We start from the raw sequence: 115,343 nt of genomic DNA, 5'->3' as shown, positions 1-115,343 counted from the left end.
GCCGGACGCGATGGGCATGGTGGTGCTGGCCGGCTTCATCGTGATGGTGCTGGTCGCCACGGGCCTGCGGGAGCGGGTGATGAACGCGGTGCCGCACGGCCTGCGCAAGGGCATCGCCATCGGCATCGGCCTGTTCATCCTGCTGATCGGCCTGGTCGACTCCGGCTTCGTCACGCGCATCCCGGACGCCGCCCACACCACCGTCCCGGTCCAGCTCGGCATGGACGGCCGGCTGAACGGATGGCCGGTGCTGGTGTTCGCGTTGGGGGTGCTGCTCACCATGGCGCTGCTGGTGCGCAAGGTGCCGGGCGCGATCCTGATCAGCATCATCGCCATGACGGTCGTCGCGGTGATCATCAACGCGGTCGGGCACGTGCCGTCCTGGGGCCTGACCACTCCGGAGTGGCCCGGCAACCCGGTGGCGAACCCGGACTTCGGACTGCTCGGCAAGGTCAGCCTGTTCGGCGGCTTCCACGAGGTCGGCGTCGTGACGGGCGTGCTGTTCGTCTTCAGCGTGCTGCTGTCCAGCTTCTTCGACGCGATGGGCACGATCATGGGCATCGGCGACGAGGCCGGCCTGACGGACGATCGCGGGAACATGCCGGGGATGGGCCGCGTGCTCTTCGTGGACGGCATAGCCGTGGCGGCCGGCGGCGCCACGTCCTCGTCGGCGACGACCTGTTACGTGGAGTCCACGGCGGGCGTCGGCGAGGGGGCCCGCACCGGCCTCGCCAACCTGGTCACGGGCGGACTCTTCGTGGTCGCCCTCTTCCTGACGCCCCTCGCCACCATGGTGCCGTCGCAGGCGGCGACGCCCGCGCTGGTCACCGTCGGCTTCCTGATCTTCGCCGGGTCGATCACCGAGATCGACTGGAGCGACTTCACGATCGCCATCCCGGCGTTCCTGACGATGCTCCTGATGCCCTTCACCTACTCGATCACCAACGGCATCGGGATGGGCTTCATCGCGTTCGTGGTGCTGAGGCTCGTGGTGGGGCGGTGGCGCGAGGTGCCGGTGCCGATGTACGTGGTCTCGGTGGTCTTCGCCTTCTTCTACCTGATGCCGGCGCTGGGGCTGCTCTGAGGCCCCGCAGCCCCCAGGGGACCCACGCCCTCCACGCCCCCACGCCCTCCACGCCCCTCGCCGGGCGCCACCGGGGCGGGGAATGGGTGCGACCGCTTCCCGCTGCTCAGCCGCCGACGCCGTAGAAGCGCTCCGTCTCCTCCACCGCGGCGCTGAACCGCTCGTCGAAGTCGTCGCGGACGAGCATCTGGAGGACGTAGTCCTGCACGCTCACGCCCCTTCGTGCGGCGTGCTTCCGCAGGCGGTCGAGGAGCTGGTCGTCTATCCGCAGGCTGAGCACGTTGGTCCCCATGGACACGAGGGTCCCGGGGCGCGACCGGGGTTTGTATCACTTTCCGGCACCGCGTCACTCGTTTGGGTGAGCAGGGGCTTCCTGTGGGGATCCGGTGGGCATTGCGCTGGGGGGACGAGTGTCACAGTGGTACTTAGCCAGAGTAATGAGTTACCCTAAAGACCATGCCGGATCTTTCCCTGGGCGATGACGCCGCCGCCGTGAACGCGCTGCGTTCCGCGGTCATGCGCCTGTCGCGTCGACTCAAGCACCAGCGGGTCGACGAGTCGCTCAGCCCGACGGAGATGTCGGTGCTGGGCACCCTGGCCCGCTGTGGCACGGCCACACCGGGTGAGCTCGCCCGAAAGGAGCATGTGCAGCCGCCTTCGATGACGCGCATCGTGGCGCTGCTGGAGGCCAAGGGCCTGGTCCGTCTGGAGCCGCACCCGGAGGACCGGCGCCAGAAGGTCGTCACGCAGACCGAGCGAGCGGAGGCCATGCTGGAGGAGAGCCGCCGCCGGCGTAACGCATGGCTGGCGGACCTTGCGGCGGGCCTCGACGAGGAGGAGTGGGCGAAGCTTCGGGCCGCCGCCCCGGTACTGGAGAAGCTGGCCCACCGCTGACCCGCCCGCCCGTCGAGTCCCCGTCCACCCCCGCACACGTACACGTACATGCAGACGCGCACGTACACGCACCCGATCGCGGCACGCCTCGCGTGCCCACCCGCCAAGGAGGCGAACCCCTTTGAGTACGGGATCCGGAGCAGATTCCGCCCCCGCACCGATACCCGACCCCACCCGGCACCCGCAGCACCCGGCGACCCTTGACCAGGGCGCCTGCGAGCCGGCGAACCCTGACCCGGGGGTTTCTGACCCCGCGAATCCTGACCGGGGAGTGACTGACCCGGCGGCCCTTGACCGGGGAGTTTCTGACCCGGCAGCCCCTGACCAGGGCGTTTCTGACGCGGCAGCCCTCGACCGGCGCGTTTCCGACCCCGTGGCCCTCGATGAGGGCGCCTCCGAGTCCGGCAGCCGTGATCCGGGTGGCTGCGAGCCCGGCATCCTCGATCCCGCCGTACCGGACCCCGCCGTACAGGACTCCGCCGCACCGGACTCCGCCGCACCGGACCCCGTCGCCGCGGCCTCGGTCACCTCGGATCCCGTCGCTCCGGTTCCGTCCGGGCAGCATTCCGCGCCTGCCCCTGCCCCCGCCGCCGCCCCTGGCGCCCCCGCCGCCCCCGCCGCCCCTGGCGCACCGGGCAGCCGGCGCGCCGCCGGGCCGGGCGCCGGCTCCTCCTCCGCCGCCGCCCTCGGCGGTCCCAAGGACCCGGGCACGCCACCCGGCCCCCGGGACGGGATGTTCTCCTCGCTGCGGATCCGCAACTACCGGCTGTTCGCCTCCGGGGCCGTGATCTCCAACACCGGCACCTGGATGTCCCGGATCACCCAGGACTGGCTGGTGCTGAGCCTGACGGGCTCCTCCGCGGCGGTGGGCATCACCACCGCGATGCAGTTCCTGCCGATGCTGCTCTTCGGCCTGTACGGCGGCCTCATCGCCGACCGCTTCGCCAAGCGGAAGCTGCTGTTCTGCACCCAGAGCGCGATGAGCATCAGCGGCCTGATGCTGGCCGCGCTCACCCTCAGCGGCGTGGTGCAGGTCTGGCACGTGTACCTGGCGGCGTTCTGGACGGGCCTGGTCACCGTCGTCGACAACCCCACCCGGCAGACCTTCGTCTCCGAGATGGTCGGCCCGAGCCGGGTGCGCAACGCCGTCAGCCTGAACTCGGCGAACTTCCAGTCCGCCCGCCTCATCGGCCCCGCCGTCGCCAGCGCGCTGACCGCGGCCGTCGGCCCCGGCTGGGCGTTCCTCGCCAACGGCCTGTCCTTCCTCGCGCCGCTCACGGGCCTGCTGCTGATGCGCCCGAGCGAGCTGCACGCGATCCGGCCCACCGCACGCGGCAAGGGCCAGCTCCGCGAGGGCCTGAAGTACGTCAGCGGGCACCCGGAGCTGATCTGGCCGATCGTCCTGATCGGCTTCGTCGGCACGTTCGCGTTCAACTTCCCGATCTGGCTCAGCGCCTACGCCAACGACATCTTCCACGGCGGCGTCGGGATGTACGGCCTGTTCAACATCCTGATGGCCGGCGGCTCCCTGCTCGGCGCGCTGCTCGCCGCGCGGCGCCGCAGGACCACGCAGCGGATGCTGATCGGGGCGGGCCTGACCATGGCCGTCCTGGAGATGGCGGCGTCCTGGGCGCCGTCCTACTGGATGTTCGTGGTGCTGGTGGTGCCGATCGGCATCGCCGGTATGACCACCAACGTCACCGCGAACTCCTCCGTGCAGATGGCGACGGATCCGGAGATGCGGGGCCGGGTGATGAGCCTGTTCATGATGGTCTTCACCGGCGGCACCCCGCTCGGCGGCCCGCTCTTCGGCTGGCTCGCCGACTCCTTCGGTGTCCGGGTCAGCTTCTGCGTCGGCGGCCTGGTCTGCGCGACGGCGGCGGTCGTGGTCGGCCTGATGCTGGTACGGGCTGCCAACCTGCGGATCAAGGTGGATCTGCGGCGGGGGCGGCGGACGGTGCAGTTCGTTCCACGGAAGGAACTGGCAACAGCGGCGTAGCGCCGCGTTCAGCCGTGTGCCGTCGGGTCACCCCGTCCTCCTCATGGGGCTGCGCCCCGTCGCCGGCTCGGTGGGGTGGTTCTCTGTTGTGTCCGGACCTTCCGTGAGTGGTGGTCGCTCGCGCCCACGCGGCGGAGCCGCATATGGGACACAGCCCCGCGCCCCTTCAGGGCGCACTGGTGACCGACACTCCAGCGCCCCGAAAGGGGCGCGGGGAACTGCGCGACCAGCCACGACGAGCCGCAGGTCGTCCTGATCGGAAAGGGGCGGTTTCGGTCGTGTTTTGCGGGCGCAGCCCGCTGTGAAAGGGGCGCGGGGAACTGCGCGACCAGCCACGATCAAGCGGTAGGTCGTCCTGGTCCGGAAGGGGCGGTTTCTGTCGTGTCGCCTGCGGGCGCAGCCCGCCCAGCGGGGAACTGCGCGACCGTTTCCGTCGTGACCGGGCCACCGGCAGCAGAGGGGTGCGGTTCAGGCGCCCCGTACCGCCGGCCGCAGCACCCCCTCGCACCACTGCCGGAACGTGGTCGGCGTCTCCGCGGCGTGCCGCGCCGCGCGGGCGACCCCGTCGTCCAGGCCGTCGTCCTTCGCGAGGACCATGTCCACCATGCCCTGGGCGATCGCCTCGGACGCGCCGCCGTCGATCATCTGCCGCTTCAGCGCCTCACCGCCGATCTGCCGGTACCGCACCGGCGTGCCGAGCACCTCGGAGGCGACGGCCGCCATGTCGTCGTACGACAGGTTCTCGGGGCCGAGCAGCGGCACCTCCTCCTGACCGTCCCACGCCGTGTCGAGCAGCAGGCGGGCGGCGACGGCCGCGATGTCACGCGTGGCCACGGCGGGCGCGGGACGGTCGGGGGAGACGACGCCGAAGAACGCGCCCTGATCCCTGATCACCGCCGCCTGCCGCACCACGTTGTCCATGAACGAGGCCGCGGCCAGCGCGCGGTACGCCGTGCCGGTGCCCGCCATCAGGTCGTCCATCGCCAGGGAACCCGTCACGAGCCCGGCCCGCCCGGCGTGCGCGGTGCCGCGGCCCAGGGCGGAGACCCCCACGACGTGCTTGACGCCGCGGCTGCGCACCGCCTCGGCCGCGGGGCGGGAGAATCCGGTGTACGCCTCGTCTACGCTGGCGGCGCGGTGGTCCGTCGGCAGCAGCCAGAACAGCGCGTCGGCGCCGTCGAAGGCGCGGCCCACGATCTCGGGGTCGCCGTGCGAGCCCCGGACCACCTCGACCCGGTCCCGGACGTCATCAGGCAGCTTGGCCGGGTCGCGGACGATGACGCGGACCGGCCGGCGGCCGTCGGCGAGGACGGTGTCGAGGACCTGGTGCCCGATGTTTCCGGTAGGGGCGGTAATGACGATCATGAGTGCTCTCCAAGGGTGGCCGGGATGCCTGCACAAGTAAACTCTACCGTACCGTTTACTCCTGAGGGGCGCCGATGAGCACCGGAGGCGAGGCGCAGAAGCGGGGCCCGCAGCGCCGCGGCGAGGAGCTGCGCCGGCACATCCTCTTCGCGGCCAAGGACGTGTTCCTGGAGACCGGCTACGAACGGGCGTCGATGGACACCGTCGCGACCCGCGCCGGCACGTCCAAGCGGTCCCTCTACGCCCACTTCGAGAGCAAGGACAAGCTGTTCCTGGCGGTCCTGGAACTCGTCCGCGACCTCTACCTCGTCAAGCTGCGAACCCCCGACGCGTACGCCGAGGACCCCGTGGAGGCCGTGGCGCTGTTCTGCGCGCGGTTCATGCAGCTGATGTCCTGGGAGCCGCAGGTGCGGACCTGCCGGCTGGCCATCGCGGCGGCCGAGCGCCTGCCCGGCAGCTCGAAGGCGTACTTCGACGCCATGTTCGCCAGCGCCTACGAGCGGCTGGCCGCCTACGTCGTCGAGCGGTACGGCGTGACGCGGGCGGACGGCGCGGCGCTCGCGGAGGGGCTGGTGGGCCGGGCGGTGCTGCCGCGGCTGTTCCGGGCGCTGCTCGGGGTCGACGAGCTGAGCAAGGAGATGCCCGGGGACGAGGTGCGGGTCGAGGACGCCGAACTGGACGCGATCCGCCGGGTGGTCTCGGCGACGCTGCCCGGCTGAGCGGCGGCCGGAGCCCGGCCGGAACCCGGCCGGAGCCCGTCCAGGGCTGAACGGACCGGTATGGACCGGTGTGGATCGGTGCAGATCAGTACGGATCAGTTGCGGATCAGTTGCGGATCAGTACGGTACGGAACGGAAGACGGGAGCTCCCGGACTCGTATGAGACTTTTCACAGCGGTCATCCCGCCGGAGCACGCCATGGCCGAGCTGGCCGACGCCGTCGGCGCGCTGCGCGGCCGCGGCGGGCCCGCCGTGGACGGCCTGCGCTGGACCCAGAGGCAGGGATGGCACTTCACCCTCGCGTTCTACGGGGAGGTGCCCGACGAGACCGTCCCGGAGCTGTCGGAGCGGCTGGAGCGCGCGGCGGGCCGGACGGCGCCGTTCCGGCTGGGCCTGCGGGGCGGCGGGCAGTTCGGTCCCGGGCGGACCCTGTGGGCCGGGGCCGACGGCGAGATCCCGGTGCTGCGGCGGCTCGCGGAGCGCTCGAAGGCCGCGGGGCGCAGGGCGGGCCTGGACACGGGCCGGCACCGCACCTACAACCCCCACCTGACCCTCGCCAGCAGCCGCGTGCAGCGGGACCTGGACCCGTGCGTGGCCGAGCTGGAGGCGTTCACGGGGAGCGAGTGGACCGTCGAGGAGCTGGCGCTGGTCCGCAGCAGGCTGCCCGTCAGCGGCGTGCCCGGCGAGCAGCCGAAGTACACCAAGGTCGGCGGCTGGCCGCTCACCGGGGCCGGTTAACCTCGGCTCTGTGGACCCCAAGACCCGGAACCGGATCATGGCCGGTGTGCTCGCCCTGATGTTCGCCGTCGTCGTCGTGGCGGCGGCGGTCAACAGATGACCCCTGCCCGCGCGCCCGGCCGGCGGCGGCCGGTGGGTGACGGCGCTCCCCGGCCGGGGTGCGGTATGTGACATCGGTGAGAAGATCTCCGCCATATTGCCTGGAGCGCGCTCTAAGGCGTTGGCTGACAGCCATGGAGTACACGCAGCTCGGACGAACAGGTCTCAAGGTCAGCCGGCTGGTTCTCGGGACGATGAACTTCGGTCCGCAGACCGACGAGGCCGACAGCCACGCCATCATGGATGCCGCGCTCGATGCGGGCATGAACTTCTGGGACACCGCCAACGTCTACGGCCAGGGTGAGAACAAGGGCCGTACGGAATCGATCATCGGCAGCTGGTTCGCCAAGGGCGGCGACAGGCGCGACAAGGTCGTCCTGGCCACCAAGGTGAACGGCTACATGGGCACGGGCGACCCCTGGCCCAACCACAACAAGCTCTCCGCGGTGAACATCCGGCGTGCCGTCGACGCCAGCCTGAAGCGGCTCCAGACGGACCACATCGACCTGTACCAGTTCCACCACGTCGACCGGCTCACCCCGTGGGACGAGATCTGGCAGGCCATCGACGTCCTGGTGCAGCAGGGCAAGATCCTGTACGCGGGTTCGTCCAATTTCGCCGGCTGGCACATCGCCCAGGCCAACGAGGCGGCCCGGCGCCGCAGCAGCCTCGGCCTGGTCAGCGAGCAGTGCCTCTACAACCTGGCCGAGCGCCGCGCCGAGAACGAGGTCATACCGGCCGCGCAGGAGTACGGCCTCGGCGTCATCCCGTGGTCGCCGCTGCACGGCGGGGCGCTCGGCGGCGTGATCAAGAAGACCGTGCAGGGCGGCCGCCGCGCGGGTGGCCGCGCCGCCGACTCGCTGGCGGACCCGGCCAAGCGGGGCCAGATCCAGGCGTACGAGGACCTGCTGGACAAGCACGGTCTGGAGCCCGGAGAGGCCGCCCTTGCCTGGCTGCTCACCCGGCCCGGCGTGACCGGCCCGATCATCGGCCCCCGGACCCAGGAGCAGCTCGACTCCGCGATCCGCGCCGTCGAGCTGGAGCTGAGCGGCGATCTGCTGAAGTCCCTGGACGAGATCTTCCCGGAGCAGGGCCCCTCGCCGGAGGCGTTCGCCTGGTGAGCCCGGTGACGTAGCGGCGCGGTGTCCGCGTTCGTATGGCGTGATGTCGGCGTTCGTATGGCGTGCGTACGGCGCGGTGTCCGCGTTCGCACGAGGGCCGCCGTCCTTCCACGGAAGCGCGTGGGGGCGGCGGCCCTCGTGTGTCCGGTGCCGGTCGGGGATCAGTCCCGCGGGAAGTCGGCCGTGTGCAGGACGAGGCCGACGGCGGTGTCGGAGAGGTCGACGTCCGCGCCGAAGGCGATGCTCAGGTCGCTGATGTACGTGCCGTCCTTGGGCTGCGTGTACACATGGCACCTGCCCTGGTACGGGTCGGCGATCAGGTAGACCGGGACCTCCGCGGCGGCGTAGGCGGCCAGCTTGGGCCCGTAGTCGTTGCGGGCGGTGTCCTTGGAGATCACCTCCGCGACGAACTCGACGTCCTGGTGGCGCCAGCGGCCCTCCTCGCTCTTGACGGCGCCGTCCACGAGCCCCGTCACATCGCTGGCGAAACCGTTGAGGTGGCCCGGGTAGTCGATGCGTACGTCGGACTTCAGCCGCCGCCGGGGATACTTGGCCCGCAATTGCTCAATGATGTCGAGGATGATTTCCCAGTGGGTGTCCCGCTGCGGCGACATGAAGGCGCTTCCCCCGACGATCTCGAGCTTGTATCCCTCGGGGACGGGCATGTGCTCAAAGCGCTCGAACATCTCGTCGAGGCTCTGTGTGTTCATGTCGGCCATGCTGATCCTGCCGATCTCGACGACGGTCATCGTGGCGCTCCTCCCCGGCCGCCACTCGATCGTGTCGGCCGCGCAGTACAACGATACGCACGGTGACCTGGCCACGTCGGAATTCGGTGGGGGCGGCCCGGGCAAGGGGCGCGGGCGCGGCTTGTCACACTGATGGGTATGGAACAACGTGAGATCAGCAGGCTCGGCAGGCAGGTGTCCGTCGTCGGCCTCGGTACATGGCAGCTCGGGGCGGACTGGGGAGACGTCGCCGAGAAGGAGGCGCTGGACGTCCTGGACGCCGCCGTCGAGAGCGGCGTGACGTTCTTCGACACGGCCGACGTCTACGGCGACGGGCGCAGCGAGCAGCGCATAGCGGCCTTCCGCAAGGCGCGCCCGGACGCCGGCGTCCTGGTCGCCACGAAGATGGGGCGCCGCATGGAGCAGCTCCCCGAGAACTACGTCCTGGACAACTTCCGGACCTGGAACGACCGCTCCCGCCGCAACCTCGGCGTGGACCGCCTCGACCTCGTCCAGCTGCACTGCCCCCCGACCCCCGTCTACTCCTCCGACGAGGTCTACGACGCGCTGGACACCCTGGTCGCCGAGGAGCGCATCGCCGGCTACGGGGTGAGCGTGGAGACCTGCGAGGAGGCGCTGGCGGCCATCGTGCGCCCCGGCGTGGCCAGCGTGCAGATCATCCTGAACGCGTTCCGGATGAAGCCCCTGGAGAAGGTGCTGCCGGCCGCCCAGGAGGCGGGAGTGGCCATCATCGCGCGCGTGCCGCTCGCCTCGGGGCTGCTGTCCGGCCGCTACACCAAGGACACCGTCTTCGCTCCCGACGACCACCGCACGTTCAACCGGCACGGCGAGGCGTTCGACCAGGGCGAGACGTTCTCCGGTGTCGACTACGCGACCGGTGTGGAGGCCGCGGCGGAGTTCTCGGCGCTCGCGCAGGACGGTGCCACGCCCGCGCAGACCGCGCTGCGCTGGATCGTGCAGCAGCCCGGCGTCACCACCGTCATCCCGGGCGCCCGCTCCGAGGAGCAGGCCCGCGCGAACTCCGCCGCGGCCGCGCTCCCGCCGCTGTCGCCCATGACCCTGGCCGCCGTCCGGGACCTGTACGACCAGAGGATCAGGCCGCAGGTGCACGACCGCTGGTGATCCGGCGGCGGGGAGGCCGGGGCCGGGGAGGCCGGGGCGGGATGCTGCCGCCCGCCCGGCCTACCGCTGCTCGTACGGCCCCCCGAGGTCCCACGCCTGGTGCATCGCCTCGGCGAACGCCGCCGCCAGCTTGTGCTCGCCGGAGGCGTTCGGGTGGGTGCCGTCGTAGGTGTCCCGGTGGACGTCGTACGACTCGGGCGGGGAGGCCGCGAGCAGCGGTGACGCGGGCCGGTCGAGGTTGGCGACGGCCTTCGCGAGCAGGGCGTTGAAGTGCTCCACCTCCGCGGCGAAGAACGCGTCCGTGTCCGCCCGGATGTTGGGGATGACGGGCAGCAGCACGATCCCCACGTCCGGGTTGGCGTCCCGCGCCTGAGCCACGAACCGGTGCATGTTCTCCGCGGTGCCGGGCGCGTCCGTGAAGAAGCCGAGGTCGATCAGGCCCAGCGACACCAGGAGCACGTCGGCCTTCCCCCGGGCCACGCTCTCGCCGATCACCGGCGCCATGTGCCGCCAGCCCTCGCCCCAGCCGGCCAGGTGCCGCCGGGCACGCTCGGGGAAGGCGGGATCGGCGTACTCGGACGACACGGGCGCGTCGGCCACCTTGTCGTACAGCGCCTCGCGCGGCCCGACGATGGCGAAGGGGCCCCCGAAGGTGGCGCACAGGTGCTGCCACATCCGGTAGCGCCAGGTGTGCTCTCCGGCGCTCCCTATCGTCATGGAGTCGCCGACGAACATGAACCTCAGCATGCCGACATCATTCCGGACGTGCCCGGCCCCCGGGCGCTCGGGGCCCGGGCAGTGGGGCAAGGGCAGTGGGGCACGGGGAGTGGGCCCGGGGAGTAGGGCACGGGCAGCGGGGCACGGCGGTCCGGAGTCGACCGCGGTCCGGAGGCAGGCGGCGGTCCGGAGTAGAAGGCGGTCCGGAATAGGACGGCGTGGGGGCGCCGTTCCGAAGGTGGTTGATTCATCAACTAAATAAGGAAGGGTGGTCCCGGCTGCTGCTGGCGCGCGCCTACTACCACTCCGCCCAGCTGCGGCGGGCCGAGGAGCAGCTGCGCCTGGTCATCGACCGCGACCCGGTCGAGCACTACGCGCACCTCATGCTGGGGCGGACGCTGGAGCGCCAGGGCCGCTCCGACGAGGCGGCGCCGTGGCTGCGCATGGCCGCCGCGTTCTCGGGCGGCCTCCCCCGGCGTGAGGCCGGGGGAGGCCGACGGAGGCCGACGGAGGCCGGCGGACGCTGACCGGCACCGGCGGGCGCCCCCGCGGCCGGGCGCTCGCCGTCCGCTCCACAGGCCGGGATGGCAGGCTTGGTCCATGCGCTCGCTGACGCCCCTGGCCGGGGCCGCCCTGCTCGTCGCCGTGTCCGCCCTGTCAGGGGGCGCTGTCGTCCTCTCCCCGGGGACCGCCGTGGCGGACGGCGCGCCCCACGCGTTCACCATCAAGGACCCGCGGATCAAGGAGTCCAGCGGCCTCGCCGCCAGCCGCCTCCACCCCGGCATCTACTGGACGCACAACGACAGCGACGACGGCCCGTACATCTACGCCGTCGACTCGCGGACGGGAAAGACCGTCGCCACCGTCACCCTGACCGGCGTCGGCCGCCCCCGCGACGTGGAGGCCATCTCCATGGGCCCCGGCAACACCCTCTACGTGGGCGACATCGGCGACAACCTCGGCGGGAGCTGGCCGCACGTGTGGATCTACAAGCTCCCCGAGCCCCGGGAGCTGCACGACGAGACGGTGCGGGCCACGCAGTACACGGTGCAGTACGACAACGGCCCGCGGGACGCGGAGGCGCTGATGGTGCATCCGAAGACCGGGCGGGTCTACATCGTCGACAAGAACGAGGACGGCGGGCACCTCTACGAGGGCCCGGCCACCCTCTCCCCCTCCGGCACCAACGTCTTCAAGAAGGGCGCCCCCATCGACCTGTGGGTGACCGACGGGGCGTTCTCGCCGGACGGCGAGCACCTCGCGGTGCGCGGCTACTTCGGCGGCATCCTCTACGACTGGCGCGGCGACCGGCCGGTGCGGAAGGCACGGCTGGACGTGCCCATGCAGAACCAGGGCGAGTCCGTCACCTACACGCCCGACGGCGGCACGCTCATGTACGGAAGCGAGGGTGCGCAGAGCGAGGTCGTGCCGGAACGGGTGCCGGGGGCGTCCGGTTCGGGCTCCGGTTCGGCGACGGCCGGCGGCAGCGGGGCGGACGGCGACGCGAGCGGTGGCAAGGGCCTGGAGGGGAACTACGGGAAGGGCGCGCTGGTGCTGTTGATCGCCCTGGCGCTGGTGTTCGGCGCGAAGAAGGCGGTGCGAAGGAAGTGAGGGCCCCGGCGGGCGTGCGCCGGGGCCCTCGGTGTGGTGTGGTGCGCTGCGGTGCGGGACTCGGACCTACGCCAGGTCAGCCGTAGGCGATGCTCGCAGCCGCCCGATGATTCGCCGGGTCAGAGCTGCTCGATGACGTAGTCCACGCACTTCGTCAGCGCCTCGACGTCCGCCGGGTCGACCGCCGGGAACATCGCGATCCGGAGCTGGTTGCGGCCCAGCTTGCGGTACGGCTCCGTGTCGACGACGCCGTTGGCGCGCAGCACCTTGGCGACCGCGGCGGCGTCGATCTCGTCGCTGAAGTCGATCGTGCCGACGACCTGCGAGCGCTTGGCGGGGTCGGAGACGAAGGGGTTGGCGTACTTGATGTCCTCGGCCCAGCCGTACAGCGTCCGGGCGGAGGTGGCGGTGCGGCGCACGGCCCAGTCCAGGCCGCCCTGGCCGTTGATCCAGTCGAGCTGCTCCGCGAGCAGGAAGAGCGTGGAGAGGGCCGGGGTGTTGTACGTCTGGTTCTTGCGGGAGTTGTCGATCGCGGTCGGCAGCGAGAAGAACTCCGGCACGTGCCGCCCCGAGCCGTGGACGCGCTCGGCGCGCTCCAGGGCGGCGGGGGAGAAGAGGCCGATCCACAGGCCGCCGTCGGAGGCGAAGGACTTCTGCGGGGCGAAGTAGTAGACGTCGGTCTCGGCGACGTCGACGGGCAGGCCGCCCGCGCCCGAGGTGGCGTCCACCAGCACGAGGGAGCCGTCGTCGGCGCCGGCCACGCGCTTGATGGGCATGGCGACACCGGTCGAGGTCTCGTTGTGCGTGAGCGCGTACACGTCGGTGCCCGGCTCGGCGTAGGCCTCGGGGTGGGTGCCCGGGTCGGCGGTGACGATCGTCGGCTCGGCGAGCCAGGGGGCGAGCTTCGCGGCCTTGGCGAACTTCGAGGAGAACTCCCCGAACGAGAGGTGCTGCGACCTCTCGTCGATCAGGCCGTGCGTCGCGATGTCCCAGAAGGCGGTGGTGCCGCCGTTGCCGAGGATGACCTCGTAGCCCTCGGGCAGTGAGAACAGCTCGCTCAGGCCTTCGCGCACCCGGCCGACCAGGTTCTTCACCGGGGCCTGGCGGTGCGAGGTGCCCATCAGCGAGGCACCGGAGGCGGCCAGCGCGTCGAGCGCCTCGGTCCGCACCTTGGAGGGGCCCGCGCCGAAACGGCCGTCCGCGGGCTTGATGTCAGCAGGAATCCGGATCTCAGCCACGGATCGGAGCCTATCCCCTCACGGAAATCTGAGGGAGGAGGAGTCCGGCCGATGAGACGTTCGGGGGGCGCACGGGCCCCTACCTGCGCCGTTCGGCGCTCGGAGTGCTTCTCGCGGCCGGGCCCGGCGGCTGCCGGAGAAAAGTCCGCGGGACCCGCAACCTCCGTGGGGGATGGACGTCTGTCGGAGTGAAGGCGCCCTTCGTACCGGGGCCGTCGGCACGGGAAGCCACCCGTGCCGTGCGCCCGTCCACGCCATCGCCGAACTGATTCGAGGAACGGAAATGCCCGCACGTCTGACCGCCGCCCGCAGCGCCCTTCGGGGCCGGACGCGCAAGATCCTGGGAACGTCCGTGGTCGTCGCCGCGCTGGGTCTGGGGGGCGCGCTCGCCGCCCACGCGGACACCTCGGGGCCGCGTCCGGCCCCGGCCAAGCCCGCTCCGGCCAAGCCGGTGCCCGCCAGGCCGGCCCCCACGGCGCCGGCCACGGCCGCGCCGCGGCCCGTCCCGTCCGCCACCGGGGATCCCCGGGGCACGCGGCCCTCTCCGGTGCCCTCCACGGCCGCGCCGGCGAAGCCGCGGCCCGCGCGGCCCGGGGCTTCGGCGCCCTCGCCGGTTCCGGCGCCGACCCGGTACGCCACACCGGTGCCCGGACCCACCGAGGCCTCCCCGGTGCCGAGCCGGCCCGGCGGGGCGGCGCCGTCTCCGGTGCCGAGCCGGCCGGGCACCCCGGCGCCCGCGCCCGCGGGGCAGCCCGGAAAGTGATCCCAGCACGCCGGTGAGGGGCCGCCGGGTGCCGGCGATGCGTCGGCCGGCGGCGGCCGCTCCCGGCGGCTCCGGTGCCCCGTACCACCACCCACGTCCAGGAGATGCATGAGGACAGCGACGTTTCCGGTCGTCCCGGCCGTTCCGGTCGTCCCGGTGCGGGACCGGGCGCGGCGTGCGGCGCCTCTGAGGGCGCCCGCCGCGCCCGGTCGGTGGTGGGTGCCGTCCGGGCGTAGATGGTGGCGGGCGCTGCTGCGGAGCAACGGGGCACTTCTGCGGAGCATCGAACGGAGCCGGGGGCGCTCCGCGCGCCCTGCGGGCACCGCGTCGGCCGCGGGGCCGGCGGCCGGTGCGGGCGGGGTGCCGCGCATCGACGAGCTGTACCACCACCGCCGTCTGGAGCTGGTCCGGCTGGCGCTGCTGCTGGTGGACGACCTGCCGACGGCGGAGGACGTCGTCCAGGACGCGTTCGCCGCGTTGTTCCGGCGGCACGGCGAGCGGCTGGCGGGCGTGGAGGACCCGGAGGCGTACGTCCGCACGAGCGTGGTGAACCGGGCGCGTTCCGTGCTGCGGCGGCGCAGGACGGCGCGCGCCCACACGCCGGAGCGCGAGGGGCACGTGCCGCCGGCCGAGGAGTACGTCCTGCTCCACGAGGAGCACCGGGAAGTGCTCGCCGCGCTCGGGACGCTCACCCGCAGGCAGCGCGAGGTGCTGGTGCTGCGGTACTGGTCGCACCTCTCCGAGGCGGAGATCGCCGAGAGCCTCGGGCTGTCCCGCGGGACGGTCAAGTCCACGGCGAGCAGGGCGCTGGACGCGCTGGAGAGACGGTTGAGGGGGGATGGCTGACGTGGGTCGGCGGACCGAGGGAGCGTACGGGATGCAGGGGGAGCAGGGGATCCGGGAGGCGCAGAGGATCCAGGAGGCGCAGAGGATCCATGTGCTGCGGGGAGTCGATGTGCTGCTGGGGGAACCGGAGAAGATGAAGGGGACGGGCAGATGACTCGGTGGTGGTCCGAACGGGCGCCGGGACCCGCGCCGGGACCCGGTAGGGCGGCGGTCGAGCGGCGGCTGCGCGCCGCGCTTGAGGCGCGCGCCGGCACCGTCGGCCACACCGACCTGCGGCCGGCCGTCCCGCCGTCCGTGGCCGCGGCGCGCGGCCGGCTGCGCGTGGTCCGCGGTTCCGCCGGCGGGACCCTGGCGGTGCTCGGGCTGGCGGCCGCGGTGGTGTGCGTGCTGCTCGTCGCGGGCGTTCTCGTGCGGGACCGGGAAGGGCACCGCGAGCCGGTCGGGCCCGCGCACCCGTCGCAGCCGCACACGCCCCGGCCGAGCGCGCCGCACAGTGCCGGCCCCCTGCCGGTCAGCCCCACGCCGCGGGTTCCGACGTCCCGCGCTCCGGACGCCACGTCGCCCGGTGAGGGCCCGACACCGTCGGCCGGTCACGGGTCAGGGTCCGGGCCGGGTTCCGCTCCCGGCCACGGGGCCTCCGCCGGCCCGGGTTCGGCGCCGTCGGGGGGCGCCCATGCCACGCCGTCCACCGGATCCGGTTCCTCGGCGTCCTCCATGTTCTCCACCCCCGACTCGGGTTCCACGAACCGTTCCTAATCAGTGAGCAGGAGTGAGTCTTGGACCCGAACCTGCGTATCTGGCGCATCCCGAACGGTTGTGGATGCACCGGTCGCCCGCGTTCGCTCCGCGTCCGGCGGCGCGCATCCTGTGCGTGGTCCGGGAATGCGGGGGCGGGGTTCCTCACGTCCCCGGGTGCCGTTTGCGGCCTGGCCGGTCCGATGCCCGCGACGATCGCTCTGGTCGTCGTGGGGCGGTGTCGTCCGTCGCCGGATACGGTGCCCGAGGGCGCGTCGTCCGATTGCCACGGCAGCGCTGTCGTGGCGGGTGGCCTTGCGAGTCTTCGTGGTGAGGGACTTCTGCCAGTGCTCGGCGCCCCAGCGGGAGGTGTATGCCGGATCGACGGCCACGATGGTGATGCCGAGTTCGGCGGCCATACTGGCGAGCCGGGCGCGCAGCCTGGCGACGGGTATGCCGGAGATGAGGTTGCGGAACCGCTTGCGGTGACCGTGCTTCTCGCGGGTTTTCTCGGTGGTGAAGTCGAGGTCTTCGACCGCAATGGACAGGTTGTGGCGTGCGGCCCCATGCAGGAGCTGGGTGAGGGCGTGCCGTACCTGGGCGTCTCGGTGGTTCGCGCTGCCGGACAGGTCGTAGAGGAAGCGGCGTGGCTCACCCACCGGGTTGCCGTGCTGGTCGAGTCGCCAGGCGGCCAGGTGGTCGGCGTTGGTGTCCACACCGATCAGACCACCGGTGCGGGCCTGGGCCAGGGGCACGGTTTTGATCGGCGGGATCGTCCACGACGCGGTCACATACCAGCGGTCCCGCTCCACGTCGTGGTGGATGCGGTAGGCCACCGCCCGGTTCGCGCCGACGCGGTCGGCCCACTCATCTGTCCGGTGCCCGAAGACCACGCGGGAGGCCAGGACGTACCGGCCGTGCTTGCTGTTGGCCAGATACGCCAGCGGCGTGGGCAGCTTGATGCTGAGCTCGCCGTCCGGCGTGAGGCGGATCGTCTCGTTACCGAACCGCTTGCCGGACTCCCCATCGGCGGCGAGGAACCAGCGTCCGGCCTCCCAGCGCTGGCGCCACTGCTCGGCGGTGAGCTGCGCCTTGTCCAGGTTGTGGCGGGTGTTGAGCAGGCGTTTGCCGCCCCGTGCTACCCGGACACGCCCGGCCTCACGGTCGGCCCGCTTGCTGGTCAGCCGGTCCTCCAGCACGTGCAGGCGACGTGTCTTGGCGAACCACTCCTGTGTGGTGCGGTAGCCGCCCGGAGCCCGCTTGGTGCCCTTCTGCCCGACCGGCAGCGACAGCCGGTGCGCGATCGTGCGGACACCGGCCTCAAGACTGTGGATGTGGGCAAGCTGAGCGCGACGGGAGAGCGCCCACTGATCATGGCTGGCCTTCGTGATCGACCCGGCCCACCGCGACGACGACTCCTGTGTCAGGGCCCGCTTCCGCTCGGCCCACGTGTCCGTGGAGTGCTCCAGCCCGTCAGCGCACCTGCGCTTGAGGTCTTTCGAGGCGAGGGAGCCGAGGTGCGCGCCGACCAGGCGCAACACCTTGTCATCCTCGCTGGTGAGGTGCTTGAGGCTCGTGCGGATCGCGACGCCGCACGGCCCGAGAGCAACAAACGGCGGATCGATCGAACGCAGGTCAGCCATGCCGGGCGGCCTCCAGGGCCTTGCGGGCGCGGATCTTCGCCGACCTGCGCCCGTACAGGCGGGCACAGAACGAGGTCAGCACCTCCACCATGTCCCGCACCAGGTCGTCCTCGGCCTCGCCGTCGTCCAGCACGACCAGGCGGCGCCCAGTCGCGGACAGAGCGGCCTCGACCAGCTCGACGTTCATGCGACCGAGGCGGTCCTTGTGCTCCACCACCACCTGCACGGCAGGATCGGCAAGCAGCCGCTTGGCCTTGGCACGGCCGCCGTTCATGCCCGAGGCGATTTCCGACTCCACCCGCACCACCCGGTGGCCCGCGGCGGCAGCCCACCGGGCCAGCCGGTCGACTTGGCGCTCCAGATCGCCCTTCTGATCGTGCGAGCAGACGCGGGCGTACAGACCCAGCCCGCCAACTGCCCCGGGCGCGGAGCCGGCCCCCACGTTCACAAGGATCGTCCGCGGGCCTACCCGCTGAGCCGGCACCGGTAGCGTCCCCTCACGGAACCAGCGATACGCGGTCTGCGGATGCACACCCTGCCTCTTCGCTCATTCCGTGAGATTCACGCTCTGACAACGACACTCATTTACACATGGTTGCGCTCACTTACCCGACTTCGATGGCCAGCAGTTGAAGACCCTTCCGACCCCACTGGCCTCCCCCGTCCCACGGGCCCCTGACCGGGCCTGTCACCCTCCGTGCTCTCCACGGAGTCATCACTTCCGAATCGGTTCCGTGACGCTGTGCTTGTGGCAGACTGCCGCGCGTCATCTGGCTCGGAGGTGGGGGAGTGAGTGAGCCGAGATCGGCTCCGACGATCGGTCAGCTGGTGCTGAGCAGACAGCTCCGCGCGCTGCGCGAGAAGGCCGGGGTCAGCAGAGAGCAGGCGGCCGGGCTCCTGCACGTCGCGCCGAGCACCGTCCGCCGTATGGAGATGGCCGAGGTCTCGCTCAAGATCCCCTACATCCAGATGCTGCTCCCCGCGTACGGCGTGTCGGAGAGCGATGTGGAGGTATTCCTCCGGTTGGCGGACGAGGCGAACGAACCGGGCTGGTGGCAGCGGTTCCACGACATACTGCCCGACTGGTTCAGCGGCTACGTCAGCCTGGAGGAGTCGGCGCGCCTGATCCGCTCGTACGAGCCGCACTTCGTGCCCGGGCTGTTGCAGACCGAGGACTATGCGCGCGCGGTCCTCACCACCGGTTCCGTCGGCCGCAGGGAGCCCGGACGTGTCGAACGTCACGTTGCCCTCCGTCTCGAACGCCAGGCACTGCTGACCCGCCCGGGCGCGCCGCGCTTCTGGGTGGTGGTCGACGAGACGGTGCTGATGCGGCCCGTGGGGTCGTCCGCGGTGATGCGGGCGCAGATCGACCGGATCCTGGAGTCGACGGATCTGCCGAACGTCACCCTCCAGATCGCCGAGCTCTCCGCGGGCCACCATCCGGGGACGTACAGCCCGTTCGTACTGTTCCGGTTCGCGGCGCCCGAGTTGCCCGACATGGTGTATATCGAGTACCTCACCGGGGCGTTGTATCTGGATCAGCCCGATGAGGTGACGGAGCACATGGAGGCGATGGACCGCATGGTCGCCCATGCGGAGTCCGCGCAGCGGACGCGGGAGATTCTGCGGGAGTACCGGGGTCGCGTGTGAACGGTGGCCGCACTTCGCGCAGTTCCCCGCGCCCCTGATCGGCTCCTGCGGTGCCGGTTGCGGTCTGTGTGCCGGCTGTCCGCGGGCGGGGCTTTTTCGCGCAGTTCCCCGCGCCCCTGATCGGGTCGGTCGTGCCCTCTTGCGGTCTGTGTTCCGGCTGTCCCGCCGGCGGGACTTCTCGCGCAGTTCCCCGCGCCCCTTATCAGGCGGGTTGCTCCTGCCGCTCGGCTGCGAGGGACGCCCCGTCAGGGGCGCGGGGAACTGCGCGAGCAACCACGATTGTGCTGCACCTGTGTGAGGGGATCAGCCGCTGTGATCAGGGGCGCGGGGAACTGCGCGAAGAAACAGCCACCACCCCGCACTCGCGCAGAAAAGCCGAGCCCAACCCCACACGGGGGCCCGGGGGAACCACGGCGAAGGGACACACCCACGGGCGACGAACACCGGGGCACTACGGTTCCGGCCCCCCGCAGGGGCATGCTGGACGCATGACGGATCTAGACGGCGCGGCCCCCCACCCGCCCTCCCCCACGGATCTGACCACCCCGGCCCACCTCACCGCCCTCCGCGGCGAGCTGGCCGCCGCCGTCGCGGGCGGCGCCGGCGATGTGGACTTCTCCACCACCGCCCGGGCCCTCACCACCATGGACGCGTCGAACTACCGCCGCGTCCCGGTGGGCGTCGTCACGCCGCGGGACGCCGACGACGTCGCCGCCGCGCTGGCCGTGTGCGCCAGACACGGTGTGCCGGTCGTCGCCCGGGGCGGCGGCACCTCCATCGCCGGCCAGGCCACCGGAACCGGCGTCGTCCTGGACTTCACCCGCCACATGAACCGCATCGTCGCCCTGGATCCCGGCTCCAAGACGGCGGTCGTCCAACCCGGCGTCGTCCTCGACCGGCTCCAGGAGGCGGCGGCGCCGCACGGGCTGCGGTTCGGACCCGACCCGTCCACGCACGGCCGCTGCTCCCTCGGCGGGATGATCGCGAACAACTCCTGCGGCTCGCACTCCGTCGCCTGGGGCACCACCGCCGCCAACGTCCGGGAGCTGTCCGCCCTCACCTACCGCGGCGAGCGCCTGCGCCTCGGCCCGAACTGGGCGGGCGCGCCGGAGGGCCTGCGGGAGCTGGTGGACGGCGATCTCGCGCTGCTGCGCACCGGCTTCCCCGAACTGCCACGCCTGATCTCCGGATACGCCCTGGACGCGCTGCTGCCCGAACGGGACGCGGACGTCGCCCGGTTCTTCTGCGGCAGCGAGGGCACCCTCGGCGTGCTCACCGAGGCGGTCGTCAGCCTTGTCGACGCCCCACGTGTGCGTGCCCTCGCCGTGCTCGGCTACTCCGACGAGGGCGCCGCCGCGGACGCCGCGGCCGGGCTGCTGCCGTACGGGCCGCTGACCGTGGAGGGCATGGCCGCCGACCTGGTGCCGCCGGGCACGGCGGGGCTGCCGGAGGGCGGCGCGTGGCTGTTCGTGGAGACCGGCGGCGACACGGAGCAGGAGGCACGCGCGCGTGCCGACGCGATCGTGCGCGCCGCCGACGTCCTGGACTCCCTGGTCGTGACCGACGCGGCCCGGCAGCGCTCCCTGTGGCGGGTCCGCGAGGACGCCTCCGGCACCGCCACCCGGATGCTGGACGGCAGCGAGGCGTGGCCCGGCTGGGAGGACTGCGCGGTGCCGCCCGCCCGGCTCGGCGCGTACCTGCGGGACTTCCGCCCCCTGCTCGCCGAGCACGGCCTGCGCGGCACCCCCTACGGGCACTTCGGCGACGGGTGCATCCACATCCGCATCGACTTCGACCTGATCGGCGCGGACGGGATCCGGCGCTTCCGGCGGTTCTCGGAGGCGCTGGCCGACCTCGTCGTGCAGCACGGCGGCTCGCTCTCCGGGGAGCACGGCGACGGGCTGGCCCGCGCCGAGCTGCTGCCGCGGATGTACGGGCCCGAGCTGGTACGGCTCTTCGAGCGGGTCAAGGCCGTCTGGGACCCGGACGACGGGCTCAACCCCGGCGTCCTGGTCCGCCCCGCCCGGCTCGACGACAACCTCCGCTTCGCGCCGCTGCCCCGCGAGAAGGTCCCGGTGGCCTTCGGCTACCCGCATGACGGCGGCGACTTCTCGGCCGCGGTGCGGCGCTGCGTGGGCGTCGCGAAGTGCCGCGAGACGACGGTCACCCCGGGCGGCACCGCCGTCATGTGCCCGTCGTACCGGGTCACCGGCGACGAGAAGCACTCCACGCGCGGGCGTGCCCGGCTGCTCCACGAGATGCTGGCGGGCGGGGGCACCGCGGGCGACAGCAGGAACGGGGCCGGCGCCCCGGGCGCTGCGGGCGCGCCGGGCGGCGGCACGGGTCCCGTGGACGTCGTCATCAGCGACGGCTGGGACTCCTCCGAGGTCATGGAGGCGCTCGACCTCTGCCTGTCCTGCAAGGGATGCCGCAGCGACTGCCCGGTGGGCGTGGACATGGCCACCTACAAGGCGGAGTTCCTGCACCACCACTACGAGGGCAAACGGCGGCCGGCGGCGCACTACGCGCTGGGGTGGCTGCCGCGCTGGCTGCGCGCCGCGGCGGCGCTGCGGCTCGCGGGGCCGGCGAACGCCGCGTCCCGCGTCCGGCCGCTGGCCGCCGTCGCCAAGCGGCTCGGCGGCCTGGCTCCCGAGCGGGACATCCCGCGGCTGGCCCCGGAGACGTTCCGGGAGTGGTTCGGGCGCCGGCCGGAGACGTCCCGCGGCGGGTCGCTGGCGACGGACAGCGGGGCGGGCCGCCGCGCGGGGGCGCCCGGCGACGACGTCACCGTGCTGTGGCCGGACACCTTCACGGACCACCTCTCCCCGGAGGTCGGCAAGGCGGCCGTGCGGGTCCTGCACGACGCGGGCCGCCGGGTCGCCCTGCCGCCCAAGGGCGTGTGCTGCGGCATCACGTACGTGTCGACCGGCCAGCTCGACCGCGCGCGTGCCGTGATGCGGCGCACCCTCGACCTGCTGGAGCCCGCCGGCCTGGACACCCCCGTGGTGGTCCTGGAGCCGAGCTGCGCGGGGGCGCTCAAGACGGACCTGCCGGAGCTGCTGGCCGACGACCCACGCGCGCGTAGGCTCGCCGACTCGGTACGGACCTTCGCCCAGGCCCTGGAGGAGCAGGCCCCCGACTGGCTCCCGCCCCGTCTGGACCGGGCGGCCGTCGGCCAGACCCACTGCCACCAGCACGCGGTCCTCGGCGACGCCGCCGAGCAGCGGCTGCGCGAGCGCGCCGGCCTGACCGGCGCCCTCAGCGGCGGCTGCTGCGGCCTCGCGGGCAACTTCGGCTTCGAACGCGGCCACTACGACGTGTCCGTGGCCTGCGCCGAGGAACAGCTCCTGCCGTCCGTGCGGCAGGCCCCGCCCGGCGCCGCGGTCCTCGCCGACGGCTACTCCTGCCGCACCCAGCTCCAGCAGCTGTCCGGCGTCCGCGGCCGGCACCTCGCGGAGGTGCTCGCGGAGGGGCTCGCGGTGCGCGGGGACGGCGAGGTGCGGGACCGGGACGCTGACGATCCCGCCGATCCCGTCGGCCCTGCTGATCCCGTCGCCCCTGCCGATCCCGCCGACGCTGCTGATCGCGCCGGCCCTGCTGATCCCGCCCCTCCCACCGATCCCATGTGACGACGGGACCGTGGGCGCGGCCCCGCCGTCCCTCGCGTCCCCGGGGAAGCGATCCGGCCACCGGCACCTGAATACCGGCGCGCCGGAGGCTTGCCCGTTCCGTACCGTGGACGTCGAGTCGACGGGACGGGACAGCGATGACGGACGGCAGGGCGGGCGGGACCGGCGCGGGAGCCACGCGTACGGGCGGCGGGGCGGCCCCCGGGCCGGGCGCCGCGGGCACCGGGGTCGCCGGATCGGCGGCGGGCACCCGCGCCGCGAGCGGACCCCACGCGGGCGGGGCCCCGCAGCCGCACGGCGGGGCCCCGCACCCGGAGGGCGCCCCGCTCGGCGCGGGCCGCGGTGCGCCCGGCGGTGCGCCCGGCCACCACCACGTCGCCTCGGCGCTGCCCGCCATCACGATGCTCGTCGGCGCCGGGGTCTCCGTGCAGTTCGGCGGGGCGGTCGCCGTCTGGCTGATGCCGCGCACCGGTCCGGCCGGAGTGGTGTCCCTGCGGCTGCTCGCCTCGGCCGTCGTGCTGCTGGCCGTCTGCCGCCCCCGGATGCGCGGGTACACGCGTGCCGACTGGGGAACCGTCATCGTCTTCGGCGTGGTCACCGGCACGATGAACAACGTCTTCTACCAGGCCGCCGCCCGCATCCCGCTGGGCATCGCGGTCACCCTGGAGGTGCTCGGCCCGCTGGCCCTGTCGGTGATCGCCTCCCGGCGGCTGATCAACGTCCTCTGGGCGCTGCTCGCCCTCAGCGGCGTGTTCCTGCTCAGCGAGGGGGGCTTCGGGACGATCGACCCGGTGGGCATGGCGTGCGCGCTCGGCGCCGGTGCGCTGTGGGCGTTCTACATACTCTTCAGCGCCCGTACCGGCCAGCGCTTCCCGCAGGCGGACGGGCTCGCCCTCGCGATGGGCGTCGCCGCCGTGCTGTCGCTGCCGGTGGGCGTCGCGACGGCAGGGCACCGGCTCCTGGTGCCCAGCACCATCGCGCTCGGCGCGGGCGTCGCCCTGATGGCGACCGTCCTGCCGTACACGCTGGAACTGATGGCGCTGCGCCGGCTGCCCGCCCCCACCGTCGCCGTCCTGATGAGCCTGGAGCCCGCCATCGCCGCGGTGGCCGGCTTCCTCGTGCTGCACCAGGCGCTCTCGGCCACCGACGCGCTCGCCGTGGCCATGGTGATCGCGGCCAGCATGGGGGCGGTGCGCACGCGCGCGGGGCGGCTGCGGTCGCCCCGGCCGAAGGGGGTCTGGCGGGTGCCGCGGTGGCGCCGGCCGCCTCGGGACGGGGTCCGGCGCGGCGGGGGATACCCGGGCGCGGGCGGCGGCGGGGCATGAGCGACGCTTGAGGGACTGCTCGGGCGCTTCGGGCACCGGGCCGTGAGGGGCCGCGCCGCGTGAAGGCCACCCCGGAAGGGCCGGCGTCGCGAGAGCGCCACGTCGTATGGGCCGGCGCCGCGAGCGCCGGGCGGGAGGGAGCCCCCACGTGTCACGTCCGTCAGAGCCGTCGGAACGATCAGATCCGTCACGCCCGATCACCGTCGTCACCGGTGGCAGCCGCGGCATCGGTGCCGCCACGTGCGTCCGGCTCGCCGTCGAGGGGCACGACATCGCGTTCAGCTACCTGAACGACATCCTTGCCGCCGAGGACACCGCGGCGAGGGTGCGGGCGGCGGGCGCGCGCTGTGTCGCCGTGCGCGGGGACACGGCGAGCGAGGCGGACGTGGAGCGGCTCTTCGACACCGCGGCGGCCGAGCTGGGGACGGTCACCGGCCTGGTGAACAACGCCGGCGTGACCGGCCCGATCACCCGCCTCGCCGACGCCGGGACGGACGTGCTGCGGCGTGTGCTCGACGTGAACGTCCTGGGCTGCCTGCTCTGCTGCCGCCGGGCCGCCCGCGACATGGCGGTGTCCGGCGGTGGCGCCATCGTGAACATCTCCTCGGCCGCCGCCACCCTCGGCAGCCCCGGCACGTACGTCCACTACGCCGCGTCCAAGGGCGCCGTCGACACCCTCACCGTCGGCCTCTCCAAGGAGCTCGGCCCGGACGGCATCCGCGTCAACGCCGTCGCCCCCGGCATCATCAAGACCGACATCCACGCGGCCATGGGCGCCCCCGACCGGCCGACCACGGCGACGGCACACCTGCCGATGGCCCGGCCCGGGGAGGCGGAGGAGATAGCGGGCGCGGTGGCCTGGCTGCTCTCCTCGGACGCGTCGTACGCGACGGGCACGGTGGTGAGGGTCGCCGGCGGAATGTGATCGCCGCACGGGCGTGACCAGCCAGAACGAAACGGTCAGATCGTCGCTGTCACGTCTCCGCCGGAAGAAAGTTCTGGCTGAAGCGGTTCGGAGGGGGTGTTCCCAGCCGTTCGCCTGGGGAGACGGGTGCCCAAGGGTGCCGCCGAGGGGCGCGGCCCCGACGGGGGCGCCGTCAAGGGGCGCCGCCGTCCGACGCCGTTCGCTCAAGGAGGCCGCACACGTGACGGAACAGGCACAGGTGCCAGGGGCGCCGAGGCCGGCGCAGGACACGGAGGCCGCGCCCGGCGAGGTCCTGGCCCAGGAGCGGAGGCTCCGCAAGGACCTCGGCTTCTGGGGCCTCACGGCCATCGGCTTCTCCAACATCGTCGGCTCCGGCTGGCTCTTCGCCGCCCTCTACGCCGCGCAGATAGCCGGGCCCGCGGCCCTGCTGTCCTGGGTCGCCGCGGGCATCCTGTGCGCGCTCGTGGCGCTCGTCATGGTGGAGCTGGGCGCCACCAGACCGGAGGGCGGCGGCACGGTCCGCTGGCCGCTGTACGCCAGCGGCCGGCTGGTGGGCACGGTCATCGGATGGTCGGTGCTGCTGTCCGTCGGCGGCACCGCCGCCGAGATCGCGGCGATCATGCAGTACGCGGCGCACTACGTGCCCGGCCTGTACTCCGGCGACAGCATCACCGGCGCCGGCCTCGCCGTGGCCGCCGCGCTCAGCGTGGTGCTGACGGTGCTCAACTGGTTCGCGGTCCGCCTCTTCGCGCGGATGAACAACCTGGTGTCCGTGCTCAAGGTCGCCATCCCCGTGGTCACCGTGGTGGCGCTCTTCCTCTCCGGCACGCACGGCGGCCGGCTGACCGACCACGGCGGCTTCGCGCCCTACGGCTACGCGGCCTGCCTGACCGCGCTGGCGAGCGGCGGCATCGTCTACTCGGTGAACGGCTTCCAGGCCCCGCTGGACTTCTCCGGCGAGGCCCGCAACCCGCGCCGCACCGTCCCCGCGGCCGTGCTCGCCGGCATCGGCCTCGCGGTGGTCGTGTACCTGGCGTTGCAGCTCGCGTTCCTGTACACGGTGCCCGACTCGGTCCTCGGCCACGGCTGGCACGGCGTCGACTTCGACTCGCCGTTCGGGCAGCTCGCCCTGATCCTCAACCTGCACTGGCTGGCCACCCTGCTGTACGCGGACGCCGTGCTGTCCCCCGGCGGCTCCGCGTACGTGGGGGTCGCGATCGACGCCCGGCACACCTACGCGCTCGCCAAGAACCGCCTGCTGCCGCGCTGGTTCATGCGGATCGACCCGCGGCACGGCATGCCGCACCGGGCGCTGGTGCTCAACCTGGCCGTGATCGTCGTCTTCATGCTGCCGTTCGGCGGCTGGCAGGACATCGTCAGCGTGATGGGCGACATGTACCTGCTGATATACGCGGCCTCCGCGGTGGCCGCCGCGGCGTTCCGCGCCCACGACCGGGACCGGGGCCTGCCGCGGACGGCGGGGCAGGTGCCGGGGATGCGCTGGATAGCCCCGCTCAGCTACGTCGTGGCCAGCGAGTTCGTCTACTGGTCCGGCTGGCACGACCTGCGGCTCGCGCTGCCGCTGGTCCTGGTCGGCGTGCCGCTCTACCTGGGCCTGCGGTACGGGGACCGGCGGACCGCGGCACGCGGCGGCGAGGCGGACGGCCCGGACGCCGCCCCGGTCCGGAGCCCCCTGGAGGAGGTGCGCCGGGGCGCGTGGCTGGTGGTGCACCTGGCGGTCCTCACGCTGCTGTCCTGGCTGGGCACGTTCGGCGGATCGGGCCACCTGCCCGCTCCCTGGGACAGCGTGACGGTCGGGGTGGTCGCGCTCGGGGTGTTCGCGTGGGCGGTACGGTCCGGTGCCGGGCACCTGAGGACGTCGCCGCCGCCGGTGGGGGTGGGCGCGGAGGCGTGAGGACGGGATCGGCATGACGGAGACGGGTACGACGGGGACGGGGACGGCCGGGATCGGTACGACCGGGATCGGCATGACGGGGATCGGTACGACGAGAGGAACGGAACCACCATGCGGATCGGCATAGCCCTTCCGAACACCACCACAGGCACCGACGGCCCGCTGATGATGGACTGGGCGCGCCGCGCCGAGGAGCGCGGGTTCGCGTTCCTCTCCACCATCGGGCGGGTGCCGTACCCGTCGTTCGACTCGCTCACGTCGCTCGCCGCGGTCGGCGGCGCGACCTCGCGCATCGGCCTGCTCACGAACGCGGTGCTGGGGCCGACGTACCCGGACGCGGTGCTGGCGAAGATCACGTCCACGCTGGCCCAGCTCACCGGCGACCGGCTCACGCTGGGGCTCGGCGTGGGCGCCCGCGAGTCGGACTACCGCGCCTCCGAGCGCGACTTCGACGGCCGGGGCGCCGCCTTCGACCGCCAGCTGGAGTACCTGCACCGGGCCTGGCGCGGTGAGCCCGTCGAGCCCGGGGACTTCCCCGGCGAGCACCGGGCCGTCGCGCCCGCGGGCAACGCGGTTCCGGTCCTGATCGGCGGGCACAGCAAGCGCGCCGTGCGCCGCACCGTCCGCTGGGGCGCCGGCTGGACCGGCGCCGGCGGCGGCCCGCGCCGTGCCGAGCCGACGATCCGCGAGATCCGGGACGCCTGGCGGGAGGCGGGCCGCGAGGGCGAGCCCCGCCTCCTCGGCCTCGCGTACTTCGCCGCCGACCTCCGCCACGAGGCCGAGTCCGACCGCTACATCCGCGGCTACTACGCCTACGCCGGCGACCACGCGAACACCATCGCGGAGGGCGTCGTCCGCACCCCCGCCGCCATCCGCGCCATCATCGACGACTTCGCGTCCGTCGGCATGACGGAGATCACCTTCACGCCGACGGTGGCGCGGCTTGAGGAGGTGGACCGGCTGGCGGACCTGGTGCTGTGAGGTACCTCGCGCCGTGCCGGCGCGACACCGCCTGGGGGCGCCTAGGACCCGTTCAGGTAGGCGAGGACCGCGAGGACCCGGCGGTTGCCGTCCCCGTCGTCGGTGATGCCGAGCTTGCCGAACAGGGAGGTCGTGTGCTTGCCGATGGCGCTCTCGCTGAGGAAGAGGCGGCGGCCGATGGCCTGGTTGGACAGCCCCTCCGCCATGAGGCCCAGCACGGAGTGCTCGCGTTCGGTGAGCCGGTCGAGCCCCCGGCCCGGCGCTCCCCCGGACAGCAGTCTGGCGATGACGGCCGGGTCCATGGCCGTTCCGCCGCCCGCGACGCGTTCCAGCGCGCCGATGAACTGGTCGGCGTCGAACACGCTCTCCTTCAGGAGGTAGCCGACGCCGCCGGAGCCGTCGGCCAGCAGCTCCCGGGCGTAGAACTGCTCGACGTGCTGGGACAGGATCAGGACCGGCAGGCCGGGCATCTCGTCCCGCGCGGCGATGGCGGCCCGCAGGCCCTCGTCCGACTGGCTCGGCGGCATGCGGACGTCGATGACGGACACGTCCGGGCGCCAGGTCCGCAGCGCGTCGAGCGTCTCGGGTCCGGTGGCCGCCGTCGCCACCACCTCGTGGCCGCACGCCTCGATCAGGCGGACCATCCCGTCACGCAGCAGGTACAGGTCTTCGGCTACGACGATTCGCATGGCACCGCCATCCTGACACGGGTCGGGCCGCCCGCCGGGCTGGTGATCTCCAGGCTGCCGTCGAAGACCGCGAGCCGGCGGCGCAGGCCCGCGAGCCCTCCGCCGGCCTCGGCACCGGCCCCGCCCCGGCCGTCGTCCTCGACCTCGACGACGATGCCGGCCTCGTCGCGGGCGAGGCGGACGTGCGCCCGGGTCGCATGGGCGTGCCTGACCGCGTTGGTCAGCAGTTCGGCGACGCCGAAGTAGACGGCGGACTCGACCGGGGCGTCCAGGCGCACCCCGGCGCCTGCGCTGACGGCCACGTCGAGGGGGACGTCCAGGGCCAGCGCGCGGACGGCGTCGACGAGCCCCCGCTCGGTGAGCACCGGCGGGCTGATCCCGCGGACCAGCTCGCGGAGCTCGGCCAGCGAGGCGGTGGCGCCGACCTGTGCCTCGCGCATCAGCGCCCTGGCGCGCTCGGGGTCGCTGTCCATCAGCTTCTCGGCGGTCGCGAGGGAGAGTCCGAGCGAGATCAGGCGGGCCTGCGCCCCGTCGTGCAGGTCCCGTTCGATCCGGCGGATCTCGGCGGCCTGCGCGACCGTAGTGTCCGCGCGCTGGGCGGTCAGCTCGTCCACCCGGTCGGCCAGCGCCATCGAGGGCGACGGGCGCAGGAAGCGGACGGCCACCGGTTCCAGGGTCCGCCAGGCGTACGGGGCGCCGGCGACGGCCACGACCAGGCCGAGCACGCCTGCGAGGCGCGCGGCGGGCGCCTGCTGCCCGAGCCCGAGGACCGCCGCGGCCACGCCGGCCGGCGGCAGGCACGCGACGACGCCGGCGGTGAGCGGCAGGACCGCCGTGAACCTCAGATCGCGCCAGTTGGCGGGATCACGCCACCGGACCCGCATCCTCTGGTCCATGAGCGCGTCGCGGCGGCTGCGCTCGTAGCCGAAGCCGTTCCACCAGTAACCGGTGGACATCCGCGTCACCGGCCCGGCCTGCCGGTATCCGGGCGCTATGACGGTGCCGGTCCACCGCGCGACGAGGAACCGGACCATCCGGCTCACCGGCCGGACGAGGGCGAGCGTCCCGACGCACCCCCACACCACCGGGGCCACCCACGACCACGGGTTCCCCGCCCCCCACCAGACCCCCAGCGCCACGGCACCGCCCCACACGGCCGGCACCGGCACGCAGACCCCCACCACGACACACGCCCGCACGAACCCCACCCCGGCCCGCGCCGCCCACGCCCCCACCTGTCGCATGACTCTTCCTCCGCCTTCCGCTCGGTGCCCCCACTGTGCACCGCACGGAGCCCGGCTCCGCCCGGAAAGGCCGGGGAGTGGGGCTGGCCCCACCTGGTCGTGGGGGCAGGCCGACACCGCGGCGGGTTCCGAGGACACCGAAGCCCGCGACCCGCTCGACCCGCTCCGCAGGACAGGGAGGTCGCCGTGTCGAGGTGCGCGACAACGGACCAGGGCATGCCGAGGTGTCCGAGCCCGGGTGGGCTTGGGGGGCACGGTCCGCGGGTGCCGGGCCGACACCACTGCGGGTCCCGAGGGCACCGAAGCCCACGACCCGCCTGCCCCGCTCACTCGGGCACGAAGTCGTACTCCAGCTCGTAAAGATGCCCCGCCTTCACCATCACGGTGGCCTCCACCGGACGGTTGCCGTCGCTGTGGACGGTGCGGAGGGTCCGCAGGACGGGGAGGTCGCCGGGGAGGCGCAGCAGGCGGTACTGCTCCTGGGTCGGTACACGGGCGGAGACGCGGTCGACGCTGCGGCGGGGCGGGTGGCCGAGGGTGGTGAGGAGGGTCGGTGTGCCGCCCTTGATCTTCCGCTTCACGGCCAGGGCGGTGCCCTCGGCGATGTCCAGGGGGTAGTAGGACCAGACGAGTTCCACGGGCTCGTCGGCGAAGGACAGGAGCTGGAACCTCAGCAGGGCACGCTCGGGCGCTGCTCCGTCCCGGGTGAGGCCGAGAGCCGACGCCACGTCGGCCGGGGGCGTCTCCCGGGCGACCCCGAGCAGTGTGCTCTGGGCCTGCCTGCCCCGTTCGTCGGTCTCGCCGAGCCGCCCGAGCCATCCGTAGGGCTCGCCGGGAGGCGAGGGAGTCAGGGAGGACGCCGGATGGACGGTGCGCTGGCGGTGTTCGCGTACCGTGACGGCCGCACCCGCCCGGCCCACCACGAGCCGTTCATCCTTGAGGAGCTGGAGCGCCTTCTGCACGGTGGCGTTGGAGGCGTCGAAGCGGGCCTTGAGCTGCGCCGTGGACGGCACCTTCGCGCCGGGCGGCAGATCGCCGCTCATGATCTCGTCCCGGAGGTCGGCCGCGATACGCGCGTGCAGGGAGCGGCGGTCGTCTGCTTCGCCGGTCGGGCCGGTGTCGTTGTGGGGCATCCTCAGCCGATCCGCATCTCGTAGCGCAGCCGCTGCCGCGCGGCCGGCATCGTCATCCTGTCCGCCTGGATGGGGCGCCCCGTGGCGTCGGATGTGCGTCGGACCAGCCTCAGCACCGGTTCGTCGGGGCTGAGCCGGAGCAGTTCCCGCTCGGCGGGGTCCGGCATGCGGGCCGTCACGTCTTCACGGACGAGGACGCCGACGTGCCCCAGCTCGGCGAGCAGGGAGACCGCGCCGCCGCGGATCTTGCCGGTCCTGGCGAGCGGCGTGCCACGGGCGATGTCGGCCGGGTAGTACGTGTCCGTCAGCTCGCAGGGCACGCCGTCGAGTTCCATGACGCGGCGGCGTACGATCACGATCTCGCCCTCCGACACCCCCAGCAGCACGGCCACTTCGCCATCGGCCGCCACCTCTCCGGCCTCGACAATCCGCTGCCCGCCCTTGCCTCCGCGCGCGGCGGCCTCGGCACTCCAGGCGTCGGACGGCCCGTCCGCCGTGCGCGGCGTCAGGTAGGGCAGCGAGCTGCCGACCCATGGGGCGTGGCTCATGGAGGTGTCCTTCCCGCGGGTGGCTCTCCTTATCGCCTGAACACGTTGCCTTACTGGTTTTCGTGAAAGGTGATGTGCGAGGTCAACCCGAAGTGCCCGAGTCCCGAGATGGGCGGACCGCTAGCTGGGGCCCGGCGCGGGCAAAGGGTACGAGCCGCCCTTGACGACTCGCCCCTGCTCTCACCCGCCCGTGGCCGACCCCCCAGCCGGCCCGCCGGACGCCGGCCCGCCGGATGCCGGCCCGCCGGATGCCGGCCCGCCGGATGCCGGCCCGCCGGATGCCGGCCCGCCGGATGCCGGCCCGCCGGATGCCGGCCCGCCGGATGCCGGCCCGCCGGATGCCGGCCCGCCGGATGCCGGCCCGCCGGATGCCGACGCGCCCGTGGACGCGCCCTGCCTCAGGTCCTTGACCACGGCCTCAAGCTCTCCGATCTGGTCGGCCAGGGCCGTCGTCGTCGGGCTGTCGCCCTCGCGGAGGAGTGACTCGATCTGCATCAGGCGCCAGGTGATCTCCGTGAGCCGTTCCGTGTAGCCCGCGTCCTCGCCCTGGTCGGCGATCAGGAGCCGGCGCAGCTGCTCGGTCTGGACGGCGAGCTGGCGGTTCTTGCGGTGCAGTTCCAGGAACACGCTGACCTTCGTGCGCAGCACCCAGGGGTCGATGGGCTTCGCCAGGAAGTCGGCGGCGCCCACGGCGTAGCCGCGGTAGGCGTAGTCGGGGTCCACGTCGGTGCCGGTGAGGAGGATGATCGGCACGTCCTTGGTCTGGTCGAGCCGCTTGATGTTCCCCGCCGTCTCGAAGCCGTCCATGCCCGGCATCAGGATGTCGAGGAGGACGACGGCGAACTGCTGCCGCAGCATCGCCTTGAGCGCCTCTTCGCCGGAGTGGGCGAAGACCACTCGCTGGCCGAGCGGTCCGAGCACCGCCGCCAGCGCGACCAGGTTCTCCTCCATGTCGTCGACGATGAGGATGCTGGACCTCTCGGGCGTGGTGGCGACGGGTGATGCGGATGCTGATGTGGATGCTGGTGTGCTCATGTGGACTTTCCTCGTGGCGGCGCCGACTCTCCTGACTCTTCCTCCCCCTCGTTCCGGCCGGCCGGTTCCGTGCCGGCGGTGCGCTCCCGGGCGGATCCGGTGGATCCGCCGGATCCGGCGCCGACGGTCCGCTCCTCCCCGGACTCCCGGCCGGCGGTGCGTTCCTCGTCCTCGGCGGGCTCCCCGCCCGGGCGGGCCTCACCGCGAGCCTCACCGTGAACCTCGCTTCCGGGCTCCTCCCCGGTGGGCCCCTCGCCCCCGCCGGGCCTCTCACCCTCACCAGGCCCCTCGCCCTCGACCGGCTCCCCGTCCCTCGATTCGAGCTGCTCGTAGATCGCCGACAGGAGCTGGTCGACGTTCACCGGCTTGGGGACGTATCCGTCCGCGCCGGATTCGAGTGCCTTCTCGCGGTCGCCGGGCATCGCCTTCGCCGTGAGCGCGATGATCGGCAGGTCCGCGAGGCGCGGGGTGGCGCGGATGGTGCGGATCGCCTCGTACCCGTCGATCTCCGGCATCATGATGTCCATCAGCACCAGCGAGATCTCCGGCGAGCGGTCCAGCACCTCGAAGCCCTCCCGGCCGTTCTCCGCGTACTTCACGGAGATGCCGACGCGGCCGAGCATGTGGGTCAGGGCGAAGACGTTGCGGATGTCGTCGTCGACGATCAGGATGTGCCGGCCGGTCAGCATCCGGCCGGGCCGTCCGCTCAGCCACTGCTTCAGCCGGGTCGTCTCCGGCCAGGCCTCCTCGCGGTCCTCGTCGGGTGCGCGGTAGGGGGAGAGCGCCTCGGCGGTGCTCAGCTCGACCGGTTCCGCCCCGGCGGGCGCCGTGCCGGCCGCGGGCGCCGGTCCGCCCTCCGCGGCGGGTGCGGTCTCCGCCTCCGGGGCCCCCGTGGCAGGCCCGGCCCCTGCCGGACCCGCCCCGGGAGCCCGCTCCTCCCCGCCTGGCTCCGGCAGCACCGTCGGTGTGCCGGCCGACGCGAACACGTCGTCCCCGCGGCCCGTCCCCGCACCGGGCCGCCGCCCGCCGGAGGAGCGGCCCGCGAGCCCGCCGCCCGCAGCGGCACCGCCACCGGGGCTCGGCGGCCCGACGGCCGCCCCGGCACCGGCCGCCCCGGCCGCACCCGCGGTCCCCGCCTCACTGCCGAGGATCTCCGCCACCTTCTCGCCCCCCGCACCGATCCCGGGCGTCGCGCTCCCCGTGGCCGCCGCGAGCGCCCTGGTGGGCAGCTGGGCCGGTATGTAGAGGGTGAAGCGCGAGCCGACGCCCTCCTCGCTCTCGGCGTCGATCCGGCCGCCGAGCAGTCCGGCGATCTCCCTGCTGATGGAGAGGCCGAGGCCGGTGCCGCCGTACTTGCGGTTGGTGGTGCCCTCCGACTGCTGGAACGCCTCGAACACCACCGCCAGCTTCTCCGGCGGGATGCCGATGCCGGTGTCCTTCACGGAGAAGGCGATGACGGACTCGGCGTCACGCAGGGTGATCTCCTCGAACGCGGACGGCGGCACGGGCTCCACGCGCAGCTCGATGCCGCCGGAGTTCGTGAACTTCACGGCGTTGGAGAGAAGGTTCCGCAGCACCTGCTGGATGCGCTGCTCGTCGGAGTACAGCTCCCTGGGGACGTTCTCGCCTACCGAGATGTCGAAGCCCAGGCCGCGGTCGATGGTGAGCGGCCGGAACGTGGCGTGCACGTAGTCGAGCAGCTTGGTCAGCGGCAGGTTCTTCGGGCGGACGTCCATCCGGCCCGCCTCGACCTTCGACAGGTCCAGGATGTCGTTGATCAGCTGGAGCAGGTCCGCGCCGGAACGGTGGATCGTGCCGGCGAACTCGACCTCCTGTCCTGACAGGTGGCCGTCCGGGTTGTCGGCGAGCAGCCGGGCCAGGATGAGCAGGGAGTTGAGCGGCGTGCGCAGCTCGTGCGACATGTTCGCCAGGAACTCCGACTTGTACTGCGAGGAGGTGGCCAGCAGCGCCGCCTTCTCCTCCAGCTCGGCGTTGGACCGCTGGAGTTCGTCGGAGCGCTTGCGCAGCTCGGAGGTGAGGCGCTGGGACTCCGACAGCAGCGCCTCCGTGCGGGCGTTGGCGAGGATGGTGTTGAACGAGACGCCGATGGTGTGCGCGAACTGGTCGACGAACGTGAGCTGGATCTCGTTGAACGCGCTGAACGACGCCAGCTCGATGACTCCCAGCAGCCTGTCCTCGAAGAGGATCGGCAGGATGAGGATGCTGGAGGCGGGGGAGGCGCCGAGGCCGGAGCGCACGGTCACGTAGTCGGGCGGGGCGTCCTCGATGAGGATGCGCCGCTTCTCCCGCAGGGCCTGCGACACCAGGCCGCGCAGCGGCGACTCCGCCTTGAGGTCCTCGCGGCCCCGGCCGCCGATGCCGTAGTCGGCGATCAGCTCCAGGCCCTCGCCGGGCCTGGCCGCGGAGTCGACCAGGAAGAACACCTCGGAGTGCGCGTTCACCAGCGGCGCCAGCTCGCGCAGGATCAGATCGGCGACCTCGACCAGGTCCCGGTGGCCCTGCATCAGGCCGGCGATACGGGTCAGGTTGGACTCCAGCCAGTCCTTGGTGCGGGTGGTCTCGCGCAGGTTCGACACCATGCGGTTGACGTTGTCCTTGAGGTCGGCGACCTCGCCCTGCGCCTCCACCGTGACCGAGCGGGACATGTCGCCCTTGGCGACGGAGCTCGCGACCTCGCCGATCGCGCGGACCTGCGTGGTGAGGTTCAGCGCCAGCTCGTTCACGCCGGTGGTCAGCCGCTTCCAGTTGCCGGACACGCCCTCGACGCGGGCCTGGCCGCCGAGCTGCCCCTCGCTGCCGACCTCGCGGGCCACGCGGGTGACCTCCGACGAGAAGGCGGACAGCGTGTCGACCATGGTGTTGAGGGTGGTCTTGAGTTCGAGGATCTCGCCGCGTGCGTCGACGTCGATCTTCTTGGAGAGGTCGCCGTTGGCGACGGCGGTGGCGACCTGGGCGATGTTGCGGACCTGGGAGGTGAGGTTGGACGCCATGAAGTTGACGTTGTCCGTGAGGTCCTTCCACACCCCCGACACCCCGTGCACCTGGGCCCGGCCGCCGAGGTTGCCCTCGGTGCCGACCTCGCGGGCCACGCGCGTGACCTCGTCGGCGAAGTCCCGCAGCTGCTGGACCATGCTGTTCACGGTCGTCTTGAGTTCGAGGATCTCGCCGCGTGCGTCGACGTCGATCTTCTTGGAGAGGTCTCCGTTGGCGACGGCCGTGGTGACCTGGGCGATGTTGCGGACCTGGGAGGTGAGGTTCGACGCCATGAAGTTGACGTTGTCGGTGAGGCCCTTCCAGACCCCGGAGACGTCCCGCACCTGCGCCTGACCGCCGAGGTTGCCCTCGGTGCCGACCTCGCGGGCCACGCGCGTGACCTCGTCGGCGAACGCCGAGAGCTGGTCGACCATGGTGTTGAGGGTGGTCTTGAGTTCGAGGATCTCGCCGCGTGCGTCGACGTCGATCTTCTTGGAGAGGTCGCCGTTGGCGACGGCGGTGGCGACCTGGGCGATGTTGCGGACCTGGGAGGTGAGGTTCGACGCCATGGAGTTGACGTTGTCGGTGAGGTCCTTCCACACGCCGCTGACGTCCCGGACGTGGGCCTGACCGCCGAGGTTGCCCTCGGTACCGACCTCGCGGGACACCCGCGTGACCTCGTCGGCGAACGCCGAGAGCTGGTCGACCATCGTGTTCACGGTGCTCATCAGCTGGCGGATCTCGCCCTTCGCGTCCACCGTGATCTTCTGGCTGAGGTCGCCGCGTACCACCGCCGTGGTGACCTGGGCGATGTTGCGGACCTGGGAGGTGAGGTTGGACGCCATGAGGTTGACGTTGTTCGTGAGGTCCCGCCAGACCCCCTTCACGTCGCGTACCTGGGCCTGGCTGCCGAGGGTGCCGTCGGTGCCGACCTCGCGGGCCACGCGGGTGACCTCGTCGGCGAACGCCGAGAGCTGGTCGACCATGGTGTTCACGGTGAGCTTCAGCTCCAGCAGCTCGCCCGCGGTCTCGACGGTGACCTTGCGGGTCAGGTCGCCGCTCGCCACCGCCGTCGTCACGGCCGAGATGTCACGGACCTGGGCGGTCAGCCGGGACGCCATCGTGTTGACGGCCTCCGTCAGGCTCCGCCAGGAACCGGAGAGCCCCCGGACGCTGGCGCGCCCGCCGAGCCGTCCCTCCGTGCCGACCTCGTGCGCGACCCGCATGACCTCGCCGGTGAACGAGGACAGGTGGTCGACCACACGGTTCAGGCCCACCGCCAGGCTGCGCAGGTCGCCGTGGAGCTGCCGGGTGCCGACCCGCAGCTCCATCTGCTTGCTGAGGTCGCCCTCCGCGACCGCCTCCAGCACCCTGGTGGCGTTCACCATCGGCAGGGCCAGGGCCTCCACCAGCTGGTTCGTGTCCCTGACCGTGCTCTCCCAGGCGCCGGGGCCCGGGCTGTCCGAGAGCCGCTCGTCGAGCATGCCCTCCCTGCTGACCACGCGCCGCACCCGGCGCACCTCGGTGGACAGGTGCTCGTTGCGGGCGGCGACGCGGTTGACCGCGTTCGCCAGCTCGCCGAGCAGGCCATCGCCGTTCTCCGCCATCCGTACGGAGAAGTCGCCGTCGCACAGAGACCTGAGCGTGCCCAGGAGTGGCCGCAGGTCCTCGACGCGCACCGTCTCCGCGTTCCGCTCCATGGCGTCCGTCATGCCGTTCCCTGGGGTCGTGGCCCGGGGCGCCGGATCGGCCAAGAGTGACTGCCCTACTCGGCAATCCAGGCACTCCGGATGAGAAGGGTTATCTACGTCACTATAGTGTCTTTTAGGGCAACCGTTCGAGTCAGGAGGGCTCTGTGCAGGAGCCACCCCTCTCCCGGGCGGATTCCGGTCCGGTACCCGAGGGGCCGGGATCCGGTGCGGGTACGCAGCGAGCGGGTGCCGGCCCCGCCGCGAACGGGCCGGCACCCGGTAGGGAGAGCCGGGTGGGCGTCGGCCCGGTCCCGGACCGTCCCGGCTCCGGCGCGGGAACGCGGCTGCCCGCGAGCCAGGTGGCGCCCTCCCGGGCCCGCGCCTTCGTACGGGCGGTGATCACCGAGCGGGCCCTGTCGACGTCCTCCCTCGGCCGCCCCGCCGAGCGCCTCGCGGACGACGCCGCGCTGCTCGTCGGCGAGCTGACGACGAACGCCCTGATCCACGCGGGCACCACGATGGACGTGATCTGCCAGGTGGAGACGGCGTGGGACCGGGACGGCGAGCTGACGGGCGCCAGGATCGAGGTCGTCGACCGGCAGCCCTCGGGCACGGTGCCCGGCGCCTCCGCCACGCGCGGCAGCGGGCGGGGCCTCGGCCTCCAGATCGTCGGCGCGCTCGCGGAGTCGTGGGGGGTGACCTACCGGCGCAAGGAGAAGGCCGTCTGGTGCCGGCTGCGGATCGCCGACTCCGACGAGTCCGAAGCCCCCGTCGGCCCGCTGAACACGGCCCTGTACCGGCAGCTGGAGGCCAGCGAGGTGGCGCATCCGTCCGCCCAGGTCGAGTACCACGGTGCCGCCGGGCCCGCCGCGCACGGCGGGACGTTCCTCGCGGAGGCCAGCGAGCTCCTCTCCGGCCAGCTCGACGAGGGCATGGTCGCCGCCCTGGCCGGCCAGCTCATGGTGCCGAGGCTCGCCGACTGGTGCGCGGTCTGGCTCGCCACCGAGGCCGGCGACATGCGGCTCGCCAGCGTCTGGCACATGGACGAGCGCCGCATCGCCCCCCTCCGCCGCCAGCTGGAGCCCGACCCGCCGCCCTGCGAGCTGTGGACCGCGGGCCTGGCCTGGCCGTGGCCGGAGGCCGCCGACGGCGACCCCGGAGGCTCGGCGCTGGCCTTCTCCATGGTGTCCGGCGGCGAGTGCCGCGGCTCGCTGGTGATCGGCCGCGCCGCACCCGCCGAGATCACCGACTCCGCCGCACGCACCACGGAGGACGTGGCACGCAGGATCGCCCAGGCCCTGGACACGGCCCGCCGGTACGCCCGCCAGACCAGCATCAGCACGGCCCTGCAACGCCGCCAGCTCCCCGCCTCGCTCGGCAGCCTGCCCGGCGTGGAGTCCGCGATCGTCTACGAGCCGCACGCCAGCGGCCTGACCGTCGGCGGCGACTTCTACGACCTGTTCCCCACCGGTGACGGCCGCTGGTGCTTCCTGCTCGGCGACGTCCAGGGCAAGGACGCGGAGGCGATGTCGGTGACCGGCCTCACCCGCCACATGGTGCGGTTGCTGGCCCGCGAGGGACACGGCGTCGAGGCGGTGCTCGGCTGGCTGAACGCGGTCATGGCGGAGGACGCGGCGGAGGCGGTGAGCGTCGCCGTCGAGGGCGCCCAGCCGAGGTTCCTGAGCATGGTCTACGGCGAACTGACCCCCGACCCGCACGCCGGCGGCGCCCAGTGCACCCTGGCCAGCGCGGGCCACCCGCTGCCCCTGCGGATGACCGCCGGCGGAAAGGTCCAGTCCGTCGCCGAGTCGCAGATGCTGCTCGGCATCGACGAGGACACCGACTTCACCGCGGAGTCCTTCCTCCTCGCACCCGGCGAGACCCTGCTGTGCGTCACCGACGGCGTCACCGAGCGCCGCGACGGCCAGCGGCAGCTGGACGACGGGGACGGCCTGGCCCGGATCCTCGCCGGCTGCGCGGGCATGGGCGCGATGGCGATCGCGGAACGCGTCCGCCAGGCGACGCACGACTTCAGCCCCGAGCCGGTGGAGGACGACCTGGCGGTCGTAGTCCTTCACGCGACGCCGCCGGGGGGTGGGCGTCGGGGGGCGTAGGGTCACTTCCAGGGGGTCACTTCGCGGGGGTCACTTCCAGACGACGAAGTAATCGTCGGCGACGAAGGGAAGCTCGAACACCATCCCGTACGTGCGGCGCAGATCGGCCACGCTGGTGGAGGCCGGCTCGCGCAGGCAGCGCCGCAGCGTCGGCGGGCCCCTGGGTGCGCACGGGCGGGGTTCGCCGATCAGTTCGCGCTTGCCCCTGCTCTCCTCGTTCCCCTCGCTCTTCACCTGGTCCCATCGGAGCGTGACCGGAGCCGCGCTGAGCAGCGTCGGTTCGCCGGTCCCCGGCCCTTGCGGGTCGCCGGTCCTGCCCCGGTAGTAGTCCACGACCGTGCGCGCGTACTGGAAGTCGTGGGCGAAGGGAATGGGGGACCCCGTGCGGTCCCCCGCGGTGAGGATCCCGTCGATCGTGTCGGCCATATGGCGGGGATCGGCGCCGAAATAGGCGGTGGCGTACAGGGTGCAGCGGATTTTGTACCGGTCGTCGCCGGTGGAGTAGAACCACTCCTTCGCCGTCCCGCCGGCGCACGTGTCCTCCAGGGCGAGGAGGCCGAGCGTGAGCGGGGTGCCGGTGTCCCAGGCGGCGACGGTGTCGCGGATGGCCGACTCGGCCTGCTGACGTGCCTTCACGGCGTCGGGGCCGGCGGCGAGTTCGCGCACGGTCTTCCCGTCGGTCGCGCCCCCGCAGGCGGCGAGCGCGGGGACCAGCAGCAGAACGGCCGCGACCGGCATGGCGACCCGCGAGGTGGTGGTCATGGCGGCCATCGTTTTCCAGCGGATGGGCTGCTGCTATCCGTACGGGTACTCATCCGGGCACTCAAAGGGCACGGGGGCGTACGGAAACCGGGGGAGTCCGGGAACGCCGCTCACGGCCTCCCCGGCGTCACCCTTTCGGTTCGTACCGCATCGCGACGGCCCCCGAGCCGAACTCCCACCGGCCCACGAGCCTCAAGTCGACCTGCTTGGACAGCCCCGCGAACAGCGTCGGCCCATGTCCTACCAGCCTGGGCTGCACCACGAACTCGTACTCATCGATCAATCCCATTTCCGCGAGGGCCAGCGGGAGCTTCACTCCGCCCACGAACAGACCGTTACCTGGCTCCTGCTTGAGCTGCTGAACGGCATTTCGCAAGTCCCCGCGTACGAACTCCGCGTTCCAGTCGACCCGTTCCAGGCTGCTCGACACGACGTACTTCTTCGCCGCGTCGATGGTCCGGGCGAAGGGTTCCATCCAGTCGGGCCAGTCGGTCGTTGCTCCCGCGCGCGCCGACGGCCGCCAGGCCGCCTCCATCATGTCGTAGGTAACCCGGCCGAAGAGCAGGGCATCGGCTTGGGCGATGTTCTCGGTCGCGTGGCGGTGCAATTCCTCGTCCGGGAGGATTTCGCGATGGTCGCAGCAGCCGTCCAGTGTGACGTTGATGGAATATCTGAGAGGTCGCATTGCGCGAGCCTAGCGCCGGTCGGGTAGGCGAGTATCGGTTCCGGACCACCAGTGCCCAGCCCCCGGGCTGGGGTGATCTCGAATCGCTCAGTCGCCACCCGGAGTCACCTCCGGGTGGTGCGCGCCGTCATTGTTCACGGTTTCGGACAGCGGCCGAAGCCACCGTCCTTTGCACTCTGGATGAACGAGGACCACACAGCAGTACCGAACCCGAGCACCGGTCCCGTCGGGTCTTTGGAGTCGCGTACGACCGGTCCGCCGCCGGCGAGCCCCGCAACCCCTGCAGGGGCCTTGACCTGCTCGGACATCTCTGCCTACGCGCACGCGTGGGCGGGCTCGTTCACGATCGTACGTGCTCGCGCGATGGGCACGGTCGCAGTGATCACAGACGCGGCGGGGGCCTGTCCGGTGTATACGGTTTCCCACGCCGATGGGGGGTGTGGGGGGCGAGTTCGCAGGCGATCTCCGGTCTGGTGGGAGGACAGGTCAACGTCGACTGGCTCGCTTCGTACCTGGTCGACGTCCAGTGGCAGACGCGGGGGCGGAGCGCATGGGCGGGCGTCGACCTCGTGCCCGCAGGGCACCGCCTTGTGCTGATGGATTGCCGATCAGGAGGAACGGCCGATCGAAGAGCCGCCTGAGACCTCCCTGTACACAACGATCTGCACACCGGACGGCCCCGGACCACGACACCGGGGTTCGAGAGGAGCCATCCCGTGAGCCAGCCTCACATTCTCTTGCGCGGCGACCGGCTCGCCCTGGGCCTGCCGCGGCAGGAGCTGTTGCCCGAATACCACCGTTGGGAGAACGATCCCGGGACGATCCTGGGATACGGCACCCAGATGCCGACGGCCTGGGAGGTCCGCGCCGCCGGTTGGGAGGCCCAGGCGAGGAGCGAGATGCGCCGCTCTTTCGAAGTCGTGCGGCTGGAGGACGAACAAGCCATCGGAATGACCGTGCTCTACGTCGATCAGGCTGTACAACGAGCCGAGTACATCATTCTTCTGGCCCCGGAGGCGCGCGGGAACCACTACGCCACCGAGGCGACCACCCTGACGCTCGACTGGGCGTTCAACCTGGCCGCCCTGCGCGGCGTCTGGCTCAAGGTCCTGGAACCCAACAGGGCCGGCATCGTCGCCTACGAGAAGGCGGGCTTCCGGCAGGCCGGGCGCCTCCGTAAGGCCGGGTACTGGCTCGGCCGATCCGTCGATGAACTCCTGATGGACGCCTTGCCCGAGGACTTCGCGGGCCCGTCCAGGGTGGCCCCGAGCAGCACCGACTGACACCGACTGACACATCCTGTTCGTCGAAGGCGGCAGCGTAGGTGCCCCTTGCCACCGCCTTCGATGGATTTTCCGGCTGTGGCTCCGCGCCAGCGGCCGAGGGAGAGGGGGCCTCTTCCGGAACGCCACCACAACGTGAAAATACAAGCACGCATGCTTGTTTTGGTTCCGGCCCCGTGCCATGCTCACCGCACATACCGCCCTGCCCCGCCCCCGGAACGGCCCCGGGACCGCGCCCCGAACCTGCCCAAGGCACCGAATCCGGACCCGCCCAAGCCCCGGGACCGGGCCCACTTCCGGAGGCACCCGGAACCAGGCCGAGCGCTGCCGGGCGCACAAGGAACCGTCGTCCCGCACAGGGACACCGCACCGTAAGGAGCGCGCCGTGTCCGACCCCCGCCCCGTGCTCGACGACCTGCGTGCCGAGAGCGAGGAGCTCGACCAGCTGGTGAGCGGGCTCTCCGCGCGCGAGTGGGCCGCGGAGACCCCCGCACCCGGCTGGACCGTGGCCCACCAGATCGCCCACCTCGCCTGGACCGACCGGGCCGCGCTGCTCGCCGCCACCGACACGGACGCCTTCGCGGCCCAGATCGAGGAGGCCGCCGCGGCCCCGGACACGTACATAGACGACGCCGCACAGGCCGGCGCGGTGCTGCTCCCCTCCGAGTTGATGGCCCGCTGGCGCGCCGGCCGCGAGGAGCTCCAGCGGTTGCTGCGGGCGGCGCCGGACGGGACGCGGTTTCCCTGGTACGGGCCGCCGATGTCCCCCGCGGGCGTGGCCACCGGGCGGATCATGGAGACGTGGGCGCACGGCAAGGACGTCGCCGACACCCTCGGCGTGGTCCGGGAGCCCACCGATCGGCTGCGGCACGTGGTGCGGATCGGCGTCAGGGCACGGGATTTCGCCTACCTGGTGCACGGACTGCGGCCACCCGAGGAGGAGTTCAGGGTGGAGCTGACCGCCGCCTCGGGCGAGGTCTGGGCCCACGGCCCCGAGGACGCCGCCCAGCGCGTCACCGGCTCCGCCGTCGACTTCTGCCTGCTCGTCACCCAGCGCGCGCACCGCTCGGACGTGGACGTGCACGCGGACGGCCCCGACGCCGACGAGTGGCTCGACATCGCCCAGGCCTTCGCGGGTCCCCCGGGGGAGGGCCGCGCGCCGGGAACGCCCTCCGACGGGACGGACGGCCCCCGGTGAGCCCGGCCCCGCCGCCCGCACAGCCCTCGTCGGCCTCGCAACCCTCGTCGGCCTCGCAACCCTCGTCGGCCTCGCAACCCTCGACGGCCTCGCAACCCTCGACGGCCTCACAGCACCCACCGCCCCCACCGCTGCGCATAGGCAACTTCTCCGGCTTCTACGGCGACCGTTCCGCCGCCCTGACCGAGATGCTCACCGGCGGCGCCCTCGACGTCCTCACCGGCGACTACCTCGCCGAGCTGACCATGCTGATCCTCGGCCGGGACCGCCTGCGGGATGCCGCACTGGGCTACGCGAAGACGTTCCTCGGCCAGCTGGAGCAGTGCCTCGGCCTCGCCCACGAGCGCGGGGTGCGGATCGTGGCCAACGCGGGCGGCGTCAACCCGGCCTCCCTCGCCGAGAGGCTCGGCGAGCTCGCCGACCGCCTCGGCATACCCGCGCGCGTCGCCCACGTCACCGGCGACGACCTGATCGGCCGAGGCGGCTGGCCCGAGGGCGTCGTCACCGCCAACGCCTATCTCGGCGGCCACGGCATCGCCGCCTGCCTGCGCGCCGGCGCGGACATCGTGGTCACCGGCCGCGTCACCGACGCCGCCCTCGTCACGGGGCCCGCCACCGCGCACTTCGGGTGGCGGCCAGAGGAGTACGACAAGCTGGCGGGCGCCGTGGTCGCCGGGCACGTCCTGGAGTGCGGCACCCAGGCCACCGGCGGCAACTACGCGTTCTTCGCGTCGCACCGTCCCGGCGCCGCCCACCACCCCGGCTTCCCGCTCGCCGAGCTCCACGAGGACGGCTCCTGCGTCATCACCAAGCAGGACGGCACCGGCGGCTTCGTCGACACCGGAACCGTCACCGCGCAACTCCTCTACGAGACCTCCGGCGCCCGGTACGCGGGCCCCGACGTCACCGCACGCCTCGACACCGTCCGGCTCACCCGGCAGGGGCCCGACCGGGTCGCGATCGACGGCGTCCGGGGCGAGCCCCCGCCCCCGTCGCTGAAGGTCGGCCTGAACCGGCTCGGCGGCTTCCGCGGCGAGGTCGTCTTCGTGCTGACCGGGCTCGACATCGACGCCAAGGCGGACCTGGTGCGCGCGCAGATGGAGGACGCCCTGAGCAAGCGGCGGCCCGCCGAACTGCGCTGGGAACTCGCCCGTACCGACCACCCGGACGCCGGCACCGAGGAGGCCGCGAGCGCCGTCCTGCGGCTGGTCGCGCGCGACCGCGACGAGCAGGCGGTGGGGCGCGCGCTCGGCGCCGCCGCGGTGGAGCTGGCGCTCGCCTCGTACCCGGGCTTCCACGTGACCGCGCCGCCCGGGAAGGGCACACCCTACGGGGTGTTCGAGACGGCGTACGTCGCGCAGGGCGCCGTCGAGCACGTCGCCGTTCTCCCGGACGGGCGGCGGCAGCACGTACCGGGACCCGGCCGCACCCGGGAACTGCGGCCCGTTCAGGAGCCGTTGGAGGCGGACGTCCGGCAGACCTCGCCGGGGGCGGGTGGGGAGGGGGCGCCCGCCGTTCGTACGCGCCGCGCGCCGCTCGGCCTCCTCGCGGGCGCCCGCAGTGGCGACAAGGGCGGGGACGCCAACATCGGTGTCTGGGCCCGCCAGGGTCTCGCGCGGGGCCCCGGCCTCGCGCAGGGCCCCGCGCAAAGGGCGGTGGCGAACCCCACGGACACGGACCCCACGAGCCCCACGGACCCCGCGGACCCCGTCTGGGACTGGCTCCTGCGCACCCTCACCACCGACCGCCTGCGCACCCTCCTGCCGGAGTGCGCGGACCTGCCGGTCACCCGCCATGTGCTGCCCAACCTGCGGGCCCTGAACTTCGTGGTCGAGGGGCTGCTCGGCGAGGGAGTCGCCGCCCGGCACCGTTTCGACCCGCAGGCCAAGGCGCTCGGCGAGTGGCTGCGCGCCCGCCACGTGGACATCCCGGAAGACCTGCTGGCGGCCGCGGATCCCTCCACGGATACCTTCACGGATCCCTTCACGGATCCCCCCACAGGCCATGCCACAGGCCCCTCCACGGACCCCTCCGGGGGCCCTACCGCGGGCACCGAGACGCAAACCCCCGCGCCCCCCACCCCTCGCACCCCCCGCACGCCCCGCTCCGAGGAGCCCCAGTGACCCTGCTCGCGTCCGCCCTGGACACCACCGCGCCCGGCTACGCGGCCAACCGTGAGGCCATGCTCGGCAAGCTCGCCGAGCTGGAGGCAGAGCACGCCCAGGCCCTCGCGGGCGGCGGCGAGAAGTACGTCGAGCGGCACCGCGGCCGCGGCAAGCTGCTCGCCCGCGAGCGCATCGAGCTGCTGCTGGACCCGGACACGCCCTTCCTCGAACTGTCCCCGCTCGCGGGCTGGGGCAGCGACTACACCGTGGGCGCCTCCCTGGTGACCGGCATCGGCGTCGTCGAGGGCGTCGAGTGCCTGATCACCGCGAACGACCCCACCGTGCGCGGCGGCGCCAGCAATCCGTGGACGCTGAAGAAGGCCCTGCGCGCCAACGAGATAGCGCTCGCCAACCGGCTGCCCACCATCAGCCTCGTCGAGTCGGGCGGCGCCGACCTGCCGTCCCAGAAGGAGATCTTCATCCCGGGCGGCGCGCTCTTCCGCGACCTCACCCGGCTCTCCGCGGCCGGCATCCCCACCCTGGCCGTGGTCTTCGGCAACTCCACCGCGGGCGGCGCCTACGTGCCGGGCATGTCCGACCACGTGATCATGGTCAAGGAGCGCTCCAAGGTGTTCCTCGGCGGCCCGCCGCTGGTGAGGATGGCCACCGGCGAGGAGAGCGACGACGAGTCCCTGGGCGGCGCCGAGATGCACGCGCGCGTGTCCGGCCTCGCCGACCACTTCGCCGTCGACGAGCACGACGCCCTGCGCCAGGCCCGCCGGGTCGTGGCCCGCCTCAACCACCGCAAGGCGTACCCGGATCCGGCACCGGACGGGGTCGAGCCGCCCGCCTACGACGCCGACGAGCTCCTCGGCGTCGTCCCGGGCGACCTGAAGGTCCCGTTCGACCCGCGCGAGGTGGTCGCCCGGGTCGTCGACGGCTCGGACTTCGACGAGTTCAAGCCGCTCTACGGGCCCAGTCTCGCCACCGGCTGGGCGCGGCTGCACGGCTACCCCGTCGGCGTCCTGGCGAACGCCCAGGGCGTGCTGTTCAGCGCGGAGTCGCAGAAGGCGGCGCAGTTCATCCAGTTGGCCAACCAGCGGGACATCCCGCTCGTGTTCCTGCACAACACCACCGGCTACATGGTGGGCAGCAGCTACGAGCAGGGCGGCATCATCAAGCACGGCGCGATGATGATCAACGCCGTCTCCAACTCCCGGGTGCCGCACCTGTCCGTGCTCATGGGCGCCTCGTACGGCGCCGGGCACTACGGCATGTGCGGCCGGGCCTACGACCCCAGGTTCCTCTTCGCCTGGCCGAGCGCCAAGTCCGCCGTGATGGGGCCCCAGCAGCTCGCCGGGGTGCTGTCGATCGTCGCCCGGCAGTCCGCCGTCGCCCGCGGGAAGCCGTACGACGAGGAGGCCGACGCGGGGCTGCGGGCGATGGTGGAGCAGCAGATCGAGTCGGAGTCGCTGCCGATGTTCCTGTCGGGCCGGCTGTACGACGACGCGGTGATCGACCCCCGCGACACCCGCACCGTGCTCGGCCTGTGCCTCTCCGCCATTCACACGGCGCCCTACGAGGGCGTGCGCGGCGGCTTCGGCGTCTTCCGGATGTGACGGGGAGGACGGCGCCGTGAGCGACGGGGAGGACGGCGCCGTGACGCGACAGGACAGAGAACAGGACACGACACGACAGCGGTATCGGGACGGGACGGACGGTATGTCGGACGAACGGACGGTAAGCCAACGGTGATCACCTCCCTGCTCGTCGCCAACCGCGGCGAGATCGCCTGCCGGATCGTGCGCACCTGCCGCGACCTGGGCATCGCCACCGTGGCGGTGTACTCGGACGCGGACGCCGACGCGCTGCACGCGCGCGTGGCCGACTCCGCGGTACGCCTGCCGGGGGAGGCCCCCGCGGACACCTACCTGCGCGGCGACCTCGTCGTGAAGGCCGCCCTCGCGGCGGGCGCGGACGCCGTGCACCCCGGATACGGCTTCCTCTCCGAGAACGCGGACTTCGCGCGCGCGGTCACCGGCGCCGGCCTGGTGTGGGTCGGCCCGCCGCCGGAGGCCATCGAGGCGATGGCGTCCAAGACGGTCGCCAAGAAGCTCATGGGCGTCCCCGTGGTGACCGACCCCGCCGCACTCACCGAGGACGACCTGCCGGTGCTGGTGAAGGCCGCTGCGGGCGGCGGCGGGCGCGGGATGCGGGTGGTCCGGGACCTGGCCGCGCTGGACGCGGAGCTGGCCGCCGCGCGCGCCGAGGCGGCGAGCGCGTTCGGGGACGGCGAGGTGTTCGTCGAGCCGTACATCGAGGGCGGCCGGCACGTCGAGGTGCAGGTGCTGGCCGACGCGCACGGCACCGTGTGGACCCTCGGCACCCGCGACTGCTCCCTCCAGCGCCGCCACCAGAAGGTGATCGAGGAGGCCCCGGCACCCGGTCTCGCCCCGGGCCTCGTGCGGCGCCTCACCGAGGCCGCCGAGCGCGCGGTGCGGGCCACCGGGTACGTCGGCGCGGGCACGGTCGAGTTCCTGATCGACGAAGGGGCCGGGATCGGGGAAGGCGCTGGGGGAGAAGGGGCCGTGGCTCCGGCTGATGGGGACGACGGCGGCGCGGACGCGCGCGTGCACTTCCTGGAGATGAACACCCGCCTCCAGGTGGAACACCCGGTCACCGAGGCCGTGTTCGGGCTCGACCTGGTCGCCTGGCAGATCCGGATCGCCGAGGGCCGGCGCCTGTACGAGGGCGCGGACTCGTCCGCTGCTGCCGACCATGCTGACGCTGACGTTGCCGACCGTGCCGCCGTCCCCGGGGCCGGCGCCCCGCCGGCCCCGCGCGGCCACGCCGTCGAGGCCCGCCTCTACGCCGAGGACCCGGCCCGGGGCTGGGCCCCGTCCACCGGCGTCCTGCACCGCCTGCACGTCCCGGGCGCCGTGCCGGGGACGGCCACCCAGGGCGCCCCCGGTGCCGGTGCCGGTGCCGGTGCCACGGGGAGCACCCCGGGACCGTTCGCCCTAGGGAGCACCACCGGACCGTTCGCCCTAGGGAGCACGGGAGCGGGAGCGGGCGGACGGGGCCTGCGGCTCGACACCGGGTACGAGGACGGCGACCGCGTCGGCATGCACTACGACCCGCTGCTCGCCAAGGTGGTCGCGTGGGCGCCCACGCGCGCGGAGGCGGTGCGCAGGCTCGCCGGGGCGCTGGAGCACGCACGCGTGCAGGGCCTCGTCACCAACAGGGAGTTGCTTCTGCGGTCGCTGCGGCACCCGGAGTTCGCCGCCGGCCGCATGGACACCGGCTTCTACGAACGCCACCTGGGCGAGCTGACCGCCGCCGCCCCCGACCCGCTCGCCCCGGTGGCCGCCGCGGTGGCCGCGGCCCAGGGCCGCTCGCGCTTCGGCGGCTTCCGCAACGTCCCCTCGCAGCCGCAGGCCAGGCGGTACCGCGGCGAGCCGGACGGCACCGAGTACGAGGTCCGCTACCGGCACACCCGCGACGGGCTCGTGGTCGAGGACGTCCTGCGTACCGAACCGGAGGGACGCACAGCCCAGGGTGCGGCCCCAGGTGCGGCCCAGGGCACCGCCCCCGCCCACGACATCCGCGTCCTGCGCGCCGCCGCGGACCGCGTCGTGCTCGAAGCCGGCGGCGTGCGGCGCACGTTCGACGTCACGGTGCGCGGCGCGCGGGTGTGGGTCGGCGACACCGCCCTCACCGCGCTGCCCCGCCTGCCGCTGCCGGCCGCGGAGGAACGCCCGCCGGGATCGCTGCTCGCCCCGATGCCGGGCACCGTCGTCCGCCTCGCGGAGGGCGTCGCGGAAGGGGCCCGGGTGACCGCGGGAGCGCCCCTGCTGTGGCTGGAGGCGATGAAGATGGAGCACACCGTCACCGCGCCGGCCACCGGCACCCTCACCGCCCTGCACGCCGCCCTGGGCCACCAGGTCGAGTCCGGCACGCTCCTCGCCGTCGTCACGGAGGAGTCGCCCGCGGAGAGCACGGGGGCGCCCGTGAAGAGCACGGACCAGACGCCCTGATGAGCACGGAAGACCTGCCCGCGAAGAGCACGGAAGACCTGCCCGCGAAGAGCACGGAGGAGATGCCCCGATGAGCACCGCTCGCAGCACGGCTCAGGAAAGCGACGAAAGCGCGGAACACCGGGACCTGCGCGCCGCCGTCGCCGCGCTCGGCAGGCGCTACGGCCGCGCCTACATGACGTCCGTGGTGGGCGCCGGCGGACACCCGGACGAACTGTGGCGCGAGACGGCGAAGCTCGGCTACCTCGGCGTCAACCTCCCCGAGGAGTACGGCGGCGGGGGCGGCGGCATCCAGGAGCTCTCCCTCGTGCTGGAGGAACTCGGCGCCGCGGGCTGCCCCCTGCTGATGATGGTCGTGTCGCCCGCCATCTGCGGAACCGTCATCGCCCGCTTCGGCACCGGCGCCCAGAAGGCGGAGTGGCTGCCGGCGCTCGCCGACGGCAGCCGCACCATGGCGTTCGGCATCACGGAGCCCGACGCGGGCTCCAACTCGCACCGCATCACCACCACCGCCCGCCGCGACGAGGCCACCGGCGACTGGCTGCTGACCGGCCGCAAGGTGTTCGTCTCCGGGGTCGACATCGCGGACGCCACGCTGATCGTCGGCCGCACCGAGGACGCCCGCACCGGCAAGCTCAAGCCGTGCCTGTTCGTCGTCCCGAGGGACGCCGAGGGCTTCTCGCGGCGGCGGATAGACATGGAACTGAACGCCGCGGAGAAGCAGTTCGAGCTGGTCCTGGACGACGTGCGGCTGCCCGCGGACGCGCTCGTCGGGGACGAGGACGCCGGCCTGCTCCAGCTCTTCGCCGGGCTCAACCCCGAGCGCATCATGACCGCCGCGTTCGCGATCGGCATGGGCCGCTACGCGCTCGACCGGGCCGTGGCGTACGCCAAGGAGCGCTCCGTCTGGCAGGCTCCCATCGGAGCCCACCAGGCCATCGCGCATCCCCTGGCGCAGGCCCACATCGAGCTGGAGCTCGCCCGCCTGATGATGCAGAAGGCGGCCCGCCTGTACGACGCGGGCGACGACGCCGGCGCGGGAGAGGCCGCGAACATGGCCAAGTACGCCGCGGGGGAGGCGTGCGTGCGCGCCGTCGACCAGGCGGTGCACACCCTCGGAGGCAACGGCCTGACCAGCGAGTTCGGCATCGCGTCGCTGATCACCGCGGCCCGGGTGGCCAGGATCGCGCCGGTCAGCAGGGAGATGATCCTCAACTACGTGTCCCACCAGAGCCTCGGCCTGCCCAAGTCCTACTGAGCCCGCCACGCCCACCGTCTGGCCGTGAGGAGCCGCCGTGGTCCTGTCCAGCCGCTACAGCCACTACACAGACGTTCCGGCCGTCGAACTGCCCATCCACGAAGCCGTCCTGGGCGGCGCCGCGGCCCGGGGCGACGCCCCCGCGCTGATCGACGGCACCGACGGCACCACCGTCGGCTACGCGCAACTCGACGCCGACCACCGCAGGATCGCCGCGGGACTGGCCGCCGCGGGGGTCCGCAAGGGCGACGTGCTGGCCCTGCACAGCCCCAACACCATCGACTACCCGGCCGCCTTCTACGGCGCCGCGCGCGCCGGCGCACCGGTCACCCTGATCCATCCGCTCTCCACCGCCGAGGAGTTCGCCCGGCAGCTCGCCGACAGCGGCGCACGGTGGATCGTCACCGTGGGCGCGCTCGCGCCCGTCGCACGGGCCGCGGCGGAACGGGCCGGCGGCATCCGGGAGGTCTTCGTCACCGACCGCGCCGAGGGCCACCGCTCGCTGCGCGACCTCGGCGCGGCGGATCCCGGTGACGCGGACCGCGACGCGCCCGGCACCCCGCCCGGTCCCGCGCTGCCGGCCGTCGACCCCTGTGAGGACATCGCCGCGCTGCCCTACTCCTCGGGCACCACCGGCACCCCGAAGGGAGTGATGCTCACGCACCGCTCCATCGCCACCAACCTGGCCCAGCTCGACCCGGTGATGCCGCTCGGCCCCGGCCAGCGGATCCTGGCGGTGCTGCCGTTCTTCCACATCTACGGCCTGACGGCGCTGATGAACCACCCTCTGCGGCGCGGCGCCACCGTCGTCGTCCTGCCCCGCTTCGACCTGGAGGCCTTCCTCGGCGCCATCGAACGGCACCGCGTCACGGGCCTGTACGTCGCCCCGCCTATCGTCCTGGCGCTCGCCAGGCACCCGGCGGTGGACCGCTACGACCTGTCGTCGCTGCGGTTCGTGCTGAGCGCCGCCGCGCCCCTGGACGGCGCGCTCGCCCAGGAGTGCGCGCAGCGGCTCGGGCTGCCGCACCTGGCCCAGGCCTACGGGATGACGGAGCTGTCGCCCGGCACGCACGTCGTCCCGCTGGACGCGCGGGACGTGCCCGCGGGCACCGTCGGCCGGCTGCTGCCGAGCACCGAGATGCGCGTCCTGTCGCTCGACGACCCGGCGGCGGACGTCCCGGCCGGGGTCCCCGGGGAACTCGCCTTCCGGGGCCCGCAGGTGATGAAGGGCTACCTGGGCAGGCCCGACGCCACCGCCGCCATGATCGACGAGGCGGGCTGGCTGCACACCGGGGACGTCGGGTACGCCGACGGGCAGGGCTGGCTGTACGTGGTGGACCGCGTCAAGGAGCTGATCAAGTACAAGGGCTACCAGGTCGCGCCCGCGGAGCTGGAGGCGCTGCTCCTCGGCCACCCCGGGATCGCGGACGCGGCGGTCGTCGGCGTCGTGGACGACGACGGCAACGAGATCCCCAAGGCGTACGTCGTGCCCGCCGCCGGGTCCGCCGGGTCCGCCGGGTCCGCCGAGTCCGCTCTCACCGCGGACTCCGTGATGGCCTGGGCGGCCGAGCGCGTCGCGCCGTACAAGAAGATCAGGAGGGTGGAGTTCATCGGCGAGATACCCCGCGCGGCGTCGGGGAAGATCCTCCGCCGGGAACTGAGGAGCCTGCCGTGACCGCGTGCCGCACGGCGACGCCACGCGCGCGTGGCGTCGCCCCCGGGCGGGCCCAGCGGCCGTGCGCCGCCCCGCCCCGCACCGCCCGCACCGATGTGAGGAGCCGCCCGTGACCGAACCCCTCAGGACGGCGCACGAGCGCGGTGTCGCCGTCCTCACCCTCGACGACCACCCGCGGCGCAACGCCCTGTCCAGGTCCCTGGTGAGCGCCCTGACGGAGGCACTGCACAAGGCCGACGGGGACGGCGACGTGCGCGCGGTCGTGCTCACGCACTCCGGGTCCACGTTCAGCGCGGGCGCCGACCTGAAGGACCCGCCGGCCCCGGACGCGGTCCTCGCGCTGCTGCGGCTGCTGCTGGAGCTGGACAAGCCCGTCGTCGCCCGGGTCACCGGGCACGCGCGCGCGGGAGGGCTCGGGCTGCTCGGCGCGTGCGACATCGCCGTGGCGGGCCCGGAGGCCACGTTCGCGTTCACGGAGGTGCGCCTCGGGGTGGCCCCCGCGCTCATCAGCCTGCCGCTGCTGCCACGCCTCGACGCGCGGGCCGCGAGCCGCTACTGGCTGACGGGCGAGCGCTTCGACGCCCCGGAGGCGGCCAGGATCGGGCTGCTGACGGCCGCCGCACAGGACGTCGACGCCGCGCTCGCCCCCGTCCTCGACGGTCTGCGCAAGGCCGCGCCTCAGGCGCTGCGGGCCACCAAGCAGCTCGTCAACGCGCGCGTGCTGGAGGCCTTCGGGTCGGGCGGCGACGCGATGGCGGCGCTCACGGCCCGCCTGTTCGGCTCCGCGGAGGCCCGCGAGGGGATGGCGGCGTTCATGGAGCGGCGGGATCCGGCGTGGGTACGGTGACGGCATGGGCACGGTGACCGCGGCGGACCGCACGCCGAAGCAGGACCGCAGCCGGCTGACCCGGCAGCGGCTCCTGGAGGCCGCCGTGACCTGCCTCGCCGCGCACGGCTGGGCGGGCTCCACCGTCGCCGTGGTCGCCGAGCGCGCGGGCGTCTCCCGGGGCGCCGCCCAGCACCACTTCCCGACCCGCGAGGACCTCTTCACGGCGGCCGTCGAGTACGTGGCCGAGCAGCGCTCCAGCGCACTGCGCGCACTGTTCCCGGACGGCACGCACGACCGCAGGGCCGTCGTCGCCGCCCTCGTCGACCTCTTCACCGGCCCGCTGTTCAAGGCCGCACTCCAGCTCTGGACGGCCGCCGCCCACGAGGACCTGCTCCGCGTGCGGGTCACCGAGCTGGAGGCCAGGGTCGGCCGCGACACTCACCGCATCGCCGTGGAACTGCTCGGGGTCGACGAGTCCGTACCCGGCGCCAGGGAGACCGTCCAGGGCCTCCTGGACATGGCCCGCGGCCTGGGCCTCGCGGCACTCCTCACGGACGACACCCCGCGCAGGGAGCGGGTGGTGAGGCAGTGGGCGGCACTGCTGGACGAGGCTTTGGGGTGAGCACGCGGGGCTTCGCCCCGGTCCACCGAGGGGCGCGGGGCCCTGACATTGTGTGGCTCCCCCGGGTGGGCGCGACCAGCCGCGACGAGACCGTCAGGTCTGGGGGCACCTCCCACGCCCTTAGGGGTCCTTGCACCATGAGCGTCCGATAGGGCGCGGTGCCAGGCCACGCGACCCGGGCGGGCATGGTGCAAGGACCCCTTCAGGCAGTGGGGGACGCCCCGAAGCGGCCGGCCCCCTCGCGACCGGCCCCGCGCCCGTCCCGCGGACAGCCTCAGTCGCCGGGCTGCGGAGCCGCCGTCCCGGAGAAGCCGGGGACGTCGGCCACCGCCCGGGGGCCGGGGCCCACGTACCGGGCCGTCGGACGGACCAGGCGGCCGGTCCGTTTCTGTTCCAGGATGTGCGCCGCCCACCCCGCCGTGCGCGCGCACGTGAACATCGACGTGAACATGTTCGCCGGCACCTCCGCGAAGTCCAGCACGATCGCCGCCCAGAACTCCACGTTCGTCGCCAGCACCCGATCCGGCCGGCGCGCGTGCAGTTCCGCGAGTGCCGCACGCTCCAGGGCCTCGGCCACCTCGAACCGCGGCGCGCCCAGCTCCCTCGCCGTGCGCCGCAGCACCCGCGCGCGCGGGTCCTCGGCCCGGTAGACCCGGTGGCCGAAGCCCATCAGCCGCTCACCGCGGTCCAGCGCCCCGCGCACGTAGGCCTCCGCGTCGCCCGTGCGCTCGATCTCCTCGATCATGCCGAGCACCCGCGACGGCGCGCCGCCGTGCAGCGGCCCGGACATGGCGCCCACCGCCCCGGACAGCGCCGCGGAGACGTCCGCGCCCGTGGAGGCGATGACGCGCGCGGTGAACGTGGACGCGTTCATGCCGTGCTCCGCGGCCGACGTCCAGTACGCGTCGACGGCGGCCACGTGCCGCGGGTCCGGCTCGCCCCGCCAGCGGGTCATGAACCGCTCCGTGATGCTGCCTGCCTTGTCGATCTCCCGCTGCGGCACCATCGGCATCCCCTGCCCGCGCGCCGACTGGGCCACGTACGACAGCGCCATCACGGCGGCCCGCGCCAGGTCGGCGCGGGCCTGCTCCGCGTCGATGTCGAGCAGCGGCTTCAGGCCCCACACGGGCGACAGCAGCGCGAGGGCGGCCTGGACGTCCACGCGTACGTCGCCGGAGTGCACGGGGATCGGGAACGGCTCGGCGGGCGGCAGGCCCGGGTCGAAGGACCCGTCGACGAGGAGCCCCCACACGTGGCCGAAGGTGACGTTGCCCACCAGGTCCTCGATGTCGACGCCGCGATAGCGCAGGGCGCCGCCTTCCTTGTCGGGTTCGGCGATCTCCGTCTCGAAGGCGACGACCCCTTCGAGACCCGGTATGAAGTCGGACACGGGCGGGCTCCTTAGTGCGGTCGATGGTGAGTGCGGTCGATGGTGCGGTGGTGAGTGCGGTCGATGGTGCGGTGGTGAGTCGGCCGATGGTGCGGTCGATGCGCCGGAAACGGCGGTCGGTACCGCGAACGGTCCACATGCAGGCTACGAAGTTATGAGTAGTCATTGAACTGCGTCCGTCACCCTCGTCGCCCGCCGTTCACCCCCGCACCGAACCGGAAACGCGTACGGGCCCTCACCACCGCCCGAGGCAGTCCGTACGGCAAGATGACTGCGTGACAGACCGTGCGCACCCAGCCGACGCCACCCCAGCCGACCTCGCCGCGGACACGGCTGCCGCCGCAGCCGCCGCGGCCGACGCCGCCGCCATCGACGCCGCAGCCCACCCCCCGGTGGCGGTGCCGCCCGGCGCGGCCGATCCTGCCGAGATGCGCGCCCACTACCGCGCCGAGGGCCTGTCCGAGGCCGATCTCGCAACGGCGCCCATGGAGCAGTTCGCGCGGTGGTTCGAGGAGGCCGTACGCGCCGCGGAGCAGGGCGGCCTGTACGAGCCCAACGCCATGATCGTCTCCACCGCGGACGCCGAGGGGCGCCCCAGCTCCCGGACGGTGCTGCTCAAGCAGTACGACGAGCGGGGCTTCGTCTTCTACACGAACTACACCTCCCGCAAGGCCCGGGACCTCGCCGAGAACCCCCGTGTCGGGCTGGTCTTCCCCTGGCACCCGATGGCCCGCCAGGTGGTCGTCACGGGCACCGTGTCCCGCACCGGCCGCGACGAGACCGCCGCCTACTTCCGCACCCGGCCGCACGGCTCCCAGCTCGGCGCCTGGGCCAGCGAGCAGTCCTCGGAGGTCGCCTCGCGCGCGGAGCTGGACCGCGCCTACGAGGAGCTGGTCACCCGCTACCCGGAGGGCGAGTCCGTGCCCGCGCCGCCGCACTGGGGCGGTTTCCGGATCGCGCCGGAGACGGTGGAGTTCTGGCAGGGCCGGGAGAACCGCCTGCACGACCGGCTGCGCTACATCCGCACCCCCGCGGGCGCGTGGCGCATCGAACGGCTCTATCCCTGATCCGTCCCTGATCTGTCCTGATCTGTCCCTGATCCGTCCCGGAGGCAGTGCCTGTTTCTCCCCGAGGCGTTGCCTGCCCTTCCCGCGCCGCGCCGGGCCCCCACCCGGCCGGTACCGGTCCGGACCCGCGCCCCGGGACGGAGGCCCTGGAGCAGCCCGGGACAAGGCCCTGGGCAGCCCGTGAACGAGGCCCTGGAAAACGGACAACCCGCGGGCCATGGTTCCTGCCGCCGGAGCGGAGGAAGCCGGCCGGACGTACCGGCGGCCCGCGGGTCGGGTGACTGTGTGGAATTGGCCGGCTACGCGCTCCCCGGTTGACCCGAGGACGTGGGTGATACCCACACGCGCTGGTCCGGCACCGCACTGAGTGTGATGACGGGCCCTAGCCCGCAGTCACCTCTCGCGTCCGGTATGTGTACATCTGCCGAACCACCTCCTTTCCCGAGTGACCCCAAGCCTAGGCACGCCCGTGCCCCATGCTCAAGGGGATTTCTCCGGGGCACGCGACACGGCTGGGATCGAGCGGTGTTTTTCACGGAGCGGGCAGTTGTTCGTGGGGCGGGAAGAGGGTCATCATCAATGACGGACGCAAAGGTGGGACGTAAACGTGGACGTCATCTCCGTGCCGCCGGAAATTCACGGCACCACGATTTTCGCGGAACGGTGTGTGGGCTCCGTCACGTTCGAGTTGAATGATCTGGAGTGCCGTCACCACGTGCACTCCACACGAAACGGCCGGCAGGGGGTGCCTCGGTGAGTGCTTCCCGGCGCAGCGGAACCACCGACGAGCGCTCGCCCGACCCGGGGCGGGACGGCGCGGACCTGCTCGCCGCGCTGCTCGACGGCATGGACGCCGCCCTGTGCGCGTTCGACGCCGACGGCGTGGTGACCCACTGGAACCGCGAAGCCGAGCGGATCCTCGGCTGGAGTGCCGCCGAGGCGGTCGGCAAGCAGGGCTTCGCGGGATGGGCGGTGCGCCCCGCGGACGCCGAGGAGGTCCAGGCCCGGCTGCTGTCCGCGATGCGCGCGCCCGGCCGCCAGGTGCACGAGTTCGCGCTGCTGACCAAGGACGGCGGCCGGGTCCTCGTGCGCACCCAGTCCGCCTCCGTGCGCGGCCCCGACGGCGAGCCCGCCGGGGTGTACTGCGCCTTCAGCGAGGTGCACGCCCAGATAGACCTGGAGCGCTCGATCGCGCTCAGCGAGGCGCTGTTCGAGGACGCCGCCTGGGGCGTCGTCCTGGTCGACGCCGACCTCCGCCCCGCCGTCGTCAACCGCCACGCGGCGCGTGCCCTGGGCAGCGGCCGGACCGCCCTGCTGGGCCGCCCCCTGGGAGAGCTGATCGTGCAGGGTGTGGAGGAGCTGGAGAGCGCCCTCACGCACGTCCTCGCCGAGGGCGCGCCGCCCGGGCCGGCCGAGTTGTGGGTCACCCTGCGCTCGACCGAGGGGGAGCGGCGCCGCTGCCTGCGCAGCGGCTTCGTGCGCCTCGCCTCGCCGCTCGCCGAGGAGCCGGTGCCGCTCGGCGTCGGATGGCTGTTCACGGACATCACCGACAGCAAGCAGGCCACCCAGGAGGCGGCCCTGCTGAGGTTCCGCGCCAACCAGCTGCACCGCGCCGCCCGCGCCGCCGCGGAGTGCGAGGACCCCGCCGAGGCCGCGGCCGTCCAGCTCGACTTCGCCCTCGCCGGCTTCGCCGACCACGCCCTGATAGACCTGATCACGCCCGGCACGGCTCCCGACGGCGGTCCGGTGCGCCTGGTCCGCGCGGTCACCACGCCCTCCGGCGCCTCGGGGCCCACGGTCCCCGCCGGCTGCGTCGGCCTGCCCATGCGGTACGGGGCGGGGCACCCGGCGCTCCAGTGCGTGGAACGCGAGGGGTCGGTACGCGCCAGCGCGGCCACGGCGTCCGGCCTGCCGGGCTCGGGGGACGGCGCGGGGCGGGCCGCGGCGGCCCGGGTCCCCGATCCGGCGTGGGCGGCGGAGCGGCAGTGGCCCGACGACGCGGTGCACGCGCTCTGCACGGTGCTGCGCAGCCGGGGGCGGACGCTTGGCGTGGTGACGTTCCTGCGGGGCACGAGCCGTACGGGGTTCGACCGGGCCGACGCCTCCTACGCGGAGAGCGTGGCCGTACGCATAGCCGCGGCGTTGGACCTGTCGCAGGTCCTCGACGGCGGGGGGCTCACCGGCTTGTCGTGACCCAGGGCTCGGCCCTGGACCGTGGTGCCGGGCCGCCGCGGGGGCGCGGAGCGCCTATAAGCCCCGCGGGGCTTAGACATGTGCGGTTCCGCCGCCGCGTGGGGCGCGCAGCGCCCTATAACGCGGGGAACTGCGCGACCAGCCACCACGCGACCGCCGGATCGTCACCGGCCTGAAGGGGCTGGCTCTGTCGTTTCCCGACCACCGGCGGGTGGGTGGTTGCTCGCGCAGTTCCCTTGAGGGAACCGGGGTCACCCGGACGTTCACTGCGCCCCTGAGGGGACCGGGGTGTCCCCCGGACGTTCCCGCGCCCCAAGGAGAACCGGGGTTCCCCGGACGTTCCCGTGACCCGGACGGAACTGGGGTCCCCCACACGTTCACCGCGTGAGGGACCGGGGCCACCCCGGCGTTCGGGTGCCGCCCTCGGAGGCCTCAGTGCTGGTAGAAGATGCGGTCCCCGTACTCCGAGAACACCTTCTCGTTCCACGCCTTCCCGCCGTCCACGTTGGCGGACCGCAGCAGTGGCGGCTCGGTGCCGCGCTCGGCGAGCAGGCCCGCCGCGGTCGCCACCGTGGCCTGGAGCAGCGCGCTGGTGACGACGGTGGACGCCGGAGCGAACGGCGCCCCGATGCCCTCGACCGACAGCTCCGCGTCGCCGACCGGGATCCTGCTGTCCAGCACGACGTCGCAGTGGTCCTTGAGGAACGTGCCCGAGGCGTGCCGCGAGACGGTCGCGGCGGTGTAGCCGACGGAGGTCACGCCGATCACCTTCAGCCCGTGCTCCCGGGCCGCGAGCGCCATCTCCACGGGCAGCGCGTTCCGCCCGGACAGCGAGATGACCACCAGCACGTCGCCGGCCCGCGCGGGGCTCGCCCCCAGCACCGCCTGGGCCAGCCCGCCCACGTGCTCCAGGGCCGAGCCGAGCGTCGCGGGCATCACGTCCACGCCCAGCGTGCCGGGCACGGCGAGCAGGTTCACCAGCGCCAGGCCGCCCGCCCGGTAGACGAGGTCCTGGGCGGCCAGCGACGAGTGGCCCGCCCCGAACGCGAACAGCCGGCCGCCCGCCTCGACGGTGTCGGCGAGCAGGGCGCCGGCCTCCCGGATGCCGTCCGCCTCCTCGTCGCGCACCCGCTCCAGCAGCGTGATCGCGGCGTCGAAGTACCGACCGGCCAGGTCCCTGTCGCTCATCCGGGGAGTCCTCTCGTAACCGGCCGCGGGCTGGTCCCCGCGGCCCTGCCGTAACCGGACGCGGGCGGGCGCGCGCGTCCCCGTGCGGGATGCCGCGCCGAGCCGGGGGTGCGGCGGTGCGCCCGGAGGGCGGTTCGCGCGCGACGCTCCCTGGCCACGTGCCTCGATCCCCTGGCACACTCCTTTGCACCCGGGTCGGTCCGGGTGCGGGGCCCGCGAGCGGTCCCGTGTGCATGTCCGCGCCCCGGGGCGCATCCCGTGGCTGTGCCGCGGATCACGGTGCGGTCTGGACCAGTGCGCTGTCAACCGGTTCGCCGCGGGCCCGGGCGCTGCCCGGCGGTCGCCGGGGTGTGCCGCCCGCCCCCGCAAGCGGTGCGCATTTCCGGCGGGCTCGGTTGTCAGCGGAATGCGTCAGAATTATGTGAGGGCCATGCGCGCCGCGGCGATCGCCGCCGGAGCGGAAGCAGAGCCAGCACAGCCAAGCGAGGGGCACGTAAATGTCCGGACTGATCGACACCACGGAGATGTATCTCCGCACCATCCTCGAGCTGGAAGAGGAAGGTGTGGTTCCCATGCGGGCCCGGATCGCCGAGCGGCTGGACCAGAGCGGCCCCACGGTCAGCCAGACCGTCGCCCGCATGGAGCGGGACGGCCTGGTGGGCGTCGCCACCGACCGCCACCTGGAGCTGACCGAGGAGGGCCGCCGGCTCGCGACCCGCGTGATGCGCAAGCACCGCCTCGCCGAGTGCCTCCTCGTCGACGTGATCGGCCTGGAGTGGGAGCAGGTGCACGCGGAGGCCTGCCGGTGGGAGCACGTGATGAGCGAGGCCGTGGAGCGCCGCGTCATGGAGCTGCTGCGGCACCCCTCGGAGTCGCCTTACGGCAACCCCATCCCCGGCCTCGACGAGCTCGGCCAGCCGGAGCAGCCCGACCCGTTCCTCGACGAGGGCATGGTCTCGCTGGCCGACCTCGACCCCGGCCTCGACGGCAAGACGGTCGTGGTGCGCCGCATCGGCGAGCCGATCCAGACCGATGCGCAGCTGATGTATACATTGCGCCGCGCCGGAGTGCAGCCGGGTTCGGTGGTGAGCGTCACTCAGTCGCCGGCCGGGGTGCTCGTGGGCAGCGGCGGGGAGGCCGCCGAGCTGGGCTCCGACACCGCTTCCCACGTCTTCGTGGCAAAGCGCTGAGACACCGTCGCGCCGGCGTGCGCCTGCCGCTCCTGGATGTCAAGTTATGTGGCATCAGGGGAGGTTGTGTTGAGGTCGTCGCGCGCCGGGATGCAAAATTAACCGGATTCTGTGTGCGGAACGGCAGCGCCCGGACGCTTTGCGTGCGAGGCTGTGCCCAGAGGCATATGACCTGCGAGGGGCTGTCCTCGGCTTTTCCATGACCTGTTGCGGGCCCGGCACCGGGCTCGGCGGCTCCGCTGCCGGGCCGGACACTCGGCCGGGAGAGGGGGCAGTGCGATGTGGCGTGCGGATGTGCGCCGCGCGCGTGCGCGAGTCTCGCGCCGGCGCGGGCAGAGCAGAGGTCCCGGCGCCGGGCGGCGCCGGGACCCGTCCTCCCCTGCGGTGACCCGGAGCCCCGAGCTCTCAAGGTCACTCCCCTCGGACCGATGTCCCCGAGCGGTCCGCCTCCCGCTGAAGATCTCCCCGGGACCGCGACGATCAATCCCCGCGTCCGGTCACTCGAACGAGCGGTGTTGGCACCGGAATCAGCATTCTCGAATATGGGTTCGATAGCGTGCAGGTGCTCTGGGACGAATCGCACGTACCGGGTGACGAACCGCACGTACCAGGTCAGGCCAGCCGAAGACGCAGGGGGTGTCCATACATGGCGCGGCGCATCGAGGTGACGGGTGCGGGGGGCCTCCGCCTCGCCGCCTGGGAGTTCGCCGATCCGCCGAAGGGCGGTGAGGGCGCGCGCCAGTCCGGCGTGCTGTTGCTGCACGGCCTGATGGGACGCGCCTCGCACTGGGCGGGCGCGGCACGCTGGCTCTCCGAGCGGCACCGCGCGGTCGCACTCGACCAGCGCGGGCACGGCCACAGCGCCAAGCCCGCATCCGGCCCCTACGACCGCGAGGCCTTCATCGCGGACGCCGAGGCGGCCATCGTCCAGCTCGGCCTCGCCCCCGCCGTGCTCATCGGCCACTCGATGGGTGCCCTGACCGCGTGGCAGCTCGCCGCCCGCCGCCCCGACCTGGTGCGCGGCCTCGTCATCTGCGACATGCGCGCGTCCGCGCTCGGGGTCGCCTCCCAGCGCGAGTACGAGGACTGGTTCAGATCCTGGCCGGTGCCGTTCGCGACGCTCGCCGACGTACGCAAGTGGTTCGGCGAGGACGACCCCTGGGCGGAGCACCCCAGCCAGGCGCGCGGCGCCTTCTACGCCGAGGTGATGACCGAGGGCGCCGACGGCTGGCGTCCGGTCTTCGACCCCCGGCAGATGCTCGAGACCCGGGCGACGTGGGTCTACGACGCGCACTGGGAGGAGCTGGCCCAGGTGCAGTGCCCCACCCTCGTCGTCCGCGCGCTGGACGGGGATCTCGGGCGTGCGGAGGCCCAGGAGATGGTGCGGGTGCTTCCGCGGGGTCAGTACGCGGAGGTGGCCGATGCCGGGCATCTCGTCCACTATGACCAGCCGGAGGCGTGGCGGGCCGTGGTGCAGCCGTTCCTCGACGGGGCACTGGCTCTCTGATCCGGGGTTGCCCCCGGTACCGGCCTGGGGGTGTTCCCCCAGGCCCCCTTTTCACCCTGCGGGCTCGTCCTCAAGCGCCGGACGGGCTGGTAATGGTGGCCGTTGACCGGCTGTTGGCGGTGCTTGCGGACGAGGAGTCCGTGGTGGCCGTGGACGAGGAGTCCGTGGTGCCCGCGCGGACTGGCGTTTGTGGTGGCTGTGGACGAGCAGTCTGTGGTGGCCGAGGACAGGCGTCTGTGGTGCCTGCGGACGAGCAGTCCGTGGGGCCTGCGAACAGGGAGTCCGCAGTGGGACCCGGACGAGCAGTCGGTGCCGGCCGTCAGGCAATCCATGATGATCGTCCGGGAGGCCCCACGTGGTGGCCGCGGACGGGTTGCTGCTGGCGGGGTGCCGGGCAGTATGTCGGCTGTCCGGCACCCCGTGCCGCTTAGCCGACCGTGACCGCCGTCAGGATTTCCGGTAGGCGGCGCGTCATGCACCGGGCGCCTGCGCGGAGGCCGACGACGGAGGCCGCCGTGCCGTAGAGGGCGCCGAGGGGGAGCAGGATCCAGGTGATGCCGGTGTGGTCGGCGATGTGGAGCCAGATGGTGAGGGCCAGCAGGGGCGCGCAGATCACCGCCGAGGCCACCATGCCGCCGAGGATGGAGATGCCCGCGAGCCCGCCCTGGCCGGGGGCGACGTTCTTGTAGCCCTGGCGCGGGATCGAGTACGGGAAGCGGGCCGATGCCCAGGCGCCGGTGGCCAGCAGCGCGCCGAGCAGGGCGTAGGAGAGCCCGAGCACCTCGGGGAACCTCTGCCAGCCGCCGCCCACCAGCGCGGTCGTGATGACCGTCACCAGCGTCGCGTGCGGCACCGTGATGAGGACCAGTGCCGCCGCCCGGCCGCGCAGCTCCAGCAGGGCGTCCCGCGGCGAGGACACCGTCATGGCGATCATCCAGAACGCCGAGCCGTCCTGCCCGAACTGGTTGTACATCTGGATGCCGAGCATGCCGGAGGCGAAGCAGGCGAGGTACACCGAGCCGGACTGCTGGAGGGCGTTGAAGACGGGCACGATCAGGCCGACGGCCAGCGACGTCACCCAGGCCGCCTTGGTCTTCGGGTCGCGCCAGACGTAGCGCAGGGTGCGCTCCATCACCATGCCGACGCGCCCCGCCGGCAGCAGCCGGGCCAGCCCCGAGCCACGGCTCGCGCGCTGGCGGCCGCCGTCCGCCGAGGCGTCCAGGGTGGAGCCGTCCGGGGAGGTCATCAGCTGGGTCATGCTGCGCTGCCACAGGTAGAGCAGCACCCCCAGCGCGGCCACGGCCAGCACCAGCTGGGCGCCCGCACGGAGGTACGCGCCGCTGCTCACCGAGTCGACCGCGCCCAGCGCCGACGCGGGCGGGATCCAGCGGACCACGTCGCCCACCGGGTCGAGCTTGCCGAGGCCGGCCGTCCCGAGCTTCTGCGCGCTGAAGTTCACGACCTGCGCGCCGACGGCGATGAACAGGCCGCTGAGCACCGCGAGGTCGCGGCCCCTGCGGGAGGTCAGCAGCCTGATGTTGGCGGCGGCGACCGTGCGCGCCAGCGCCACGCAGGTCAGCAGGGCCAGTGCGACGGCGGGCACCGCGACGACCACCGCGGCCGCGCTGTGGGCCGTCGCGATCGAGGCCCCGACCACCAGGCAGAGCGTGAACAGCGGTCCGATGCCCACCAGGGAAGCGGCTAGCAGCGCTCTGACCAGCGGCTGCGGGTGCAGTGGCAGCATCACCAGACGGGTCGGGTCGAGCGTCTCGTCGCCGCTCGGGAAGAACAGCGGCAGCACCGCCCAGCCGAGCGCGAGCACGGCCACCAGCAGCACGGCCACCGTCGGCGCGTGCGCGGTGCCGCGCAGGGCGATGAGCCCCAGGAGCTGCAGGGCCGCGAAGAGCAGCACGACCACGACGGAGGCGATGTACGCCGCGCGGCGCGTGCTCGACTGCCTGAGACCGTTCCTGAGCAGCGAGAGCTTCAGGCGGACCATCACGGGCGTGATCGGCCCGGTGGGGGCGCCGGCCGGCGCCGCGCCCGGCGTGAGGACGTCCGCGGACACGGATGCGGAGGCGCGCGCGGGGGCGCTCATCGCGCGCCACCTCCCAGCCAGTCGAGGGAGGAGCCGGTGTCGCCGGCCCGGGCGCCGACCAGTTCCAGGAACGCGGCCTGGAGGGAGGGCGCGTCACCGCGCACCTCGGCGAGCGGGCCCTGCGCGCGGATCCGCCCCGCGGCCATCACCGCGACCCAGTCGCACAGCGACTCCACCAGCTCCATCACATGGCTGGAGAACACGACGGTCGCGCCGGAGCCCGTGTACCGCTCCAGCACGCCGCGGATCGTCTGCGCCGAGACCGGGTCGACGCCCTCGAACGGCTCGTCCAGGAAGAGCACTTCGGGGTTGTGCAGCAGCGCGCAGGCCAGGCCGATCTTCTTGCGCATGCCGGTGGAGTAGTCGACGACCAGCTTGTGCTGGGAGCCGGCCAGGCTCAGCACGTCCAGGAGCTGGGTGGCGCGCTTGTCGACCTCCGCGGCGGGCATCCCGCGCAGGCGGCCCGTGTAGGTGAGCAGTTCGCGGCCGGAGAGCCGCTCGAACATCCGCAGGCCCTCGGGGAGCACGCCGATACGGGACTTGACGTCGACCGGGTCGTGCCAGACGTCCCGGCCGACGACCTCCACGGTGCCCTGGTCCGGGCGGAGCAGGCCGGTGATCATGGAGAGGGTGGTGGTCTTCCCGGCGCCGTTGGGGCCGACGAGGCCGATGAAGCGGCCGGCGGGGAAGGTGAGATCGATGCCGGCCACGGCGATCTGCTGGCCGAAGCGTTTCCACAGGGAACGGATCCGCACGGCCGCGTCCGGCTCGTCGGCCGCGCCCGCGCCCGCCCCCGCGGCCTCGGTCGCCTCCTGCTCCGGGCGCGCGCCCGCCTCCGGCTTCCCGCCCGCCGCCGTCTCTGGGCCCGCCTCCGCGTCCGGCTCCCGGCCCGCGGCCGCTTTCTCTACGTCCATGCTCTCTACGGCTTTTGCCGGTTCTGTTCCGCTCACCGGTCCGCCCTCCCCGTGATGTGTCAGGTCCTCGCTGGCAGCCTACGGCTACCCCGGATCTCCCCTCCCGCTCCCCTGAAAACGGGGCCCCGGCCCGCCCCCCCCGGACCGCCATCCCGGGCCGCTGTCCCCAACCGCCGTTCCGAACCCCCGTCCCGGGCCGCCGTTCCGAACCGCCGTCCCGGGCACCGCCGCTTGGACCGCCCGGAGGACCTGGAGCTCGAACGCTCCCCGTGCCGGCCCCTACACCGCCGCCTCCCGCCCGCACGCGTACGCCACCGCGGCCACCAGCTCCGCCACGTCCGGCAGCCAGCGGTTCGCGGTGGTGGGGCGCCTGGCCCACTGCACGACCCCCCGCCCGCCGATCCGGGTCGGCGGCGCCACCACGTAGTCGCCCTCGCCCAGTGCCGCCAGGTCGAGCCCCGAAGGCGACCAACCGAGCTTCCGCAGCAGCCCGGGGACCTTGGCCGCGCCCCCGGCCAGCACGAAGAACTGCATGCGTCCCGTGGGCACCTGCGTCACCGGCCCCACCGGCACCTGCATCCGCTCCATCCGCGCCAGTGCCAGGAACCCCGCCGACTCCGGCACGTCGAGCACGTCGAACGCCTGCCCCGTGGGCAGCAGGACGGCGGCCGTGGGGTGCTCCTCCCACATCCGCCGGACGGCCGTCGCGCTCTCGGTCGCCACCGTGCGCCAGTCCGCCCCCAGCGCGTGTGCACCGGGCATGGCGCACGCCGGCACGCGGCACGAGCACTTCTGCTCCCCGGCGGCCACCTCCAGCCATGCGCCGGGGAAGACCTCCCAGTGCCGCTCCTCCGCGTACCGCACGGCGGCGTCGAGCAGCACCTCGTTCTCGTACCGCTGCACCGTCCGGGGGGCCTTGCGCTGGTCCGTACGGCGCGTGCGGGCCCCGCCCGCGGCCGGCCCCCGCCCACCGCTCGCCGGGGTGCCGGCGCGCGCGGAACCGTCCGCGACGCCCCCGCCGAAGGCGTCCGCCTGGCCCGCGGAGCCGGAAGGCCGGCCGGGGAAGGCGCTGCCGGGAGCGCCCGAGGGGGTGCCGGTACGGGCAGGTGAGGTGCCGGCGGGAGCCGAGAGCGTGCCGGTGCGGGCCGACGCCCCGGCCGCGCGGGCCGACGGGTCCGCGGTGCGGCCCGAGGGGGAGGTGGTGCGTGTCGCGGGGGTGGTGGCGCGGCCCGGGGAAACGGTGGCGCGGGCCGAGGGGATAGCTGAGGTCACTCCGATGGTCTCTTCCACAACCATCCCAACGTCGTTTTGTCACACCGGGTTACGCCCTGGTGATCACTTAATTGGATCAGTTTCGTGCGGCGGCCGATTCGTCCGGCACCGCCGTCTTCCAGGGGCTTTCGTCCGGAGTCGAGCCCAGCGCGGCTCAGCCGAGCCGAGGCGAGCCGTCCGCTCCGGCCGCGCCGGGTTCGCGTACAGGGGGGAGCGTCGACGCCCGGGAGGGAGCACCTTCCCCTGCGCGGGGCGCACGGATGCACACCCGGGGGCGCGCACGAGCAGTGCGACCGGGCGCCGGGTAGCCCAGGAAAGGGGCGGAGAGCGGGAACGGGGGCGGCTCCCGGCCAGTGCGACGCGGGTGAGCTGAGGCTATACCAGGCTCGGGCATCAGTGCGAAAAATCTCTTACCGGGCATTCCTTGTATGTCCCGCATTGACCCTTTGTTAGCTGGGCATCGATCAGCGGTGAGGGGCCCCTGGGCCCCGAGCTTGAGCAGGAGAGGCCCCCGCCGGCGCCGGAAGGCGCGCGCCCTCGCAGGGGAGCCGCCGGACGGGTCCCCGGCCCGCGCCCAGGCGAACGCATCCGTACGACACAGGACCATCCGACAGGTGCACGGGCAGGCACCACCGTAGCCACAGGGGGTACGACGCCATGGCCGCACGGCCACTCGTCGCGCGGCAGCCGAACGAACGGTTGCAGGCGCTCATCCAGGAAGCCTCGTGCTCCAACGCCGGACTGGCCCGAAGGGTCAATCTCTGCGGGGCCGAGCACGGTCTCGATCTGCGCTACGACAAGACATCCGTGGCCCGCTGGCTACGCGGCCAGCAGCCGCGTGGCAGGGCCCCGGCCATCATCGCCGAGGCACTCGGCCGCAAGCTGGGCCGCACGGTCACGATCGACGAGATCGGCATGGCCAACGGCAAGAACCTCGCCTCCGGCGTCGGCCTGATGTTCTCGCCGACCGTGCTCGGCGCCATCGAGCAGGTCTCCGAGCTGTGGCGCAGCGACGTCGGCCGGCGGGACTTCCTCACCGGCTCGGCGGTGGCGGCGTCCGCGCTGGTGGAGCCCAGCCGCGACTGGCTGATCTCCACCCCGGACGCCCAGGTGGCCCGGACGGCGGGGCCCCGCGTGGGCCTGTCGGACGTCGCCGCGCTGCGCGCGATGACGGACTCGCTGGTGGCCCTCGACCACCAGTACGGCAGCGGCCAGGTCCGCCCCGTCGTCGTCCACTACCTCAACAGCGTCGTCTCCGGACTGCTGGCCGGCTCCTACCGGGAGGCGGTGGGCCGCGAGCTCTTCGCGGCGGCGGCCCGCCTCACCGAACTGGCCGGGTACATGGCCGTCGACACCGGCCAGCCGGGCCTCGCCCAGCGGTACTACATCCAGGCCCTGCGCCTGTCGCAGGCGGCGGGGGACCGCGGCTACGGCGGGTACGTCCTGGCGGCGTCGATGAGCCACCTGGCCGCGCAGCTCGGCAACCCGCGGGAGATCGCGCAGCTCGCGCGGGCCGCCCAGGAGGGCACCCGGGGCCGGGTCACGCCGCGTGCGGAGGCGATGTTCCACGCCGCCGAGGCCCGCGGCCACGCCCTGCTCGGGGACGCCCGCCAGACACAGGAGGTGGTGGCCCGGGCGGTCGCGGCGATGGAACGCGCGGTCGGCAAGCCCGACTCGGGCGACGACCCGGTGTGGATCACCTACTTCGACGAGGCCTATCTCGCCGACGAACTCGCGCACTGCCACCGCGACCTGGGGCAGGCCGAGGGCGCGGCCAAGCGCGCGCAGGAGGCGCTCGCGGGCCTGCCGGAGTCCCGTGCCAGGCGGCGCGCCATCGGATACGTGCTGCTGGCCACCGCCCAGGTGCAGCAGCGCGAGGTGGAACAGGCCTGCCACACCGGCCTCCAGGCCGTCGAGCTGCTGGGCTCGCTCCGCTCCAACCGGGGCACGGAGTACCTGGAGGACCTCCAGGAACGCCTGGAGCCGTACCGGGACGAGCCGGTGGTGCGCGAGTTCGGGGCGCGCCTGGAACTCCAGGCCGCGTGAGACGGCCGGTAGGGGCGGGGCGTGTGGGGCGGCCGATGGGATGGGTCGTGTGAGGCGGCCTGTACGGACGGGCCGTGTGAGGCGGCCAGTACGGACGGGAAGTCTGAGGCGGCCAGTACGGACGGGCCGTGTGAGGCGGCCTGTACGGACGCCCCTTGTGAGGCGGGACGTATGAGAGGGGTCATGTGAGACAGGCCGGATGAGACCGGCCGGATGAGACCGGCCGTGCGAGACGAGCGGTACGAGAGGGGCCGCATGAACGGGGTCCGCGCCCCACGGGGAGGGGCGCGGGCCGCCTTACGGAAGCCACCGCGCCGATGCGCGGGTGAATGTGACGCAGAACATTCACAACGCGGCCGTCGAGAAGCAGGGCCCTGAACAGCGTCGTAGGGGCCGCACGCGTTACCACGCACCGCCCCGTGTCCGATTTCTCCGTGCCGCGGCACCGTCCCGCGGTACGCGGGGGCCGCCGTGCGTGGCACCCCGGTGCGGGCAGCCGGTAGCGTAATCCGACGATTCCGATGATCCCCCATATGTAGGAGTCCCGGTGACGCAGAGCGGACACGGCGAGGATTCTCGCCTTCCCGCGGCTCGACAGCCGCGTGAAGGGATCGTGCTGCCAGCCGACGGAAGCGAACCGTTGATGCCGGGCACCACCGGAGACCAGGCGGCACCGGCCGGCGGCAGCCCCTGGGGGCAGCCGTGGGGGCCGGACTCCGCCGGGCCCCCGGCGCAGGGCGGGACGTGGGGGAGCGGCCCCGGGCTGCCGGAAGCGCCCGGCGCGTGGGGCGCCGGAGCCCAGCAGCCGCCCGCGGAGGGGTATCCCCAGCAGACGTACGAGTCCTACGGCGCCTACGATGGCGGCGCCCTGCCCCCGCAGGCCCCCGACCCCGGGCCCTACGCGGGCCCGTTGCCGCCCGCCGCGCACGAGTCGGCACCGCTGCCGCCGGCCGCGCCCGCGCAGCACGGGGCGTTCGGGGCGCCCCTGCCTCCCACGGCCCAGCACGGCGCACCGCTGCCCCAGGCCGGCCCCGGCGAGCAGCCCGGGGCGCACGGTGGCCCGGCGCACGCCGCACCGGGAGCGTACGGAGGTCCCGCATACGCCGCGCCCGGCGCCCATGAGGGCCCGACGCACGCGGCACCCGGTGCGTACGGAGGAGACGCCGCATACACCGCCCCCGGCGGCGCCCACGCGGGCCCGGCCCACGCCGCGCCCGGAGCGCACGCGGCCCCCGCGTACCCCGTGCCTGATCCACACGCCGCGCCCGGTTCGCATGGCGCACCCGGAGCGCACGCGGGCCCCGGTTCACAGGCCGCGCCGCCAGCGCACGGCGGCCCGGCGCACGCCGCGCCCCCCGGCCCCGGAGCCGGCGGCGCGCACGCCGCCGGGGACGATGCCGCCACGCAGTACATCGCGCCGGTCACGGACGCCGCTGCCGCCGGCGGGTCCGGGGCGCTGCCGCCCGAGCGACCCGCCGAGTCGACGCAGCGGCTGGGACGGGTGCGCAGCCACCGGCGGCAGGGGCAGCAGCCTCAGGCCCAGCAGCCGCAGCCGGCCGCCCAGGACGCCGACAACCAGGCGACGCAGTACATCGCGCCCATATCCGGCTCGCCCTCCGGCGGTCCGGTGCCCGGTCAGCCGCCCGGCGCCCCCTACGGGATCCGCCCCGGCACGCCCGCTGACGGGCCCGCTCCCGACCGGCAGCCGCCCTCCGAGTTCGACAGCCTCTTCCGCACCCAGCCCGGGCCGGAGGCCGCGGGCGCCACCCAGCAGCTTCCCCGGTTCGACCACCAGGGTCAGGGCCCCGCCGGGGCCGCCGCGCAGGGCCCCGGCCACGCCGGCTACGGCGGCGGGTACGGCGACACGGGCGGCCGGAGCGCGGGCCGCCGCGGCGGCAGATCCAAGGGGCCGCTGATCGCGGTCGTGGGCATCGGCATCGTGGTGCTCGGCGTGGGCGCGGGCACGCTGCTCAGCGGCGGCGGAGGCGACGACGGCAACAAGAAGCCCGTCTCCGCGACGGCTCCGGCGGGCGGGCAGTCCCCGGCGGCCGACCAGGTGAAGGCGCAGGCCGTCGAGCTCGACAAGCTGCTCGACGACAGCAACAACAGCCGCGAGGCCGTGATCGGGGCCGTCAGCAACATCAAGGGTTGCAAGAACCTCGGGCCGGCCGCGACCGATCTGCGCAAGGCCGCGAACCAGCGGGACGGCCTCGTGACCCGGCTGTCCGGGCTGAGCGTGGACAAGCTGCCGAACCACGCCGCGCTGACCTCCGCGCTGAACGAGGCATGGAAGGCGTCCGCGGCCGCCGACAACCACTACGCGTCCTGGGCCGACCAGGTCTCCGGCAAGCACGGCTGCCGCAAGGGGCACGCCCGGAACACCGGCGAGACCGCGGCGGGCAACAAGTCGAGCGGGGACGCGACGACCGCGAAGCAGACCGCGGCGGGCCTCTGGAACGCCATCGCCTCGAAGTACGGGCTGACCACGCGGGACAAGTCCCAGCTGTGAGCCACCCGGGGCGGGCCCGGTCCCACCCGGGGCGGGTCCCGGTCGCGAGCCGGCCGGGACGGGCCCCAGGCGTCGGCCACCCGGGGCCCGGGGCGGGCGGGTCTCACCCGCGCGTCACTCGGGACCGGTTCAGCCGTGAGTCACTGGTGCGGGTCTCAGCCGCACCTCACTCGGGATCGGTTCAGGCGGCGTGAGGCGCTGGTGCGGGTCTGAGCCGTGCGCCACTCGGCGCGGCTCTCTGAGCCGGTGTGCGTCGCCCGGCGCGGGTCCCGTACGCGTCTACGACGCGCTCTCCAGCGTGTTCGACACGTTCACGAAGCCCTTCCGCTCCGCGACCAGCCTGCCGTCGCGCACCTGCTGGAAGGTGACGTCGGCGTTGACGAGGCGGGGGAAGTCGGGTGCGGCCAGGAGGTCCGAGAAGTCCCACCGCAGCGGCGGGGTGAGGCCGCCGGTCTCGACCTTCAGGCCGTTGTCGAACGCGTGGCGGAGGGTGTTGGCGGTGACGTTCTCGTTGCCGAGGGACTCCACGGCCTTCCGGAGCACGGTGTAGGCGATCCAGGTGGTCTGGACGCCCGCGTCCGCGGCGTCGATGCGGTTGTCGCCGAAGGCGTACTTGCTGATGACGTCGCGCATGGGGTTCCAGCGGGCGTCGGTGAGGACGGGGTACCAGCCGGTGACGTAGGCGCCCTCGTAGGGGCTGGTGGCGCCGCCGGTGCGGTCCACGGCGGACTGGTCGACGCTGCCGAGCACCGACGAGACCTTGACCTTCGGGTAGTCGTCGCGGGCGCGGCGGAAGGAGTCGGCGAAGGTGTCCGTGCGGTCGCCGAGCACGGTGCTCACGCACCCGGTGCCGCCGGTGCCGCTGGCCACTTCGAGCGCGTGGTCGGCCTGGGTGTCGTACGAGGTGGCGTCCTCGGCGGTGCGGATGTCGGTGGCCGCCGTGTGCCCGCCGGCGTGCAGGCCCGCGTCGAGCAGCTGCGGGAGGTTGTCGCCCGCGATGGTGTCGGGGCGCACCAGGGCTATTCGGGCGCACGTGGCGGCGAGCTGGCGCCCGTTGCCGGCCATCAGCGCGGGCTGGCCGCCGTTGACGGGGTACGACAGCGGGCTGGAGAACTCCTCGTCGGTGAGGCCGTAGCCGCCGACGTAGGGGATGCCGGCCGCCTCCAGCGGGCCGAGGAACGAGCGGCTGTACTGGCTGTAGGAGCCGACGACCGCGACCGCCTTCGCGGCGACCGCGCGGCGTGCGCACTCCGCGGCGCCCACCGTGGTGTTGTGCTCGTTGCAGGTGAGCACGTTGAGGTGGTGGCCGCCGAGGCCGCCGGTCGCGTTGGCCCAGCGGGCGTAGGCCTGGGCCATCGCGGGCATGCCGGGCTTGTTCGTGGCCTTGGTATCCTCAGGCGCCCAGGTCATGACCGTGATCGGTGCTCCCGAACCCCCAGAGGTGCCCGGCAGCACCCCGCAGGCGGCGCTGAGCGCCGCACAGAGCGCGAGGGCTCCGGCCCGGAGTGTGAAACGGCGAGGCCGGTGGGGGGTAACGGTGGAGACGGCGGTGCGCCTGAGTCGCCGGGCGGTCATGCTCCCGCACGATTCCTTCGTCTCCCTAATCTTCGAGTGCGAGTCGGCTAACGACAGGTGACGTTGCGGTGAATTGCGGGGGATATGGTGTGTGCATGACGATACGCACGGGGTGCCCGGTGATCGTCTGTGGGAGAAACGTATGATCACTCACCGTGCAGAGTTCGGAGAAGTCTTCCCGTCGCGGTCCGGCCTCCTCCACCATGGGTCGCATGCCGCTGAACGACATGCCGTGGTGGCGCTGGCGCAGCAATGTGCGCTCCGCGCTGCACATGCTCTCCGATCCACAGTTCCAGCAGGAGTGCTGGCTGGCCGGCCGCACCGAGTACGGTGACGTGACGGACGCCGTCTACCGCCTGGTGGAGGACACCTGGCTGGACAACTGGTCCGCCGAGAAGTACGTGGGCACGATATTCCGCGACTCGCAGGAGGCGTCCCTCGTGGACGTCGCCGTCCTGCGGGTGCTGCGGATCATGCACCAGGTCGGACCGGACGCCCAGGTCGCCGCCTACATGAACCACCACGGGTGGCCGGAGGCGGTACGGGCCGCGCGGGACGCGCACGTACGCCTGGCGACCAGCGACGGCGACGACCCGGACCAGCCGCCCCGGTCCCTTGAGGTGCTGGAGATCATGACGAGGTCCGCCTGACCTCAGGAGTCCGAGCGGGTCGTGCGCCCGGCCTCCGGGGCGCCGTCCGCGCGGTTCGTGCCGGCCTCGGGTTCGTCCGCCTGGCCTCCGGTTCGTCCGCGTGCCCTTCCTGGTCGTCGTCCCGACCTCCGGGTCGTCCGTCTGATCCCGGGCCCGTCTGTGCGATTCTTGCGGGATGAGCGAGGAGTCCGTCCACGAGACCGTGCCCGCCGGGGCCGCGTCCGCCGAGCAGTTCGTGCTGACCCTGTCCTGTCCCGACCGGCGGGGCATCGTGCACGCCGTGTCGAGCCATCTGTTCACGGCCGGCTGCAACATCGAGGACAGCCAGCAGTTCGGCGACCGCGACACCGGTCTCTTCTTCATGCGGGTGCACTTCTCGGCCGAGCCCTCCCCGCCCTCCTCGCCTTCGCCGGGGGACGCGCGGGAGGTGCCCCCGGTGACCCTGGAGAAGCTGCGGGACGGCTTCGCGGCCGTCGGGGACGCCTTCCACATGGACTGGCAGATCCACCGCGCCGACCACCGCATGCGGATCGTGCTGATGGTGTCCAAGTTCGGGCACTGCCTCAACGACCTGCTGTTCCGCGCGCACACCGGCGCGCTGCCGGTGGAGATCGCCGCGGTGGTCTCCAACCACGGGGAGTTCGCCGGTCTCGTGGAGTCGTACGGCATTCCGTTCCGCCACATTCCGGTCACTGCGGACACCAAGGCGGAGGCCGAGGCCGAGCTGCTCGACCTGGTGCGGGAGGAGCGCGTGGAGCTGGTCGTGCTCGCCCGCTACATGCAGGTGCTCTCCGACGACTTCTGCAAGCAGCTCAGCGGCCGGATCATCAACATCCACCACTCCTTCCTGCCGAGCTTCAAGGGCGCCAAGCCGTACCACCAGGCACACGCGCGTGGCGTGAAGCTGATCGGCGCGACGGCGCACTACGTGACGGCCGACCTGGACGAGGGGCCGATCATCGAGCAGGAGGTCCAGCGGGTCGGCCACCAGGTCACGCCGCAGCAGCTCGTCGCCATCGGCCGGGACGTGGAGTGCCGGGCGCTGGCCAGGGCCGTCGCCTGGCATGCGGAACGGCGGATCATGCTGAACGGCGCCCGGACGGTGGTGTTCGGCTAGGTCGTGTCCGGCGGATCTTCGTGGGCCCGCGACTCCCCCACTGCCTGAAGGGCGTGGGTGGGGGTACCTCCCACGCCGGTTCAGGGCAGTGGGGGAGTGCCCCCAGTACCGCACCTCGCCGCGTTGCCGGAGTCATCCGGGTACGCCCCGTACGAGGATGATCCTCCGCCTTGCGATGCACGGCACCAGACGCCGCGGGCTGATCCACGAAGATCCGCCGGACACGACCTAGCCGCGCCGGCGCCTCGGGCGGCGGCGTGGTCCTCCACCGCCGGCGCGGTGTGCGTCACAGGCGGCTGAGCGACGCCGTCGCCGTCAGGAGCTCGGTGACCGCGGCGCGGTCACCCGTGCTGCCCGCCACGGCGTCCTCGGGGGCGATCCGGCCCGCGGCCAGCCGGCAGAACTCAAGGCCGTCCAGGGCCAGGTGCGCGACTTCTTCGCCGCTGCCGGTGCCCGTGCCGCAGCCCGTGTCCGCGGCGGTGTCCCTGCTGCTCGACCGGGCCGCGGGCGGCCGGGGCGCGGCCGGCGGGGCGGGACGGTCCAGCGGGACCTGCCACACGCCGCCGCCCGCGCCCTCGATCTCCAGGCGCACGGTGCGCTCGACCGCCCCCGCGGCGCCCCCGCCGGCGTTCCCGGAGCCCTCGCGCCGCCGGGCCAGGGCGGCGGGCAGCAGCCGGGCGGCGAGGTCGATCAGGCGGTGCAGGTGCGCCGCGGCGGGCGGGCCGTAGGGGTAGGCGACCGCCTCCGCGATGTCGCCCGCGTGGATCCAGCACTCGAAGGCGCGCTCCAGCAGGGCGTCGGGCAGCGGCAGGGCGGTGTCGCCGTACGGCACCCGCACCTCCCGCGCCCCGGCGCCCGCCGTCTCCTCGGCGAGGAACGAGGCGTTGCGCACCAGGCCCCGGCTCTGCTCGCGCCAGGGCGCCCGGACGGCGCCGGTCGGCGGCACCCGCGCGGCGTCCCAGTACGCCTCGGTCCGCTTGGTCGGGTCGAGGCCGCCCGGGGCGACGGCGCCCACGGGATCCGGCAGGTTCAGTGCCACGGAGACCAGGCCGTCCACGCAGAGCAGGTGGGCGAGCGTGCCGGCGACGGTGGTCCGGCGCCGGACCTGCCTGCCGTCCTCGTACCAGCGCAACCGCACCGGGGCGTGCCACTCGGCGTCGCCGATGTCCTGGAGCAGCGCGTCCAGCCGCGCGGTCTCCGCCTCGTACGGCGCGGCCCAGTCCGGCACCGGGACGCGCGGCGCGCGGCGGGCGAGGCAGTGCTCCAGCACCCGGGCGCGCAACTCGGGGGCGAGATCCAGGTTCTCCGCCGGGTGCAGCAGGCCCACCGCGTCGCGCAGCCGCAACGCCTCCTCGGCACAGGGCCCGCAGCCGTTCAGATGGTGCTCGACCGACGCCGTCTCGCCGGGGGAGAGCGCGGCCAGCGCCCAGGCGCCGAGCAGCGAGCGGAGCGCGGCGTGCGTGAACCCGCGGGTCCTGCGCCCCACCGGCCGCCCGTCGCCGGGACGGCGCATGCCGGGCAGCGGGGAGGCGGCCGGCAGCGGGCCGCCGTCCTCCATGGGGCCGCGCTGCGCGGGGATGCGCACGCCGCCCGCGGGGTACTCCGCGCTCTCCGGGCGGGGGGTCTGCAAGCGGCCGGGGGCGTCCGAGGGGCGGGGGTCGTCGGAGGGGCGGGGGTCGTCCGAGCGAGCAGGGTCCTCGGAGGGACCGGTGTCCTCCGGGCGGCCGGCGTCCTCCCGGCGATCGGTGTCGTCAGAGTGCTCGGGATCCTGCGAGTGCTCGGGGTCCAGCGGCTGCTCGGGATCCTCGGGGTGTTCGGGCTGCTCCGGGTGTTCGGCGTCGGTCACGTCGTGCTCCCGGGGCCTGGCGGCGGGCCGGACGGGTCCGGTGGGGTGTCGTAACCGAGCGGCGGGTCGAGCGGGCCCGAGTTGTGCGCGGTGGCGAGCAGTTGCAGGCCGAGGCGGAGCCTGCGGTGCGCCTCCTCCTCGGTGATGCCGAGGTCCGCGGCGGTCTGGCGGCAGTCCCGGCGCTGGAAGTAGGCGAGGTGGAGGGCGGCGCGCAGCGAGGCGGGCATGGACTCCACCAGGTAGTCGGCGCGGGCGGCCGCCGACGCCCTGCGGACGGCGCGTTCCGGCTCCTCCGCCCTACCCGTGCCCTCCGTCACGTCCGCCCTCACCTCCGTGCCCTCCGCCACGTCCACCCCCACGCCCTCCGCCACGTCCGCCCCCACGCCCTCCGCCACGTCCGGTTCCGCCCCCACGCCCGCGACCGCCCCGTAGCCTGCGCTCCGTGCGGCGCGCAGTCGGCGCACGGCCAGGAGGTGGGCGAGTTCCGCCAGCCAGGAGCGCAGGGGGCCGCGCTCGGGGTCGTAGGCGTCCGGGTGCTCCCAGAGGCGGGCGAAGACCTCCCGGGTGACCTGGTCGGCGGCGGCGTCCTCGGTGAGCACGCGGTGGGCGAGGCCGTGCACGAGCGGGGCGAACCGGTCGTACAGCTCGCCGAGTGCGGCGGCCTCGCCCCGGGCCAGGCGCAGGTGCATGACGTGGTCCCAGCGGGGCTGTGCACTCTCCGTCATGCGGCCCCCTCAGCCTCTGTCCTGCCCGCGCCTGTCCGTGCCATCCGGTATGCCCGTCACATTCGGAACGTCCGGAATATTCATGACATCTTTCGCATCCGAGATACCCGTCCCGTCCAAGGCGCCCGCCGTGTCCGTCCGCCCCGGTTGCCCGTTCCCCGGGCCGCCTCGCCCGGTCGCCTTCCTGGCCTGTTCCTTTCCCCGCTCCGGCCGCCCCCGGTCCCCGGCTGAACGGACCGGGTCGAATGTAGCGGTGCTCCCCGAATCGCACCCCTCTTTGCCGCATTGTGCGCCCCTGGGCGATCCACAGATGGTAGAGGGATGCTCACGTTCCGTACGGGCCGCCGAGTTCCCGGCCGCCGGCAGCGGAACGCAGACCGTGCACGAGCATCGGCGACCGCCAACCCCCGCGGCCCCCGGCCCTCCTGGCCATCCGGACCTCTTTATCGTTGATGCCCGTCTACTGGTCAATACTGACCGAAAACGTTCGCTGCTGTCCTACCGCGTACTTCTCATTTCCGATTCCCGTTCCGATGGGTTTCTCACGGACGTGTTTCACCGAGCGATGGAGAGGGCAGCCGCGCAACACAGGATCGAGGCCGGGAGACTCCGGGACGGCGAGCGAAAGGCGAAGGGCCGTGGCGCTCAGGGTGACCGAGGATGCGCAGGGCGACTGGGCCGTGCTGAGACTCTCGGGTGAAATGGACCTGGTGACGTCCCCCGTGCTGCGCGAGCAGGTGCACCGCGCCGTGGCCGACGGCCGGCACAGCCTCGTACTCGACCTGTCCGACGTGCTGTTCTGCGATTCCAGCGGGGTTGGTGTGCTCGTCGCCACGCGCCGGCTGATGCGCTCGTGCCACGGCCGGCTGAGGGTGGTGCTGCCCGCACAGGGCGCGGAGGACGGCTCACACGTGAACCGCGTGCTCGCCGCGCTCGGCGTGCGCCGCCTGTTCGAGGTCTACGCGGACGCGGACGGCGCCGTCGACGACGCCGTGGCGCCGCTCTCGGCCTGACGATGGCCCCGGTGGCAGGGGCCGGCCCGACGCCGGGCCGCACTTGGCCTGATGAGGATGCCTGGGCACCCTCCGTGCGCCGCCCGGGGCACCGCCGACCGCCCGCCGCGCGCCTGCTTCCCCCCGTACGCTCCCCCGTGCGCCGCCCGCTGCCCCCGGCGCGCTTACCCGAACTCCCGCGCCTCCGCAAGGGCCGTTCGCAAGCCGGGCACGAGGCCGTACGCTCGCCGCACAAGGACGTAGGCTCCCCAGGATCCGAGGACGTACGCTCCCGGCAGATTTATCCACCGGATATGTGAGGCGGCCCGACACGACATGGTCAGTTCCGAGTACGAACGCAGGATCGCCACCAGGTTCGCCGGCTTCGACCAGGACGGCAACGGCTATATCGACCGTCAGGACTTCAGCGGCGCCGCCAAGGCGCTGCTGGCCGAATTCGGCACCACGGCCCGGTCGGACAAGGGGCAGGCCCTGTTCATCGGTGCCGAGGCGTTCTGGCAGGGCATGGCCGGCATCGCGGACCGGGACGGCGACCAGCGCATCAACCGGGACGAGTTCGTGAACGGCGCGGTCAAGCGGCTGCGGGACAACCCGGAGCGCTTCGCGGCCATCGCCCGCCCCTTCCTGCACGCGGCTCTCCAGATCGCGGACGGCGACGGGGACGGCTCGGTGACCGTCGAGGAGGTCGGCAGGGTGCTGCGCGTTCTCGGCGCGACCCCCTCGATCGCCGACACCGCGGCCGCCGCGCTCGACGCGGACGCGGACGGACGGGTCGCCGAGGACGAGATCGTGGTGGCGTTCGCGCAGTACTTCACCGTCCCCGAGTAAGGGGTCCTTGCACTATGAGCGTCCGATGGGTCGCGTGGTCTGGTGCTGGGGTTACTCCCCCACTGCCCTGAACGGGCGTGGGAGGTACCCCCACCCACGCCTTTCAGGCTGTGGGGGAGCATCGCAAGGCGCCGGAGAGTCCTCGATGGGGGTCCCCCCGCGCGAGCGAAGCCGAGAGTGGGGGAGGAGCTACCAGGGCTTTTTCGGCAACGCGGCGAGGTGCGGTGCCAGGCCGCGCGAGCCGGGCGCTCATAGTGCAAGGACCCCTGAGTCCGGGCGGTGGCCGGGAGCGGCCGTCCCTTCCGGGGCGGTCGCGGGGGCCTGGGACCACGGAGTGCCGGAGACGGTATGGAGGTGCAGTGGGGGCGGCCAGCAGCGCTGTGATGGTGACGGAGCGTCGGGAAGCACCATCACGGAGCGTTGATCACGACTTAGGCCCGCCGGACGGCTCGTCACGTCATGGAGACGGCGTCCGGCTCGGGTACCTTGATGCAAATGCGCGTGGTTCCAAGGCTGCCGTGCGCCGGTGGCGTTTCCGGGCGCGCCCCCGACCTGGGGGTGTGCCCCGTTCGACGGGCAGGGCGGAGTTCCGTGCCCGCGTGTTCGACTCCCCGCGGTACGCGTCGCACAGTATGCCGCACGCGTACTCCTTCGCGCTGGAATATGCCCGAAGCGCTTGTTGGGGTGACTGTACGTCAACCATGCTGTCTCGTAGGGGGGTCACGTTCCGTGAACCCTGTAGCTCATCGGAGGCGCAAGGGATGTTCCCCCAGTGCTGGCAGGGCCTGGGCGGTGCCCCCAGGCCGGTTCGGATGGTGTGAGCGGTGCAGGTGCTTCAGTTACAGATCGAGGTCCGGCCCGACCCCGCGGAGGTGGGGCGGGCGAGACGGTGGGCCCGCGCCCGGCTCCAGAGGTCGGGCATCGATGCCCAGGAACCCATTGCGGAGACGCTGATCCTGATCGTCTCCGAACTCGTCACGAACGCGGTGGTGCACACCGGCTGCCCGGCGGTGCTGAGCATCCTGCTGCACGGCGGCCCCGAGGGCGCGCCCGACGCGGCCACCGCCTCCGGAAGCCCGCCCCCGGGCGCGGCACCGGGCGGGCGGGAGGCCGCGGTGCGCACGGTCCGGGTGGAGGTCGCCGACGCCTCCCGGCGTCCCCCGAGGCCCCGGCTCGCGGACGGCGAGGAGACGGGCGGCCGCGGCCTGGCGCTCGTCGACGGCCTCGCGGACCGCTGGGGCTGGGAGCCGTCCGGCGCGGGCAAGCGCATCTGGTGCGAGCTGGACCGCTTCGACGCCTCGCCCGCATCCCGCCCTTCGGCCTGCTGCAACCGCTCGTACCAGGGCGTGGCGGCGTACGAGGCCGTCTGAGGAGGCGTACCCGCGTGGCGGATGCGCCTTTGTGCTCCTCGTGCGGCGGAGAGCGTCAGGAACCCCCGACCGGGTGTTGACGTGACGTGTCCGTTTGATCACGCTTGTGGTCAGCGATTCGCTGTGAGGGGACGTCGAGAGTGCCCAGGGAGCACGTGCTTGACGAGTGCGGGTCGTCGTCGCCGCGGCGTCGGTCACCCCGGGCCCGGAGCCGGGCCGCGGGTCGGGCGCCGGGACCGGGGCCGCCCGCCCCGCCGCCGCTCGCGTCGCGGTCCCTCCGGCCGTCGCCTCCGCTCGCTCTACGGCCGTGCCTGCGTGCCCTGTTCGCCTGAGGTGGCCGCCCCCCCGGTCAGCCCTGTTCGCCCCGTTCGACGAGCCTCGCGAGGTTCTCCAGCGCCATCCGCGTGCCGGTCTCGTTGTCGGCGGCGGGCACGCTGTCGGGGATGCCCTCGTGCACGATGACCACCTCGGTGCCGCCGTCCGCGTCGGCGAGGGTCGTCGTCATCGTCATCTCGCCGCGCATCGACGGATCCGCCGACTCGAACGCGAAGACCTCCACCACCTGCTCGTCCGGCACCATCCGCAGGAAGCGGCCGTGGTAGGTGTCCGTGTGCGCCCCGGACTTGCCGTCCTGGTCCCCGGCGTCGTATGTGAGCGAGACCCGGAACGCGCCGCCCTCGCGCGCGTCGAACTCGTGCACGTGACTGCTCATCCCGTCCGGCACCCGCCACTCGGCGATCGCGTCCGGGTCGACGAGGGCGCGGTAGACGGCCGCCCGGGGGGCGCTCACGCGCCGTGAGATCCGCGTGGAGTACACGGGGGCACTCTACGGCTCGCGGCCCGAAACGGCTCACGGCCCGAAGGGAGCGGTGCCCGCGCGCTGTCCGTTCCTTCCTCTGCCGGCGCTATGCGTTCACCGAGGCGGTCAGGCCGCTCCCGGGAACGCCGTTCACCGGACGGCTGTTGGCGGTGCGGAAGGTGCGCCGGTACGCGCTCGGGGTGACGCCCAGGGCCGCCTGGAGGTGCTGGCGCATGGACTGCGCGGTGCCGAACCCGCAGTCCTGTGCCACCTGGTCGATGGAGAGGTCGGTGGACTCCAGCAACTGCCTGGCCCGTTCGATGCGCTGCTGGGTCAGCCACTGCCCCGGGCTCATCCCGGCCTCCTCGCGGAACCGCCGGGTGAAGGTGCGCACCGACATCGACTCCCGCTCGGCCATGTCCCGCAGCTGGAGCGGTTCGTGGAGCCGCTGGAGCGCCCAGGAGCGCGCGGCGGCGGTGGTCGCCTGCTGCTCCTCGGGCACCGGCCGCTGGATGTACTGGGCCTGCCCGCCGTCGCGGTGCGGCGGGACGACGGTGCGGCGTGCGACCTCGTTGGCGATGGCGGTGCCGTGGTCGCGGCGGACCACGTGCAGGCAGAGGTCGATGCCGGCGGCCACCCCCGCGGACGTGAGGACGTCCCCGTCGTCGACGAAGAGGACGTCCGCGTCGACCTTCGTGCAGGGGAAGAGCCGCTGGAAGTGCTCGGCGTGCGACCAGTGCGTGGTGGACGGCCGGCCGTCCAGGAGGCCGGCGGCGGCCAGCACGTAGCTGCCGGTGCAGATGGAGACCATCCGGGTGCCCGGCCTGACGTACTCCAGCGCGGCGGCCAGCTCCGGGGTCAGCCGGCCCTCCTCGAAGACCGGGCCCAGCTCGTACGAGGCGGGGATGACGACCGTGTCGGCGGTCGCGAGCGCCTGCGGCCCGTTCTCCACCAGCACCGCGAAGTCGGCGTCCGTGGTCACCGGGCCCGGCTCCCGGGCCGAGCAGGTCACCACCTCGTACAGCGGGCGGCGCACGGCGTCCCGCGCCTTGCCGAAGATCCGCTGCGGGATGCCCAGCTCGAACGGGAGCAGGCCGTCCAGGGCCAGCACCACGACGCGGTGCAGCGCGGCGGGCTTCCCAGCGGCGGCGGCTCGGGAGGCGGTGCGGACGGGGGCCGTCTGCGGGCGGGGCAGGGTCATGGCCCGATCCTAGCGAATGCTGTCCCTCGGGCCACTCGTACGGCTGTTCCCTGTCCGCCAGCCTGGGAGCGTGACGCAGACAACCGAAGCTCCCGCCCCTCAGGACGATCCTCAGGACGATCCGGCGGCAGAGGGCGCGCGCTCCCGGCGCCCGCGCCGCGTGATCACGGTGCACCGCGCGTGGTTCGTCGCGGCCGTCACCTTCGTCACCATCATCGGCGCGGCGGCCTTCCGCTCCCTGCCCGGCCTCCTCATCGACCCGCTGCACCAGGAGTTCCACTGGTCGCGCGGCACCATCGGCGCCGCCGTCTCCATCAACCTCACGCTCTACGGGCTCACCTCGCCGTTCGCCGCGGCGCTGATGGACCGTTTCGGCATCCGCAAGGTGGTCGCCGTCGCGCTCACCGTCATCGCGGTGGGCTCTGGGCTGACGGTGTGGATGACGTCGGCCTGGCAACTGCTGCTCTGCTGGGGGCTGCTGGTCGGCCTCGGCACCGGCTCGATGGCGCTGGCGTTCGCGGCCACCGTCACCAACCGCTGGTTCACCGAGCGGCGCGGCCTGGTCACCGGCATTCTCACGGCCGCCTCCGCGTCCGGCCAGCTGATCTTCCTGCCGATCCTCTCCTGGCTCGTGGAGCGGCACGGCTGGCGGCCCGCGGCGGTGACGGTGGCGCTGGCGGCGCTGGCCGTGGTGCCGTTCGTGTGGCTGCTGCTGCGCGACCACCCCGCGGACGTGGGCCTGAAGCCGTACGGGGCAGCGGAGTTCGCGCCGAAGCCGCCGCCGGTGCGGGGCGCCGCGCGGCGCACCCTCGGAGTGCTGTCCACGGCGGCGCGCACCGGCACGTTCTGGCTGCTCGCCGGCACCTTCGCGATCTGCGGCGCGTCCACGAACGGGCTGATCCAGACGCATTTCGTGCCCGCCGCGCACGACCACGGCATGCCCGTCACGGCCGCCGCGTCGCTGCTCGCCGTGGTCGGCGTCTTCGACGTCGGCGGGACGATCGCCTCCGGCTGGTTCACGGACCGCTTCGAGGCGCGCCGCCTGCTGGCCGTCTACTACGCGCTGCGGGGCGTCTCGCTGCTCTTCCTGCCGGTGCTGCTCGGGCCGAGCGTGCACCCGACGATGCTGTTCTTCATCGTCTTCTACGGCCTCGACTGGGTCGCCACCGTGCCGCCGACCGTGGCGCTGTGCCGGGAGCACTTCGGCGACGACAGCGCCATCGTCTTCGGCTGGGTCCTCGCGTCCCACCAGGTCGGTGCGGCCCTCGTCGCCTTCCTCGGCGGCGTCGCCCGCGATGCCTTCGGCTCCTACGACGTGGTCTGGTACGCGGCGGGGGCGCTGTGCGCGGGGGCGGCGCTGATGTCCCTGGTGATCCGCCGCGGGAGCGCCACGGCGGCGGTGACGGCCTGACGGGGGCTGGGCCCGCTAGGTGTTCTGTCCGGGGAGGTTGTGTCCGGCGGATCTTCGTGGATCAGCCTGCGGCGTCTGGTGCCGTGCATCGCAAGGCGGAGGATCGTCCTCGTACGGGGCGTACTCGGATGACTCCGACAACGCGGCGAGGTGCGGTACTGGGGGCACTCCCCCACTGCCCTGAACGGGCGTGGGAGGTACCCCCACCCACGCCCTTCAGGCAGTGGGGGAGTCGCGGGCCCACGAAGATCCGCCGGACACGACCTAAGGGGCGCGGGTTCGGGATACATCCCGCGCTAGCGAGGAGCCGCGATGGGGCGACAGCCGACCGACGGGCGCAAGGGGCTGGGCCCTGGGGTGCCTCCCACGCCCTCAAGGCAGTGGGGGAGCGAGGAGCCGCGATGGGGCGACAGCCGACCGACGGGCGCAAGGGGCTGGGCCCCGACAGGGGGCGCGGGGAACTGCGCAAAAAACCGGCTCCCCGCACCCTGCGTACCGCTCACCCCGCCGCCCGGGTGATGGCGCGGGCGATCCGGCGGGCGTCGCGGGCGACCTCGCGGAGCGTTCCGCTGATCGGCGTCACGTAGCCGGTGAAGAACAGGCCGGGCGTGTGCCGCAGGGCGCGGGGGCCGTTCGTGCGGGGCAGGCCCCGCTCGTCCAGCACGTCGAGGTGGCCCACCAGGTCCTCCAGCGCCTGCCGGTAGCCGGTCGCCGCGATGACCACGTCCGGGGCGATCAGCGTGCCGTCCGCGAGCACCACCTTGTGGTCCTCGAAGGAGGCCACCGCGGCCACCGGTTCCACCCGCCCCTTGCGCACCGCGTTGATCAGCCCCACGTCCTGCACGGGGATCGCCCCCTGCTTGGCGCGCGTGTAGAGGCCGGTCTCGGGACGCGGCAGGCCGTGTGCCGTGAGATCGGGCACGCCCATCCGGGCGATCCGCCGGGCCAGCCGGTCGACCAGCCGCACCGGCAGCCTCCGGCACAGGATGCCCGTCACCTGCGCGGGCCACCCCGCCGTGGTGCGCCGCACGATGTGCGGGGGCGTGCGCACGGCGAGCCGTACCCGTGCCGCGCCGCCCTCCGCCAGGTCGACGGCTATCTCGGCGCCCGTGTTCCCGACCCCGACGACCAGCACGTCCTTGCCGGCGAACGGAGCGGCGTTGCGGTACGCGCGCGCGTGCAGCAACGTGCCCTGCCACGCGTCGAGGCCCGGCCAGCGGGGCAGCTTGGGCGTGTGGTTGTAGCCGGCCGCCACCACCACGGCGCTGGCCACCAGCTCCCGGCCGCCGCTGGCCCGCAGCAGCCACCGGTCACCGCCGTCGCTGCCGGTGCGCTCCACGCGCGAGACCTCCACGCCCGTGACGATCTCCAGGCCGTGGTGCTCGGCGTACTGCTCCAGGTACTTCACCACGTCGGCGCGCGCCACCCAGCGCCCGTAGGCCCGTGGGATCGGCAGGCCGGGCAGCGCTGACAGCCTGCGCGTGGTGTGCAGCCTGAGCCGGTCGTAGTGCTCGCGCCATGCGGAGCCGACGCGGCCCGACTTCTCCAGGACGACGGCCCGTACCCCCCGTGCGCGCAGTGTGTGTGCCACCGCGAGCCCTGCCGGTCCGCCGCCGATGACGTAGACGGGGTGGTCCTGGGAGCCCCGTGCGGCATGGACGCCACTGATGGTCGTTTCTGTGGCCATGTTCGGAGAGTAAGTCCGGGCATTCGTTGATCGGTCCCGGTCAAACACGAAATCGGTTGCGAATAGGTTACGAGGGGGGTGTGCCGCCCGCGGGGGCCGCAAGCGGAGGGTTTCGGGCGGGGGTACGGCGCTCTTGCGTGGGGGTTCGGTGGGGGTATGGCTGGGTTCGATCAGTTTCTGTCTGGTCTGGGCGATCCAGGCGACTCATGAGACCCGGACGGTCCGCACGGTCCGGATGTTTCCGATGGCTCGGAGGGTTCGTATGATCCAGCGAGGTTCAATGGGGCGATGAGCGAAGAAGCGAGAACCGCGGACCAGCACCTCGACGGCGTGCGGGTGCCTTCCGTCGCCGAGATATCCGGGAACGGGCTGCGCCTGCGGCCCTGGCGGCCCGAGTCGGGCGAGGATGCCGAAGCCTGGTTGCGCGGCGTGCTCGACCCGGAGTTCCTGCGCTGGAACACCCCGCTCAGGGCCATCGCCACCCTCGACGACGCACGCGCCTCGCTCCGTGCCCGGCTCGACGACGCCGCGCAGGGCGTCTCCGTGTCGTTCTGCGTGACGGACGCGGCGACCGGCGCCGTCCTCGGCCATATGGGCGTCAACGCCATCGAGCCCCTCATGCGCACCGCCCGCGTCGGCTACTGGGTGCTGCCCGAGGCGCGCGGCCGCCGCGTCGCCCACCGCGCCCTCGCGCTCGCCACGGCCTGGTCCTTCACGGCCACCGGCCTGCACCGCATCGACCTCGGCCACGCCCTCGGCCACGACGCCTCCTGCCGGATCGCCGAGCGCTGCGGATACCGGTACGAGGGGACGCTGCGCGGCGCGATGTTCGAGGAGGGCCGCAAGGACGCCTTCCGCGACGTCCACCTGCACGGCCGGCTGGCCACGGACCCGTACCCGCCGGTGGCGGACGCATAAGCGGCGCCCCGGACGCGTAGGGGGCCTCTGCGGGCGCGTTCGACCCTGCCCCGCAGACACGACCCGGGGACACGACAGCGGCGGGTCGCGGTGTTCGACCGCGGCCCGCCGCTGCGAGACAGGACCCGGGGAGTGGCCCCCCGGCTATTCGGGTGATCGGTGAGCGCCCGGCGGCATCGGAGGTGCCGGTGCCCGTGGGCTCATCTCGTCGGCTTCCTCCCGGTGACGCCCAGGTGCACCAGCAGGGCGAGGTTCGGCTTGATGTCCGCCTGCTTCACCCCCCAGGCCTGGAGGTTCTTCTGGTGGGAGGCGACCGACGCGAGCGTCGTGACCAGCGAGCCGGCCACCGCAGGGGGGCTGACCTCACGGTCGACACGGCCCTTGGCCTGCAGGTCCGCCACGCTCTCGGACAGCGAGTTGAAGACCGAGTTGAGGATCCGCATACGCAGCCTGGCGAAACGCTTGTCGCCTTCGGCGGCGCCGAGATCGATGACGCGGAGAATTGCGTCGTTGCGCCGCCAGAAATCCAGGAAACCGTCGACGAGATCCTGGGCCGTCTGCCATCCGGACTTACCCGCCCAGGAACGGCCGGTCACCAGCTCGCCCAATCCGGCGCCTTCCGACGTCAATTGCTGCGCGAGCTCCAGAACCGCGCCTTCGACGTCCGGGAAGTACTGGTAGAACGTCGCTGGTGAGGTGCCTGCTTTCCGGGCGACATCAATGACCCTGACGTCCCGGTAGGGCGAGGTGCGGAGCATCTCGCCCAGGCACTCCAACAGATTCTGGCGTGTTGCCTGACCTCGCCGTCCGGCCACCCGGCCGTCGACGGTACGTACTTGTCCTGTCATGCCGTCAGCTTACCGACGGGTGATCGGAGCGCGATTCGGCCGACTGCAAATGGGGTTCCCGGGCCGTCTTACGCACAAGAAGGACAGGGCTTGGGAGAGCCGTTGCGCAATCCCGTCGCATTGATGACGTGATTGGTCTAGACCTGAGATGTCCGGGTGATCCATAGTGGTTACCCGTCCGTATCGCAGAATGCGAAGGGAAGAAAAGTCATGCCCAGGAAGACCGCCGCACTGGTCACCGCAGGACTCACCGGCGCCGCCGCCCTCACCGCGGGTCTGCTCGCCCTCGCCGCCCCCGCCGGGGCCGCGTCGCTGCCCTGCAACCTCACGAGCAACGGCAGCACCACCTCCGCCACCTGCTACAGCGGCTCCTCGTACACCTGGCGGCTGGTCGCCGACTGCTCCGACGTCAGCGACCCGCGCAACCCCTCGCACGTCACCACCCTGTACGGTGACTGGCACACGGGTGACGGCACCGAGACGCTCACCTGTGGGAGCGGGCTGAGGGCGAACGGGCACCTCGAAGCGGCCTGACCTCGCGGGGCGCGGCCGGGGGCGTGGCTCCGGTGGGCGTGCGCTGATCGTTTGCGTGCGCCCCTAGGTCGTGTCCGGCGGATCTTCGTGGATCAGCCTGTGGCGTCTGGTGCCGTGCATCGCAAGGCGGAGGATCGTCCTCGTACTGGGCGTACTCGGATGACTCCGACAACGCGGCGAGGTGCGGTGCTGGGGGCATTCCCCCACTGCCCTGAACGGGCGTGGGAGGTACCCCCACCCACGCCCTTCAGGCAGTGGGGGAGTCGCGGGCCCACGAAGATCCGCCGGACACGACCTAGCCCCCGCGGCGCCCCTGTCTTCCGCCGGGCTCCGGTGTGGAGGGCGCCGGTGCCGGGCGCCGGCGTGCACTGTTCGGCGTGGCCGCGCGCCGGTGGGGGTGCGGGTGGCTTGCGTGCAACCGGTCATGTGTCGGTTCGTCGTGGTTGTTCGCGCAGTTCCCCGCGCCCCTGATCGGGCGCTGCCCCTTGCGGCCGTCCGTTGGCTCTCGGTCCGTCGTGGCTTCTCGCTCCCCCACTGCCTTGAGGACGTGGGAGGTACCCCCACCCCGCGCCCCTTCGGGGCTCGTCGGTGGCCGGATGGTGTTGTCTGCGTCCCCTTTCGGGGTGTTCCGTGTCCACAATGTGACCAGTGATTCGCCTGATGTCTGCGGGGCAGGCTGCTCAAGAGGGGTTGTTTTCCTGCGCAGTCGCTTGATACGTCCTTGTTTGTCCCGGACACCCTCGTCCTCACCCGGGTTCGCAACCGGCGCTCCGGACAGGAAGAATCAGGGTGCGTGCCGCCACGGCGGTCGGTGGTGGGTGAGACGCTGCACGGAGCCGTTGCGCTGCACGGCCGTACGGGGAGGTGGCAGGCAGGTGGACCAGCTGACGCAGCAGGATCCGAGACGGATCGGGCCCTTCGAGGTGCTGGCCCGGCTCGGGGCCGGAGGCATGGGCCTCGTCTATCTCGCGCGCTCGGCCTCCGGCCGGCGTGTGGCGATCAAGACGGTCAGAACGGAACTGGCCGAGGACCAGCTCTTCCGCGTCCGCTTCACCCGCGAGGTGGAGGCCGCCCGCGCCGTCTCCGGCTTCTACACGGCCGCGGTCGTGGACGCCGATCCGCGTGCCGCCGTGCCGTGGCTCGCCACCGCCTACGTGCCCGCGCCCTCCCTTGAGGAGATAGTGAACGCGCAGGGTCCGCTGCCCGCCCAGGCGGTGCGCTGGCTCGCCGCGGGCATCGCGGAGGCGCTGCAGTCCATCCACGGCGCGGGCCTGGTGCACCGCGACCTCAAGCCGTCCAACGTGCTGGTCGTCGAGGACGGCCCGCGCGTGATCGACTTCGGGATCGCGAGCGGCGTCTCCAACACCCGGCTGACGCTGACCAACGTCGCCGTGGGCACGCCCGCGTACATGTCCCCCGAGCAGGCGAAGGACTCCCGCAGCGTGACCGGCGCGAGCGATGTCTTCTCGCTCGCCTCGACCCTGGTCTTCGCCGCCACCGGCCACGCGCCCTACCACGGCGCGAACCCGGTCGAGACGGTCTTCATGCTGTTGCGCGAGGGACCCGACCTGGCCGGCCTGCCCGACGAGCTGCGTCCGCTCATCGACTCCTGCATGCAGATGGACGCCGCCGCCCGGCCCAGCCCGGCCGACCTCCAGGCGCAGCTCGCGCCGCACCTCTTCGCGGGGTCGGACGACGACAGCGGCTCGGCCTCCGCGTGGCTCCCCGAGACCGCGGTGGCGCTGATCGAGGCCCGCCGCGCCGGCCGTCCGAACCCCAAGCCGGTCCAGGACGGCGCACGCCACCGTGCCGCCGTCCCGCCGCCTCCGCGGCACGCCCCGGCGCATCCGCCGGTGCCGGCCCAGGCCGTCACCGGCGGCCCCGCCCTCGACGGGCACGGCCCCGCGCGGGTGGCGCAGGGCGACTCGGTGCAACTGGGCGGCTCGCAACTGGCCATCGGCCCCGGACCGCGGGTGGTCGACGCCCGTGCCACCGCCATGCACGCCGCCCCGGCCGCCGCCGAGACAGGCCTGGCGGCCTCCTGGACGCGGGGCAGGTCCGGCCCGGCCGGTGACGCGCTCGGGGCCGCACCCGCGGTGCCCCCGCCACCGGTGGGCGCGCCGGACGGCCCCTCCACCTGGCGGCCGTGGCGGTTCAGGATGTCGAACGACGTGTGGGGCACGCCCGCCGTCGCCGGCGACCTCGTCTACGTCACCTCCTTCGAGGTGCACGCGCTGGACGTGGCCACCGGGCGGCGCAGGTTCAAGACCCGTGACGTCGCCTGGTCGATGGCCGTCTCGGACGGGCGCATCCACGCCTCCGACGGCCCCACGCTCTACGCGCTGGACGCCCGCGAGGGCACCGACCTGTGGCGGCTGTCCACGGACGGCTGGGTGTACTCCCTGAAAGCCGACCGCGGCACCGTCGTCACCGGCACGCGCGGCGGCGGAGTCCAGGCCTGGGAGGCGTCCAGCGGCCAGCAGCTGTGGGAGCTGAGCGGCGCCCAGGCGGACTTCGAGGCGCCCGAGTCGGGGCCCGTCGTCCACGACGGCACGGTCTACGTCTGGCAGGACGCCCGGCTGCGCGCGCTGGAGGCACGCACCGGCGACGAGCGGTGGTCGTACCCCATCGGGGATGCGGCCTCCTGCGGCGGCGTGCCGATGCGGGTGACGCCGGCGTCGGACGGCAACGTCTACGTGTGCGCGGGCACGCGCGCGCTCGCCGTCGACGTCGCCTCCGGGCACGTCCGCTGGCACTTCGAGGCGCCCGCCGTCTTCCTCTCCCCGCCGGCGTTCGCGCCCGGACCCTCCGTCACGGGCGGCGGCGTGTACCTCGCCGACTACCTCGGCACGGTGTACGCCCTGGACGCCACGGACGGCCGCGACCGGTGGCGGATCGCCACGGAGGCCCGTGCCTCCGCCGAGCCGGTGCTGATCGAGGGCGGGCACGTGCACGTCGGCTCCGGCAAGGGTCTGTACACGCTCGACGCCGTGACCGGTACGCCCAAGTGGCGCTTCCAGGCGGGCGGGGACGTGGTCGGGTCGCCGGTGGTGGCCGAGGGGCGTATCCACTTCGGGTCCACGGACCACCTGCTGTACACGCTCAAGGCCGACGACGGGCGGCTGCGGTGGAAGCTGGCCACCGGGGGCGAGATCACCGGGGCGCCGGTGGTGCAGGGCGGTGTGGTGTACGCGTGCAGCAAGGATCGGTGCGTGTATGCACTTGACGCGGAACGGGGCACCGGTACCGCCCGGGCCTGACTCGGGGCTCCGCCCCGGTGCGCTGACTTCGGTGTCCTCCGGCTGTGGGGTTTCGCCCCGGGGCGGCGGGGCCACCTTCCTCCTGCGGAGGGCCACCAGGGGTGGCCCTCCGCGGTTTGGTTACGGCCGCCGGGGCTTTTTGCGCAGTTCCCCGCGCCCCTGATCGGGGCCCGAACGGGCCCTCGCGCCCGCGCACGCGCGACGGCCGAACGCCACGCCCGCCCGAACACGTCCGCCCGAACACGCCCGCCCGAACACGCCGCGGCGAAAGCTCCCGGGCTTGCTGTGCGGAGTTCAAGCCACCGTGCACGCACGGTTATTGACCATGTGAGAGGGGGATGACAGGCTGGAGGAGTTTGGTGGCTATGTGTGCATATTGTTCACAAGGTGACCGTCGAGGGGTCAGGGCATACGGGGGGGCGGCCACGCGCAGCATCGACACCTATCGCAGCGCGCTGAGACGGCGTATGAACGACGAATCGCTCGCGTCCTTCATGCCGCTCGGTATCCGGCGCGCGACGGCGGCGGAGCACAGCGCGAGTTCCGTGCAGTTACGCGAACTGATCGCCAACCGCACCGAAATCCGCATCGCCGTGCTCGGAAATCCAGGGGCGGGAAAGACCACCCTGGCCAAACAACTCTGCCTGGGCCTCCTCGAATCCGATGAGCAGAACGTTCCCGTCTTCCTGGAGCTGAAGCGGTACCACCCGGACACGCGTGACGTGCGGGCGCTGTTCGAGAGGCAGACCCAGGGCGTCCTGGGGGAACGGAGCGCGGGAGCGGGCAGCGGCGTGTCCGTGCTGGTCCTCGACGGGCTGAACGAAGTCGCGGACGGGCTGATGAACGAGGCCATCAGCGATATCGAGGACTTCGCCGACTCGCCCGACCTCCAGGACACCCCCATCGTCGTCACGTGCCGCACGGTCGACTACCCGACCATGTTCACCACGTCCTTCGCCCGCTACTCCGTGGTGCCGGTGAGCGAGACGCTGGCGCGGGAGTACCTCGCCGACCGGCTGGGCGCACGGCGGGCGCAGACGCTCTGGGAGCGCATGCCCAAGCACATGGTGAGCCTGTGCCGCTCGCCCCTGATGCTGGGCATGCTGGCGTTCATCCTCCTGGACGGCGAAGGCACCGAGCGGGACCTCCCGCGCAACCGCAGCGCGCTGTACGGCACGTTCCTCGGGCGCCTGGAAGCGCGCAGCCGGGAGAACGCGCGCGTCCAGACCCCCGAGGACATCCGCGAGTCCGGCCTGGCCTTCCTGGCGTACCAGCTCCAGAACGAACGCTTCGAGGTCCCGCTGCGCGACCTCCAGGCCATCCTCACCGAGTTCTTCGAACCGAGCTGGCAGATACCGATAGGGACGTTCCAGCGCGAGATCCTCGACCTGCCGCCGATGGGCGCCGTCGGCGAACAGCGGCCGGCCGCGGTGGCGTCCCGCTCCTTCATGCACCAGAGCATCCAGGAGTACTACACGGCGGTCCGCCTGAAATGGGCTCTGAGTGCGAAGTCGGACGTGCGGATCAAACTCTCCGACCTGGCGCCCTATCTTGCACCCGGGGAAGTCGCCTGGCACGAGACGTTCGGATTCCTCAGCGGCATGCTCGACGACTCCACCGACCTGGTCAGGACCGCGCGCAGGGAGGGGAACCTCTCCCTGGCCGCCCTGTGCGTCGAGCACGCCGGGCACGTGGAGGCCGCCCAGGTCGACGACTTCATCTGCCGGACGCTGGACGAGTTCAAGTACGGCGAGGCGTTCGACTACCGGCTGATCTTCCTGTTGCAGCAGGTCGTCGACCGCAGGGGTCCCGACTTCCCGGCCCGCGCCGTCGACGACATCGGCTACTGGGCCGACAGGTACAGCAGGTTCACCCCGCAGGAGCTGGGCGCCGCCGTCTCGCACGACGAACTCGTGGCCCTGGCCTCGGGCGGCTCCCCGCACGAGGGACTCGACGCCGTGTGGACCCTCGGCAGGCGCAGGGCCGCCGGTGCGGTCGAGCTGCTGGAGCGGCTGGCGCAGCAGGTGACCGCCGACGACTCGCTCCGCGAGCACAGCGTCGTCGCGCTGGGCCGCATCTCCGATCCCCGCTCGCTGCCCGTGCTGAAGCACATCGCGATGTCGGACGGGGAGTCCCGCTGGCTGCGCTCGTACGCGCTGCACGCCGTGGGAACGTACGCCACCGCCGAGGCCGTCGAGGTGCTCGCGGACTACCTGGAGCGTTCGGACACCGCCCCCTTCGCCGACGACGCCGCCTGGGCACTGAGCGGCCTGGCGGACTCCCACCCGGAGCTCGTCGGCCCCGAACTGCCCCGGATCCTCCGCGTGCTGGACGGCCAGGCCGACCGCTACACCAAGGGCTGCCTGCTCTTCGTCATCGGCTGCGGGCGGTTCCGGGAGGCGGTCGGGGACGTGCTGCGGTACCTGGAGAGCGAGACCGATCCCTACATCCTGGAGGACGGCTGCCATGCGCTGGGCGCGCTCGGGGACCCCGCGGCCGTCGCCTTCCTCGCGCGGATGGCCGACCCCGCGCGGATGAGCGACGCCATGGTGCGGCGGCAGGCGCTGCGGTCCCTGCTGCTGGTGGCGGGCCCCGGCGCGCCGGGCCTCGACGCCGCCCGGCACGACCCCGTCCCGTTCGTCCGCGACGTCGTCACCGGTGGCGGCTCCCCCGGCGAGAGGAGTTGACGGCCGTGCTGCCCTCCGAGGACACCGGGGATCCGGTCCGGGCCCTGGTCCAGTACACGGCCGGCGTCTTCGTGCCGCAGACCGGCGTCGACCTGCCCGACGGCTGGACCGGCCAGGTGCTGCTGGTCGAGGCGCCCGCCGAACCCGGCGGGCCGCGGCCGCTCGGCTCCACGGGCGTCCTGCTGGAGTTCGTGGGCGCCACCACCGGGCCCGCGTTCCTCTCGGAAGACCACGACACCGTTCTGCGAGAGGAGGCGGCTCGCCATGCGGACCGGGGCGACGACGGCATCTGACTTCCTGTTCGTGGACACCAGCGCGTGGTGCGCCCTGCTCAGCAGCAACGACGTCCACCACCGGCACGCCGCCGCCGCGGTCGCCGGGCGCGGCCCCGGGCGGCTGCTGACGACGCTCCAGGTCGCCGCCGAGGTCTCCCGCCTGACGCCCACCTTCGACGACCGGCTGGTGGCGACCAGGTTCAGCTGGCACCTGTGGCGCGGCGACTTCGCGCACGTCGTCGAACCGCCCGCCGACATCCAGCGGGACGCCTGGGCGCTCTTCCGGCAGGTCCGCAGGACCGGGGTGAGCTTCACCGACTGCGTCGGCGCCGAGTTCGTCACGTCGTACGGGATCCGCGACGTGAGCGCCTACGGCCGCGGCTTCCTGACGCTCGTCGACCGCGTACGCCGCGAACGCGACCCGCGGCGGCGGAGGGAGGCCTGAATGGTCGCTCTGCACGGCGCCCTGTTGGCCACGATGACCTTCGTCTCGGGCGCCCCCGACCCGCCGGACCCCAGCCCGCCGGACCCGGACGACCTGCTGGGCACCGTGGTCTCGCTGTCCGGCGGGGTGGCCGCCATCCTGGGCGGATTCGTGCTGGCGGCCCTGCTCACCCTCAGCTCCGAGCGCAACAGCACGGTCGAACTCCTCCGGGAGCGCCGCCGCGTCACGGCCGACCTGCGGACGAGGCTTCAGCAGCAGACCCAGGCCAACGAGACCGCCCTCAAGCGCCTCCTGTACTCCTGGCTGCGGCTCTCCCACCGGCTGGACGACGAGCCGCCGGGCGCCGCCGAGGCCGTCCGGCAGCTGGCGTCGCTCGGCACCGAACTCACGGACGCGCAGCTGCGCGAACTGTCGGACGACTTCCGGCGGGCGTGGACCGCGGCCGACGACGTCGTGACGGGCACCGCCCGGGCCCTGGCGCGCGATCCGGAACTGCGGTCCTTCTCGCGCTGGTCCGCGCGGACGGCGGTGCCGGCCGGCACGGACGGCGACCTGCTGCGTGATGCCTTCGACCGTGCCGTCGCCTCCGTCGAGCGCCGCGAGAACCTGAAGTCCAGGCCCGCCGCCACCACCGAGGCACGGGCCCGTCAGGACCGCGCGCGGCAGGCGGAGGAGGCCGCGGCGGCCGAGCGGCGCATACGGAACTGGGCGACCGACCGGGCCGTGCAGGCCGCCGGAGAGGTGCGCGACGAACTCGCCCGCGCCCGGACGTCCGAGCAGCAGACGGCCACCGAACTGACGACCTGGCGGCTGCCCTCCCACCTGGGCTACGGAATAGTCCTCTTCTGTTTCATCGTGGCCACCGGTGTCATTTATCCCCTGCTCCTGATGCCGACCACGCCCGAGGCATTCAGCGAGGCCTCCGAATTCTGGGTCAAAATGAGCGTCGGCGGCCAATGCCTGGCAACCGGCCTATACTTGACGCTGCTCGCGCTCTCGGTCCGTCGTACCGCACGATCAGACGTGCCGGCGCCTTAGCCGGAGGGAATTCGATGAGAGCTCTCGGAAGGGGAGTTCGATGAGCATTCTCGGGAGGGGGCGCTCGATGAGAGCCCTTGGAAGGGGAGTTCGATGAGAGTCCTCGGGAGGGGAATCCGGTGAGAATCCTGGTCCTCGGAGGTACCCGGTTCATCGGCAGGCACCTGGTCTCCGCCGCTCTGGAGCGCGGCCACGAGGTGACGCTCTTCAACCGGGGACGCAGCTCGACCGGACTCTTCCCCGACGTGCCCCGCCTCGTCGGCGACCGGGACACCGACCTGGACGCGCTGCGCCAGGGCCACTGGGACGCCACCGTCGACCTCAGCGGCTACGAGCCCCAGCAGGTCCGCGCGGTCGGCGAGGCGCTGGGAGCACGGGCCGGCCGGTACGTCCTGTTCTCGTCCACGGCGGTCTACGCCCCTCCGCAGGGGTACGGGTTCCAGGAGGACGCCGCGGTCGTCCGCGCGGCCGACCCCGCCGGAGCGGGCGCCGACTACGGCGAGCTCAAGGCCCTCTGCGAGACCGCCGCCGCAGAGGTGTTCGGCAACCCCCTCGTCGTGCGCCCCACCTATGTCGTCGGGCCGTACGACTACACCGGCCGGTTCACCTACTGGGTGGAGCGCATCGCCGCCGGCGGGGAGGTGCTCGCCCCTGGGCCCCGGGAGGCGTTCTTCCAGCTCATCGACGTCCGCGATCTGACGGCCTGGCTGGTCACCATGATCGAGCGCCGTGCGGCGGGCACCTACCAGGCCGCCCACCCGTTCCCGCCGGTCGCCTTCGTTGGGCTGCTGGAGACGATCGCCGCCGCGGTCGCACCGCCGGACACCACGCTCACGTGGGTGGACCAGGAGTTCGCGGAGGCCTGCGGCATGGACGGCGAGGCGTTGCCGCTCTGGCCCGGGGCCAACCCGCCGGGCGTCGTGGAGGCGGCCGACGCGTCCCGGGCCGTGGCGGCGGGGCTGCGGCCCCGGCCCCTGGAGGAGACCGTCCGCGACCTCCTCGACCACGAGCGGCGCGAGCCGACGCCCCGCGACCCCGGGGCCGGCATCACCCGCGCCGTCGAGGCCGACGTCCTCGCGCGCTGGCACGCGCGGGCGGTGGGGGAGGACGGGGCGCGCGTGTCCCAGGGGTGAACGGGCGGCTCACGGTTGCTCAGCCTCACGCGGGACGGGCGCTCCCGCGAGGTCCACTGTGAAGTGCCCGTGCCGCCGCCCGGAGCCGTTCCGCCGCCACGTCCGCGATGCCCGGGTCCCTCGCCAGGGCCATCCGGAAGAACCGGTGAGCGGGATCGTTTCTGAGGACGGGGACGTGCACGAAGGTGTTGAAGCCGACCACCCCCACCCCGTGGCCGGTCAGCAGCCGGCCGGTGACCTCCTGCTCCGTCATGGCAAGCGACTCGTCGATCCTGACGAGCATCATGCTGCCCCCGTCCGGATACCTGGGATGCAGTCCGGTGTCCGCCAGCGCGGCGCCCAGGACCTGTCCGTTCCGGTGCACGAGCGCGTTCAGCCAGGCCAGGTACGCCGCGAGCCTCGGGTCCGTCAGGATGGCCGTGAACTGCGCGAGTAATCGGCGCGCCACCCCGAACTGGACGGTGTTCAGCAGCACCCCCACGCGCTGGCTCATCGAGGGGCTGCAGAACAGGAAGCCGAGCTTGTCCTCGTTCAGCCCGAAGGTCTTCCCGGTGTCCCAGACGAAGATCCAGTCGAGTTCGTCGGGCGCCAGGTCGGGCAGGAGCGGGACCCTCTCGCGGCCCCGCTGCGGGGGCTCGCCGCCCTGCGCCGCGAGCTCGCCGCCCCGCCCGGGGAGCCTGCCGCCCCGCTGCGGGGGCTCACCGCCCCGTTCCGGGGGCTCACCGTCCCGTTCCGGGAAGAGGCAGAGGGTCTGGTCGGCCACGAGAACGAGCCGGTGCCGTACGCAGAAATCGATGATCGCGGTCAGCGCCTCGCGGGTGAGTATCTGCCCCGTGGGGTTCTGCGGGGACGTGATCAGCACCGCGCGGGTCCTGTCGGTACGCCGCGCGACGAGTTCGGCGGTGTCGACGCCCGGCGTGAACGGCTGGCACGGGAAGTAGTCGACCGTGACGGCCCGGTTCTCCAGGGCCATCGCGATGGCGATGTCGATGGACGGGTTGCTGGTCAGCAGCGTCCCGCCCTCGCCCGTCGCCGCCTTGATCGCGCGGTCCAGGGCGGTGCTGCCGGAGAAGGTGACGAACCCCGGGGGCCCGCTGCCGATCCCCAGCAGCGTCCGGGCCGCGTCCACCGCGCGCTGCTCCCACGCCATCCGCGCCGTCCCCGGACGGTCCGGGCCGTCGACGGTGAGTGCCGCCCGGATCAGGGCGGCGTCGGTCAGGGTGTCCACGACCCACTCGGGCAGGGTGACCCGCGGGTAGCCGGGGCCCAGGTCCACGACGGACGCGTGGGCGATCAGCCGTTCCTGCTCGGTCAGCCCGGAGACGGCTCTGAGGGCTGAAGCGGAGCCGGGGGACACGGTTCTCGGGCCTGTGGCGGAGTCGGGAGACACGTCTCTGGGGCCTGTGGCGGAGCCGGCGGACACGGCACCGGGGCCTGGGGCGGAGTCGGCGGACACGTCACACCAGGAGGCGTGCCGCGGCGACGTCTTCGATGCCCAGCCCGATCGACCGGAAGTACCGCGGGCGGCCCCGGGACGGCAGGGGCCGCGCCGTCCCGGACAGCAGTTCCGGGAGGTCCGCGACGACGGCGTCCGCGCTCCAGCCGTGCCGCTCGCGCGCCAGCACCATCTCCCCGGCCCCGCTGGGTGCCGTGCGGCGGTAGTCGCAGTACACGTCCATGGCGGCCAGCGCCTCCGGCGGCACCTCGTGGGCGAGGGGGCCGTTGGTGCTCACCGAGGTGATCAGGGCGGTCGGCTTCACCTTCGAGGGGTCGAGCACGGGTGTCGTGGACGAGGTGCACAGCAGCACCACGTCGGCGTCGGCCACCGCCGCCTCGGCGGAGGACGCGAGGCCCACCCCGTCGGCGAGCGACATCAGGGCCGCCCTGTCGTCGGCCCGGGAGGGGTCGGCGAGGGTCGGGGAGTAGACGTCGAGCCGCTCCCAGCGGCCGAGTTCGGCGAGGGCCGTTACGTGGGACCGGGCGATCGGGCCGGCCCCGAACACCGCGATCCGCCTGCCCTCCACGCCTCCGAGCGCTTCGACCGCGAGTGCCGTGGTGGCGCCGGTGCGCACCGCGACCAGGTGCTCGGAGTCGCAGAGCAGCACGGGGCGTCCGGTCTGCGCCGACAGCAGCAGGGTGTAGGCGGTCACGGGTCCGCTCGGGGTGCCGGCCAGCTCCGTCAGGTACGGGGACACCGTGACCCCGATGCTGTCCGGCACGACGGCCGGGTAGTAGATGACGTCGCCGCGGTCCCCGGGCAGGTCCGCCGCCACTTGCTCGGGCTGGACCGAGATCCCGGTGGAGAGGTCGACGAACGCCTCTCGCACCGCGGCCATCACGGCACCGGCGGTCAGTTCCGCCCGCACCTGGTCCTCGTTCATGATCTTCACGCGAATGTCCTCTGTGTGCGCTGTCGTGTCATGCGGGGTCCGCGGTTCGCGTCGGGTGACGGCGGGCCAAGATCCCGTGCCGGGCCGTCCGCACGCGGGGCCGCGGCGACGGGACCGAAGGTGGAGTCTCCCGTTCCCCGGCGCGGTCCCGCGACCTCGACCGGCGTGGTCGCCCGTCTCAACCGGCGTAGCGGCCCGTCTCCCGGGCCGAGGGCAGGTACGGGTTCCACGGCTGCCGGAACAGGCCGCGCTCGACCATCGGCGTCCAGGCGTCACCGATGGTGGAGCCGTAGATCGCCCGCCAGCGTTCGAAGAACCACCCGGTGAGCGGATCGGGCAGGGAGAACGACGGGTTGGCCTCGGCCAGTTCCGCGAGCCGCGCGGGTGGATACCGCTTGTCGGCCAGCCCCCGCAGCTCGTCCGTGAGCCCCGAGCCGTTGGTGAACTCCTCCTTGGTGCGCTGGGCTATCCGTTGCGGCAGTACGGCCTCCGCGGCGTGGCGCAGGGCGAACTTCCGGGTGGAGGTGCCGCCCGCGCGGCGAATCTTGTCGTCCGCCGGCAGCGATCTCGCGTGCCGGATGACGCGGGTGTTGAGGAACGGCACCCGGGCCTCGACGCTGTTCGCCATGGTGCAGCGGTCCAGCCGCAGGCACTCCGAGACGCCGAGGTCGGCCTGGTAGTGCACCAGCAGCCCGTCGAGGAACGGCTCGGGCACGTCCTGGAACTCGTCGTACCCGGCGAAGAGCTCGTCGGCGCCCTCCCCGGAGAGCAGCACCTTCACGCCCTCGCGGTGGGCGCTGCGGGCGGTCAGGTAGGTCCCGACTCCGGCCATCACCGTCCAGCGCTCGAAGGACCCGGTCGCCTCCACTACCCGGTCGACGAGTTCGGGGAGTTCATCGGGGTCGACGAGCGTCTCGTGGTGCACGGTGCCGAGGACGCCGGCGACGTCGCGCGCGGCGTGCAGGTCGGTGCTGTTCGGGGTGCCGCAGGTGAACGTGTGGACCTCCGGCGCCGCGTCCGTGGCGAACCGCGCGATCAGCGAGCTGTCCACGCCCCCGCTGAGCATGCAGCCCCACGGCACCTCCGCCGGGATCTGCTCGGCCACGGACCGGCTCAGCAGCTCGCCGAGATCGCCCTCGGCGGCGTACTCGTGGACGATCCGGCGGGCCCCGCCCGAGGTGCTCCACACCACGCCCGGCGGCACCCGCCGCACATCCGGGCGCAGCCGGGGCGGAAAGGCGTCGACGGTGCTCGCGACGCGGCGCCGCTCGCCTTCGTCGTGCCAGTAGACGGGTTTGATCCCGATCGGGTCCGCGGCGACGATCATTTCCCGCCGTTCCCGATCGGCGATGCAGATGGCGTACATACCTTCGAGGTGATCCGCGAAGGCCAGGCCGAACTTCTGGTAGAGAAAGTGGATCACTTCGCCGTCGTTCATGCTCCGGAAGTCGAAGCCGTATTTCAGGCCCAGCTTCCCGGAGTTGTAGAGCGCCCCGTTGAACACCACCACGACGGAGCCGTCCTCGCTGGTCAGCGGCTGATCGCCGTTCAGGATCCCGCTGATCGCCAGGCGGTTGACCGCCAGGCTGCAGAAATCGAGGTCCACGGCCGCGGTGTCATCGGGCCCACGTTTGCTCTGGCGTGCCAGAGCGAAGTCAGTGAACTCGTCGTCCGGCGGGTATGCGGCAACTATTCCGCACACTGCACCCTCCCCCGTAGTGCGTCCCGGGCAGCGATTCTAAGCGAATGTTCGTGGCGACACCGAGCATTCTGCAAGTATGCGGTAGGCACGACTTATTCTGCGCGGTTCCGTGAAATCGATTACGTATCGGCGGGTGGTGGCCAGTCGGGGCGGGCCGCCGCAACGTGCTGCCCACCCACGATCGATCCGCGCGGACCGGGTGCCTCCCCTCCGCGGCGCGTACCGGGACCGTACACTGTGCGAGCACTGTTCCGTCACCGAATCGCCACATGCGCACCGCGCACCGTCACGGTGATGCGGTCGTGTCGTCCCCCGGCACACCCGTACCACCCCGGCGGGCATAGCCGGACGCGAGCCGAGGAACATTCGGTGGGAGCGCCCTTCGGCAAAGGAGCCGCCGTGCTGTTCCCACTCACCGTCCGGGACTTCCTGGACCGCGCCACCACCGTCTACCCCGACCGCATCGGCATCGTCGACGAACCCGTCCAGCCCGCCCCGTCCTGGGGCGAGGTCAGTTACGCCGAACTCGGCCGCAGAGCGTCCGCGCAGGCCGCGTCCCTGGACCGGCTGGGTGTGCCCGCCGGCGGCCGGGTCGCGATCGTCTCGCAGAACAGCGCCCGGCTGTTCACCTCGTTCTTCGGCGTCTCCGGCTGGGGCCGCGTCCTCGTCCCCGTCAACTTCCGCCTCACCGCCGCCGAGATCACGTACATCGTGGGCCACTCCGGGGCCGAGGTGCTGCTCCTCGACCCCGACCTGAAGCACCTGGCGGGCGAGATCGGCGCCCCGCACACCTTCGTCCTCGGCGAGGACGACGACGCGATCTGGGGCACCGGCGGCGCGCCGCCCGACCCCCGCTCCTGGGAGCCGGACGAGGCGGCGACGGCCACCCTCAACTACACCTCCGGCACCACCGCCCGCCCCAAGGGCGTCCAGCTCACCCACCGCAACCTCTGGCTGAACGCGTCGATGTTCGGCTGGCACGCGGGCGTCAGCGACCGCGACGTCTACCTGCACACGCTGCCGATGTTCCACGCCAACGGCTGGGGAATGCCGTACGGGGTCACGGGCATGGGCGGCACGCACGTCGTGCTCCGCAAGGTCGACGGCACCGAGATCCTGCGCCGCGTCGAGGAGCACGGCGTCACGCTCATGTGCGCGGCGCCCGCGGTCGTCAACGCGGCCCTGGACGCCGCCCCGCGCTGGGACGGCGAGATCCCGGGCCGCGACCGCACCCGCATCGTCGTGGCCGGCGCCCCGCCGCCCACCCGCACCATCGAGCGCGTCCGCGCCGAGCTCGGCTGGGAGTTCATCCAGCTCTACGGCCTCACCGAGACCTCGCCGTTCCTCACGATGAGCCGGATGCGCGCGGAGTGGGACGACCTCCCGCCGCACGAGCAGGCCGTCAAGCTCGGCCGCGCCGGCGCCCCCGGGATCGGCGTGCGGGTCACCACGGACGAGACCGGCGAGGTGCTGGCCCGCAGCAACCACAACCTGGAGGCCTACTGGAACGACCCGGAGTCCACCGCGGCGGCCCAGGCCGGCAACTGGTTCCACACGGGTGACGGCGGCTACGTCCAGGACGGGTACCTGACCCTCACGGACCGCAAGAAGGACGTCATCATCACCGGCGGCGAGAACGTCTCCTCCATCGAGGTGGAGGACGTCATCACCAGCCACACCGCGGTCCGCGAGGTCGCGGTCATCGGCATCCCCGACGAGAAGTGGGGCGAGCTGGTCACGGCCCTGGTCGTCACGGCGGACGGGGCGGATGGCGCGGACGGAGCGGACGGAGCGGACGGTTCGGGCGACGCCGGCGCGGCGCTGACCGCGGAGGACGTGATCGCGCACTGCCGCGCGCACCTGGCGTCGTACAAGTGCCCCAAGCGCGTGGAGTTCCGCACGGAGCTGCCGCGTACGGCGACGGGGAAACTCCAGAAGTTCAAGCTGCGGAAGCCGTACTGGGAGACGTGACGGCGTGGGGGCGCGCCCGTGGTGGGGCGCCCCCGCCGGCCCCGGCGGGGTCCCGGCCGGGATGCCGCAGGGGGCGCCGGTGCGGGCCACCCGATCCGGCGGCCCCTCCCCGGGTTCCCGTGGGTAACCGCAGGCACGTGGTCGTACGGTCGCCTTCGGGCAGCGCCACCGTTTGCCAACCGGTGGACCGCTCCGTAGCGTCGATGGAGGGGGAGCCTCCAGGAGGCCTCCAGGGTCTCCGCGATCGAAGCGGCCATCTATGACCCCGACGACCTCCCCCACCGCCTCCCCGAACGGCGGCGACCCGGCGGCGAGCCGGCGGGCCATTGAGGACGTGATCATCACCTACGCCAGGTTGGTCGACACCGGCGACTTCGCGGGCCTCGGGTCCCTCTTCGCGGACGCCGACTTCGTGGCCTCCGGCCAGACGGTGACGGGCGGGGAGGCGGTCGAGACGCTGTTCCGCCAGATGGTGATCACCTACGCCGACGGCACGCCGCGCACGAAACACGTCACCACGAACCTCCTCGTCGACGTCGACGAGGAGGCCGGGACGGCGACCGCGCGGTCGTACTACACCGTGCTCCAGTCCCTGCCGGACCTGCCGTTGCAGATCATCGTGGCCGGCCGGTACCGGGACCGCTTCACGCGGCACGACGGTCGGTGGCGCCTCGCCGAACGCCACCTGTACTTCGACCTCGTCGGCGACGTCAGCCATCACCTGCGCGCGGGTGCTCCCGTGGAGGACTCCGACGCGGGGTCGGCTGCGGCCTGAGCGTCCTCCCCTGTCGATCGGCCGAGGGTCGGTTCTGTCCGTTCCTGCTGCCTGCTACCGCCAGGCGTGTTCGACGAGCGGGCCGGTGGCCTCCAGGTAGCCGTTCAGGCCGGCCGCGGGGTATTGGATTATGTCGTCGGGCAGGTCGTGCACGGAGAACCATTCGAGCGCGAGGCACTTCTCGGGTTCCCTGTTGATCGGCTGCCCTTCCCATTCGGTGGCCTCGAAGAAGAAGCCGATCCGGTCGATGTCCGCGTCCTGCCGGTGGTGCACGACCTGGACGAGGCGGAGGCGGTCCGGATCGGTGACGATGCCGGTTTCCTCACGGAGTTCGCGGGCCGCACCGGCGCTGAGCGACTCGCCCTTGTCGAGTTTGCCGGAGGGCATGTGCCATCGTCCGTGGCCGTAGGCCCCGCCTCGCCGTGAGAGGAGGATCCTGTCGCCGTCGCGGAGGATGACGTGGGTGTCGATGACCGGCTGTGCTGGTTGTCCGCTCATGCGTCCAGGGCAGGTTGTCGGGGCGGTGCCGTAGTGGGATCCGGGTCCGGGTCCGGGCCAGGATCGAGGCCAAGGGTAGGCGCGGCTCCCAGCCGGGCGCCCCGGCTCTCGGCGATCCGGTGCACGTACGTCAGCGACTCGGTCAACTGGATGGCCAGCAGGTGGAGTTCGCCGCCCGTCCAGCTCCGCGCGGCCAGCATCTCCCGTGCCTCGTCGAGCAGATCCGCGGCGGCCCCGAGTTGCTCCGCCTCGATCCGGTCCGCGACACGGGCGACGTAGCCGCCGTCGCTGTTCTCGGGGGTGGAGAGGTAGCAGGGTTTGCCCCCTTCGCCGGTCCAGGGCAGGAGGCGGAGCGCTTCGGGCCGCGCCTGGGCAGGCGACTGCCGGGTGTTCGGGGTGGGCTCGTTCATGGCCGTCGGGCTCCCTCTGGGTGCGTATTCACCACCCCCGGGTTGATTGCCCGGGGTAGTTAATTGCTCACCGGGAGAACCGCTTTCGCCATAGAATAGGACGACTTGCGTAGCGGTGCGCAAGCCCTCTGCCTGCCGCTATGCCCACGGGGAAGACAAGCCGAGAGGTCACGGCAGTGGACGAGACGACTCCCACGGAACGCTTGAATCCGCTCCAGCGCTTCGGGCGCGACGTCAAACAGGTGCGGCTGGCCCGCGGAATGACCCAGAAGGGGCTGGGCAGGGCGGCCGGCTACTCCGAGGCGTACGTCAGCAGGGTCGAGGCGGGGTTGCTGCGCAGGCCGAGTGAGAAGTTCGCCAAGGGGTGCGACTTCGCTTTCGGTACGGGGGAGTTGTTCACGGACATGCTCCGGCGGATCGACGAGGGGGATCACCCCTCGTGGTTCGTTCCGTACCTGGAACTTGAGCGGAAGGCTTCGAGGATCCTGGATTACTCCTCGGACCTTGTGTCTGGGATGCTCCAGACGGCGGACTACGCGCGGACCGTCTTTCGCTTGTCCAACCCGCACGCGACCGCCGAGGCCATTGACGGAAAGGTGGCCTCGCGCCTGCGGCGTCGCGAGGTGTTCGAGCGGGAAGATCCGCCGCACCTGTGGGTGATTCTCCATGAGGCCTGTCTGCATACGGTCGTGGGCGGCGCACAGGTCATGTCCGCACAGCTCGCATATCTGCTGACGACGGCGCAGTCGCCGTACATCACGCTTCAAGTCATGCCGTTTTCGGCAGGCGCTCCGGCGGCGCACATGAAGCCGTACATCCTGCTGCACTTCACCGGAGAGCCTTCCGTGCTCTACACGGAAACACGAGCGGGCGGAAGCATGCATGACTCCGCACGAACGGTCGAGGCAGCAGCGCACGACTATGATCTGTTGAGAGCAACGGCACTGTCCCCGGAGCAATCACTGACCCTGATCAGGGGCCTGTTGAAGGAGCACGGCGTATGAACCTTGAACGCGTTGTTGCTGGTGCGGAATGGATCAAGTCGTCGTACAGCGACGGCAGTGGCGGGGCGTGCGTCGAATTCTCGCGAACCCTGATACGAGACCATCGCCTAGTCCCTGTCCGCGATAGCAAGGCTCCGCAGGGGCCTGTGCTCGTCTTCCCTGCTGGTATCTGGACATCGTTCGTCACGGAGATACGCAGAGCCGGCCTCGGCCCGGAGCGCTGACTCATAAGGGGCGCCCGTGGCCGTTTCGGGAGTGACCCACCCTGGTAGGGAACCCTCGCATCCCATAGAGCTCGGCCGAGGGGGAACCGTGGATCCGGAGATCACCGCACTGGCGGGCACAGCCGGCACTACGGTGGTCACGCTGATGGCCACCAGCGCCTGGGAAGCCGCAAGGGACGGCTTGGTCGCCCTGTGGCGCAAGGCCCGGACAGGGCGGGCCGACGGCATCGCGGAGGAACTGGAAGCGAGCCGCGAGGAACTTTTGGCCGCCCGCGACACGGGCGACGACGCGACCGAGGCCGAGTTGACCGCCGCCTGGCAGGGACGGGTACGCCGCCTGCTGGTGGCACAGCCGGAGTTGGCGGATGAACTCCGAGCCATCCTCGATGAGTTGAATCCACGGCTCCCTGAGTCTCCCCGCCACGAGATCCACATGCGCGCCGAGGCATCCGGCAACGGCCGGGTCTACCAGGCCGGGCGCGACCAGCACATCACGGAGCGATGAGCGGTCGGGGGGCGATCGAGGGCCGGGCCATGGACCAGGCCGGGTCTTCCAGGCAAGTGGAGACCAGCACAACGAGGAGCGCCACCACCATTACGCGGCGGGCTCGCTCTTCTCGGCCCCGGTGGGGAGACCGGGCCCCGAGAGCCAGCTACGTGCACCGGATTCCGTGCGCGTGCCCCTGGTGGGCTGAACACCCGGCATCCTCCGCGACTGCGCCGAACTCATGGACCGCTTACGGTCGGCAGTTGCCGGTCCCAGCGGCGACGTGTAGGCGTTGCACGGCATGGGCGGCTGCGAAAAGACGGCCATGCTCGCCGTCGCCGGACACCGCCGTGCGACGAGCGGGGAACTGGCTGCTGCGGCAGGCGGCCAGCGCGCCGCCGTGGACTTGGTGTGGCACTACCTGGACCACTGGACAACGCCGACGACCTCACCGTTGTGGCGTGGTGCGGGAGCGGTGCGGCATTCGGTAGGCGTGCTGCCGCTGGAGGACGCGGCCCTCGCCCTCTGCGACTGGCGCCGGACGCGGGCATGGAGGCGTCGGCGCAGAAGGTTGCCAGGCGACTGGAGGGCCTGCGCCTCGCACTGACCCTGGCCGGGTCGCACCTGTCCAACCAACTTCTGGAGTCGTGGTCCATGGACGAGTACGACCGGAAGCTGACCGAGGACTCGACAGCCCTGTTCGACAAGGGCGCGGCGGGTGGGCAGTCCCGCCACCTGGTCAGCCGGACATGGCAGTTGCCGCTGGACGCCCTTACCGAGCAGGGCCTTCCGGAAGCGACGACGCTGCTGCGACTGATGTCGTTCTGGGCGGCGGATCCGGTGCCGATGTCGTTGTTCCTGTCCGTGGCCCCGGGCGAACTGGACTTCGGGAGCCTCGATCTGGCCGCGGACCGTGTGGAGTCTGCCCTGCGCGGACTCCTGGACCACTCCCTCGTGGGGACGGTCAAGACGGAAGGCCGCCGGTACGTGAACGCCCACGGCGTTCTGCTGGACAGCGTGGCGGCGGGTGTGCCGGAGAGGGATCGGCCTGCTCTGGTTGAAGCGGCACTCCGATTGCAGCGCACTGCCCTGCCACCGGAGGAGTCCGTGTCGCTGCCCGAGTCCCGGGCGCAGTTGAGGCTGCTCGCCCCCCATTCCGTGAGTCTGCTTCGCCGTGCTCAGCGGGAAGAGACGACTGGGCTGGGCGGTACAGGTCGTACAGCAGGTGTTCAACCCGGTCGACCTCGCAGTGGTGGCTTTGACCATGTCCGAATCTGTGGTTCCGGAGGCGGAGCACCAGGTGGGGGCAGAACACCCGCTGACTCTGAGCGCACGGCACGTAATGGGGTAAGCACTGGTCCGCATGGGGCACTTCGACGAGTCCGAGAGCGAGTTCAGGACAGAGCTGAGGCGGCACCCTCGCGCAGGATGTCTTCGCCGACTACGTCCGCGTTCTGGGCCCCGAGCACCCGCTGACTCTCGCCGCGCTGACTCTCAAGGCCCGCGCCGCCCACGCCCTCCGCCGATTCGACGAAGCGACAGACATCCTCCGCCAGCTCATCGGGCGGGAACGAGTGCTCGGCCCCGAGCACCCTTTCCTCGTCGAGAACCGCGAATGGCTCACCGCCTGGCGAGCCGAGGCCGAAGCCGACCAACCCTGACCGCCCGCCAGGCACCCGCCAGTTGCTTGCGGACGGACAGATTCGGGCACACCAACTGGAACGCGCACCAGACCCGCGAAGTGGGTGCCCTGCTGCTGGGTCGGCGCACCTTCGAGCACTTCGTCGAGGCGTGGGCATCGGCCGATGCGGCGGAGCGGTTGCCCGAGGTCGCGGCCTTCACGAACGCCACGCCGAGGACGGTGGGCCGTGGCCGGGTGGGGCCCAGGTCTGACAGGCGTCGGTGAATGGTCGCGGTCCCCGGCCGCCCCTCACGCCGTCTCCTCGAAGAACGCATCCGCCGCCACCCCGAAATCCCGCCGCCCCTCCGGAATCGTCCGCAGCCACGTGCCGCGATGCCCAGCGTCTCCCACAGCCGCCGCAGTTCCGCGCTCTTGGTGCGGTACGGGAGGTCGGGGCGGGCGAACGGGGTCTGGCGGTACGTGAACGTGCCCGTGGCGAGGCGGCGGTGCGTGCCGGCGTGGTGCAGGAGGATCCGGCCGCGACCGCCGTCCCGGCAGAGCGCGGCGGTGAAGTCCTGCACGTCGGGCGTGGTGACGTCCCGGACGCCGTCGAAGCGGTACGGGAAGTGGCCGTCGTACACGAGCAGCATGAAGCAGAGCACCGGGTACGTGGGCAGGGAGCGGTAGACCGCCGTCAGCAGGCAGCGGCCCTCGGTCACGGCGCGGGCCAGCTCGGCGGGATCGGCGTCGTCGGGGTCCGCCTCGGTGAGGCCGTCGAGGTTGATCAGGACGGTGGGCCGGCCGCCGACGACGAAGAGGAACGGCGACATGGGCTGGACGGTCGCGGCGTGCGCGTCCAGCATCTCCAGCGTCGGCGCGGCGTCCGGATCCGCGGTCTGGAGCGTGTCCAGCAGCGTCCCGTCCGGCGTCAGGGGGGAGCTGGGCCCGGGGCAGGTCGAGGGCGGCGAGGTCGAATCGTCGGCGCATCATGCTCCATCTGTACGCCCCTCGGTGGGGAGGGGTCCCGGGGCCGTCCCCGGGGCACGGGCCGTCCCCGGATTCTCCCAGGACCGGGGCGGCCCCGGGTGGGCGCGGCTATCCTCACCGGAAGGGGGAGAGCACAGGCGGTTGCCGGAACCTACCCGGGTTGGGGGACACGGGGTGCCGAAGCAGGGACCGTCGCGGCAGGAGCTGAACCGCCGCCGGCGTCAGGACGGCTTCATCGGCCGGGGTGCCGAACTGGGGATCTTCCGCGACAACCTGGCCCTCGAACCGGGGGACGAGGCGTTCCAGTACCTCTTCCACGTGCGCGGCAACGCCGGCGTCGGCAAGACCTCGCTGGTGCGGCAGTGGGAGTCCAAGGCGCGCAAGGCGGACGCGGTGACCGCCTACGTCGACGACGACGTGCACAGCGTGCTGGAGGCGATGGAGTCCGTCAGCGCCCAGTTCGCGCGCCAGGGCCTGCCCATGAAGGGCTTCGAGAAGCTGCTCGTCACCTACCGGCAGCGCCGCCACGAGGCGGAGGCCGCGCCCCTGCCCGCCACCGGCCCCGCTGACACCGGCTCAGGCGCCGCCGGCCAGCCCCAGGCGTCCGCCGGGAGCACCGTCGTGGCCCAGGCCGGGCTCGCGGGCCTCGGGATGCTGCCGGGCATGGGGGCGTTCGCCGGGGCGATGGACCCGCAGAAGGTCGCCCAGGGCGCCGACCGGTTGCGGGCCCTGCTGAACGCGCGGCTGCGCAGCCACGACGACGTGCAGCTCGTGCTCTCGCCCGTGCGCGTCCTGACGCCCGCGTTCCTGAAGGACCTGGAGGAGATCGCGGAGCGGCGGCCCTGGGTGGTGCTGTTCTTCGACGTCTACGAGCGGACGGGGCCGATCCTCGACGAGTGGCTGCACGACGTCCTCGTTGGCGAGGAGTACGGCGACCTGCCCGTCAACGTGGTCGCCGTGCTCTCCGGGCAGGGGCGGCTCGACAGCCGCTGCTGGGGCGACCACCTGGACCTCGTCCACGACGTGCCGTTGGAGGTGTTCACCGAGGAGGAGGCCCGGCGGCTGCTGGCGTCCAAGGGGATCACCGGCGAGCAGGTCGTCGACCTCATCCTGCATCTGACGGGGCGGCTGCCGGTCCTCGTCGACCTGCTCGCGCAGGCCGGGCCGCAGAGCATCGACGAGGTGGGCGACCCGACCGGCACCGCCGTGGAACGCTTCCTGAAGTGGGTGGACGACCCGCGGCGCCGTGCCGCGGCACTGGCCTGCGCGCTGCCGCTGCAACTGGACGAGGACATCCACCGGGTCGTCGTGCCGGACGCCGCCGAGGGCCAGTACGCCTGGCTGCGCGGGCTGCCGTTCGTCACCGGGCAGGCCGGGCGGTGCCGTTACCACGAGTTCGTGCGCGTCGCGATGCTGCGCCTCCAGCGCACCCAGTCACCGGAGCGCTGGCGGGACCACCACGGCCGCCTCGCCGAGAGCTACGCGCGGCGGCGGCGCACCGCCCAGGAGACCCTGGAGGCCGACGCCTACTGGGACGACGCCGACTGGCGTGAGCACCGCCTCGGCGAGATGTACCACCGCCTGTGCGCCGACCCGCGCGGGGCGCTCCCCGCGGCCCTGCTCGACCTGGTGAACGCCTGCGACGAGGGCCCCGCCACGCTGCGCCGGTGGGCGGGGACCGTCGCGGGGGCCGGCTCCGACACCGGTGCCGCGGCGCTCACCGACTGGGGACACCGCCTCCAGGAGGCCGCCGACCGGGAGGAGGACGGAGTCGCCGCCCTGACCGTCCTCCTGACGGCCAGGGAACTCGACCGCGAGGGCCGCGCACTGGCCCACACCGTGCGGGGCCGCGAGCACCGGGTGGCAGGGCGGTACGACGAGGCGTTCGCGGACTACGACGCGGCCCTCGCACTCGACCCGGACCTCGCCCGCGCGCACTACGGCCGCGGCGAGACCCACCGGCTGATGGACCACCCCGAGGAAGCCCTCGTCCACTTCGACCGCGCCATCGAACGGCAGCCGGACGACGGCATGTACCTGGCCGACCGCGGCCTCGCCCTCCAGGCGCTGGGCAGGAACGACGAGGCACTCGCCGACTTCACCCGCGCCGTCGAGCGGGACCCGTCGTACCACACCGCGCTCGCCTGCCGCGGCGACGCCTACCGGCTGCTGGACCGCTACGACGAGGCCCTCGCCGACCTCACCCGGATGATAGAGATGTACCCCACCTTCGCCTGGGTGCTGGCGCGGCGCGGGCACACGCACCACGCGATGGGCCACTACGACGAGGCGCTGGCGGACCTCACCCGCGCGCTGGAGCTCGACCCCGAGTACGCCTGGGCCCTGTCGTGGCGCGGCGAGGTGAACCGCGTGACGGAGCGGTACGAGGACGCCCTCGCGGACTTCGCCCGCGCGCTGGAGATCGATCCCCGCTACGCGTGGGTGCTCGGCCAGCGGGGCGTGCTCCACCGGTCCCGTGAGCGGTACGAGGAGGCCGTGGCGGACTTCGACCGCGCGGTGGAACTGGAGCCCCGCAGCGAGTGGATGATCGCCCAGCGCGGTGAGGCGTACCGGCTGATGGGGCGGCACGAGGACGCCGTCGCCGAGTTCGACCGGGCCATCGGGATGGACACCGGCTACGCGTGGGCGATCGGCAGCCGCGGCGAGGCCCGGCAGTCCCTGGGGCGGTACGAGGAGGCGCTGGCGGACTTCGACCGCGCCCTGGAGATCCAGCCCCGCTACGCCTGGGTGCTGGCGCGGCGTGCCGGGCTCCACCAGATCACCGGGCGGCACGAGGAGGCGCTGGCGGACGCCGACCGTGCCGTGGAGATCAACCCGAAGTCGGCATGGGTGCTCGGCCGGCGCGGCGAGGTGCACCGGGTGGCCGGGCGGTACGACGAGGCCCTGGCGGACTTCGACCGCGCCGTCGAGCAGGAACCCGAGAACGGGTGGTCGGTCGGCCGGCGCGGCGAGGTGCACCTGCTGTCGGGGCGGTTCGACGAGGCGCGCGCGGACCTCGACCGTGCCGTCGAGCTCGATGCCGAGGACGACTGGGCGCTCGCCGTGCGCGGGGAACTGCACCAGACGGCGGGCCGGCCCGCGGACGCGCTGGCCGACCTGATGCGCTCCGTCGCCATAGACGCGGATGACGAGTGGTGCCACCTGCACATCGCCGTCGCGCAGCGCCGGCTCGGCAGGACCGAGGCGGAGGCCGCCTCCTGGGCCAGGGCGGTGGAGAAGGGCACGGCCGCGGCCGGGTCCGGGGACCTGGCCCGCAGGACCAACGCCCGCGGCAACCTCATCGTCATCCACTGCGCCATGTCCGCCTGGGCCGAGGCCGCGCGGGCGCTGGAGACGTTCCTCGACGGCGCGCCGGACAGGCACCGCATCCGTGCCGTCCTGGACGACCTGGCGAAGCTGCGTGGCTGGCTGCCCGTCGACCCGGAGCCGCTGGAGCCACTGGTGCGGCGGCTGGAGGAGGCCGGGAGAACGGCGGGTTGACCGATGGTCGATTTTGGTCTGGACCAAACCATTGACATGAGCATGCTGCGGCGGCCATAAGGAATGCAGCGAACGGGAGGACGTTCCCGTTCCTCTCCGCTTCCACTTCCACTTCCACTCCTCCGCGCACGAGGAAGGGCCCCACATGTTCAGACCCAGCACCGCTCGCTGGTGGTCCCGGACCCTGAGACGGCTGACCGCGCTCCTCGCCCTGCTGCTCGGCCTGCTGGCAGCCCCGGCGTACACCGCCCAGGCGGCTCCCGCCTTCAAGGTGATCGCCTTCTACAACGGGACGTACGACGCCGCGCACATCAGCTTCGTCCACGAGGCCAACTCGTGGTTCCCGCAGGTGGCTTCGGAGTACGGCTTCTCGTACACCTCGACCACCGACTGGAACCAGCTCAACGCCGCCAACCTGGCCGACTACCAGGTGGTGCTGTTCCTCGACGACTATCCCCACAGCGCGTCGCAGCAGTCCGCGTTCCAGAACTACATGAACAACGGCGGCGGCTTCCTCGGCTTCCACGTCTCGGCCTTCAACACCGACAGCGGTGACTGGTCCTGGTACCACAACACCCTGCTCGGCACGGGCACCTTCCAGACGAACACCTGGGGGCCGACCGCCGAGACGCTCCAGATCGACGACAGCGGCCACCCGGCGACGGCGGGCCTGCCGGCCACCATCACGTCCTCGGTCAGCGAGTGGTACAGCTGGCAGAACGACCTGCGGAAGAACCCGGCCATCGACATCCTCGCGTCGATGGCCCCCTCGACGTTCCCGGTCGGCACGGACCCCAACCAGTCCTGGTACAGCGGCTACTACCCGATCGTCTGGTCCAACCGGAACTACAAGATGATCTACGCCAACTTCGGCCACAACGCCATGGACTACGCCACCAACACCACCCTGTCCTCCACCTTCGCCAGCGCCCAGCAGAACCAGCTCCTCATCCAGGGGCTCCGCTGGCTGGGCGGGCAGAGCGGCCCCGTCACCCCGCCCTCCGGCACCGGGCCGATCCACGGCTACGGCGGCAAGTGCGTGGACATCGCGGGCGCGGGCAGCGCCAACGGCACGGCGGTCCAGCTCTACGACTGCAACGGCAGCAGCGCGCAGAACTGGACGGTGGGCGGCGACGGCAGCCTCCAGGCCCTCGGCAAGTGCATGGACGTCACCGCGGCCGGCACCGCCAACGGCACCAAGGTGCAGCTCTACGACTGCAACGGCTCGGGCGCGCAGAAGTGGCAGCCCGGCGCCGGGGGCTCGCTGGTGAACGCGGGGTCCGGCAAGTGCCTGGACGCCACCGGTCCCAGCTCCGCGAACGGCACCCGGCTCCAGATCTGGACGTGCACGGGCGCGGCCAACCAGAGCTGGACGCTGTTTTCGTGAGGGCTCACCAGGTGACGTGCTGACGGCTGAGCGGCTGACCGGCCGCGCTTCTCAGGCGTCAGCGTCACCCTGGGTGGGTCTCCTGCCGGGCTGCAGGACTGCAGGACTCTCGGACTGCCGGGCTGCAGGACTCTCGGACTGCCGGGACCGGTAGGGGACCCACCTGCGTGACCGGACGTCGCCGGGCACCGGCCGGTGCCCGGCGACGTCCGGACGACCCGGGCCGGTTGACCTTGCCCCCGGGGCAGAGCCGATCATGTCGTTCGGACGTCACCGGAAACGGAAGGGGGGTGGGCCCGTGTCACGGCCGGACAACCGCCTGCGTGCCCGCTCGCTGCCGTGACCGGACTCGGTGACGGCGCGACGCTGGCCGCCGCGGGGCTCCTCGCCGGGCTGGTCGGCTCCGCGGGCGGCATCACGTCGCTGATCTCCTACCCCGCTCTGCTCCTGGTGGGGCTCCCCGCTCTGCCGGCGAACATGACCAACCTCGTCGCGGCCGTGGCCTGCTGGCCCGGTGCGGCCCTCGCCTCCCAGCCCGAGCTGGCGGGCCACGGGCCGTGGCTGCGGCGCTGGGTGCCGCTGTGCGGGGTGGGCGGGGCAGCGGGTGGCGTGCTGCTGCTGTCGACCCCGCCAGGGGTGTTCGCCCGCGTCGTACCGCTCCTGGTGGCCCTCGGCTCGCTGGCCCTGCTCGTCCAGCCCCGGCTCGCCGCCTGGCACCGGCGGTACCGGCGTGGCCGTCCGCCGGGCGCGCGTGGCGTGGCCCTTCCGGTCGGGCTGATCGCGATGTCGGCGTACGGCGGTTACTTCGGCGCCGGCTCGGGTGTCATGGTCCTCGCGCTCCTCCTGATCACCGTCGAGCCCCGCCTCGCCGGCGCCAACGCCCTGAAGAACATGCTCGTCGGCGCCCCGGCGCTCGTGTCGGCCGTCTCGTTCGCCGCTTTCGGGCCCGTCGAGTGGACGGCCGTGGCGCCACTGGGCCTGGGCATGTTCGTCGGCTCCACGCTCGGTCCGCGCGTCGCCCGCCGGATGCCGGCGACCCAGCTGCGCTGGCTGGCCGGCTCGATCGGCATCGGCCTGGCGATCCAGTTGTGGATCACTGCCGGGGGCTGATCCCGTGGATCACTACCGGGGGCGCCGCTGATCCGGCGCGAACCACTTCAGGCAGGCGTGCCCGGCCCTCACCGCGCCCCCTCGTCCGCCAGCACCTCCCGGATGACGTGCCGGGCGTTCTCCGCCATCGCGGGGTTGGTGTCCTTGTAGTACGGGAGTTGGATGAGGGCCATCGACAGCGCCCAGCCCCGGCCGCGTTCCCACTGGGCGTCGTCGGCGGTCGTGGCGTCGCGGAACGCGGGGCGGGCCGGGGCCGGCAGGAGGTTCCAGGCCGGGATCAGGTCGCACGCGGGGTCGCCGGCGCCCAGCGTGCCGAAGTCGATGACCGCGCAGAGGCGGCCTCCGGTGACGAGGAGGTTGCCGGGCATCAGGTCCGCGTGCGCCCACCGCGGCGGGCCGGTCCACGGCGGCGCCTGGAGCGCCTTCTCCCACGCCGCCGTCGCCGCGGCCGTGTCGATCAGGCCGGTCATGCCGGCGAGCTGTTTCAGGGCGGCCCGGGTCCCGGCGTCCACCGCCGCGAGCGGGCCACCGCGGTACGCGGGCGGGGCCCCGGTCGCGTCGGCGCGGCGCAGTGCGGTGACGAAGCGGCCGAGGTCCCGGGCGAGCGCCACCGGGTCGGCGGCCCCGGCGGCTCCAGCGGGGCCGACCGGGGACGCCAGGACGTCGGGGTGCGGGTGGGTGCCGTCGAGCCAGCGGTGCACGGACCACGTCCACGGGTAGCCCTCGCCGGGCACACCCACGCCCACCGCCTCCGGGACCGCCACGGGCAGCA

The 115,343-nt window shown here is 72.9% G+C and carries 91 protein-coding genes and 3 pseudogenes (2 of these 94 cut by a window edge); 59 read left to right on the top strand and 35 right to left on the bottom strand.

Features of this window, described 5'->3' with window-relative positions:
* Positions 1–1,084: the 3' portion of an NCS2 family permease gene (locus Sm713_RS26645; protein WP_212912615.1), read on the top strand. The gene continues 365 nt to the left of window position 1, outside the view; the window shows 1,084 of its 1,449 coding nt (coding positions 366–1,449); the start codon falls outside the window, past its left edge; the stop codon is at positions 1,082–1,084.
* Positions 1,085–1,190: 106 nt separating this feature from the next.
* Here the strand turns inward: Sm713_RS26645 and Sm713_RS26640 are convergent, their stop codons facing one another.
* Complete coding sequence (locus Sm713_RS26640; protein WP_212912614.1) at positions 1,191–1,376, bottom strand: ribbon-helix-helix protein, CopG family; 186 nt, start codon at positions 1,374–1,376, stop codon at positions 1,191–1,193.
* 164 nt (positions 1,377–1,540) lie between these two features.
* On the opposite strand from Sm713_RS26640, the gene Sm713_RS26635 reads away from it, so the two are divergent.
* Both Sm713_RS26635 and Sm713_RS26630 read left to right on the top strand, forming a co-directional pair.
* Entirely contained in the window at positions 1,541–1,978 is a 438-nt protein-coding gene (locus tag Sm713_RS26635; protein WP_212912613.1) for a MarR family winged helix-turn-helix transcriptional regulator, read from the top strand.
* Positions 1,979–2,351: 373 nt separating this feature from the next.
* Positions 2,352–3,977 (top strand): MFS transporter, encoded by a 1,626-nt coding sequence (locus Sm713_RS26630; protein ID WP_249416704.1) that lies wholly within the window; start codon positions 2,352–2,354, stop codon positions 3,975–3,977.
* A gap of 468 nt (positions 3,978–4,445) precedes the next feature.
* Here the strand turns inward: Sm713_RS26630 and Sm713_RS26625 are convergent, their stop codons facing one another.
* Positions 4,446–5,342 carry an NAD(P)H-binding protein gene (locus Sm713_RS26625; protein WP_212912612.1) on the bottom strand — a complete coding sequence of 299 codons (897 nt, stop codon included), beginning with the start codon at positions 5,340–5,342 and terminating at the stop codon, positions 4,446–4,448.
* 74 nt (positions 5,343–5,416) lie between these two features.
* Between Sm713_RS26625 and Sm713_RS26620 the strand changes: the two genes are divergently transcribed.
* The 3 genes from Sm713_RS26620 (at position 5,417) to Sm713_RS26610 (ending at position 8,019) form a co-directional block, all read left to right on the top strand.
* A complete protein-coding gene (locus tag Sm713_RS26620) occupies positions 5,417–6,061 on the top strand; it encodes a TetR/AcrR family transcriptional regulator (RefSeq protein ID WP_212912611.1) in 645 nt (214 codons plus the stop codon).
* 159 nt (positions 6,062–6,220) lie between these two features.
* Complete coding sequence (gene thpR, locus Sm713_RS26615) at positions 6,221–6,799, top strand: RNA 2',3'-cyclic phosphodiesterase (RefSeq protein ID WP_212912610.1); 579 nt, start codon at positions 6,221–6,223, stop codon at positions 6,797–6,799.
* Between the two features lie 233 nt (positions 6,800–7,032).
* Entirely contained in the window at positions 7,033–8,019 is a 987-nt protein-coding gene (locus Sm713_RS26610; protein ID WP_212912609.1) for an aldo/keto reductase, read from the top strand.
* Positions 8,020–8,180: 161 nt separating this feature from the next.
* Here Sm713_RS26610 and Sm713_RS26605 read toward each other — a convergent pair whose 3' ends face one another.
* Positions 8,181–8,768, bottom strand: a complete 588-nt coding sequence (locus Sm713_RS26605; protein WP_212912608.1) for a Uma2 family endonuclease — start codon at positions 8,766–8,768, stop codon at positions 8,181–8,183.
* Here Sm713_RS26605 and Sm713_RS26600 point away from each other — a divergent pair.
* Positions 8,737–8,901, top strand: a complete 165-nt coding sequence (locus Sm713_RS26600) for a hypothetical protein (protein ID WP_212912607.1) — start codon at positions 8,737–8,739, stop codon at positions 8,899–8,901. The two genes, Sm713_RS26605 and Sm713_RS26600, sit on opposite strands and share 32 nt — an antisense overlap.
* A gap of 5 nt (positions 8,902–8,906) precedes the next feature.
* Positions 8,907–9,890, top strand: a complete 984-nt coding sequence (locus Sm713_RS26595) for an aldo/keto reductase (RefSeq protein WP_212912606.1) — start codon at positions 8,907–8,909, stop codon at positions 9,888–9,890.
* A 60-nt stretch (positions 9,891–9,950) separates the two neighbouring features.
* Here the strand turns inward: Sm713_RS26595 and Sm713_RS26590 are convergent, their stop codons facing one another.
* On the bottom strand, positions 9,951–10,637 hold the full coding sequence (locus Sm713_RS26590) for an SGNH/GDSL hydrolase family protein (RefSeq protein ID WP_212912605.1): 687 nt from the start codon (positions 10,635–10,637) through the stop codon (positions 9,951–9,953).
* A 242-nt stretch (positions 10,638–10,879) separates the two neighbouring features.
* Between Sm713_RS26590 and Sm713_RS26585 the strand changes: the two are divergent.
* Both Sm713_RS26585 and Sm713_RS26580 read left to right on the top strand, forming a co-directional pair.
* Positions 10,880–11,134, top strand: a pseudogene (locus tag Sm713_RS26585) (tetratricopeptide repeat protein); the annotation flags it as partial.
* 73 nt (positions 11,135–11,207) lie between these two features.
* A complete protein-coding gene (locus tag Sm713_RS26580) occupies positions 11,208–12,218 on the top strand; it encodes a WD40 repeat domain-containing protein (RefSeq protein ID WP_212912603.1) in 1,011 nt (336 codons plus the stop codon).
* A 119-nt stretch (positions 12,219–12,337) separates the two neighbouring features.
* On the opposite strand, the gene serC is transcribed toward Sm713_RS26580, so the two are convergent.
* The gene (serC, locus tag Sm713_RS26575; protein ID WP_212912602.1) at positions 12,338–13,456 is read right to left on the bottom strand and encodes a phosphoserine transaminase; all 1,119 of its coding nucleotides are present in this window, start codon (positions 13,454–13,456) and stop codon (positions 12,338–12,340) included.
* A 283-nt stretch (positions 13,457–13,739) separates the two neighbouring features.
* Between serC and Sm713_RS26570 the strand changes: the two genes are divergently transcribed.
* From Sm713_RS26570 to Sm713_RS26555, 4 genes are all read left to right on the top strand, one after another.
* The gene (locus Sm713_RS26570) at positions 13,740–14,219 is read left to right on the top strand and encodes a hypothetical protein (protein ID WP_212912601.1); all 480 of its coding nucleotides are present in this window, start codon (positions 13,740–13,742) and stop codon (positions 14,217–14,219) included.
* A gap of 108 nt (positions 14,220–14,327) precedes the next feature.
* On the top strand, positions 14,328–15,065 hold the full coding sequence (locus tag Sm713_RS26565; protein ID WP_374196073.1) for an RNA polymerase sigma factor: 738 nt from the start codon (positions 14,328–14,330) through the stop codon (positions 15,063–15,065).
* The gene (locus Sm713_RS26560) at positions 15,058–15,219 is read left to right on the top strand and encodes a hypothetical protein (RefSeq protein ID WP_212912600.1); all 162 of its coding nucleotides are present in this window, start codon (positions 15,058–15,060) and stop codon (positions 15,217–15,219) included. Before Sm713_RS26565 ends, Sm713_RS26560 begins: the two co-directional genes overlap by 8 nt.
* Positions 15,216–15,821, top strand: a complete 606-nt coding sequence (locus Sm713_RS26555) for a hypothetical protein (RefSeq protein WP_212912599.1) — start codon at positions 15,216–15,218, stop codon at positions 15,819–15,821. Before Sm713_RS26560 ends, Sm713_RS26555 begins: the two co-directional genes overlap by 4 nt.
* Here the strand turns inward: Sm713_RS26555 and Sm713_RS26550 are convergent.
* Positions 15,818–17,443, bottom strand: a complete 1,626-nt coding sequence (locus Sm713_RS26550) for a transposase (RefSeq protein ID WP_212912598.1) — start codon at positions 17,441–17,443, stop codon at positions 15,818–15,820. The two genes, Sm713_RS26555 and Sm713_RS26550, sit on opposite strands and share 4 nt — an antisense overlap.
* Positions 17,436–17,990, bottom strand: a pseudogene (locus Sm713_RS26545) (IS607 family transposase); the annotation flags it as partial. The gene Sm713_RS26550 and the pseudogene Sm713_RS26545, both read right to left, overlap by 8 nt.
* Positions 17,991–18,232: 242 nt before the next feature.
* Here Sm713_RS26545 and Sm713_RS26540 point away from each other — a divergent pair.
* The 6 genes from Sm713_RS26540 (at position 18,233) to Sm713_RS26515 (ending at position 27,868) form a co-directional block, all read left to right on the top strand.
* A complete protein-coding gene (locus Sm713_RS26540; RefSeq protein ID WP_212912596.1) occupies positions 18,233–19,093 on the top strand; it encodes a helix-turn-helix transcriptional regulator in 861 nt (286 codons plus the stop codon).
* A 488-nt stretch (positions 19,094–19,581) separates the two neighbouring features.
* Positions 19,582–22,722 (top strand): FAD-binding and (Fe-S)-binding domain-containing protein, encoded by a 3,141-nt coding sequence (locus tag Sm713_RS26535; RefSeq protein WP_212912595.1) that lies wholly within the window; start codon positions 19,582–19,584, stop codon positions 22,720–22,722.
* A gap of 137 nt (positions 22,723–22,859) precedes the next feature.
* The gene (locus Sm713_RS26530; RefSeq protein ID WP_212912594.1) at positions 22,860–24,047 is read left to right on the top strand and encodes a DMT family transporter; all 1,188 of its coding nucleotides are present in this window, start codon (positions 22,860–22,862) and stop codon (positions 24,045–24,047) included.
* 148 nt (positions 24,048–24,195) lie between these two features.
* Entirely contained in the window at positions 24,196–24,972 is a 777-nt protein-coding gene (locus tag Sm713_RS26525; protein ID WP_249416702.1) for an SDR family oxidoreductase, read from the top strand.
* A gap of 220 nt (positions 24,973–25,192) precedes the next feature.
* Complete coding sequence (locus tag Sm713_RS26520) at positions 25,193–26,887, top strand: APC family permease (RefSeq protein WP_374196072.1); 1,695 nt, start codon at positions 25,193–25,195, stop codon at positions 26,885–26,887.
* Positions 26,888–26,998: 111 nt separating this feature from the next.
* Positions 26,999–27,868, top strand: coding sequence for an LLM class flavin-dependent oxidoreductase (locus Sm713_RS26515; protein ID WP_212912592.1), 870 nt, complete (start codon positions 26,999–27,001; stop codon positions 27,866–27,868).
* Positions 27,869–27,909: 41 nt separating this feature from the next.
* Here Sm713_RS26515 and Sm713_RS26510 read toward each other — a convergent pair whose 3' ends face one another.
* The 6 genes and pseudogenes from Sm713_RS26510 to Sm713_RS26480 form a co-directional block, all read right to left on the bottom strand.
* Positions 27,910–28,557: a response regulator transcription factor gene (locus Sm713_RS26510; protein ID WP_212912591.1), complete on the bottom strand. Its 648-nt coding sequence runs from the start codon at positions 28,555–28,557 to the stop codon at positions 27,910–27,912.
* Positions 28,542–29,801 (bottom strand): sensor histidine kinase, encoded by a 1,260-nt coding sequence (locus Sm713_RS26505; protein WP_212912590.1) that lies wholly within the window; start codon positions 29,799–29,801, stop codon positions 28,542–28,544. Before Sm713_RS26505 ends, Sm713_RS26510 begins: the two co-directional genes overlap by 16 nt.
* A 326-nt stretch (positions 29,802–30,127) precedes the next feature.
* The gene (locus tag Sm713_RS26500) at positions 30,128–30,934 is read right to left on the bottom strand and encodes a GntR family transcriptional regulator (RefSeq protein ID WP_212912589.1); all 807 of its coding nucleotides are present in this window, start codon (positions 30,932–30,934) and stop codon (positions 30,128–30,130) included.
* A 2-nt stretch (positions 30,935–30,936) separates the two neighbouring features.
* The gene (locus tag Sm713_RS26495; protein WP_212912588.1) at positions 30,937–31,482 is read right to left on the bottom strand and encodes a GntR family transcriptional regulator; all 546 of its coding nucleotides are present in this window, start codon (positions 31,480–31,482) and stop codon (positions 30,937–30,939) included.
* A gap of 390 nt (positions 31,483–31,872) precedes the next feature.
* A pseudogene (locus tag Sm713_RS26490) lies at positions 31,873–32,517 on the bottom strand (two-component system response regulator); the annotation flags it as partial.
* Positions 32,514–37,223 (bottom strand): HAMP domain-containing protein, encoded by a 4,710-nt coding sequence (locus Sm713_RS26480; RefSeq protein ID WP_249416701.1) that lies wholly within the window; start codon positions 37,221–37,223, stop codon positions 32,514–32,516. The pseudogene Sm713_RS26490 and the gene Sm713_RS26480, both read right to left, overlap by 4 nt.
* 272 nt (positions 37,224–37,495) lie before the next feature.
* Between Sm713_RS26480 and Sm713_RS26475 the strand changes: the two genes are divergently transcribed.
* Positions 37,496–39,316, top strand: coding sequence for a SpoIIE family protein phosphatase (locus tag Sm713_RS26475; protein WP_212912587.1), 1,821 nt, complete (start codon positions 37,496–37,498; stop codon positions 39,314–39,316).
* Positions 39,317–39,346: 30 nt separating this feature from the next.
* On the opposite strand, the gene Sm713_RS26470 is transcribed toward Sm713_RS26475, so the two are convergent.
* From Sm713_RS26470 to Sm713_RS26460, 3 genes are all read right to left on the bottom strand, one after another.
* Entirely contained in the window at positions 39,347–40,078 is a 732-nt protein-coding gene (locus Sm713_RS26470; protein WP_212912586.1) for a hypothetical protein, read from the bottom strand.
* Between the two features lie 127 nt (positions 40,079–40,205).
* Positions 40,206–40,763 carry a dihydrofolate reductase family protein gene (locus Sm713_RS26465; protein WP_212912585.1) on the bottom strand — a complete coding sequence of 186 codons (558 nt, stop codon included), beginning with the start codon at positions 40,761–40,763 and terminating at the stop codon, positions 40,206–40,208.
* 134 nt (positions 40,764–40,897) lie between these two features.
* On the bottom strand, positions 40,898–41,071 hold the full coding sequence (locus Sm713_RS26460) for a DUF397 domain-containing protein (protein WP_212912584.1): 174 nt from the start codon (positions 41,069–41,071) through the stop codon (positions 40,898–40,900).
* 408 nt (positions 41,072–41,479) lie between these two features.
* Between Sm713_RS26460 and Sm713_RS26455 the strand changes: the two genes are divergently transcribed.
* The 9 genes from Sm713_RS26455 to Sm713_RS26415 all read left to right on the top strand — a co-directional run bounded on the left by Sm713_RS26455 (position 41,480) and on the right by Sm713_RS26415 (position 53,770).
* Positions 41,480–42,046, top strand: a complete 567-nt coding sequence (locus Sm713_RS26455; protein WP_212912583.1) for a GNAT family N-acetyltransferase — start codon at positions 41,480–41,482, stop codon at positions 42,044–42,046.
* Between the two features lie 385 nt (positions 42,047–42,431).
* Positions 42,432–43,244, top strand: a complete 813-nt coding sequence (locus tag Sm713_RS26450; RefSeq protein ID WP_212912582.1) for a TIGR03084 family metal-binding protein — start codon at positions 42,432–42,434, stop codon at positions 43,242–43,244.
* A gap of 131 nt (positions 43,245–43,375) precedes the next feature.
* Positions 43,376–45,367, top strand: coding sequence for an acyclic terpene utilization AtuA family protein (locus tag Sm713_RS26445; protein ID WP_212914848.1), 1,992 nt, complete (start codon positions 43,376–43,378; stop codon positions 45,365–45,367).
* Positions 45,364–46,968 (top strand): acyl-CoA carboxylase subunit beta, encoded by a 1,605-nt coding sequence (locus Sm713_RS26440; protein ID WP_212912581.1) that lies wholly within the window; start codon positions 45,364–45,366, stop codon positions 46,966–46,968. Before Sm713_RS26445 ends, Sm713_RS26440 begins: the two co-directional genes overlap by 4 nt.
* Before the next feature lie 132 nt (positions 46,969–47,100).
* Positions 47,101–49,386, top strand: a complete 2,286-nt coding sequence (locus Sm713_RS26435; protein ID WP_212912580.1) for a biotin carboxylase N-terminal domain-containing protein — start codon at positions 47,101–47,103, stop codon at positions 49,384–49,386.
* 70 nt (positions 49,387–49,456) lie between these two features.
* Positions 49,457–50,644 (top strand): acyl-CoA dehydrogenase family protein, encoded by a 1,188-nt coding sequence (locus Sm713_RS26430; RefSeq protein ID WP_212912579.1) that lies wholly within the window; start codon positions 49,457–49,459, stop codon positions 50,642–50,644.
* 37 nt (positions 50,645–50,681) lie between these two features.
* Positions 50,682–52,319: an AMP-binding protein gene (locus Sm713_RS26425; RefSeq protein WP_249416700.1), complete on the top strand. Its 1,638-nt coding sequence runs from the start codon at positions 50,682–50,684 to the stop codon at positions 52,317–52,319.
* A gap of 109 nt (positions 52,320–52,428) precedes the next feature.
* Positions 52,429–53,166, top strand: a complete 738-nt coding sequence (locus Sm713_RS26420) for an enoyl-CoA hydratase family protein (protein WP_212912578.1) — start codon at positions 52,429–52,431, stop codon at positions 53,164–53,166.
* A 4-nt stretch (positions 53,167–53,170) separates the two neighbouring features.
* A complete protein-coding gene (locus tag Sm713_RS26415; RefSeq protein ID WP_212912577.1) occupies positions 53,171–53,770 on the top strand; it encodes a TetR/AcrR family transcriptional regulator in 600 nt (199 codons plus the stop codon).
* Positions 53,771–54,044: 274 nt separating this feature from the next.
* Here Sm713_RS26415 and Sm713_RS26410 read toward each other — a convergent pair whose 3' ends face one another.
* On the bottom strand, positions 54,045–55,160 hold the full coding sequence (locus Sm713_RS26410; protein WP_212912576.1) for a citrate synthase 2: 1,116 nt from the start codon (positions 55,158–55,160) through the stop codon (positions 54,045–54,047).
* Between the two features lie 428 nt (positions 55,161–55,588).
* Between Sm713_RS26410 and pdxH the strand changes: the two genes are divergently transcribed.
* Entirely contained in the window at positions 55,589–56,227 is a 639-nt protein-coding gene (gene pdxH / locus Sm713_RS26405; protein ID WP_212914846.1) for a pyridoxamine 5'-phosphate oxidase, read from the top strand.
* A 753-nt stretch (positions 56,228–56,980) separates the two neighbouring features.
* Positions 56,981–58,420 carry a PAS domain-containing protein gene (locus tag Sm713_RS26400; protein WP_212912575.1) on the top strand — a complete coding sequence of 480 codons (1,440 nt, stop codon included), beginning with the start codon at positions 56,981–56,983 and terminating at the stop codon, positions 58,418–58,420.
* 432 nt (positions 58,421–58,852) lie between these two features.
* Here Sm713_RS26400 and Sm713_RS26395 read toward each other — a convergent pair whose 3' ends face one another.
* Entirely contained in the window at positions 58,853–59,608 is a 756-nt protein-coding gene (locus Sm713_RS26395; protein WP_212912574.1) for an SIS domain-containing protein, read from the bottom strand.
* A gap of 497 nt (positions 59,609–60,105) precedes the next feature.
* Between Sm713_RS26395 and Sm713_RS26390 the strand changes: the two genes are divergently transcribed.
* On the top strand, positions 60,106–60,798 hold the full coding sequence (locus Sm713_RS26390; RefSeq protein WP_212912573.1) for a metal-dependent transcriptional regulator: 693 nt from the start codon (positions 60,106–60,108) through the stop codon (positions 60,796–60,798).
* A gap of 646 nt (positions 60,799–61,444) precedes the next feature.
* On the top strand, positions 61,445–62,305 hold the full coding sequence (locus tag Sm713_RS26385; protein WP_212912572.1) for an alpha/beta fold hydrolase: 861 nt from the start codon (positions 61,445–61,447) through the stop codon (positions 62,303–62,305).
* Between the two features lie 427 nt (positions 62,306–62,732).
* Here the strand turns inward: Sm713_RS26385 and Sm713_RS26380 are convergent, their stop codons facing one another.
* The 3 genes from Sm713_RS26380 to Sm713_RS26370 form a co-directional block, all read right to left on the bottom strand.
* A complete protein-coding gene (locus tag Sm713_RS26380; protein ID WP_374196071.1) occupies positions 62,733–64,403 on the bottom strand; it encodes a transporter in 1,671 nt (556 codons plus the stop codon).
* Complete coding sequence (locus tag Sm713_RS26375) at positions 64,400–65,317, bottom strand: ABC transporter ATP-binding protein (RefSeq protein WP_212912571.1); 918 nt, start codon at positions 65,315–65,317, stop codon at positions 64,400–64,402. Before Sm713_RS26375 ends, Sm713_RS26380 begins: the two co-directional genes overlap by 4 nt.
* A 279-nt stretch (positions 65,318–65,596) precedes the next feature.
* Positions 65,597–66,220 (bottom strand): bifunctional DNA primase/polymerase, encoded by a 624-nt coding sequence (locus Sm713_RS26370; protein ID WP_212914844.1) that lies wholly within the window; start codon positions 66,218–66,220, stop codon positions 65,597–65,599.
* Between the two features lie 1,026 nt (positions 66,221–67,246).
* Here Sm713_RS26370 and Sm713_RS26365 point away from each other — a divergent pair.
* On the top strand, positions 67,247–68,635 hold the full coding sequence (locus tag Sm713_RS26365) for a transcriptional regulator (protein WP_212912570.1): 1,389 nt from the start codon (positions 67,247–67,249) through the stop codon (positions 68,633–68,635).
* A 643-nt stretch (positions 68,636–69,278) separates the two neighbouring features.
* Positions 69,279–71,144: a hypothetical protein gene (locus tag Sm713_RS26360; RefSeq protein WP_249416699.1), complete on the top strand. Its 1,866-nt coding sequence runs from the start codon at positions 69,279–69,281 to the stop codon at positions 71,142–71,144.
* 279 nt (positions 71,145–71,423) lie between these two features.
* On the opposite strand, the gene Sm713_RS26355 is transcribed toward Sm713_RS26360, so the two are convergent.
* Complete coding sequence (locus tag Sm713_RS26355) at positions 71,424–72,719, bottom strand: ABC transporter substrate-binding protein (protein ID WP_212912568.1); 1,296 nt, start codon at positions 72,717–72,719, stop codon at positions 71,424–71,426.
* Positions 72,720–72,922: 203 nt separating this feature from the next.
* Between Sm713_RS26355 and Sm713_RS26350 the strand changes: the two genes are divergently transcribed.
* Positions 72,923–73,369 carry a hypothetical protein gene (locus tag Sm713_RS26350; RefSeq protein ID WP_212914843.1) on the top strand — a complete coding sequence of 149 codons (447 nt, stop codon included), beginning with the start codon at positions 72,923–72,925 and terminating at the stop codon, positions 73,367–73,369.
* 175 nt (positions 73,370–73,544) lie between these two features.
* A complete protein-coding gene (gene purU / locus Sm713_RS26345) occupies positions 73,545–74,486 on the top strand; it encodes a formyltetrahydrofolate deformylase (protein ID WP_212912567.1) in 942 nt (313 codons plus the stop codon).
* A gap of 286 nt (positions 74,487–74,772) precedes the next feature.
* Here the strand turns inward: purU and Sm713_RS26340 are convergent, their stop codons facing one another.
* Together Sm713_RS26340 and Sm713_RS26335 are read right to left on the bottom strand one after the other, a co-directional pair.
* The gene (locus Sm713_RS26340; protein ID WP_212912566.1) at positions 74,773–76,332 is read right to left on the bottom strand and encodes a zf-HC2 domain-containing protein; all 1,560 of its coding nucleotides are present in this window, start codon (positions 76,330–76,332) and stop codon (positions 74,773–74,775) included.
* Entirely contained in the window at positions 76,329–77,057 is a 729-nt protein-coding gene (locus Sm713_RS26335; protein WP_249416698.1) for a sigma-70 family RNA polymerase sigma factor, read from the bottom strand. Before Sm713_RS26335 ends, Sm713_RS26340 begins: the two co-directional genes overlap by 4 nt.
* Before the next feature lie 638 nt (positions 77,058–77,695).
* Here Sm713_RS26335 and Sm713_RS26330 point away from each other — a divergent pair.
* The 3 genes from Sm713_RS26330 (at position 77,696) to Sm713_RS26320 (ending at position 80,268) form a co-directional block, all read left to right on the top strand.
* On the top strand, positions 77,696–78,070 hold the full coding sequence (locus Sm713_RS26330) for an STAS domain-containing protein (RefSeq protein ID WP_249416697.1): 375 nt from the start codon (positions 77,696–77,698) through the stop codon (positions 78,068–78,070).
* 315 nt (positions 78,071–78,385) lie between these two features.
* A complete protein-coding gene (locus Sm713_RS26325) occupies positions 78,386–78,898 on the top strand; it encodes an EF-hand domain-containing protein (RefSeq protein ID WP_212912564.1) in 513 nt (170 codons plus the stop codon).
* Positions 78,899–79,722: 824 nt separating this feature from the next.
* Positions 79,723–80,268: an ATP-binding protein gene (locus Sm713_RS26320; protein ID WP_212912563.1), complete on the top strand. Its 546-nt coding sequence runs from the start codon at positions 79,723–79,725 to the stop codon at positions 80,266–80,268.
* Positions 80,269–80,617: 349 nt separating this feature from the next.
* Here the strand turns inward: Sm713_RS26320 and Sm713_RS26315 are convergent, their stop codons facing one another.
* Both Sm713_RS26315 and Sm713_RS26310 read right to left on the bottom strand, forming a co-directional pair.
* Positions 80,618–81,085: an SRPBCC family protein gene (locus tag Sm713_RS26315; RefSeq protein WP_212912562.1), complete on the bottom strand. Its 468-nt coding sequence runs from the start codon at positions 81,083–81,085 to the stop codon at positions 80,618–80,620.
* An 88-nt stretch (positions 81,086–81,173) separates the two neighbouring features.
* A complete protein-coding gene (locus Sm713_RS26310; RefSeq protein WP_212912561.1) occupies positions 81,174–82,268 on the bottom strand; it encodes a GlxA family transcriptional regulator in 1,095 nt (364 codons plus the stop codon).
* A gap of 70 nt (positions 82,269–82,338) precedes the next feature.
* On the opposite strand from Sm713_RS26310, the gene Sm713_RS26305 reads away from it, so the two are divergent.
* Positions 82,339–83,679, top strand: coding sequence for an MFS transporter (locus Sm713_RS26305; RefSeq protein WP_374196070.1), 1,341 nt, complete (start codon positions 82,339–82,341; stop codon positions 83,677–83,679).
* 499 nt (positions 83,680–84,178) lie between these two features.
* Here the strand turns inward: Sm713_RS26305 and Sm713_RS26300 are convergent, their stop codons facing one another.
* Positions 84,179–85,366: an NAD(P)/FAD-dependent oxidoreductase gene (locus Sm713_RS26300; RefSeq protein WP_212912560.1), complete on the bottom strand. Its 1,188-nt coding sequence runs from the start codon at positions 85,364–85,366 to the stop codon at positions 84,179–84,181.
* Positions 85,367–85,654: 288 nt separating this feature from the next.
* Between Sm713_RS26300 and Sm713_RS26295 the strand changes: the two genes are divergently transcribed.
* Complete coding sequence (locus tag Sm713_RS26295; protein ID WP_212912559.1) at positions 85,655–86,284, top strand: GNAT family N-acetyltransferase; 630 nt, start codon at positions 85,655–85,657, stop codon at positions 86,282–86,284.
* Positions 86,285–86,484: 200 nt separating this feature from the next.
* On the opposite strand, the gene Sm713_RS26290 is transcribed toward Sm713_RS26295, so the two are convergent.
* Positions 86,485–87,132, bottom strand: coding sequence for a TetR family transcriptional regulator (locus Sm713_RS26290; protein ID WP_212912558.1), 648 nt, complete (start codon positions 87,130–87,132; stop codon positions 86,485–86,487).
* Positions 87,133–87,342: 210 nt separating this feature from the next.
* Here Sm713_RS26290 and Sm713_RS26285 point away from each other — a divergent pair, with 210 nt between their 5' ends.
* The 7 genes from Sm713_RS26285 to Sm713_RS26255 all read left to right on the top strand — a co-directional run bounded on the left by Sm713_RS26285 (position 87,343) and on the right by Sm713_RS26255 (position 96,504).
* Positions 87,343–87,666: a hypothetical protein gene (locus Sm713_RS26285; protein ID WP_212912557.1), complete on the top strand. Its 324-nt coding sequence runs from the start codon at positions 87,343–87,345 to the stop codon at positions 87,664–87,666.
* Between the two features lie 875 nt (positions 87,667–88,541).
* The gene (locus tag Sm713_RS26280; RefSeq protein WP_212912556.1) at positions 88,542–90,926 is read left to right on the top strand and encodes a PQQ-binding-like beta-propeller repeat protein; all 2,385 of its coding nucleotides are present in this window, start codon (positions 88,542–88,544) and stop codon (positions 90,924–90,926) included.
* Between the two features lie 467 nt (positions 90,927–91,393).
* Complete coding sequence (locus Sm713_RS26275) at positions 91,394–93,613, top strand: NACHT domain-containing NTPase (protein ID WP_212912555.1); 2,220 nt, start codon at positions 91,394–91,396, stop codon at positions 93,611–93,613.
* A gap of 5 nt (positions 93,614–93,618) precedes the next feature.
* Entirely contained in the window at positions 93,619–93,906 is a 288-nt protein-coding gene (locus Sm713_RS26270) for a hypothetical protein (protein WP_212912554.1), read from the top strand.
* Positions 93,878–94,333, top strand: a complete 456-nt coding sequence (locus tag Sm713_RS26265; RefSeq protein WP_212912553.1) for a PIN domain-containing protein — start codon at positions 93,878–93,880, stop codon at positions 94,331–94,333. The genes Sm713_RS26270 and Sm713_RS26265 overlap by 29 nt, the downstream gene beginning before the upstream one ends.
* Positions 94,334–95,371, top strand: a complete 1,038-nt coding sequence (locus Sm713_RS26260; RefSeq protein WP_212912552.1) for a hypothetical protein — start codon at positions 94,334–94,336, stop codon at positions 95,369–95,371.
* Between the two features lie 119 nt (positions 95,372–95,490).
* Complete coding sequence (locus Sm713_RS26255; RefSeq protein WP_212912551.1) at positions 95,491–96,504, top strand: NAD-dependent epimerase/dehydratase family protein; 1,014 nt, start codon at positions 95,491–95,493, stop codon at positions 96,502–96,504.
* A 25-nt stretch (positions 96,505–96,529) separates the two neighbouring features.
* Here the strand turns inward: Sm713_RS26255 and Sm713_RS26250 are convergent, their stop codons facing one another.
* The 3 genes from Sm713_RS26250 to Sm713_RS26240 form a co-directional block, all read right to left on the bottom strand.
* Positions 96,530–97,861, bottom strand: coding sequence for an aminotransferase class I/II-fold pyridoxal phosphate-dependent enzyme (locus Sm713_RS26250; protein ID WP_212912550.1), 1,332 nt, complete (start codon positions 97,859–97,861; stop codon positions 96,530–96,532).
* 100 nt (positions 97,862–97,961) lie between these two features.
* A complete protein-coding gene (locus Sm713_RS26245; protein ID WP_249416998.1) occupies positions 97,962–98,885 on the bottom strand; it encodes an ornithine cyclodeaminase family protein in 924 nt (307 codons plus the stop codon).
* 187 nt (positions 98,886–99,072) lie between these two features.
* Positions 99,073–100,500, bottom strand: a complete 1,428-nt coding sequence (locus tag Sm713_RS26240; RefSeq protein WP_212912548.1) for an asparagine synthase-related protein — start codon at positions 100,498–100,500, stop codon at positions 99,073–99,075.
* A 495-nt stretch (positions 100,501–100,995) separates the two neighbouring features.
* Here Sm713_RS26240 and Sm713_RS26235 point away from each other — a divergent pair, with 495 nt between their 5' ends.
* A complete protein-coding gene (locus Sm713_RS26235; RefSeq protein ID WP_212912547.1) occupies positions 100,996–102,567 on the top strand; it encodes an AMP-binding protein in 1,572 nt (523 codons plus the stop codon).
* 259 nt (positions 102,568–102,826) lie between these two features.
* Positions 102,827–103,342, top strand: coding sequence for a nuclear transport factor 2 family protein (locus tag Sm713_RS26230; protein ID WP_212912546.1), 516 nt, complete (start codon positions 102,827–102,829; stop codon positions 103,340–103,342).
* 54 nt (positions 103,343–103,396) lie between these two features.
* Here Sm713_RS26230 and Sm713_RS26225 read toward each other — a convergent pair whose 3' ends face one another.
* Both Sm713_RS26225 and Sm713_RS26220 read right to left on the bottom strand, forming a co-directional pair.
* A complete protein-coding gene (locus Sm713_RS26225) occupies positions 103,397–103,840 on the bottom strand; it encodes an NUDIX domain-containing protein (protein ID WP_212912545.1) in 444 nt (147 codons plus the stop codon).
* Positions 103,837–104,250: a hypothetical protein gene (locus Sm713_RS26220; protein ID WP_212912544.1), complete on the bottom strand. Its 414-nt coding sequence runs from the start codon at positions 104,248–104,250 to the stop codon at positions 103,837–103,839. The genes Sm713_RS26225 and Sm713_RS26220 overlap by 4 nt, the downstream gene beginning before the upstream one ends.
* Before the next feature lie 176 nt (positions 104,251–104,426).
* Between Sm713_RS26220 and Sm713_RS26215 the strand changes: the two genes are divergently transcribed.
* From Sm713_RS26215 to Sm713_RS41500, 4 genes are all read left to right on the top strand, one after another.
* Complete coding sequence (locus tag Sm713_RS26215) at positions 104,427–105,254, top strand: helix-turn-helix transcriptional regulator (protein ID WP_212912543.1); 828 nt, start codon at positions 104,427–104,429, stop codon at positions 105,252–105,254.
* A complete protein-coding gene (locus Sm713_RS26210; RefSeq protein ID WP_212912542.1) occupies positions 105,251–105,478 on the top strand; it encodes a DUF397 domain-containing protein in 228 nt (75 codons plus the stop codon). The genes Sm713_RS26215 and Sm713_RS26210 overlap by 4 nt, the downstream gene beginning before the upstream one ends.
* An 88-nt stretch (positions 105,479–105,566) precedes the next feature.
* Positions 105,567–105,983, top strand: coding sequence for a hypothetical protein (locus Sm713_RS26205; RefSeq protein WP_212912541.1), 417 nt, complete (start codon positions 105,567–105,569; stop codon positions 105,981–105,983).
* Positions 105,984–107,419: 1,436 nt separating this feature from the next.
* Positions 107,420–107,626, top strand: coding sequence for a tetratricopeptide repeat protein (locus tag Sm713_RS41500; protein ID WP_308293218.1), 207 nt, complete (start codon positions 107,420–107,422; stop codon positions 107,624–107,626).
* On the opposite strand, the gene Sm713_RS26195 is transcribed toward Sm713_RS41500, so the two are convergent.
* Entirely contained in the window at positions 107,586–108,449 is an 864-nt protein-coding gene (locus Sm713_RS26195) for a hypothetical protein (RefSeq protein ID WP_212912540.1), read from the bottom strand. The genes Sm713_RS41500 and Sm713_RS26195 overlap by 41 nt on opposite strands.
* 298 nt (positions 108,450–108,747) lie before the next feature.
* On the opposite strand from Sm713_RS26195, the gene Sm713_RS41270 reads away from it, so the two are divergent.
* From Sm713_RS41270 to Sm713_RS26180, 3 genes are all read left to right on the top strand, one after another.
* Complete coding sequence (locus tag Sm713_RS41270; RefSeq protein WP_212912539.1) at positions 108,748–112,074, top strand: tetratricopeptide repeat protein; 3,327 nt, start codon at positions 108,748–108,750, stop codon at positions 112,072–112,074.
* Positions 112,075–112,219: 145 nt separating this feature from the next.
* On the top strand, positions 112,220–113,461 hold the full coding sequence (locus Sm713_RS26185; protein ID WP_212912538.1) for a ThuA domain-containing protein: 1,242 nt from the start codon (positions 112,220–112,222) through the stop codon (positions 113,459–113,461).
* Positions 113,462–113,800: 339 nt separating this feature from the next.
* On the top strand, positions 113,801–114,571 hold the full coding sequence (locus tag Sm713_RS26180; RefSeq protein ID WP_212912537.1) for a sulfite exporter TauE/SafE family protein: 771 nt from the start codon (positions 113,801–113,803) through the stop codon (positions 114,569–114,571).
* 68 nt (positions 114,572–114,639) lie between these two features.
* On the opposite strand, the gene Sm713_RS26175 is transcribed toward Sm713_RS26180, so the two are convergent.
* On the bottom strand, positions 114,640–115,343 hold the 3' portion of the coding sequence (locus Sm713_RS26175; RefSeq protein ID WP_374196123.1) for an aminoglycoside phosphotransferase family protein. Its footprint extends 223 nt past the window's final position; 704 of the gene's 927 nt are visible here — the last part of the coding sequence; the start codon falls outside the window, past its right edge; it ends in the stop codon at positions 114,640–114,642.

The organism is Streptomyces sp. TS71-3 (genome assembly GCF_018327685.1).
GTDB lineage: Bacteria > Actinomycetota > Actinomycetes > Streptomycetales > Streptomycetaceae > Streptomyces.
Note: the sequence above shows the minus strand (reverse complement) of the source record. Positions and strands in the feature narration are given on the sequence as shown.

What these genes read in the sequence shown, in the direction of transcription:
- Sm713_RS26210 (WP_212912542.1), top strand. Translation starts at nt 105,251, where the DNA reads ATGAACCTTGAACGCGTTGTTGCTGGTGCGGAATGGATCAAGTCGTCG.
- Sm713_RS26380 (WP_374196071.1), bottom strand. Translation starts at nt 64,403, where the DNA reads ATGAGCGCCCCCGCGCGCGCCTCCGCATCCGTGTCCGCGGACGTCCTC.
- Sm713_RS26355 (WP_212912568.1), bottom strand. Translation starts at nt 72,719, where the DNA reads ATGACCGCCCGGCGACTCAGGCGCACCGCCGTCTCCACCGTTACCCCC.
- Sm713_RS26265 (WP_212912553.1), top strand. Translation starts at nt 93,878, where the DNA reads ATGCGGACCGGGGCGACGACGGCATCTGACTTCCTGTTCGTGGACACC.
- Sm713_RS26500 (WP_212912589.1), bottom strand. Translation starts at nt 30,934, where the DNA reads ATGCCCCACAACGACACCGGCCCGACCGGCGAAGCAGACGACCGCCGC.
- Sm713_RS26560 (WP_212912600.1), top strand. Translation starts at nt 15,058, where the DNA reads ATGGCTGACGTGGGTCGGCGGACCGAGGGAGCGTACGGGATGCAGGGG.
- Sm713_RS26635 (WP_212912613.1), top strand. Translation starts at nt 1,541, where the DNA reads ATGCCGGATCTTTCCCTGGGCGATGACGCCGCCGCCGTGAACGCGCTG.
- Sm713_RS26470 (WP_212912586.1), bottom strand. Translation starts at nt 40,078, where the DNA reads ATGACCACCACCTCGCGGGTCGCCATGCCGGTCGCGGCCGTTCTGCTG.
- Sm713_RS26285 (WP_212912557.1), top strand. Translation starts at nt 87,343, where the DNA reads ATGCCCAGGAAGACCGCCGCACTGGTCACCGCAGGACTCACCGGCGCC.
- Sm713_RS26390 (WP_212912573.1), top strand. Translation starts at nt 60,106, where the DNA reads ATGTCCGGACTGATCGACACCACGGAGATGTATCTCCGCACCATCCTC.
- Sm713_RS26430 (WP_212912579.1), top strand. Translation starts at nt 49,457, where the DNA reads ATGAGCACCGCTCGCAGCACGGCTCAGGAAAGCGACGAAAGCGCGGAA.
- Sm713_RS26535 (WP_212912595.1), top strand. Translation starts at nt 19,582, where the DNA reads ATGACGGATCTAGACGGCGCGGCCCCCCACCCGCCCTCCCCCACGGAT.
- Sm713_RS26295 (WP_212912559.1), top strand. Translation starts at nt 85,655, where the DNA reads ATGAGCGAAGAAGCGAGAACCGCGGACCAGCACCTCGACGGCGTGCGG.
- Sm713_RS26505 (WP_212912590.1), bottom strand. Translation starts at nt 29,801, where the DNA reads ATGCGACAGGTGGGGGCGTGGGCGGCGCGGGCCGGGGTGGGGTTCGTG.
- Sm713_RS26510 (WP_212912591.1), bottom strand. Translation starts at nt 28,557, where the DNA reads ATGCGAATCGTCGTAGCCGAAGACCTGTACCTGCTGCGTGACGGGATG.
- Sm713_RS26395 (WP_212912574.1), bottom strand. Translation starts at nt 59,608, where the DNA reads ATGAGCGACAGGGACCTGGCCGGTCGGTACTTCGACGCCGCGATCACG.
- Sm713_RS26550 (WP_212912598.1), bottom strand. Translation starts at nt 17,443, where the DNA reads ATGGCTGACCTGCGTTCGATCGATCCGCCGTTTGTTGCTCTCGGGCCG.
- Sm713_RS26495 (WP_212912588.1), bottom strand. Translation starts at nt 31,482, where the DNA reads ATGAGCCACGCCCCATGGGTCGGCAGCTCGCTGCCCTACCTGACGCCG.
- Sm713_RS26530 (WP_212912594.1), top strand. Translation starts at nt 22,860, where the DNA reads ATGACGGACGGCAGGGCGGGCGGGACCGGCGCGGGAGCCACGCGTACG.
- Sm713_RS26515 (WP_212912592.1), top strand. Translation starts at nt 26,999, where the DNA reads ATGCGGATCGGCATAGCCCTTCCGAACACCACCACAGGCACCGACGGC.
- Sm713_RS26610 (WP_212912609.1), top strand. Translation starts at nt 7,033, where the DNA reads ATGGAGTACACGCAGCTCGGACGAACAGGTCTCAAGGTCAGCCGGCTG.
- pdxH (WP_212914846.1), top strand. Translation starts at nt 55,589, where the DNA reads ATGCGCGCCCACTACCGCGCCGAGGGCCTGTCCGAGGCCGATCTCGCA.
- thpR (WP_212912610.1), top strand. Translation starts at nt 6,221, where the DNA reads ATGAGACTTTTCACAGCGGTCATCCCGCCGGAGCACGCCATGGCCGAG.
- Sm713_RS26460 (WP_212912584.1), bottom strand. Translation starts at nt 41,071, where the DNA reads ATGTCCGAGCAGGTCAAGGCCCCTGCAGGGGTTGCGGGGCTCGCCGGC.
- Sm713_RS26365 (WP_212912570.1), top strand. Translation starts at nt 67,247, where the DNA reads ATGGCCGCACGGCCACTCGTCGCGCGGCAGCCGAACGAACGGTTGCAG.
- Sm713_RS26555 (WP_212912599.1), top strand. Translation starts at nt 15,216, where the DNA reads ATGACTCGGTGGTGGTCCGAACGGGCGCCGGGACCCGCGCCGGGACCC.
- Sm713_RS26640 (WP_212912614.1), bottom strand. Translation starts at nt 1,376, where the DNA reads ATGGGGACCAACGTGCTCAGCCTGCGGATAGACGACCAGCTCCTCGAC.
- Sm713_RS26480 (WP_249416701.1), bottom strand. Translation starts at nt 37,223, where the DNA reads ATGACGGACGCCATGGAGCGGAACGCGGAGACGGTGCGCGTCGAGGAC.
- Sm713_RS26275 (WP_212912555.1), top strand. Translation starts at nt 91,394, where the DNA reads ATGAACGACGAATCGCTCGCGTCCTTCATGCCGCTCGGTATCCGGCGC.
- Sm713_RS26350 (WP_212914843.1), top strand. Translation starts at nt 72,923, where the DNA reads ATGGGTCGCATGCCGCTGAACGACATGCCGTGGTGGCGCTGGCGCAGC.
- Sm713_RS26375 (WP_212912571.1), bottom strand. Translation starts at nt 65,317, where the DNA reads ATGGACGTAGAGAAAGCGGCCGCGGGCCGGGAGCCGGACGCGGAGGCG.
- Sm713_RS26360 (WP_249416699.1), top strand. Translation starts at nt 69,279, where the DNA reads ATGCCGGGCACCACCGGAGACCAGGCGGCACCGGCCGGCGGCAGCCCC.
- Sm713_RS26605 (WP_212912608.1), bottom strand. Translation starts at nt 8,768, where the DNA reads ATGACCGTCGTCGAGATCGGCAGGATCAGCATGGCCGACATGAACACA.
- Sm713_RS26620 (WP_212912611.1), top strand. Translation starts at nt 5,417, where the DNA reads ATGAGCACCGGAGGCGAGGCGCAGAAGCGGGGCCCGCAGCGCCGCGGC.
- Sm713_RS26590 (WP_212912605.1), bottom strand. Translation starts at nt 10,637, where the DNA reads ATGCTGAGGTTCATGTTCGTCGGCGACTCCATGACGATAGGGAGCGCC.
- Sm713_RS26290 (WP_212912558.1), bottom strand. Translation starts at nt 87,132, where the DNA reads ATGACAGGACAAGTACGTACCGTCGACGGCCGGGTGGCCGGACGGCGA.
- Sm713_RS26230 (WP_212912546.1), top strand. Translation starts at nt 102,827, where the DNA reads ATGACCCCGACGACCTCCCCCACCGCCTCCCCGAACGGCGGCGACCCG.
- Sm713_RS26185 (WP_212912538.1), top strand. Translation starts at nt 112,220, where the DNA reads ATGTTCAGACCCAGCACCGCTCGCTGGTGGTCCCGGACCCTGAGACGG.
- Sm713_RS26300 (WP_212912560.1), bottom strand. Translation starts at nt 85,366, where the DNA reads ATGGCCACAGAAACGACCATCAGTGGCGTCCATGCCGCACGGGGCTCC.
- Sm713_RS26595 (WP_212912606.1), top strand. Translation starts at nt 8,907, where the DNA reads ATGGAACAACGTGAGATCAGCAGGCTCGGCAGGCAGGTGTCCGTCGTC.
- Sm713_RS26570 (WP_212912601.1), top strand. Translation starts at nt 13,740, where the DNA reads ATGCCCGCACGTCTGACCGCCGCCCGCAGCGCCCTTCGGGGCCGGACG.
- Sm713_RS26385 (WP_212912572.1), top strand. Translation starts at nt 61,445, where the DNA reads ATGGCGCGGCGCATCGAGGTGACGGGTGCGGGGGGCCTCCGCCTCGCC.
- Sm713_RS26310 (WP_212912561.1), bottom strand. Translation starts at nt 82,268, where the DNA reads ATGACCCTGCCCCGCCCGCAGACGGCCCCCGTCCGCACCGCCTCCCGA.
- Sm713_RS26465 (WP_212912585.1), bottom strand. Translation starts at nt 40,763, where the DNA reads ATGCGACCTCTCAGATATTCCATCAACGTCACACTGGACGGCTGCTGC.
- Sm713_RS26225 (WP_212912545.1), bottom strand. Translation starts at nt 103,840, where the DNA reads ATGAGCGGACAACCAGCACAGCCGGTCATCGACACCCACGTCATCCTC.
- Sm713_RS26415 (WP_212912577.1), top strand. Translation starts at nt 53,171, where the DNA reads ATGGGCACGGTGACCGCGGCGGACCGCACGCCGAAGCAGGACCGCAGC.
- Sm713_RS26195 (WP_212912540.1), bottom strand. Translation starts at nt 108,449, where the DNA reads ATGCTGGACGCGCACGCCGCGACCGTCCAGCCCATGTCGCCGTTCCTC.
- Sm713_RS26260 (WP_212912552.1), top strand. Translation starts at nt 94,334, where the DNA reads ATGGTCGCTCTGCACGGCGCCCTGTTGGCCACGATGACCTTCGTCTCG.
- Sm713_RS26580 (WP_212912603.1), top strand. Translation starts at nt 11,208, where the DNA reads ATGCGCTCGCTGACGCCCCTGGCCGGGGCCGCCCTGCTCGTCGCCGTG.
- Sm713_RS26565 (WP_374196073.1), top strand. Translation starts at nt 14,328, where the DNA reads ATGAGGACAGCGACGTTTCCGGTCGTCCCGGCCGTTCCGGTCGTCCCG.
- Sm713_RS26220 (WP_212912544.1), bottom strand. Translation starts at nt 104,250, where the DNA reads ATGAACGAGCCCACCCCGAACACCCGGCAGTCGCCTGCCCAGGCGCGG.
- Sm713_RS26335 (WP_249416698.1), bottom strand. Translation starts at nt 77,057, where the DNA reads ATGACGGAGAGTGCACAGCCCCGCTGGGACCACGTCATGCACCTGCGC.
- Sm713_RS26325 (WP_212912564.1), top strand. Translation starts at nt 78,386, where the DNA reads ATGGTCAGTTCCGAGTACGAACGCAGGATCGCCACCAGGTTCGCCGGC.
- Sm713_RS26625 (WP_212912612.1), bottom strand. Translation starts at nt 5,342, where the DNA reads ATGATCGTCATTACCGCCCCTACCGGAAACATCGGGCACCAGGTCCTC.
- purU (WP_212912567.1), top strand. Translation starts at nt 73,545, where the DNA reads ATGAGCGAGGAGTCCGTCCACGAGACCGTGCCCGCCGGGGCCGCGTCC.
- Sm713_RS26245 (WP_249416998.1), bottom strand. Translation starts at nt 98,885, where the DNA reads ATGAACGAGGACCAGGTGCGGGCGGAACTGACCGCCGGTGCCGTGATG.
- Sm713_RS26600 (WP_212912607.1), top strand. Translation starts at nt 8,737, where the DNA reads ATGCTGATCCTGCCGATCTCGACGACGGTCATCGTGGCGCTCCTCCCC.